This is a genomic window from Paenibacillus sp. MDMC362 (assembly GCF_003269305.1).
Classification (GTDB): domain Bacteria; phylum Bacillota; class Bacilli; order Paenibacillales; family Paenibacillaceae; genus Paenibacillus_AQ.
The window spans coordinates 115343-230685 of sequence record NZ_QLYT01000038.1 but is presented as its reverse complement, the minus strand read 5'-3'; the positions used below and the strand labels follow the sequence as shown (position 1 = coordinate 230685).

General features: G+C 48.0%; 99 protein-coding genes and 3 pseudogenes (1 of these 102 cut by a window edge). 17 read left to right on the top strand and 85 right to left on the bottom strand.

Annotated features, from left to right (window positions below):
* From DP091_RS20070 to DP091_RS20030, 9 genes are all read right to left on the bottom strand, one after another.
* On the bottom strand, positions 1–1110 hold the 5' portion of the coding sequence (locus tag DP091_RS20070; RefSeq protein ID WP_113059948.1) for a CehA/McbA family metallohydrolase domain-containing protein. The gene continues 492 nt to the left of window position 1, outside the view; the window shows 1110 of its 1602 coding nt (coding positions 1–1110); the start codon lies at positions 1108–1110; the stop codon falls past the left edge of the window.
* 263 nt (positions 1111–1373) lie between these two features.
* Complete coding sequence (locus DP091_RS20065; RefSeq protein WP_373456936.1) at positions 1374–4589, bottom strand: glycosyl hydrolase; 3216 nt, start codon at positions 4587–4589, stop codon at positions 1374–1376.
* A gap of 27 nt (positions 4590–4616) precedes the next feature.
* Positions 4617–6620: a glutaminase family protein gene (locus tag DP091_RS20060; RefSeq protein WP_113059946.1), complete on the bottom strand. Its 2004-nt coding sequence runs from the start codon at positions 6618–6620 to the stop codon at positions 4617–4619.
* Positions 6621–6784: 164 nt separating this feature from the next.
* Positions 6785–8443 carry an extracellular solute-binding protein gene (locus tag DP091_RS20055; protein ID WP_113059945.1) on the bottom strand — a complete coding sequence of 553 codons (1659 nt, stop codon included), beginning with the start codon at positions 8441–8443 and terminating at the stop codon, positions 6785–6787.
* Between the two features lie 72 nt (positions 8444–8515).
* The gene (locus DP091_RS20050; RefSeq protein WP_071220677.1) at positions 8516–9412 is read right to left on the bottom strand and encodes a carbohydrate ABC transporter permease; all 897 of its coding nucleotides are present in this window, start codon (positions 9410–9412) and stop codon (positions 8516–8518) included.
* Positions 9413–9424: 12 nt separating this feature from the next.
* Positions 9425–10351, bottom strand: coding sequence for an ABC transporter permease (locus DP091_RS20045; RefSeq protein WP_113059944.1), 927 nt, complete (start codon positions 10349–10351; stop codon positions 9425–9427).
* Between the two features lie 43 nt (positions 10352–10394).
* On the bottom strand, positions 10395–13472 hold the full coding sequence (locus DP091_RS20040; RefSeq protein ID WP_113059943.1) for an alpha-mannosidase: 3078 nt from the start codon (positions 13470–13472) through the stop codon (positions 10395–10397).
* A gap of 24 nt (positions 13473–13496) precedes the next feature.
* On the bottom strand, positions 13497–15737 hold the full coding sequence (locus DP091_RS20035) for a hypothetical protein (protein WP_113059942.1): 2241 nt from the start codon (positions 15735–15737) through the stop codon (positions 13497–13499).
* 165 nt (positions 15738–15902) lie between these two features.
* Entirely contained in the window at positions 15903–17051 is a 1149-nt protein-coding gene (locus DP091_RS20030) for a GntR family transcriptional regulator (RefSeq protein WP_113059941.1), read from the bottom strand.
* Between the two features lie 318 nt (positions 17052–17369).
* Here DP091_RS20030 and DP091_RS20025 point away from each other — a divergent pair, with 318 nt between their 5' ends.
* From DP091_RS20025 to DP091_RS20010, 4 genes are all read left to right on the top strand, one after another.
* Entirely contained in the window at positions 17370–19424 is a 2055-nt protein-coding gene (locus tag DP091_RS20025; protein ID WP_113059940.1) for a GxGYxYP domain-containing protein, read from the top strand.
* Between the two features lie 526 nt (positions 19425–19950).
* Complete coding sequence (locus tag DP091_RS20020) at positions 19951–21039, top strand: GerAB/ArcD/ProY family transporter (RefSeq protein WP_113059939.1); 1089 nt, start codon at positions 19951–19953, stop codon at positions 21037–21039.
* A gap of 3 nt (positions 21040–21042) precedes the next feature.
* Positions 21043–22575 (top strand): spore germination protein, encoded by a 1533-nt coding sequence (locus DP091_RS20015; protein WP_113059938.1) that lies wholly within the window; start codon positions 21043–21045, stop codon positions 22573–22575.
* Positions 22544–23776: a Ger(x)C family spore germination protein gene (locus DP091_RS20010; protein WP_113059937.1), complete on the top strand. Its 1233-nt coding sequence runs from the start codon at positions 22544–22546 to the stop codon at positions 23774–23776. Before DP091_RS20015 ends, DP091_RS20010 begins: the two co-directional genes overlap by 32 nt.
* A gap of 133 nt (positions 23777–23909) precedes the next feature.
* On the opposite strand, the gene DP091_RS31425 is transcribed toward DP091_RS20010, so the two are convergent.
* The 11 genes from DP091_RS31425 to DP091_RS19960 form a co-directional block, all read right to left on the bottom strand.
* Complete coding sequence (locus tag DP091_RS31425) at positions 23910–24080, bottom strand: hypothetical protein (RefSeq protein WP_181469879.1); 171 nt, start codon at positions 24078–24080, stop codon at positions 23910–23912.
* Between the two features lie 101 nt (positions 24081–24181).
* Positions 24182–24811 (bottom strand): epoxide hydrolase N-terminal domain-containing protein, encoded by a 630-nt coding sequence (locus DP091_RS20005; protein WP_113059936.1) that lies wholly within the window; start codon positions 24809–24811, stop codon positions 24182–24184.
* 179 nt (positions 24812–24990) lie between these two features.
* Positions 24991–25842, bottom strand: a complete 852-nt coding sequence (locus DP091_RS20000) for a protein phosphatase 2C domain-containing protein (protein WP_113059935.1) — start codon at positions 25840–25842, stop codon at positions 24991–24993.
* A gap of 41 nt (positions 25843–25883) precedes the next feature.
* Positions 25884–26621: a DUF4184 family protein gene (locus DP091_RS19995; protein ID WP_113059934.1), complete on the bottom strand. Its 738-nt coding sequence runs from the start codon at positions 26619–26621 to the stop codon at positions 25884–25886.
* Positions 26622–26759: 138 nt separating this feature from the next.
* A complete protein-coding gene (locus DP091_RS19990) occupies positions 26760–27752 on the bottom strand; it encodes an LLM class flavin-dependent oxidoreductase (protein WP_113059933.1) in 993 nt (330 codons plus the stop codon).
* A 21-nt stretch (positions 27753–27773) separates the two neighbouring features.
* On the bottom strand, positions 27774–28256 hold the full coding sequence (locus DP091_RS19985; RefSeq protein WP_113059932.1) for an RrF2 family transcriptional regulator: 483 nt from the start codon (positions 28254–28256) through the stop codon (positions 27774–27776).
* 323 nt (positions 28257–28579) lie between these two features.
* Complete coding sequence (locus DP091_RS19980) at positions 28580–29452, bottom strand: sugar phosphate isomerase/epimerase family protein (RefSeq protein ID WP_113059931.1); 873 nt, start codon at positions 29450–29452, stop codon at positions 28580–28582.
* Positions 29453–29467: 15 nt separating this feature from the next.
* Complete coding sequence (locus tag DP091_RS19975; RefSeq protein ID WP_113059930.1) at positions 29468–31138, bottom strand: ABC transporter substrate-binding protein; 1671 nt, start codon at positions 31136–31138, stop codon at positions 29468–29470.
* A 31-nt stretch (positions 31139–31169) separates the two neighbouring features.
* Positions 31170–32066: a carbohydrate ABC transporter permease gene (locus tag DP091_RS19970; protein WP_113059929.1), complete on the bottom strand. Its 897-nt coding sequence runs from the start codon at positions 32064–32066 to the stop codon at positions 31170–31172.
* Positions 32067–32082: 16 nt separating this feature from the next.
* Positions 32083–32955 carry an ABC transporter permease gene (locus tag DP091_RS19965; protein WP_113059928.1) on the bottom strand — a complete coding sequence of 291 codons (873 nt, stop codon included), beginning with the start codon at positions 32953–32955 and terminating at the stop codon, positions 32083–32085.
* 197 nt (positions 32956–33152) lie between these two features.
* Positions 33153–35462 carry a helix-turn-helix domain-containing protein gene (locus DP091_RS19960; RefSeq protein ID WP_113059927.1) on the bottom strand — a complete coding sequence of 770 codons (2310 nt, stop codon included), beginning with the start codon at positions 35460–35462 and terminating at the stop codon, positions 33153–33155.
* Positions 35463–35844: 382 nt separating this feature from the next.
* Here DP091_RS19960 and DP091_RS19955 point away from each other — a divergent pair, with 382 nt between their 5' ends.
* On the top strand, positions 35845–36333 hold the full coding sequence (locus tag DP091_RS19955; RefSeq protein ID WP_113059926.1) for a DUF2243 domain-containing protein: 489 nt from the start codon (positions 35845–35847) through the stop codon (positions 36331–36333).
* Positions 36334–36340: 7 nt separating this feature from the next.
* Entirely contained in the window at positions 36341–37165 is an 825-nt protein-coding gene (locus DP091_RS19950; RefSeq protein WP_113059971.1) for a cytochrome c oxidase assembly protein, read from the top strand.
* Here DP091_RS19950 and DP091_RS19945 read toward each other — a convergent pair.
* The 4 genes from DP091_RS19945 to DP091_RS19930 form a co-directional block, all read right to left on the bottom strand.
* A complete protein-coding gene (locus DP091_RS19945) occupies positions 37162–38094 on the bottom strand; it encodes a VanW family protein (RefSeq protein WP_113059925.1) in 933 nt (310 codons plus the stop codon). The genes DP091_RS19950 and DP091_RS19945 overlap by 4 nt on opposite strands.
* A gap of 176 nt (positions 38095–38270) precedes the next feature.
* The gene (locus DP091_RS19940; RefSeq protein ID WP_113059924.1) at positions 38271–39521 is read right to left on the bottom strand and encodes a multidrug effflux MFS transporter; all 1251 of its coding nucleotides are present in this window, start codon (positions 39519–39521) and stop codon (positions 38271–38273) included.
* Positions 39522–39648: 127 nt separating this feature from the next.
* Positions 39649–41211, bottom strand: a complete 1563-nt coding sequence (locus DP091_RS19935) for an ATP-binding protein (RefSeq protein ID WP_113059923.1) — start codon at positions 41209–41211, stop codon at positions 39649–39651.
* 183 nt (positions 41212–41394) lie between these two features.
* Positions 41395–42177 (bottom strand): YqzG/YhdC family protein, encoded by a 783-nt coding sequence (locus tag DP091_RS19930; RefSeq protein ID WP_113059922.1) that lies wholly within the window; start codon positions 42175–42177, stop codon positions 41395–41397.
* 166 nt (positions 42178–42343) lie between these two features.
* Between DP091_RS19930 and DP091_RS19925 the strand changes: the two genes are divergently transcribed.
* From DP091_RS19925 to DP091_RS19915, 3 genes are read left to right on the top strand one after another with little or no spacing between them, the layout of a single operon-like run.
* Positions 42344–43849 (top strand): spore germination protein, encoded by a 1506-nt coding sequence (locus DP091_RS19925; protein WP_113059921.1) that lies wholly within the window; start codon positions 42344–42346, stop codon positions 43847–43849.
* 6 nt (positions 43850–43855) lie between these two features.
* Positions 43856–44932 carry a GerAB/ArcD/ProY family transporter gene (locus DP091_RS19920; RefSeq protein ID WP_113059920.1) on the top strand — a complete coding sequence of 359 codons (1077 nt, stop codon included), beginning with the start codon at positions 43856–43858 and terminating at the stop codon, positions 44930–44932.
* Positions 44932–46044 carry a Ger(x)C family spore germination protein gene (locus DP091_RS19915; protein ID WP_258394629.1) on the top strand — a complete coding sequence of 371 codons (1113 nt, stop codon included), beginning with the start codon at positions 44932–44934 and terminating at the stop codon, positions 46042–46044. Before DP091_RS19920 ends, DP091_RS19915 begins: the two co-directional genes overlap by 1 nt.
* Before the next feature lie 62 nt (positions 46045–46106).
* Here DP091_RS19915 and DP091_RS19910 read toward each other — a convergent pair whose 3' ends face one another.
* Together DP091_RS19910 and DP091_RS19905 are read right to left on the bottom strand one after the other, a co-directional pair.
* Positions 46107–47180 carry an acyl-CoA dehydrogenase family protein gene (locus DP091_RS19910; protein WP_258394628.1) on the bottom strand — a complete coding sequence of 358 codons (1074 nt, stop codon included), beginning with the start codon at positions 47178–47180 and terminating at the stop codon, positions 46107–46109.
* 101 nt (positions 47181–47281) lie between these two features.
* Entirely contained in the window at positions 47282–49066 is a 1785-nt protein-coding gene (locus tag DP091_RS19905; RefSeq protein WP_113059918.1) for a DUF3658 domain-containing protein, read from the bottom strand.
* Between the two features lie 200 nt (positions 49067–49266).
* Here DP091_RS19905 and DP091_RS19900 point away from each other — a divergent pair, with 200 nt between their 5' ends.
* Complete coding sequence (locus tag DP091_RS19900; protein ID WP_113059917.1) at positions 49267–50625, top strand: glycosyltransferase family 2 protein; 1359 nt, start codon at positions 49267–49269, stop codon at positions 50623–50625.
* A gap of 202 nt (positions 50626–50827) precedes the next feature.
* Here the strand turns inward: DP091_RS19900 and DP091_RS19890 are convergent, their stop codons facing one another.
* Positions 50828–51148, bottom strand: coding sequence for a DUF2642 domain-containing protein (locus DP091_RS19890; RefSeq protein ID WP_258394627.1), 321 nt, complete (start codon positions 51146–51148; stop codon positions 50828–50830).
* 387 nt (positions 51149–51535) lie between these two features.
* On the opposite strand from DP091_RS19890, the gene DP091_RS19885 reads away from it, so the two are divergent.
* Positions 51536–54151 (top strand): glycosyltransferase, encoded by a 2616-nt coding sequence (locus DP091_RS19885; RefSeq protein WP_258394626.1) that lies wholly within the window; start codon positions 51536–51538, stop codon positions 54149–54151.
* Positions 54152–54221: 70 nt separating this feature from the next.
* On the opposite strand, the gene DP091_RS19880 is transcribed toward DP091_RS19885, so the two are convergent.
* The 13 genes and pseudogenes from DP091_RS19880 to DP091_RS19820 all read right to left on the bottom strand — a co-directional run bounded on the left by DP091_RS19880 (position 54222) and on the right by DP091_RS19820 (position 65632).
* The gene (locus DP091_RS19880; protein WP_113059914.1) at positions 54222–54980 is read right to left on the bottom strand and encodes a glycosyltransferase; all 759 of its coding nucleotides are present in this window, start codon (positions 54978–54980) and stop codon (positions 54222–54224) included.
* 17 nt (positions 54981–54997) lie between these two features.
* Positions 54998–55696, bottom strand: coding sequence for a galactosyltransferase-related protein (locus DP091_RS19875; RefSeq protein WP_113059913.1), 699 nt, complete (start codon positions 55694–55696; stop codon positions 54998–55000).
* A gap of 13 nt (positions 55697–55709) precedes the next feature.
* Positions 55710–56669 carry a glycosyltransferase family 4 protein gene (locus tag DP091_RS19870; RefSeq protein ID WP_113059912.1) on the bottom strand — a complete coding sequence of 320 codons (960 nt, stop codon included), beginning with the start codon at positions 56667–56669 and terminating at the stop codon, positions 55710–55712.
* Positions 56670–56949: 280 nt separating this feature from the next.
* Positions 56950–57390 carry an NUDIX hydrolase gene (locus DP091_RS19865; protein ID WP_258394625.1) on the bottom strand — a complete coding sequence of 147 codons (441 nt, stop codon included), beginning with the start codon at positions 57388–57390 and terminating at the stop codon, positions 56950–56952.
* 32 nt (positions 57391–57422) lie between these two features.
* Positions 57423–57950, bottom strand: a complete 528-nt coding sequence (locus tag DP091_RS19860) for a GNAT family N-acetyltransferase (protein ID WP_113059911.1) — start codon at positions 57948–57950, stop codon at positions 57423–57425.
* A gap of 132 nt (positions 57951–58082) precedes the next feature.
* Positions 58083–58985 carry a metal ABC transporter permease gene (locus tag DP091_RS19855; RefSeq protein WP_113059910.1) on the bottom strand — a complete coding sequence of 301 codons (903 nt, stop codon included), beginning with the start codon at positions 58983–58985 and terminating at the stop codon, positions 58083–58085.
* The gene (locus tag DP091_RS19850; RefSeq protein ID WP_113059909.1) at positions 58982–59920 is read right to left on the bottom strand and encodes a metal ABC transporter permease; all 939 of its coding nucleotides are present in this window, start codon (positions 59918–59920) and stop codon (positions 58982–58984) included. The genes DP091_RS19855 and DP091_RS19850 overlap by 4 nt, the downstream gene beginning before the upstream one ends.
* A 3-nt stretch (positions 59921–59923) precedes the next feature.
* Entirely contained in the window at positions 59924–60652 is a 729-nt protein-coding gene (locus tag DP091_RS19845) for a metal ABC transporter ATP-binding protein (RefSeq protein WP_113059908.1), read from the bottom strand.
* A gap of 1 nt (position 60653) precedes the next feature.
* Entirely contained in the window at positions 60654–61625 is a 972-nt protein-coding gene (locus DP091_RS19840) for a metal ABC transporter solute-binding protein, Zn/Mn family (protein ID WP_113059907.1), read from the bottom strand.
* Positions 61626–62066: 441 nt separating this feature from the next.
* Positions 62067–62662: pseudogene (locus DP091_RS19835) on the bottom strand (AAA family ATPase).
* Positions 62663–62681: 19 nt separating this feature from the next.
* Positions 62682–63110 carry a GNAT family N-acetyltransferase gene (locus DP091_RS19830; protein ID WP_113059906.1) on the bottom strand — a complete coding sequence of 143 codons (429 nt, stop codon included), beginning with the start codon at positions 63108–63110 and terminating at the stop codon, positions 62682–62684.
* Positions 63111–63119: 9 nt separating this feature from the next.
* The gene (locus tag DP091_RS19825) at positions 63120–63512 is read right to left on the bottom strand and encodes a VOC family protein (protein WP_113059905.1); all 393 of its coding nucleotides are present in this window, start codon (positions 63510–63512) and stop codon (positions 63120–63122) included.
* 83 nt (positions 63513–63595) lie between these two features.
* A complete protein-coding gene (locus DP091_RS19820; protein WP_113059904.1) occupies positions 63596–65632 on the bottom strand; it encodes a penicillin-binding transpeptidase domain-containing protein in 2037 nt (678 codons plus the stop codon).
* Between the two features lie 513 nt (positions 65633–66145).
* Between DP091_RS19820 and DP091_RS19810 the strand changes: the two genes are divergently transcribed.
* Together DP091_RS19810 and DP091_RS31975 are read left to right on the top strand one after the other, a co-directional pair.
* Positions 66146–67204: an aminotransferase-like domain-containing protein gene (locus tag DP091_RS19810; RefSeq protein ID WP_258394624.1), complete on the top strand. Its 1059-nt coding sequence runs from the start codon at positions 66146–66148 to the stop codon at positions 67202–67204.
* Entirely contained in the window at positions 67201–67509 is a 309-nt protein-coding gene (locus tag DP091_RS31975; protein WP_258394623.1) for a hypothetical protein, read from the top strand. Before DP091_RS19810 ends, DP091_RS31975 begins: the two co-directional genes overlap by 4 nt.
* A gap of 43 nt (positions 67510–67552) precedes the next feature.
* On the opposite strand, the gene csaA is transcribed toward DP091_RS31975, so the two are convergent.
* From csaA to pdxR, 3 genes are all read right to left on the bottom strand, one after another.
* The gene (gene csaA / locus DP091_RS19805) at positions 67553–67882 is read right to left on the bottom strand and encodes a chaperone CsaA (RefSeq protein WP_071220630.1); all 330 of its coding nucleotides are present in this window, start codon (positions 67880–67882) and stop codon (positions 67553–67555) included.
* 183 nt (positions 67883–68065) lie between these two features.
* Positions 68066–68941, bottom strand: a complete 876-nt coding sequence (locus DP091_RS19800) for an arylamine N-acetyltransferase family protein (protein ID WP_113059902.1) — start codon at positions 68939–68941, stop codon at positions 68066–68068.
* Positions 68942–69044: 103 nt separating this feature from the next.
* Entirely contained in the window at positions 69045–70466 is a 1422-nt protein-coding gene (gene pdxR / locus DP091_RS19795) for a MocR-like pyridoxine biosynthesis transcription factor PdxR (protein WP_113059901.1), read from the bottom strand.
* Positions 70467–70709: 243 nt separating this feature from the next.
* Here pdxR and DP091_RS19790 point away from each other — a divergent pair, with 243 nt between their 5' ends.
* Positions 70710–71522: an L-lactate dehydrogenase gene (locus DP091_RS19790; RefSeq protein ID WP_113059900.1), complete on the top strand. Its 813-nt coding sequence runs from the start codon at positions 70710–70712 to the stop codon at positions 71520–71522.
* Between the two features lie 86 nt (positions 71523–71608).
* On the opposite strand, the gene DP091_RS19785 is transcribed toward DP091_RS19790, so the two are convergent.
* A complete protein-coding gene (locus DP091_RS19785; RefSeq protein ID WP_113059899.1) occupies positions 71609–72196 on the bottom strand; it encodes a LysE family transporter in 588 nt (195 codons plus the stop codon).
* 117 nt (positions 72197–72313) lie between these two features.
* Between DP091_RS19785 and DP091_RS19780 the strand changes: the two genes are divergently transcribed.
* Entirely contained in the window at positions 72314–72868 is a 555-nt protein-coding gene (locus DP091_RS19780) for a helix-turn-helix domain-containing protein (RefSeq protein WP_181469882.1), read from the top strand.
* 56 nt (positions 72869–72924) lie between these two features.
* Here DP091_RS19780 and DP091_RS19775 read toward each other — a convergent pair whose 3' ends face one another.
* From DP091_RS19775 to DP091_RS19750, 6 genes are all read right to left on the bottom strand, one after another.
* A complete protein-coding gene (locus DP091_RS19775) occupies positions 72925–73701 on the bottom strand; it encodes an ABC transporter permease (RefSeq protein ID WP_113059897.1) in 777 nt (258 codons plus the stop codon).
* Between the two features lie 15 nt (positions 73702–73716).
* On the bottom strand, positions 73717–74496 hold the full coding sequence (locus tag DP091_RS19770) for an ABC transporter ATP-binding protein (protein ID WP_113059896.1): 780 nt from the start codon (positions 74494–74496) through the stop codon (positions 73717–73719).
* Between the two features lie 13 nt (positions 74497–74509).
* Positions 74510–75484: an ABC transporter substrate-binding protein gene (locus tag DP091_RS19765; RefSeq protein ID WP_373456937.1), complete on the bottom strand. Its 975-nt coding sequence runs from the start codon at positions 75482–75484 to the stop codon at positions 74510–74512.
* A 31-nt stretch (positions 75485–75515) separates the two neighbouring features.
* Positions 75516–76970 carry an aryl-sulfate sulfotransferase gene (locus tag DP091_RS19760; protein WP_113059894.1) on the bottom strand — a complete coding sequence of 485 codons (1455 nt, stop codon included), beginning with the start codon at positions 76968–76970 and terminating at the stop codon, positions 75516–75518.
* 29 nt (positions 76971–76999) lie between these two features.
* Entirely contained in the window at positions 77000–77542 is a 543-nt protein-coding gene (locus tag DP091_RS19755) for a MarR family winged helix-turn-helix transcriptional regulator (RefSeq protein ID WP_113059968.1), read from the bottom strand.
* Positions 77543–77830: 288 nt separating this feature from the next.
* Positions 77831–79204 (bottom strand): PD40 domain-containing protein, encoded by a 1374-nt coding sequence (locus DP091_RS19750; RefSeq protein WP_113059967.1) that lies wholly within the window; start codon positions 79202–79204, stop codon positions 77831–77833.
* Positions 79205–79665: 461 nt separating this feature from the next.
* On the opposite strand from DP091_RS19750, the gene DP091_RS19745 reads away from it, so the two are divergent.
* Positions 79666–80787 carry a DUF4261 domain-containing protein gene (locus DP091_RS19745; RefSeq protein ID WP_113059893.1) on the top strand — a complete coding sequence of 374 codons (1122 nt, stop codon included), beginning with the start codon at positions 79666–79668 and terminating at the stop codon, positions 80785–80787.
* Positions 80788–80898: 111 nt separating this feature from the next.
* On the opposite strand, the gene DP091_RS19740 is transcribed toward DP091_RS19745, so the two are convergent.
* From DP091_RS19740 to DP091_RS19585, 33 genes and pseudogenes are all read right to left on the bottom strand, one after another.
* A complete protein-coding gene (locus DP091_RS19740) occupies positions 80899–81531 on the bottom strand; it encodes a class I SAM-dependent methyltransferase (protein ID WP_258394622.1) in 633 nt (210 codons plus the stop codon).
* The gene (locus DP091_RS31970; RefSeq protein WP_258394634.1) at positions 81429–81746 is read right to left on the bottom strand and encodes a hypothetical protein; all 318 of its coding nucleotides are present in this window, start codon (positions 81744–81746) and stop codon (positions 81429–81431) included. Before DP091_RS31970 ends, DP091_RS19740 begins: the two co-directional genes overlap by 103 nt.
* A gap of 39 nt (positions 81747–81785) precedes the next feature.
* The gene (locus tag DP091_RS19735; protein ID WP_181469876.1) at positions 81786–82124 is read right to left on the bottom strand and encodes an ABC transporter ATP-binding protein; all 339 of its coding nucleotides are present in this window, start codon (positions 82122–82124) and stop codon (positions 81786–81788) included.
* 197 nt (positions 82125–82321) lie between these two features.
* Complete coding sequence (locus DP091_RS19730) at positions 82322–83128, bottom strand: class I SAM-dependent methyltransferase (protein WP_113059892.1); 807 nt, start codon at positions 83126–83128, stop codon at positions 82322–82324.
* A gap of 300 nt (positions 83129–83428) precedes the next feature.
* Entirely contained in the window at positions 83429–87166 is a 3738-nt protein-coding gene (locus DP091_RS19725) for a cobaltochelatase subunit CobN (protein ID WP_113059891.1), read from the bottom strand.
* A gap of 67 nt (positions 87167–87233) precedes the next feature.
* Entirely contained in the window at positions 87234–89180 is a 1947-nt protein-coding gene (locus DP091_RS19720) for a VWA domain-containing protein (RefSeq protein WP_258394621.1), read from the bottom strand.
* A 14-nt stretch (positions 89181–89194) separates the two neighbouring features.
* Positions 89195–90124 (bottom strand): magnesium chelatase ATPase subunit I, encoded by a 930-nt coding sequence (locus DP091_RS19715; protein WP_220091178.1) that lies wholly within the window; start codon positions 90122–90124, stop codon positions 89195–89197.
* An 82-nt stretch (positions 90125–90206) separates the two neighbouring features.
* Positions 90207–91196, bottom strand: a complete 990-nt coding sequence (locus DP091_RS19710; RefSeq protein WP_113059889.1) for a FecCD family ABC transporter permease — start codon at positions 91194–91196, stop codon at positions 90207–90209.
* The gene (locus DP091_RS19705; RefSeq protein WP_113059888.1) at positions 91186–92232 is read right to left on the bottom strand and encodes an ABC transporter substrate-binding protein; all 1047 of its coding nucleotides are present in this window, start codon (positions 92230–92232) and stop codon (positions 91186–91188) included. The genes DP091_RS19710 and DP091_RS19705 overlap by 11 nt, the downstream gene beginning before the upstream one ends.
* Positions 92233–92325: 93 nt before the next feature.
* Positions 92326–92811, bottom strand: a complete 486-nt coding sequence (locus tag DP091_RS19700) for a hypothetical protein (RefSeq protein ID WP_113059887.1) — start codon at positions 92809–92811, stop codon at positions 92326–92328.
* A gap of 32 nt (positions 92812–92843) precedes the next feature.
* A complete protein-coding gene (locus tag DP091_RS19695) occupies positions 92844–93296 on the bottom strand; it encodes a Fur family transcriptional regulator (protein WP_113059886.1) in 453 nt (150 codons plus the stop codon).
* Positions 93297–93397: 101 nt separating this feature from the next.
* Positions 93398–93667 (bottom strand): 30S ribosomal protein S14, encoded by a 270-nt coding sequence (gene rpsN / locus DP091_RS19690; protein ID WP_113059885.1) that lies wholly within the window; start codon positions 93665–93667, stop codon positions 93398–93400.
* 29 nt (positions 93668–93696) lie between these two features.
* The gene (locus DP091_RS19685; RefSeq protein ID WP_113059884.1) at positions 93697–94893 is read right to left on the bottom strand and encodes a metal ABC transporter substrate-binding protein; all 1197 of its coding nucleotides are present in this window, start codon (positions 94891–94893) and stop codon (positions 93697–93699) included.
* Complete coding sequence (locus tag DP091_RS19680; RefSeq protein ID WP_113059883.1) at positions 94886–95749, bottom strand: metal ABC transporter permease; 864 nt, start codon at positions 95747–95749, stop codon at positions 94886–94888. Before DP091_RS19680 ends, DP091_RS19685 begins: the two co-directional genes overlap by 8 nt.
* Positions 95695–96402 (bottom strand): metal ABC transporter ATP-binding protein, encoded by a 708-nt coding sequence (locus tag DP091_RS19675; RefSeq protein ID WP_113059882.1) that lies wholly within the window; start codon positions 96400–96402, stop codon positions 95695–95697. The genes DP091_RS19680 and DP091_RS19675 overlap by 55 nt, the downstream gene beginning before the upstream one ends.
* Positions 96403–96479: 77 nt before the next feature.
* On the bottom strand, positions 96480–96629 hold the full coding sequence (rpmG, locus tag DP091_RS19670) for a 50S ribosomal protein L33 (RefSeq protein WP_007127873.1): 150 nt from the start codon (positions 96627–96629) through the stop codon (positions 96480–96482).
* Positions 96630–96724: 95 nt separating this feature from the next.
* On the bottom strand, positions 96725–97540 hold the full coding sequence (locus tag DP091_RS19665; protein WP_113059881.1) for an AAA family ATPase: 816 nt from the start codon (positions 97538–97540) through the stop codon (positions 96725–96727).
* A gap of 48 nt (positions 97541–97588) precedes the next feature.
* Positions 97589–97921 (bottom strand): DUF3024 domain-containing protein, encoded by a 333-nt coding sequence (locus tag DP091_RS19660; protein WP_113059880.1) that lies wholly within the window; start codon positions 97919–97921, stop codon positions 97589–97591.
* Positions 97922–98000: 79 nt separating this feature from the next.
* Positions 98001–99188 carry a GTP-binding protein gene (locus tag DP091_RS19655; RefSeq protein WP_113059879.1) on the bottom strand — a complete coding sequence of 396 codons (1188 nt, stop codon included), beginning with the start codon at positions 99186–99188 and terminating at the stop codon, positions 98001–98003.
* Positions 99189–99437: 249 nt separating this feature from the next.
* Positions 99438–100253: an ABC transporter ATP-binding protein gene (locus tag DP091_RS19650; RefSeq protein ID WP_113059878.1), complete on the bottom strand. Its 816-nt coding sequence runs from the start codon at positions 100251–100253 to the stop codon at positions 99438–99440.
* Positions 100254–100285: 32 nt separating this feature from the next.
* Complete coding sequence (locus tag DP091_RS19645) at positions 100286–101338, bottom strand: FecCD family ABC transporter permease (protein ID WP_113059877.1); 1053 nt, start codon at positions 101336–101338, stop codon at positions 100286–100288.
* A complete protein-coding gene (locus DP091_RS19640) occupies positions 101335–102369 on the bottom strand; it encodes a FecCD family ABC transporter permease (protein WP_113059876.1) in 1035 nt (344 codons plus the stop codon). Before DP091_RS19640 ends, DP091_RS19645 begins: the two co-directional genes overlap by 4 nt.
* 55 nt (positions 102370–102424) lie before the next feature.
* Positions 102425–103399 (bottom strand): ABC transporter substrate-binding protein, encoded by a 975-nt coding sequence (locus DP091_RS19635; RefSeq protein WP_113059875.1) that lies wholly within the window; start codon positions 103397–103399, stop codon positions 102425–102427.
* Between the two features lie 53 nt (positions 103400–103452).
* The gene (gene cntE / locus DP091_RS19630) at positions 103453–104667 is read right to left on the bottom strand and encodes a staphylopine family metallophore export MFS transporter CntE (RefSeq protein ID WP_113059874.1); all 1215 of its coding nucleotides are present in this window, start codon (positions 104665–104667) and stop codon (positions 103453–103455) included.
* A gap of 26 nt (positions 104668–104693) precedes the next feature.
* The gene (locus DP091_RS19625) at positions 104694–105440 is read right to left on the bottom strand and encodes an ABC transporter ATP-binding protein (protein WP_113059873.1); all 747 of its coding nucleotides are present in this window, start codon (positions 105438–105440) and stop codon (positions 104694–104696) included.
* A gap of 3 nt (positions 105441–105443) precedes the next feature.
* Positions 105444–106250, bottom strand: a complete 807-nt coding sequence (gene cntD, locus DP091_RS19620; protein ID WP_113059872.1) for a staphylopine uptake ABC transporter ATP-binding protein CntD — start codon at positions 106248–106250, stop codon at positions 105444–105446.
* Positions 106237–107118, bottom strand: a complete 882-nt coding sequence (gene cntC, locus DP091_RS19615; RefSeq protein WP_113059871.1) for a staphylopine uptake ABC transporter permease subunit CntC — start codon at positions 107116–107118, stop codon at positions 106237–106239. Before cntC ends, cntD begins: the two co-directional genes overlap by 14 nt.
* A complete protein-coding gene (gene opp1B / locus DP091_RS19610; RefSeq protein ID WP_113059870.1) occupies positions 107118–108050 on the bottom strand; it encodes a nickel/cobalt ABC transporter permease in 933 nt (310 codons plus the stop codon). Before opp1B ends, cntC begins: the two co-directional genes overlap by 1 nt.
* A 30-nt stretch (positions 108051–108080) precedes the next feature.
* Complete coding sequence (cntA, locus tag DP091_RS19605) at positions 108081–109658, bottom strand: staphylopine-dependent metal ABC transporter substrate-binding lipoprotein (RefSeq protein WP_113059869.1); 1578 nt, start codon at positions 109656–109658, stop codon at positions 108081–108083.
* A gap of 756 nt (positions 109659–110414) precedes the next feature.
* Positions 110415–111332, bottom strand: a pseudogene (locus tag DP091_RS19600) (NAD(P)-dependent alcohol dehydrogenase).
* Between the two features lie 547 nt (positions 111333–111879).
* Positions 111880–112092 (bottom strand): hypothetical protein, encoded by a 213-nt coding sequence (locus DP091_RS19595; RefSeq protein WP_220091177.1) that lies wholly within the window; start codon positions 112090–112092, stop codon positions 111880–111882.
* Between the two features lie 259 nt (positions 112093–112351).
* The gene (locus DP091_RS19590; protein WP_181469874.1) at positions 112352–112711 is read right to left on the bottom strand and encodes a DUF3221 domain-containing protein; all 360 of its coding nucleotides are present in this window, start codon (positions 112709–112711) and stop codon (positions 112352–112354) included.
* A gap of 247 nt (positions 112712–112958) precedes the next feature.
* Positions 112959–113669: a copper amine oxidase N-terminal domain-containing protein gene (locus tag DP091_RS19585; protein ID WP_113059867.1), complete on the bottom strand. Its 711-nt coding sequence runs from the start codon at positions 113667–113669 to the stop codon at positions 112959–112961.
* 356 nt (positions 113670–114025) lie between these two features.
* Here DP091_RS19585 and DP091_RS31965 point away from each other — a divergent pair.
* Positions 114026–114136: pseudogene (locus DP091_RS31965) on the top strand (AraC family transcriptional regulator); the annotation flags it as partial.
* A 305-nt stretch (positions 114137–114441) separates the two neighbouring features.
* Here DP091_RS31965 and DP091_RS19575 read toward each other — a convergent pair.
* Both DP091_RS19575 and DP091_RS31960 read right to left on the bottom strand, forming a co-directional pair.
* Entirely contained in the window at positions 114442–114849 is a 408-nt protein-coding gene (locus tag DP091_RS19575; protein ID WP_113059866.1) for a GNAT family N-acetyltransferase, read from the bottom strand.
* A gap of 160 nt (positions 114850–115009) precedes the next feature.
* On the bottom strand, positions 115010–115276 hold the full coding sequence (locus tag DP091_RS31960) for a hypothetical protein (RefSeq protein ID WP_258394620.1): 267 nt from the start codon (positions 115274–115276) through the stop codon (positions 115010–115012).
* Positions 115277–115343: the final 67 nt, after the last annotated feature.

Here is a 115343-nt window from a genome sequence, read left to right as displayed (position 1 = left end):
GTTACTCCCCATCTCGGCCTGCTTATTCCCATGACGAACGCGATAATCCAGTGCGTTAATTAAATCGCCGTAGACGGAGAACGATTTACCCGAACGCATACCGTTAAGTACGCTTTGCATGTCGTTCCCATCTACCCAAGTGTAATTTTTAGCGTATTGCCCGGGCCAATATCCACTGGAGTACAAACGGTTTTCGCTGATCTCAAAATGAGAATCCGAGTTCGCAAAGTTCCAAAATTCGCGTCCTTCGCCAAGCAGTGCATCCCATACGCCGCCAACCTTGGCAATCATGTAATCAGCGCCGCCGTAGGTTCTGTTTTCCGGCGTGGTTAAGTTTAGTCCGCCGCGATCCGGTTCCATCTGATTCCCGGGCATGCCTTCCATTCCGAACACCACATTTGGCGCAATATTGTTGAAATCCCGGATATCCGCGATGGTGTACACGGTTTTTCTGGAAGGATGGTTGAGCAATGCATAACTGCTGTTTCCATAGTTTTTCTGAAGCCATGCCAGCGCTGCTCGGGCATCTTCGGGAGTCGTAAAGGCCCGGCTGTCTTGTTTATTCCAATCGGCGACGTCTTTGGCATTGAACATCGCTTCATCGCGATCAGTGAACAGATACTCGAACTGACGGGCTGCCTTGAGGCTTGATTCTGAACCGAATTTACCTGATATAATACCGATTCCCACGTGTTCATATGTAGGCATGTCCCACTCAAAGCCTGAGAAGATAATCTTGTTCTTGTATTTCCCTGTTTCCTGAAGCTGCTGAATCTTGGGAATCTGGTATTGAGCCATTCCCATGGAGAACGGAATAGATCCGCCGGCAAGGGGATTTCCCTCGTCGTCCCGTTTAGAAACTCGAAGATGGTCGGAGACCGCGAGCCAATCCAGGCCATACTTCTGGAATCCGTTGTCCAGCAATTCCTGCAGGGATTGACTGGCATCATCGGATTGATACGTATGCGCGTGATACTCCCCTGTCATCCATTTGCCGTTTCCTTCCGGCGTAATCCTAGCCCCATCTTCCTTTGCATGAACGATCATGCCTTGCGAAAAAATGGACAAGCTGAGCGCCAAAACCATGATGGTTTTCCTCTTTAGCTGCACTTCATGGCACCTCCAAATGATATCTTCGTCAAACTTCTTAAGTGTAAGCCTCCACGATGAAGAGAATGTTATCGTAAATCGTTGATTGTGTAAGAGTGAGTTCCTTATTTCTATAATTCCTATGAAAAGACACCACCCTTGAAACATGAAATACGCAAGTTCTGCACCTTATAGATTACATATTAAATATTATGTAAACCTTTTAAAAGAATGACTACAACCTAACCTCGGCTGCAGTCATTTTCAAAGCTATCCATTTAAGATTACAATCTATTAGACAAAGTTCGACGCACCAGCTTCACCCTTCCATTCATCCCAGAAGGCAATGCAGTCTTTCCATATAAGTTCTCCAGCGTATTGGCTGCCCGGATGGTAATCCAATTGCTCCCCTGTTCAACATATGGCGTGATGTTCCAGTGATAAGGAGGCCACAATCGAATTCCTGCCTCCATATCATTCACATATAAAGAAGCCGTCTCCCTAATATCTTCAACTTCGAGCCATAATTCCTCATCCGGAGCCAAGCTAACTTGGGTCAGATCCACTTCCTGTGAATATTCTCCCGCTCCCGCATAATAAGGATAGCCGGCAGAAGCCCAACAACCAAACATATGTTCTGGACTCGTGTTTAGCCTCCTCTCATCTTCTATAACAAAAGGTCCGATCAAAAATGCAGGGAATGAGATGACCGGCATCGGCTCCAGCAATGAAACCGTCAGAATCTCAAGTTCGTTCTCGCCTGCTAACAAATGCGGCGTGATATCCACGCTAGCATAGTGTTGATCCTGCCAAGTAGAGGGCTGCAGCGCATTCTGTCTTACGCCATTCACGAAGATTTCAAGGTTGCGCCTGCGCTGCAGGAAGCCGATATGGGAAGGGATTTTCTGCTCCACATCGTCCAGAATGAGCTCGATCTTCGGTGATGGGTTGTTATTGGATTGATCCGGAAGGCCGCCACCGCTCGGTGATTGCAATCGTTCGATCAATTCCTGCGTCATGGTAAACGATGTACGATACGTGTTCACTTGCCCAGGCATCGTAGCGTTCATCCTGGACTGTCGGTCATTCAGCGTGACCTGCCATTGGTCCAGTAATAAAACATTAGGTTCGAGTGTTTGGAATCTCCATAGATTATCAAGAAGGGTTACATCCTCGGCATCCCGCATCACATCGAACATTTGTTCTATTGAACCAATTGGGCTCTCCTCAGGTACAACCGAGAGCACTCGCAGCTCTCCAGGTGCATAGGTAAGAACGGAATCGTTGGCTAACCGGCGTATTTTTCCGCTATCCAAGCCCCATTCTTCGAATCGGTACTTCGCCTCCATTGCATCAAGCTTCATGGAAACGGGATTCTCCGACCAGTTCATTAGCCACACATATACCCGGTTACCGAACAAACGTTCTACACTAATCAAATCCTCATGTTGTCCTTCGATCATCTTCCATCGTAAAACAGGAGTTTTCCTTAATAACCCGCTTACACGTTCACACAACGAATCAATCGGATCAGGAAGTGGCAGGTTCTCCAGGGAATAAAACAGAGCATACCCCTTGCCGATGGATCGTAATTCGTTATGCTGCGGAGTCGAACCAAACAGCGCATGCATATGCTTCGCCAGTTCCGGATCATGATGCAAGCACTCGCTATGCCGCGGTATCGCTCCTACGGCAATGAGAGTACCGCCTTGCTTAACATACGAAACGAGGTCTGCGGCAATGTCCTTCGACATGACCTCAATCTCCGGCATAATCAATACCGAATATATGTTCCCACACCCGTTAAATCGCACCCCTTCTCCATCCATAAAGCTGGCTTCGCGAAGCTGAGATTCGTCTACATAGTCGTAATCAATGGATCTGCGAAGCATCCGATCCGACAGGAGCGAGAATAGAGCATCGGAAGCGGGATGCATATTTGATTCACCTGATGCGAACATAACTTCGTATACCGTATGAATAGGAGACAGCAGAAGAACCTCCGGTGTACGTTTACCGCTCGCGCCAAGCAGACTCAGTCGTCCGAGATAATCGGCAAAAGCGCGATAATGCGGCCAATGAGGCGCATGCTTGAATTCCGTCGGCGGGAAATCGGTTTTCCGATACCCGGCAAACGAATAATAGAACGCATGCGGGATGAAGAGGTTAACGCCCAGAAATGCCATGAAATTGGCATCCAGCCGCCGCTCTCGCATGGAATAGCCGTGACCGCTTGCGCCAAACGATTCGCAGATCACCCGTTCCTTGCTGTTCAGCTGAGCGACGGAAGCTGCCGTCTTCACCGACACGATCCGGTGCGGATTCTCCTTCGTCCCGATGCCGGGCGTTAAATAATCCACGCCAGCGTAGTGAAACTGCTGCAGCACCCGGGTCTGATTGCCTTGCGATCTAGCCTGTCCCCAGACCGGCTCTTCGAGCGTATGACCGATGTAGAGCAGTCCATGCCTCTCACACCATAAACGAATCGCATGATGATAACCCTCAACATACCAGCGTGTAATCGTATCATAATATTGCTGCTTTGTTGACCGGCTGCCATCAACCATGTTATATAACAAGGCGCCTAACCGCGGGATGAGATCATAGCCGTTCTCTTGCTGATATCGCTCCGCCATCCCTTTCGTCCAAGCGAAGACCATGCCCGGCAGAGTAGCGCCTACATCGTGAACTGCCGTCCGGATCGCTTCTACCCCAAAGAAACCATCGTGGATCATTAGCCCGGGTTCGTCGGTGAAAACGCCCTGAATCGTTGTGCCAAAGTATTCCTGCAAGGACTGAAACGGATCATAGGACATTCGGATGAAAGCCTGAACGGCTTCCGGATTCAACGTATCCAAGTAGTACCCATTGGTAAACGTGATCCCTTCCGCGATCTCGCAGGACCAGCAGGCCAGCACGATATAAGGATCCTCCGTAGTCGGCGTCCATTCCCTGCCCCATACATGCGTGAGATCCTCCGGTTCATCACAGAGCAGCCATTCCCCATCCTGCCAAGCAGCGCGATAAGCCAGGATGGCAATAAGCTCATTGTGATCATAGCGAGCAAAATCCAGCTTCAATCCTTGTTGTTGTCCATCAAACGTATATCTTTTCTCTTCAATCCTTAAGTAACGCATGCGATATTCCGGATGCTGACGCGTCAGTTTGCCGCCCAGCGTTCCGCTTGGCCAATTGTCCTCATCGTACAGCCAGACGACCATATTACGTTTCTTGCACTCCAGGGTGCAGAACTCCAATGCTTCCATAAATGCCGGCGACAGGTAAGTGGTTTGCATCCCATGACGCGCATGCAGAACTACACCGCCGACACCCGCTTCATACATCGATTGGATCTGGCTTTCCAGCTCCGGCTTCGCGAGCTCATGATTCAGGAACCAGAACGGCTGCGGGCGATACGTGGCATCCGGATTCTCGAATTGCTGCTTCAGTTGCATTAGATCCTTATGGGCTGTTTCTTCCTGAACGTTAACGTTATTCAACATGCATCACCTGTCTTATCACAGATTTCATTCAGACCGGGACATAAGCAACTGGATGAAAAAACCACCGACAACGGAACGATTCTGGAAATTCATCTGTTTGCCGCTAATCGTGTCATACCAATCGGTCACTGGAACGCGAGCGGAGGTTTCATTCATAAAATCCCATAAGGGCTCAATCATGGCTTCGAACTGGAATTGCTTGGCACTCATGGAGGCACACCATACCAGCCAATCCGCTTTTGTATACGTATCGCGGCTATCCAGCGGAAGGCCATAACGATTCTGTTTCAACTTATAATATTCCAGCTCTTGGGCAGCAACTTCTTTTGGAAACAGGTTTAATTCCAGCAGGCGATCCCATACCAGATTGTATTTCATGCTCCAGGTATCGTTTGCGCTGTCGAACGTAAGCTTATAATGATCACCCGCATCGGCCATGGATATCCACTCTTTCGCCATATTCCGAGCGGCTGCAAGATAAGAGGCCCCTTCCTGTGAGCCCAGCAGGTCGCACATATACGAATACGCGGCAATGCCCAAGATCGCTTTAATGGACAAATTCGCATTATGCGCCAAATGTCCGGCAAAATCATCCGTGCACAGCTGGTTATCCGGATCGAGTCCATGCTGCAGTAGATATCCCGCCCAAGCGGTAAGAGGTTCCCAGTGCTCCCGGGCGAAATCCGTATTCCCTTCATATTTGCATACCGCGGCAGCCATTAGGAGCATATTCCCGCATTCTTCGATCGGCATTTGGTATTCCAGCTTGTTCTCGCCATACACCTGCCCGTTGGCTTTGGGGTATGTTCCCACGTCATGAGGCGCAAAATCGAACGGCCAATCAGGGCTCATGGCATACTTATAAATCGGGCGCATCATCCCCTTGACCAGTTCAGGATTGTATCTCAGGAACAATGGAATCGACGGATAACTGACATCGACCGTAGCGATGCATCCGTTGCTGAAATTCTCCTTGGAAAAAAACAGCACATGCCCCGCTTCATCGGCAACCAATTTATGCGCGGCTACCGCCTGTCGATACGTCAAGGCCAAGATATCCCGGTATTTTTCACCGCCTGCGGCAAGGCTCTCCGCCATCAACTCGCGATTGAAGCGCTCGCATTGCTGCATGACGACTTCATATTGGGCGGCGGACTGCAGCAGCATGTCATGGAACGTCAATCCGTTTCGCTTCCAGTAAGCATCCAGCGGCTGGTTAAAATATTCGATGGCATGAATATCGTCATACGCAAGCATCAGATACTCAGATACCCATTCATCCCGTATTGGGCCCAGATCGATTTCGGCTGCCATAACGGGGATATGATTGGATACGGCCCGCGGCTTCTGCCGATCATCTTCCGGAGGTAATTGACCGGTTCGTACATATAACTCACGGCTTGATACAGAATGAATGACCGTCTGGATTCGTTCCGTACGGGGAACAGCCAGCACCATATACCCCCAATCGATTCGGGTATCATCTCCGGCAAGCTGCAGGATCGGCTGTTCGACAGTACCCATCGCCATCATATTCAATTGTCCATCGATAACGCGTTGCTCCCAGGTCACTTGCTGATCCGGGGTATGCACGCACCATTCGCCTGTGACATCGAAGTAGAGCTTTACATCATGCTCGCGCCCATCCATCGAACGAACCTGAACTGTCACATACGTTACGGGCCGGGATAACAGATCAAGATCATTCAGTAATAAAGGCGTGGTGAACTCAACTTGAAGCTCAATGCCTTCTCCTTGGAACCTATAACGGGTAGTTACCGGCTCAACCGTCAAATCGGTTTGCTGAAGAACTTCAAGCTCGGGACGCTCTGCTGAATCCGCTGTTGCTACCCTCCCCATAAATCGTCTGGGCAGGCCATCGATGATCGCAAGGCCGACCATGCCTTGGATCTTGTTCGTCCAATGCCGGGTATGATCATCGTAGAGATGATCCGCAGCGGACCATACGCTGAAGTAAGGATCTACCGTGACCAGCGGTACGGATGGAGGTCTGAATTTTGTTGTCATCTGACATCAACTCCTTCATGTCTTGTTTATTCTTGACGATGCCTTCTATATCCTTGTGATGGGGAAACAAAAACCAAGAAGAGCACCAAAAGGCTCCGCCCCCTTGATGGCCAAGGTGCTGCGAAGCCTTTCGTTTTACCGGGCTCCCTTGACGATGGAAGTCATCAGTTCGGCATCTGAACGGTTACCACGTCTTTCCCCTTCAGATTTTCGTTCGTGAACTGCATCGCTTTCTCATATCCTGTCTTGCGGAGCTGTTCCCGTAGTTCATTGATTATGCTCATTGCCGCTTCATCCGATTTGGCAAATACCGCTTCCTTCCACGCATCTCCCATTCGATCCATCGATGGCTTCAGCATTTCCCATTCCGGCGCCTTCGTGATAACATCACCCGGGTTATAAGCGGTAATTACGTGAATGCCGTTCGGACGGAGGATTTTGCGAGCGTTCTCCATCGCTTCAAGCCTTTCTTGTTCCGCCCAGATGTCTCCTCCCGCAGCGGAATTGATGCGGTCAAGCCCTGTCAGCGATTCCAGACCGATGCTGATGCCTTCGTTCTTCCGCAGCTTCATGTTGGTGTCCGTGCTGAATTTGTCAAACCATTCCTGATTAGCGACAGGCTTGCCGTCCTTCATGTCCCAATGAACGCCCTGCACCCCGTACCGGGCCAGCATAAAGCCTTCATCGGAAGCCATGAAATCCAGGAACTTCAATGCAGCGTCAACGCAAGCGCCTTTGCAGCTCTTCGTGATCGCCGTTACGTTATTTCCCTGAATCCCCAGATCGACAGGCCTGTCCGGCTCAACGTCAGCGCGCTCCAACGGGCCGAGAGGAATGTAGTCGCTGCCCGGATGCGAAGAGACATACTCCTTGGAAGCATCCAGGATGGCCGGATAGTGTGCGGCCAGGATGGCGATGCGGCCTTGATTGATTTTTTCCTTGGCAATCGGGTCTGTCTGGGTGAAGGCTTCAGGATCCATCAGCCCCTCTTCAACCAGCTTTCGATAAAACAGCGTGTATTCTTCGTAGCCCTTGGTGAAGAAGTTATGTTCAACCGTGCCGTCGCCTTTGTCGACGTAACTCGCTCCGGAATAAAACATGGTGTTGCCGATGCCAACGGCCCAGCCGTTACTGAAACCGCCCAGAGGAAAGACCGGCTGGCCGTTCTCCTGCAGATTGGCATCCTTGATTTTTTTGAGGAAGTTGTAGAAATCCTCCTTCGTCACAACGGATTGCGGATCGACGCCGACTTTCTCGGCGATGTCTTTGCGCACATAGAAACCATAAAGCCAATCCATGCCGTCTTCGTTCGTGGCCGGCTGATTTTGCAGCAGCAAATATTTTTTGCCGTCGTAGGCGTCTATCGCTTTCTCATATAATGCCGGCGGCACATTTTCTTCCGCAATCGATTTGGACAAGTTCGGATAATCCTTCAGCTTGTCCGATATATCCACCAATTGTCCCTCTTTGGCAGCCTTAATGATGCCATCCAATTCCCCGCCCCAGGCTGGCCCGGTATAAATGTCCGGCAAATCCTGCGTGGCGAAGATCTGGTTAACCTTCTCCGTCTCGCTGCCTTTGGTATATTCCCACTCGAGGGTAACACCGGTTTTCTCCTTAATGACTTCCTCCACGGGCGTTATGGCATCGGAACCGTTGGAGCCATTCCAATTGTGTAGTATTTTGAGTTTGTATGAGTTCTCTCCTTCTGCCCCTTCTCCGTTATCTCCGTTCCCTGATGAATTCGTGCAGCTGATCAGCAAACCTCCAACCATGATGGACACGAACAATGCGGATACGCCTTTCGACCAAATCCTCTTCAAACCAATCGCCTCCTGGAATATGGATATCAATGATCTTGGTAAAGCTTTGGACAAATTCCGGGTCAGGATGACCTAACCTTTAACTGAACCGATCATAACCCCCTTTACGAAATATCGCTGCAGGAACGGATAAATGCACAAGATCGGGAAGACCGTAATGACAAGCAAGGCCATCCGGAGCGATTCCGGCGTTGCGCCAGCACCGCTGGTTCCGCCAATCGTCTGCCCGCCCTGCTGCGCGGCTCGCTGCATCGAATTTGACAGCGCTTCAGCTTCCGTCAGCATTTCTTGCAAGAGGGTCTGCACCGGTATCAAATCTTTGTTGGATACATAGTAAGCACCCGAGAACCAATCATTCCAATGGGCCACGCCAATGAATAAGGAGATGGTGGCAAGCACCGGTCCCGATAGCGGCAGTATAATCCGCACGAAAATTTGAAAATCGCCGTACCCGTCAATGCGGGCAGACTCCTCCAACTCCTCGGGTATGCCTTGCAGGAAGGTTCGGATGATGACGATATGCATGAAATTGAACAGCATCGGCAGCACATACACCCAGAAGCTGTTGATCAGATGCAGCTTTTGCAGCGTGATGAAGAACGGGATGAACCCGGCACTGAAAATCGTCGGCAAAAAGATGTAAAAGGTGAAAAAAGAACGGCCCGGCAATGTCTTTTTGGAAAGCGCGTAGGCCATGAGCGTACACAGCACAACATGCAGGAATGTACCCAGCACGGTGCGCATGAGCGTAATTTGGTACGCCTTCCAGATGCGGGCGTTGTCGAATACCTGGGCGTAGTTCTCCAGCGTGAATTTACGGGGCAAAAAATAGATCGCCCCCATCATCGAATCCTTCCCGTCGTTAAGGGAATACGCCAAAATGTAAATAAACGGATAGATCATCGAAAATCCGATGATGGCGAGAACGGTGTAATTGAACATCGAGAAAAAAGACCATTTACGTTTCATTACGTCACCTCCTTAGAACAGGGATACATCACTGACTTTGCGGGCGATGCGATTGACGGTCAGAACCAGGATGAGCCCGATAATGCTTTGGAATAGCCCGACCGCAGCGGCGTAACTGAGACGCCCTTCCCGGATGCCGGAATTGATGGCGTGCACGTCCAGCACGCTGCCCATACTGGCAGTCGCAGGACCATTCAGAAGCAGGAGCTGTTCGTACCCGGCGCTCATCAGATTCCCCACGGCAAGAATAAATAAGATGATGGCCACGTTGCGGATACCCGGGAGTGTCACATGCCACATCTGCTTGAAACGTCCTGCGCCATCGATCTTGGCAGCCTCGTAGAGCTGCTGATCGATACCCGCAATGGCGGCCATGAAGATAATCGAATTCCAGCCGATGTTCTTCCAGATATCGGACCCGACAATCATCTGATAGAACCAGGTAGGATTGTTCAGGAACTGGATCGATTCGACCCCAAACGATCCCAGCAAGTCATTGACCGGACCGCCATATGGAGTCAGTAAACGCTGCATCAGCGTGACAACCACGATCCAGGATACGAAATAAGGCAAATAAGAAAGCGTTTGAATCGTCTTCTTGAATTTCATCTTCCGAACTTCATTTAATAGGAGCGCAAGAATGATCGGCATCGGAAATCCGATCAGCAGCTTCATGAGACTGATGATGACCGTGTTGCGAATGATGTCACCGGACTGATAGTAATTGAAGAATTGTTCAAAGTACTTGAATCCTGCCCAGGGACTCCCGGTGAAGCCGCCAACGAAGGTATAGTCTCGGAAAGCAACTTGTATTCCGTATAAGGGCACGTAAGAGAATAGAAAAAACCAGACGATGCCTGGCAGCATGAACAAGTAAAAGAGCTTGTGCTGCCAGATTCGTTTCATGAATCGGTTGTTGGTTAATCGTGACTTGCTCACATTCCCACCTCTCCTTTCAGTGGGGCGGACGGGCCGCCCCGGGTTATCCTAGCGGTAATCTCAAACGCAGCGTAATGATTTCAAATGGCGTAAAGGATAGCGCAATCTGGTTGGATGCTTCGCCAAGCGGCAGCGCTGCAAGGATGTTTTCCATCAGATCCGTAGTCCAGGCTTCGGCCGCTTCAAATCCACAATGAAGTGTTGTGCTGACATGTGTTCCCGATGTTTCATACAGACGAACCACGATGTCGTCGCCATCCTCGGCTTTCTTGACGGATTCCACCATAATGTTTGGATGATCCGGCCGAATAAATGCTTGGGATGACGGGAGTTTTCCTGTCGCTTGGTCAGGCACGGAAGGCAAGGAAATCGTCCGAAGCGGGATATTCAGCTCATTGCCTCGTCGATAAATTTCGGCTTGAACATGGTTCCCTTGATGCGGATACAACGAATATGTGAATCGGTGCTCCGCACGGTCTGCATCCGGATCCGGATAAGAGCTGCTGCGAAGCAAATGCAGATCCAGAACGTTATGGATCGCCCGATGGCCGTATTTGCAATCATTGAGCAGCGCGACCCCATAATCCGGCTCCGATAAATCAACCCATTGATGAGCACAAATCTCATCCTTCGCAAAATCCCACATCGTGTTGCGGTGGGTCGGCCTGCTCAAGCTGCCGAACTGGATCTCGCAATGAACCTGATCCGTACGTATATTGACCGGGAACGAGGTTCTTAGCATCTTGCCGTTCTCTCTCCAATCGACGGACGTCTCGAAATCGATACGCCGGCTGCCCTCCGTCAGCACAACGGTCTGCGTCAGCGCAGATTCGCCATAAGCGTACTCGAAGACCAGCCCGACTCGCGGCCCGTCCCGCAGCTTCTGTATCGCGAGGAGGTTTAACGGCTTGCCCGGGTTCGCCGAATAGTCATGACGGAAATCCCATGCATCCCCTTCGTCATGGTACACGCGAAGATCGTTACCCGAGTGGCCTTGCTGAATGACTTCGCGAGCTTCCGCCTTATCCAGGATCGATAGAATGCCCCCGTTTTGATCAAACTTCACGATCAGTTTGTCGTTCTCCAGGCTTCGCTCCGAAACTGTAACGTCTAATTCCGCTTCCGGTGTTTCCAAAAGCATTTCAATACCTGACGCTACTTCATCTTCAGCTCCGGCATCGGCGTCATTCGATATGACGGTGTAGCCCATCGATGGAACCAACACGTGATGCCATCTTCCATTCGCGCGCAGCCACTCCCGGCGTTCCCAAGGCAGCGAATTGAAAACGACCGTTTCGGGGGCCGGCTCTGCATCGCGTGATATGTGGTCGGCCAAAAAGCGATACGTCTCGGCAATCATAACTTCCGTATGTGATAGAAGCTCTTCATACCGCGCTAACGACTCGTCGTATACCCGCTTAATGGAAGATCCCGGAAGAATGTCGTGGAATTGATACAGCAGAACTTCTTTCCAGATCGTCTCCAGCGTCTCGGACGGGTATGTCCTGCCTAACCGGGCAGCCAGCACGGAAGCAAACTCCAGCTCGCGCAGCGCTTTCTCCATCTTCCGGTTATACCGTTTGCTTCGCGCCTGACTGGTCAGGGTGCCTTGATGTTTTTCCAGATAAAGCTCACCGCGCCACGTCTGGAATGAATCGCGTTCTTCGTTCAATCGCTCAAAGAACTTCCACGAGGGCTCCTGTATGACGGGGGATAGACCAAGCAGGTTCTTCTCGCGTGCAAGCCGCTCCAAATGCTCTTCACCAGGACCGCCGCCGCCGTCCCCAATGCCGAAGAGCATCAGGGCATGACTGGATACATTTTTATCTAAATATTCCCGCTCCGCTTTGGCAATGGAACGCGGGGCTGCCGGGCTGTTGTACGTATCTTCAGGCGGCATATGTGTTAAAACGGAGGAACCGTCAATCCCTTCCCATAGGAAGGAATGGTGAGGGTGCCGGTTGTATTCGCTCCAGGAGAGCTTCTGGGTCATCATGTAATCCACGCCCGACTTCTTAAGCAGCTGCGGAAGACTTGCGGAGTAACCAAATACATCCGGCATCCACAGCGATTTCATCTCCAAACCGAATTCCTGCTGAAAATACCGCTTGCCGTACAGGATCTGGCGCACCAGAGATTCGCCGCCCGGCACATTGGTATCCGACTCCACCCACATAGCCCCCTGCGGTTCCCATCTGCCTTCGCGTACCCGCTCCTTGATCTGTTCATATAACGTGGGATAATGCAGCTTCATCCAGTCATATAGCTGGGGCTGGCTGGCGCCGAATACATACTCCGGATAGCGTTCCATCATGCGAAGCGCAGTCGAGAACGTCCGGGCGCCTTTCCGGATCGTTTCACGGATGGGCCACAGCCAGGCCAGATCGATATGCGCATGACCCACCGCGCTGATCGTCAAGACCGGATCGCCTCCCTGCAAGCTTAATTGTTTATCCAATTGCTTCTTCGCTTGATTGACCTGCTCCAGCGAGAAATCCGTCAGCTTCAGGGATACGTCATATAGGGACTGATAGATTCTCTCTTTGCGCGCGGTTCCGGCAGGAAGCTGCTCGGCAGCTTCCAAGAGGACTTCGACATCGTAATAGAGAGCTCGAATGTCTTCCCGGCAGATTGCGAGGACAGCCTCTTTCACAGTGCCTCCCTGGTATTTGCCGAAGAGATCGTTATTGCCTGCATCTGCCCATACTTCAATGTCAGATCCGCTCATGTACATGTCATGAAGCCGGACAACACGCTTGCCGGGGAGTCCTAATGAAAAATCGAATTCCGAATTCACGGTAGTCAATCCCTGGACCGGCGATCCTTCCCGGTCCACCAGACACAGCTCGCCGTTAATGTCCAGTAAAAGGACATGGTCTTCCCTACGGCTATTTTTCGGAAGGCTGCCGGTAAATCGGAACCAGGCACATTCCCATAGGTTGCCCCATCTTTCTCCTTGGACAAGCGTCAGTGGCGTACCCGTCATTCGATCCATAAACGATACGGGTTCGGGCGTAACCCATGCCTCCACTTTCAACTCGGCAACCGGCTCATATATCGCTTCCCGAAGCTGGTTTAACATTTGTTTTAAGCGTTCCGGCCTTATCGGTTCGTATGGCATGATGATTTGCTCCTCTCTAGTGCGTCAATCGGCTGCAGATTCAGGTATGAACTTCGCTTTCCTTGCTGTCCAATCTACCTGGATCTCTGCATGGTTCACGCCGCCATGTTCATACTGCAGCAGCACGGTTAGCGACTGCGGATCCCATACCCATCCAGCAGGTACGGCTTGATCCTGAATAACGTACTGAACAGATATCGGCTCCATTGGGCAATACAATCTCGCGCTTGCCTGCAGATTGGACGGCCCTCTCGCAATGAATCGGAAGCCTGATTCCGTCTGGACAAGATCCTCGATGCGGGAGGAAGCGGCAATGACGGATACCTTGCCGTCCGAAGGACGCCCGGCCTCAACATCATAGAGCAGCGCTTGTTTCCCGGGGCTTAACGTAACCTGATCCAGAACGGATAGCTTCGAATCGAACAAGTCCACAATCGGGCCGGAGATATTCAACGGCTCAGCGGAGATCGATTCCTCCAGAACCGAAGCGATCAGATAAGGGCCTCGCTTGAGCTTGAAATAATGTTTGGAATTCCACGGTCGCTCTGCGCCGTGAAGTGCTTCCAGCGTGGCATGGACGGCGTGCCGCAGCCCGTCTGCCCCCGCTTTGGAAAGGGTGAGTTCAGCCGGATGTTGATCCAACCAGCACACGACGCCTTTTCCTGCCGGATGGACGCCTTCCGCTTTCCCCTTCAAGCCAAGCTGCTCAAACAGATGCTCCCGCGGCGAGTTATACTTCGAGCCAAACGGTTGATCCTTGCGATCATTGTTCCACCATGAACGAATGCCGTGATACGGGTCGCTGTCATCGCCAACATAGATCAACGCCCCGCCATCCTGCACCCACTGGGCAAGTGCATTATGAATGTCCGGATACTCCGGTTTGATGAACTCATAGCTCAGAACCAGTACGCGGTATGGAGCCAAATAACCCGGATACCGCCTTACATTATCCAGCTGAAGCGGACGAACCGGGATTCCATGTTTCAGCAGCGGCAGCGACAGACCGTAAAAAGGGGAAAAATCGAGAAGCTCCGTGTCCCCTTCCGCCTGAAATCCTTCAGGGTCCGTACCGTCGTATTTACCGGCATCGGGCGCTTCCGGATCCGGCTTCATCCGCTGAAACATCGCGGAGTCGGCAATAAGAACGCCAACCTGCAACTCATCCTCTGCCGATTCGATCACTTCCTGGTCCATATTGCCCAGCGTGTGCATGACCTGGAGCAGCGTCGTTGCATAGTCAGACGGGATGGATTCCTTACCCGATCCGTCTTCAGATGGATAAGTTCCCTTAAAGATTCTTCGCGGCCAGGGTGAAACTTCGTAATGGGCCACTCCGGGATGCAGCAGTGAGGCGACCACGGTCTTTAAGTAGTTCTGTTTGTAATCCGCCCAAGTGTGGTTCGGGTTATCCTCAATCGGATCATGCAAGAACCACATGCGCCTGTCGGTTCCGCGGACCAGCTCCTGCATCACGCCATATTCAAGGTAAGCGGTTTCAAAGGTCCGCTCCTTGCGCAGTCCTTCATACACATTCGGCGTTCGGGACGTCCCCGTCCAGATCTGTGCAATGTACCCGTCAATGGACGGAAGCTCTACGAGCCCGGATTGCGGGCTGACAATTCGCCACTGCGTGTAATTGATCAAGGAATGAGTCGGAACGTAAAAGCGAAGGACTCGGCCGTAACGATGCAGCGCGTAATCCTTCATCTCTGCACATAACCGGTCCAGCACGCGTGTGTATAAATACGCTTTCAATTTGGAAGCCCGGTATTGTGCGTCAGGTGAAGCGTGCGGCGGCATCCATGGCTCTTTGTAATACAGCAGCCATTCCCGCTTGAATGCTTCCGAATAACCGCCATTCACCCAGAATTCGGGCTCCTCCAGATGAATGGCCTCTACGCCCGCATCAACCGCGACGCGAATTCGATCCGCTAGAAAGCGTCCAAAGGAAATCGTTGGCACCATGTAAGGAATAACCGGTTGTTTGCCATGCAGGATCATCTCTCCGTGACGATCGGTCTGTGCTTCATCCCAATGTGGTAAGCCGTCAACCTCCCCGTCCAGGTAGTTGTTGTATGTCCCCCATGCGACTCCAGTCATCAGATGGACGATATATCCTTTGTCCTTCCAATTCTGAATGCGCTCCGGCATCGTTTCGTCAATTCCGTAGACCATTACAAAGTCAGTCTGAAGATCATAGTCGGGGTGATACGGAGCCGATTCCTGAAAACCGGTTCGTTCTTCTCTGCGATCTCTTGGCACGTTCTAAACCTCCCTGCTCAGGTTAGATGCACTCTTGCTTCTTGGTTATCCATCATTTTCTAGAATATAATATATAATATTAATATATTCAATATGTTTTTTGAAAAGGGATAAAAAAAGCCCTCTCCGTTAGTTGACGGAAAAGGCTTTTCCTAAGCGTAAGTATTAAGATTGTGGAACATGACCCGACGTTTGGCGAATGACCAGCTCCGGCTCAATCAGCAATTTGCTGTAGCTCTTCACTTCAACATGACCGCGCAATACATCGAGCAGTTTACCGGCAGCCTGGTGTCCCATATCCCATTCAAACTGTTTGACATGGGTAAATATGCTGAATTCCTCCACGATGGAAGTCGGATCGTCGAAGCTGACGATCGAAACGTCTTCCGGAACGCGAAGTCCCGCTTGCTTGGCCATCTGATAGATTTGGACGCCCAGTCTCCCGTTTAGCGAAATATAGGCGGTAACCATGCGATTTCGGATGTATCGGTACAATGGATGAGCTTCGGCATCCTTGAGCACACTCAGCGGTTTGAAATCCGTAATCATATGCGCGGGATTGATTAATGCGCCTTTGTCCTTTAATGCATCAATATAGCCTTCGATACGCTCCTGAACCGTGACGGTTTGAAGGGGAGAATCCGAGCATATGGCGATGTTCCGGTGTCCAAGCTCCCATAGATGTTCAACGGCGAGCCTCGTGCCGCGCCTTCCATCAGCGGCAATATAATGCGTCTCGACCCCTGGCAAATACCGGTCAATCAGCACAAAAGGAAAACCGGATAGCTTCATACCCAGTATTTCCTCGTTGTAGTTCTCCTCGTCGACCGGGAATATCAACAGGCCTTCGGCTCCGAGAGCCTTCAGCTCTTTGATGGCCTCCTTTTCTTTTTCCAGCTTGCCGTCGGTCAGCATGATCATGCTGCGATAGCCTTCGTCATTCAGCGCAGCTTGGATTCCCTCAATGAGTCTGATCGCGAAATAATCATGGATGGTGGGCATGATCACGCCAATGATGCCCGTGGCCAGCCTCCCCTCTCTTCCCTTAAGCTTCGCAGTTGATGACTGGCCCGCAGTTAAGAAATCGGCCTCCTCTGCTACAAAACTGCCTTTGCCCGGCACCCGGGCAATTAATTTCTCATTCGCTAATCCGGTTAGGGCATTGGCAACCGTTATTTTACTGACATGAAACTGATCCATCAGTTCCTTCTCCGTCGGAATGCGGTCACCTGGCTTCATATTTTCTGTTATTATGACGTGTCGGATATAGTCCTGGATTTGCTGATACAACGGAATTCGATCGTTTGCACTCATTCTAATCACATCACCAATTCATTCATGATATTTGAAATATATAATATATCCTTACACAGACAAGCGCAATAAACAAGCAGGAGTCGATCATCTGTTATAACGACAATCTCTTGATATACCTATGTTTAAATTGCCTGATTTTCAAGAATTATAGGAAGTTTTGTCGAACCACTTGTAAAACCATACTTGAATATATTAAATATGTGTTGATAAGCGGAGTGTTGACCGGCTATTGGGCCGAAAAAGGAGGATCGATGTTTGCGAATAAACACGCGCTTTCATTTCTGACCACAGATCATAACAAGGAGTGAATTCGCCATGGCTCGTAGATTCACGATTCTCTGTTTAGCTATCCTATGTGCTTTTTCATTAACGACCAGCGCAGCTTATGCTTCGGAAACGAATCCACAGTCAGCGCAAACTGACGGCTCCCATCATCGTGAACTGCCAAGTTTCAAGAAGCCTAAGCATCTGGACGTCGCAGATATTTATGATGCACCAGGTGACATCAAATTGTTGTTAGGAACCTTGCAGGGAATCGTAAACAGGGAACAGCCCCGAATCTATTTGATTGAATCGCAGGAAGAAGGGAAAATGACCTGGCTTAACGATATCAATGTGCCTTACACGCTTCATGAAGACTATTGGGACGTGTTCTCCGCATATCGCAGCGAGGCAAAAGGCATGATTGTATATGATCCGGAAGTTCCGGATACGATTAATGTCGCCACCACGCTCGCAGGTTTGAAGAATGCGGTGGTTGCCAGCCCTGAGCTGGCCGACAAACTGTCCAAAGCTCCACACGGCTTGAAGATCCTGGACGATCTTCGAGGCAAATTCGATAATCGGCTTGAAGCTTACACCTGGCAATATGAGCAGCTGTGGGAGAAGACAACGCATCAGATGCTGATCGGGCTGGATCCGGATACAGCGATTCGTATTCCTTCCGGACTGCCTGAATCGTTCGTGACGATTGCGGAAGAGAAGCAGCAGGTGCGGGATGCCAGCAATCGTGATACTTATAACCTCGACCTCTCCTCCCTCTTGGGGGAATCATCCGTTTATCTGCGCTTTGATGATGCTTTTACCCAGGATGGCTGGGGACCTGCGGTACATGAAGTTACGATCAAGGCTGACGGCAAAGAGATAGCGAACTTCATCGCAGGAACCCCCGAAGAAGAGTCTTATCTCTATGATCGGCAAAACTCCAAATTCGGTGAAGGCCAAGGCGGTCACCGCTTTGCCGATAACGGCAGTTATTTTGTATATGAATTCACTCCGCCTGCAGGAACCGAGAAATTGACCGCAGAAGTCGATATGTGGAACCAGTACAAGGTTTCGGCGGGGAATGTCCGCCCGCCTTCTGCAGAGCAGCAGGAGCCCTATGGCTATTTAAGAGATTATGCCGTTGCCAATAAAGCGATGGTATTCTGGCTCGATTCCAATGTACCTGAGCAAAAAGCTCTATTCGAGAAAATCATGTCCGATGTGGAGCCGGGCACCCCTTACCTCGGCTGGTTCAGCAATGACGTGGAAGGCGAGTTCAGCTCGGTCGAGATTGCCTCCCGTTACGGCGTCTACGTGCTGGCGGCCGATTGGTTCAGCAATCTGACCGTTTTCTCGGGAACCAAGCCGAAGTTCAAGCTGGCGAAAACACCTCCACAGCCGGCGCTTGAGAACAAGATTTATGTGACCTATACCTTTACGGAAGGCGACAACTTTCAATATAACCAGCATCGCATGCGCATCATGTGGGATGACCCGGCCAGAGGCAAGGTTCCGATAAACTGGACTTCAAGCCCATTGCTCTATGAAGGTGCACCTGCAATATTGAATTACTATCTGAACACGGCAAGTGAGAACGATTTGCTCATTGCCGGACCTTCCGGTGCCGGTTACTTCTATCCGAGTCCATGGCCCGACGCAAGCTTCCGTGAGTTTATGCAGCAAACCGAGAAGTATATGAAAAAGACAGGAATGACAATCCCTTATGTACTGAACCGAATCGATAGCGAAAATGTGCCGTTATCGCCGTTTAAAGCAAAAGCTTATGAGGAGGAATATAACGTACCCGGTTTATTTATTAGTTATGAAGACAAATACGGGGTTGAAATTATTGGCGACAGTCTGCCCGTGTCTACGATCCGGGGGATCAGCACCGTTCAAGACGGATTGCAGGTGCTCAATGAAGCCAAAGCGAATTGGGATGGTAAATCACCGTTGTTCGTCTCGCTCGGTATGCTCGCATGGAGCATGACCCCGTCCGATGCGCTGGCGCTGACCGAACAGCTCGGCGCAGATTATAAAGTCGTTCGCGCCGATCATTATTTCTCCTTGATCCGTGAAAGCTACAACTTGCCAATCAAGAAATGACGATATTCAGTTAAACAAGTGACAGACGTATAAGGGCATCGCAGGTCCGATTATCATGGATCTGCGATGTTTTTTATGATGGAATAGAGATTCTTTCCACACCATGGTTACGGGATATAGCGAGAATAATTAATGCCATTAAATATAATTAGTTAATGCCATTAACAATCACAAGTTCACGGTTCGCTGTATGTATTTAATGTAGTTAATTAAATCGATTAACGGCATGAACTAAATGTGATCAACTTCCTATTTCATGTAGCAATAGACACTCACGACACCAATGATCTCCATACATGCTCCCCAACCAGAGCATTATCCTCCCCTCCGCACAACTACCCACCCGAATTACGCTGTGTCGGTAGCTTGCATCCAGATGATTTCCCCTGATTATTTCTTGGGTAATCGCAAAAACCACATCCATTCGACAGGAGACCGAACGCTCCTCCTTATACATAAAATGCGGCAAATGGTGAATACTCACTATATCGATTAGCATGTATTCCCTCATATGGAGATTAGTATAATGCCCACTAGCAAAAAAATATCATTGATTGAAGTCTACTTTATCATGCTGTTGTCCTTGGGTATCACCAATCATGTTATCCTGATTCCGCTTATTCTGCAGTACGCGGGCCGTGACGCATGGATGGGCACCCTGCTGACCATGATCCTTCATATAGGCTGGGTCTATATTTTGTTTTTTATCATGAAACGAACACAGCAACAATCGATATTCGCCTGGTTCAAATTTGGTTTTGGTCCGATCCTTGGCTGGATATTCGTCTGCATCATTTCACTCTACTTTTTTTGGATGTCCATGGTCATATTAAGAGAAACGGTGACATGGATTCGGGTTACCTATCTGCCGCAAACGCCCAAAACGGTCGTCTCGCTGACCATTATTCTGCTATGCGTATATGTGGCCAATAACGGAATTCGCTCGATAGCGATCATATCCGGCATTTTGCTCCCCGTTGTGTGGGTATTGGGCCATTTTGTAGCTGTGTCGAATCTCCAATATAAGGACTACTCACTGTTAACTCCGCTATTCGTTGAAGGTTACATTCCTATGCTTAAGAGCATGGTCGTGGCCGGAGGCGGGTTCATGGAGATGATTGTGCTGATCTTTCTTCAGCATCACATGAAACGAAGGATGAATTACCTCTCGATTGTTATATTATCGGTTCTTCTCGGCGGGCTCACGCTGGGACCATTAATGGGAGCGATCGCTACATTCGGTCCTGTACCCGCGATGGAATCCCGCTACCCTGCCTACGAACAGTGGATGCTGGTCACCATTACGAAATATATAACCCATGTCGATTTTCTGGCACTATACCAATGGATATCAGGGACATTAATCCGCATCTCTCTTTTCCTGCTAATTATGGCCGATGGTATCTCATTTAAAAAATCCAGGCGACGCCTTTGGTATTTGTTAGGGGTGGGTATCGCACTGATTGTCTTTTCTTTAATACCGGCAATCGATCGGCAAATCGAGTTATTCGTTCTCGGCAAATACTCTGTTGCATTCCTTGGCTTCGTGTCTGGGCTAACGCTATTCATTGCGATCCTAGTTACATTTAAACCTAAAACCAAAGGGGGCGGGTAAACGATGACACATCACAGACCTCGAAATCGAATGTTCCGTCGACAATCGAAACAAGCTCAGTTTGCAGTTGACCGCCGCAAGCCTGCTTTCGATACATTGGATGAGAATACCCTGCGCTCCATGTTTGCCTCCTCCGCAGACGTTGTCATCCAATCCTTTCCGGCAAAGAAGGTTAGTGCGTTTCCTGCATTGCTCATCTACTGCGAAGGTATGGTTGATCCCGCACTGATGACCCAATATGTGCTGCCGGATCTGCAAGATAAGCTGGAGCACTTCAAAGAGTGGGGACCACTGGCCAGAGAATTGGATAAATCGATGGAATGGAGTGAAATTAACCAGCATGCCGACGTTGTAAAGCTTTTGTTCGAAGGGCACATGATCCTGTTTTTTTCAACAGAAAAATGCTGTTATTCCATCAATATCGCCGCTCGTCCGAATAGACAGCCTGAGGAATCCAATACCGAGGTGGCCATCAAAGGGGCGAGAGACGCTTTTACGGAGGATATCACCACGAATGTGGCACTCGTCCGAAAAAGGCTGCGCACGGCCACTCTCCATAATGAACAAATGATCATCGGAGATCGCAGCCAGACCCGGGTTTCACTTCTATATATTACCGATATCATACGCCCGGAAGTCGTCAACGAGGCTAAAGAGCGATTAAAAGGCATCCATGTCGATGCACTCATAACGAGCGGCCAACTGGAGGAGGCTCTTTCCGATTCCACGCTCTCCCTGTTTCCGCTGATGGATTATATCGGCAGGCCGGATTTTGTAGTGGAGTGTTTGCTTCGAGGACGTTTCGTTATTCTTGTGGATGGTTCGCCAATGGCGTTAATTGCACCATGCAATTTGATGGAATTATTAAAAACGCCCGAAGATTCCTACTTCCCCTACTACTTTGTAATCTTTGAACGGCTTCTCAGGCTGCTGGGTCTCTTTCTCGCCATTATGCTACCGGGGTTTTGGATTGCCCTGACAAGCTACAACATCGATCAGCTCCCTTTCCTACTTCTTGCGACGGTCACTGTCTCCAGATTCGGACTTCCGCTTTCCTCCCCCATGGAGATTTTATTGATGCTGGGCATGTTCGAGCTTTTCAGAGAGGCTGGCATCAGGCTCCCCAAAGCAGTCGGTCAAACCATCGCAGTCTTAGGCGGACTCATCATCGGTGATGCTGCCATCCGTGCAGGCCTCACATCACCAACCATGCTGGTTGTCTCAGCAACGACAGCAGTCGCGACTTTTACTTTAGTCAATCAGACGCTAAGCGGAACGGTCAGCATTATTCGACTCTATGTGCTCGTCTGGTCCTCCTTGCTGGGTATGCTCGGATTTTTCATTGGGATATTAACCCTTGTCGCATACCTGTCTGTTCTCGAATCCTTCGGACTTCCGTATTTAGCTCCCCTATCGCCCTTAACGGTCAACGATTTGATGAGTTCCCTCTTGAAAAAACCATGGGCTTTCAACAAAAAACGACCGCAAATGCTTCAAACGCTAGATGACACATCTGAAGAAAAGGAACCTGGATGAAATGACAACCTGCGTCAGAATCACAAAATTAATGTGGTTAATCGTATTACTCAATTTGATAACAGGCTGCTGGGACATTAAAGAAATTCAAGACATCAATTACATTACTGCCATCGGAATCGATCAAGAAGACGGGAATTTTGTTGTTTACACCCAGATGATGGATTTCACATCCGTGGCCAAGATTGATTCAGGAAAGGCTGAAAAGCCCTCCCAAATATGGACGTCCAAAACAAAAGGAAAAACCTTGGACTTGGCGATCAACAACATTTATGACTCTGCGCAGGAACGTACGATCTGGAGTCATATTTCCTGTATCATCATTAGTGATAACGTATTGAAATCGAACGTCCTAACCAAACTGGATACCATCGGACGCTACCAGGAGGTTCGCATGACGCCTTGGGTATTCGGCACAAAGGAATCGATCGAGCAATTGATGAATATCCCTGCGTTTTTCAACCTCTCCCCCTTAAATACATTAGCCCATGAACCTATTGACGAATATAAACAGAAGTCTTATATTAAACCGATCCGTTATTTCGATTTCATGGCCCTGATGACAGAGCCAGGCTGGACAGTTATGCTTCCAAATCTCACGATCGATACAAAGACATGGAGCCGTAACCAAAAAGAAGATCCGAAGTTAGAGATTAACGGAGTATTTGCTATATCCAAAGGGGTGTCGAAAGGCTTATTCACCAATGACAAGCTCACAGGTTTACGCTGGCTGGAAGCCGATACAGAGCGTTCACACATCCCGATTACCAATCAGAACGGTGAAATGGCAGGAGTCGCGGTATTATCCAGCCCTAAAATCAGCGTGAAACTAAACATTGTCAACGGCATGCCCAGATACCGCGTTAGCGTCAAGTTAACTGGAAACGTAGTGGAAGCACTCGATGATATGAACAAGACAGATATTGAAATACAGGCGGCTAAGGGGGTGCGCGAGGAAATTTTGACTACGTTTAAAAATGGGGCTGCTACAAAAACGGACCTCTTCAGCTTGGAGCACGTGTTGTTCAAGAGGGACACCCGACTTTGGAAAAAAATCAATCAGTCGTCTGCTCAAGCGATTGATACGAGCTCACTGGAGGCAGTTCACGTCGAAATCCATCTGGATCACGCCGGCATGAAGCTGCTCCCTCATCATAATGGTCCGATTACACCTACGACTAAAGACGAAGCTGACTCCTGACACTCCATAATAAAGAACACATAATAAAGGCAGCCTGTTCTTATAGTCAAGAACGACTGCCTTTGATTTGGAGAAAGCTCCAAATGGCATATATGATAAAGCGAATTTTTGATATTGGTATATAACATCTTGGTTAGATGATAACGTCCACATCGTCATCCTCAAACAAGTCATCATATGCGACGTAAAGGCCTATAGCTGAGGCAATCAATACTAAGATAGCGGCAATGAACGCCAATTGCTTAACCGTAGCTTTTTTCGAAGCTGCTTGTTGTCTGCGTTTTTTTTGCGTTCCTTGGCCCATACGACATACCTCCCACTTCCATGCCATTACCATAAAATATGAATTGGACATGAAAATGTTGTTAGGCAAAGTACGGTTATATCGTATTCGTGATTCTTGTCCTATCGGGTAAGCTTGCTAAAAAATGCCCTTATATCCTCAATAAGTGATTCCGGGTCTGCCATGGCAACCATATGACTGCCACATTCCCGATTCGACCAATGGATAATGTTGTTCTTGGCTTCTGCTATACGCCGGAATACAGAACCTCCCCCATGGGAAACCCCTAAGGCGAATCCGGGAAGTGAAGGTGCCACGATATGAAACGCGATGCTTGGACCTCCACCATAGGCTCGTGGATTGGTTAGTGGTCCAATGATATTCATGGATTCAACGATGGAATTCGGCCAACTATGGGTCATGATCAATGGTACGGCATTAGGCTCGGGGGATCGCACATGAAGAAAGTGAATCTGCTGACCCTCAATGTCCGTTATAAATTGCGGAAATGCATTAAGTTTTTGCTCATACTCACGCCAGTCATATTCATTCTGCCAGTACTCCACAAGCTCTTTAAGATACGAAACAGGAATTCCCCGACTCCAATCACCTCCAGGTAACTGGGAAGGCCACCGGGTATGAGCTAAACGTGCTCGCAGATCGTCAATGTCTTGTTGAGGAATGTCGATGTGAAAGGGGCGAATGGAGGTTTCAGAATCTTGGTACTTGGTATCTTGATGATTGTTAGACATCGGATTACCTCGCTCTCCATTTTTTCTTCATTATAAGAGCGAAACACTGACGACAATGTGTCAGTGTTTCGGAGGAAGATTTCTTATATCGTGAGGGTGCTTCATCATTCCGAATTAAAGAAAGAACCCGTGATATACACGGGTTCTGTTAGGTCATACATGCTTTATCGATTGACCATCTATGAGTTAATGTGGAGCACCATGCCTGTTTTATCATCGGATTGTTTGAATCTTGCATAAGTTAAGCACTCAGGGTCAGCCTCTTCGATCTCAAGTAATTCCTGCGCATACTGCCCAAGCCCCTTTTCGAGTATACAATGCGCGATATAACTCCAATAGGATCGATCACTCGGGACATCGCGTTCAGGCCAGAACAAACCATCCGTTAACAAGATCACGTGTTTTAAGCGTGACTTGTTGATCTTTCCGTATTCGAGAAAATGGGCAGCTTGGGCTTCTCCGTTCAATACGCCATAGCCTCCATTCGTATTACTCTGAAAGCGATTCGCCCGGATGATATCAATAACCGTTCCGTGTAGATCTTTTTGATTGGATAATCCCTTATTCACGCCCTCCTCCCATTTTGCAATGGCCGGAGATTCTAAATGAGCGACTTGCCTCCAGGTTAACGGGCGGACCTCCCCATCTTGGTATACGGCAAGAATCATGCAGTCGCCTGTCTGAATAAATTCCACACGGTCCTCTTGAATTCGAACAAGGGCAAGGGCAGTGCCCCAGAGGCCCTCTTTATTATTCATATTAATATTGGCTTGCAGCATAAGTTCTCTTAGCTTTTGGTTCGCTTCCGCAACATGATCCGTAAGCTGTACAACGCGGTCCAGTGATTCGAAGTACTTCTTCACGGTTTGGGCAGCGATGTAACCTCCGGTTTCCTTCTTGTCGCTGAGGTATGGGACGATGGATGAAACTCCATCTAACACACCGTACAATGAGGCTCGCTCGTTTATGACAAGTGCATCTTCGTTTAAGAAATGGATTCCCCTATGCGTAAATTGCTCAACGGTTACCATAAAGCTCCTCCTGTCGATTCCGATACTAGTTACAAAATTTGTTACTTGCTCCTTGCAGCCCGCCAGAAGACAAGACATGTTACAAGCAGGGCCAGCATGAAACTGCTGATGGCCGGAACGACAAGCTGTAATACAAACGTCATCCCCTCACCATCAACAACCGTCATCATGGCCATGAGCATAACCAAAATATAAATCACTCCAAATACGCACCAAAAAGGCAGAACCGAATATGAATGTTCTCTTTGCGCTGGTGCTACATACAAATGGCGATGAATCCACCATGCGATCAGGCTTAGCCCGATCAGACTGCTGCCGTGCTGACATAATTTATACACCGGAATTTGTACGGAATCGATATGTATCCAATGGGTAAGAAAAGGAATCTGGTTCACGATCCAGGCTCCTTTATGCGTAAACTGATCCCATAATAGATGTGTGCCAACGCCCACCAATCCCAAGATCATTACGACAAGCCAACCTTTAAAAGTGGCCGGCACCTTCCCTGTCCGATCCCATCGGTATGGAAACCATGAAGGCAAATATACGAATAGAACGGGTCGTACCACCGTCTCGAAAATAACGTACAGAAGCAAGATCATGGGAAGGTTGAACAGCAAGATGCCAGGACCCTCGTGGCTCCATAAGCCAGACGCCCGAAATCGGATGAAATATTCAAAATCCGGTGTCATGCAGCCGATAATGAGGGCTGATACCGGCAGCGATTTCTTCTTCCACCAAGGCATCGTGATGACAGGATGAGCGAACGTAAACGGCATAAGATCTCCTAACTGCTGCGAATGTTGATCATAGCTAATTTTGTACTATTCTAACAGATTCGTACTCGTAAGGGACAAAGAAATTTTACCTTCACAAAAAAAAGGACAGGCATCCGCCTATCCCTCAACTACTTTATATTACAGCAATTCGCGTGCGAGCAGGCGGTAAACCTCCAGCCTTTTTTCCTGCGAATGCGGAATGCTGCATATCATGGCTTCCTGGAATCCGTAGTGCGCTTGCTCTTCCTGTAAGCGTGCCGCGATATCCTTTACCGCTCCCACAAGATGGATCTTGCGGCCTTCCTGGATAGCCATCCGGTCGATTTCCGTTAAGGACACATTCTGAGCCTCCTCGGGCGTCAGCACCTGCGTAATCCGGCCCTTGCTCATCATCAACCGGAAAATATCCTGCGGCAGCGCTTCATACTCGGCTTCTTCCTTCGTTTCGGCCGTCGTTACCATATAGGATACATTAATCTCAGGCTTTTCCATGAATATGGACGGCTGGTAGTTATCGCGGTAATGATCCAGTATTTCGTTGCTCATCGCTCCGTTAAAGAATTGCGCGAAAGAGTAGCCGACTCCCATCTGAGCCGCTTTTAACGCGCTATTGCCGCTGGAGCCCAGCAGCCACACTTCGGGCAGAGCAACTCCGGTTGGAGCAGCGGCGTTCTTGGCGTAGAGTTCATCTTCCGGGATCTCGTCACGAAGGAGCTGCATGGTAACGGCCAGCTTATCATACATGTTATGAAGCATCAGCTGCCGCCCTTCTGACAAAGCGTACATGGCACTCGTATCGCCGCCTGGCGCTCGTCCTACACCGAAATCAATCCTTCCCGGGGTAAAAGCACTTAACGTCTTAAACACTTCCGCAAGTTTAAGGGGTGAATAATGCATCATCATGACACCGCCGGTGCCGATGCGAATCCGGTCGGTTTTGGCTGCAAGCCGGGCAGCCGTCACTTCGGGTGCGGAGCTGGCAAAGGTATTCCCGCCATGATGCTCGGCCATCCATATCCGGCTGTATCCCAATTCATCTGCCAAAACAGCCAGTTCTTCCGCTTTATTCAAGGCCCCTTCCGCTGTGTTGCCGCTTGTTACGGGTGCCTGATCTAATACGCTTAATCTCATGAAAGTTCATCCCTTCCTCGGTCAAATGACCATTTTGTTGTTGATCCATTCCTCTAAAGCCGCCACCTTGTCCTTAAAGCGCTCACCGCGCATCTCATCCGACAGCGAAGCGATGGTCTCTCGCTTTAATACGGCCTTCCAGGATGACTCTGCTTCTTCCATTAAATCGGATAACAGGCAGCAGCTTTCTTCCTTTTCCAAGTCCAGCATATCTACCAGTATTCCGTGGGATGAATAGAGGGACTGCTGCCCTTCCACCGCGAGGTATACGTCGTATACACGGATATCCTCGGGTTTCTTCTTTAATCTAAAACCACCCTTGATACCGGGAACAGACGTGATGATGTCTGCTGTTACCAGCTTCCTTAACAGTTTCTGAAAATAGGTTGCCGATGTCCCCAGCTGTTGACTGATCGCTTCGCCGGGCAGCACGGCCTTGTCTGGCAGCATATTCAGCAGAACCAGGGCGTACACCGACTGTTCCACGCCGGTTTTCATATGCATAAACAGCACCTCATTCAGGAAAATTATCTAAACTACATACTCATATAACCATTCATAATTAAACCGGATAAACAATATCCACGTTATATATTATATGAATTCGAACGGAAAGTAAAATGGGGCAAAGGCACGGGCTGACGCTTGTCCGAAATCGATTCGTCCTCTCTGCTATGTCGTGCAGATTGCTGCTTTTTTAGACGCAAAGAAACCGTTCTTTGGTAAAATGGCGGTGCTACCCAAACCATTTACGAAAGGAACAGTTTCTTTTGTGCATTCAATTTACTATGAATCAACTCGATCTCCAATGGATTTGGAGGAAGATTCTACGCTTCGTCCCATAACCGCTTCAGATTGTCCAGACCCAGCCGGGTTCCTTCCCGGCATTCTTCCATGCCTTCGAATTCCAGCGTGATGTCTCCGTCATAACCCGAAGCCTTAATAAGACGCAGAATCCGTCGAACATCGATATCACCCTGGCCGAAAATCGAGCCTCGAAGGTAATTGCCATGGGATGTTCTGAACCATTTCCCTCCACCCGGGTCCTGATCAAACGGACGATAATAGAAGTCTTTCACATGGATGAGCGAGGCCAGCGGCAAGTTGCGCTTCACGCCAACCAGCGGCTGCTCGTCAACGCATAGAAAGTTCCCGATATCCAGGGTTGTCTTGAAATTCGGACGGTCGACCGCCTGAAGCACACGCTGAACACGGTCGCTCGCCTGTACGCTCACGCCATGGTTTTCGATCGTGGTCGTAATACCGTACCCGGCTGCGTAATCTGCAATAAGACGGCAACCTTCCACAATCCTATCCAAATGGGTTTCCACATAATCAATGCCCATCTTCTCAGGCGGCAGCGTGAAAGCTGTCACGTCATGACGCATATGCTTCATTCCCAGCCGGTTGACCGTATCCACATGTCGCTTGATTCGTACCACCTCCGAATCAAAATCGTCCCGGCTCTCCTGGACGAAATTAGCGGGCATGGAATAATTGGACAATGCGATGCCGACTTCCGCCGCCCGTTCACGCACTGCGTCAGTAAGAGCGGGATTGTCCTCCAGCGTAAACCCATAGGGGACGATCTCCATGTGCTGTCCACCGTTCTCTGCGATCCATTCCACAACATCCAGCACCGTCATCTCGCCTGCACGAATAGCCGGCAGCAAGCTGTAGGTGCTCACACCAACCCTCATTCTGGGATCCCTCCTTTATTTGCTTCTTCCATCATACGCTTCCTGGTAGATGTCCAGATAGCGGGCTACATTCATGGCCTCCAGTTGCTGAACGTAGCCATCCCAGTCCTTATCCAGATCGGCATCGCCAATCACGAAGCGGGCCATCATTTCATCAACGTAATCATTGATCGTTTTCGACAAATCCGCTACCTCGGACGCCTGCTCGTTGGTTAGAAATAACGGCGGCACGGTACTGACATCGGTAGGTTTGTGAGGTTCGTATTTATTCTTTGTCTCGTTGTACAAAACGACTTCCAGATCGTCGTCCCCTTTGGCAACGGCGCTCAGACGGAAATCATTCGTCCGCAAGCTCGGGCCGGTTTGAATCCAGGCGATATTCTGCACCGTTCCGTAAGACTTTAGCTCAGACCAGACCGCAGGCTCCCCGTTGATTCCGACCTCTCCGTCCTTCGCTTCACGCCATTCCTGGTCCGGGCGGCCATACACGCTTCGCAGCGTATGCTCCCGCTCGTACAGGCCATCCGCCCACCGTAAGGCAAGCTCAGGATGCTTCGCCTTCTTCGTGATGACAAATGCACCCGGATTCATTCCGGTGGAATCCAGAGCAGCATAACGAACTCCATTAGGTCCCTTGAGCGGCGGCACGGTCTTATAATCCAACCATCTTCCGCTTTCGCCGAGGAGTTGGGTAAATATACCCTGATGGCCGCCTGTTGAAGCGCCAAGAAGCACGGTGTCGGGGTTCTCGCCGATCTGTATCAATTGATTGTCATCCTGCGTGAACGACTCCGGAGCGAGAAGCCCCTCAGCGTACAGCTTATTCATATACCTTAAGCCTTCCCTCCACTCCGGTTTGTTGAAGGCCACGTCAAGCTTGTCGTCTTTTATGAATATATGCTTATAACTCGAGCCGTAAACCGGATTATAGATGAATGAATTTAATAGGAACGCATCGATGGAGGAGCTCCAGGATTTCGGAGAAATCGACAAAGGAATTTCGTCCTGCATGCCATTTCCGTTCGGATCTTGCTCCTTGAAAGCTTTCAGCACCTCGTACAGCTCATCCGTGGTTTCCGGCATTTTCAGATTGAGTTTTTTCAGCCAAGGCTCATAAATCCACATTTTCTGGCTCATGGAACAATGATAACATTCATTCACTTCCGGCAGGGCATATATATTGCCGTCCAGCGCCGTGATCGCGGATTGGATCTCCGGATTGTCCTGGAACATGTTCTTCGTATTCGTCCCCTGCTTCTCAATCAAGTCATTCAACGGAAGAAAGGCACCCTGCGAGCCGTATATCATCTGCTGCGCCGGCGAAATATTTAAACCCATAATGACGTCGGGATAGTCCTCGCTGGCAAGAACGAGATTCAGCTTCTCCTGTATGCTCTGCTCCGGAACGACCTCCCATTCGATGTGCACATTCGTTTTTTCTTCGTACCACTTGGTGAAATCATTCGTTTCGAAATTCTCGACCAGCGGATTTCCGCGCACCATCACCTTTAAAGTGGTTTTCTCTTGAACCAGCGGATAGGTCCCCGGTTCGGACAAGGCGATTGGCTCGGTACCCGCATTCGGCGCTTCATCCGAGCCCTTCGGGCTCTGTGAACCCGTACAGCCTGCAAGAAGGATGCTGAATGCGGTGAAAGCGCCCATAATAGCCCGCGTTCTTTTTCTCATAACGTCCCGCCCTCCTGAAATAATGGATGGATTATCCTTTTAACGAACCGATCATGACACCTTTGACAAAAAACTTCTGCAAAAACGGATATACGATCAACAGCGGAACCGAGGTGACGACGATCAGCGAATATTTCAACAGCTCCCGCAGCCCTTGCCGGGCCGCAGCGGTTTTGGCGTCGCCCAGCATTTCGATATTCACCTCGTTCTGAACCAGAATATCGCGAAGTACAAGCTGGAGCGGGTACAAATCCGCGCTTTTTAAATAGATCATGGCGTTGAAATATTGATTCCAGTGTCCAACGGCATAGAACAAAGCAATAACGGCCAAGATGGGACCCGAAAGCGGCAGTACGATGCGCCACAGGAAGCGAAAATCGGTACAGCCGTCCAACTGTGAAGCCTCCAGCAGTTCCTGCGGGATGGTCGTCTGGAAATACGTGCGCATGATGATGACATTCCATACCGACAACGCCCCCGGAATCAGCATCGACCATATCGTGTCCATCATGCCGAGGTCCTTCACCAGCAGATAGGTTGGAATCAGCCCCCCATTAAACAGCATCGTGAACACGAACAGCAGCATGAACACGCTGCGGCCCCGAAAATCTTTGCGTGATAACGGGTACGCCGCCATGATGGACAGAATGAGATTGATCACAGTGCCTGCCAGCGTATAGAACAGTGTGTTCATGAAGCCTTTGGCAACCATCGTATTTTTGAATACCGCACGGTAGCCTTCAAGCGTCGGTTCGACGGGCCACAGCCATACCTTTCCTGACAAAACCGCGCTGCTGGAACTGAAGGAGGCGCTGACTACATAAATGAGCGGATATAACACAACGATTAGGAAAACGGATAACATCGCGTAGTTGACCACCGTAAAAACACGATCCGCGCCGGATTCCTTCATGGCAGGTGATTGCATACAAGTCCTCCCTTCCTTACCATAGACTCTCCTGCTTCAGCTTTTTGGCCGTTTGATTTACGATCAACAGCAGCACGAAACCGATGATCGCTTTAAACAATCCAATCGCCGTGGCATATGAGAAATTCATCGCTTGGGATACCAATCCCACCTTGTACACATACGTGTCAATGACTTCGGATGAACGCAAATTCAGTGCGTTCTGCATTAACAGAATTTTCTCGAAGCCGGTCTCCAGCATTTGCCCCGTATTCAGTATGAGCAAAATCATGGCGATGGGCATGATGCCCGGAAGGTCAATGTGGCGCATCCGCTGCATTTTCGTGGCCCCATCCATGACGGCTGCTTCATGAAGTGCCGGATCAACCCCTGAAAGCGTTGCCAAAAAAATGATGCAGGAAAACCCGACATTTTGCCAGATATGGGACCACACATAGATCGACTGAAACCAGGACGCCTCCGCCATGAAATGAAACGGACCGATGCCGATCCAGCCGAGCATTGTATTGATGAGTCCCGTTCTGGGATCCATAAACTGCAGCATCAAGCCCACCAGCACGACCAGAGAGATGAAATAAGGCGCGTATGTAACCATCTGGACAGTGTTCTTGAATCGCCGGTTCCTTACATAATTCAGTCCAAGCGCCAGCATAATGGGAAACGGAAAACTGGCGATCAGGGTGTACAAGCTGATGGAGAACGTATTCTTCAGCAATCGCCAGAATTCATGCGATTGAAAGAATCGTTCGAACTGGGCGAATCCTACCCATGGACTTCCGTTGATCCCCTTCGTGACGTTGAACTCTTTAAACGCAATCTGCGCGCCGTACATCGGCACATACTTGAAAATAATGATGTACAGCAGCGGGAGCAAAAAAAGCGCATACAACTGCCAGCTACGGATGAAACTTTTCCAGCCACTCAGCGGCTACCACTCCAATCTTCAATGGATTCGTCCCGGATACGGTCCGTGATTGGAGTATATCCAGCTGGGTGGATCCGCGTAAATCTTCATGTTTCCGGTCCATTATTCAGAATTTTAGAATGGCTGTTATTCATCAATCAGGCACTAAGCAATTCTTTAGATTAAGCATGCTCTCCTTCACGTTGAAGGCGTCTATACTCGGTAGCGCTAATGCCATTTACCCGTTTGAACGCACGGCTGAAGGTATTGAGTGAGAGATAGCCAACAGAAGCAGCAATGTCGCTTACCGGCCTTTCGCTCGCCGACAATTCCCGCTTCGCCTCATCCATTCGGAGCTGCTCCAGGTAATCCGAGAAATTCAAGCCTGTTTGCTCCTTAAAGAAGTAAGATACATAGGCTTCGGAGGTGCGCGTTTCCCGGGCAAGCGCGGTTAGACTTAGATCACTTTCCCAATAGTGCCCCTTGATATAGGCTAGCAGCCGGTTCGTTAAATGATCATTGTGGCTCTTCTTCCTCTCTTCGTTCTTCCGGCAGAGCCGAATGAAAGCGGTATGGAGAATATTCATGGCTTCTGCCGGGGACATCACCGGATTTAGAGCTCGGATGACGGCATCCATTTCCTCCGTTCTGCCGCTTCCATCATCCCCTGTCTGTTCGCAGCATTTCATCAGGGTACCGCTAAGCTCCTGAGCAAGCAGCTTCTCCACGGCCATTGGTAATTGCCGCTCCGCTCTGTTCTTCTCCTTGATCTGCAATAATAGCTGCTTGGTCTCATCCAGATTGCCTGCTTTCACAAGCTGAATCAATCTCATCTCTTCATCGGCCGGATAATAATAGGTGAAAGGCGGCATTTCCATTTCAGTATGAAATAAGATGGGCGTCTTCTCGCTCCATCCAGCGTGATGAAGCACAAACCTGGCTTCTCCGTAGGAACGGTATAACTCCGCAATGCTGGACTGGCATTCACCTACAGCCATATACAAACCCGTATCCGGGATTCCGCTCAAATGCTCGTATATTCCCTGTATATACGCTCGCATCCATGTCGTAAAATCCGCGTTGTCAGCCGCCGTTCCGGACAGGATCAGGACCAATTGGTTTTCCCCAAAATCATGCAGCAGCACATCCTCCCCGCATAACGCTTGAATCCGGTCGCGGATGTTGATTTTTACAATATCAAGTTCCATCAGCATCTCTTCCATAAACGGCTCCTGGTATCCCCGAATATGAAGAAGGGCAACCGCATGGTGAGATCCCCGAAGTTGGACTTGTGCATGTTCCATGGCGGCGTCTATCTCCTGCGTCGAAGTGAAACCTCCCTTCAGAAGCCTGTCAACCACGACATTTCGCAGCATTGGAATCTGATCTTCCAACCGCTCCTTCAGCGAATGATGGCTTTCGATCAGCTCGGACACGGAATGTCCGATATAATCGACGGCGTTACGTGCAATAGCATGCTTTACATCCCGGCGCGATGAGGGTAGCAGCTGGAGAATCTTCAGGAATGGCCTGCTGCTTCGATACGCGAGGTAGCCGGCTATGCCAAGCCCTAAGAGAAGAGCCGTGATAAAGATCCCCAATGTCAGCTGTTTGATATAATTCACCTTTTGCAGAACCACGGATTTCGGTTGCGCAGATACATAGCTCCAGCCATTGTATTGGGACGTGGATTGCGTCACCAGCATTTCTTGACCACCTAATCGAATATGGGAATAGCCTTCTTCCTTGGGAAGCGCTTTCAATACATCCGGTTCTTTCAAACCAATGGAGCTGATCAGGTTGCCGTTCTGATCCGCTATGTAGGCAAAACCTTCTTGTTCCGGATCGACTTTACGAAGCATGTCCTGGATCTGCATATTATTGATCAGTACAGTGACCACTCCGCTGCTCTTTTTATTCCCGAAGGATTGCATGTAGCTGACAACCGAGTAAGGTTGCCCTTCATATACAACCGAATGGCCCGGGGCATACGTTTTATAATGATACTGCCCAAACAGCGCTTGCTTCCACTTGCTTAATGGCTGGTCATCATAGTGCAGCTGCATTCGATAATACTGGTCCATCGTGTACACTTTACGAGGTGAAACGATCATGTTGCTGTTTCTGTAAGCGATGTAATAATCCACAATGAAGTGATTGAACAATTTGTAATTAAACAAGCTCTTTTCCAAATCCCATAGACGATAGGGACCCGTACCGGCAAACGGTTCTTTCTCAAATTGAAAAGAGAGCACCTTCGATTCGCTCGACATCTGCCGTGCAAGGTTCTCGATTTCGGCAAATCTCTGATCCAGCGCTTCCTGGATCTGCTGCAGAGCTGCGGAGGTGGTTCTCACCGTTTCGCTTTCGATAAGCTCTGCGGTTTTCCCATAAGCAAACCATCCAACCAATAGGGAGCCCACCAAAATGACAGCATACGGTATAAAAAATCGAACCAGCAGCGCTGCCTTCTCCCCGGAAACGGATTTCACCGCTTGATTCCCCCTTTCAACTTTTCAGATATGATCCAATATAACAAAGTAAACAACGGATCGTCAGTAGACCAAAAGGCACTCTTTAAGAGTCAATCAGGATTCCATTTTCTCGCAAGTTGGATCAAGCATATGGACCGGGAATGATTGTTCGCGATGTGTTGGAGATTCCGATTTTACATCCTGCCTGATGCTCAACAACAGGAAAGAGGCGAATCCTGTTAGTTAGGTTACATATTATATATTATGTAATCCTTAATAAGGAATCCCCATTCCAAGCACCAGGAGTTATTGAAATGGTAAAAATGGGTAACCTTAGATAGTAGAGCCCTTTTAAAACAATACACTTCGAATTTTTATGAAATGGAAGAGGATGAACTGAATGAAGTCAACAAAATCCAAAGAACACCAAATACAGCGGATACGATACTCCGCACGTAATTTATGGGCCGGAATCTTATTCGGATTAGGTCTAGTCGGTTTTATCGATGAGGCAGTGTTTCATCAATTGCTGCATTGGCATCATTTCTATGATAAATCAACAAGCGATATCGGCCTTGTCTCCGATGGACTGTTTCACGCATTCAGCTGGTTCGCCACCATCGGATCCTCGTTCATGCTTGCGGATCTTCACCGCCGAAATGCGTTCTGGCTGAAACGGTGGGTTGGAGGTATCCTGCTTGGAGGCGGCGCCTTCCAGCTGTATGATGGCATCATTCAGCATAAATGGATGCGCCTGCACCAGATTCGTTATAACGTCGATATCCGTCCCTACGATTGGGCCTGGAACCTGATTGCTGCGGGAATGATCATAGTGGGTGTGATTCTCATCGTGCGAACTCAAAACCGTGCTCTTTCCAGGGAGGCCTGATCTTATGGTGAGTAATCATTCGTTTGATCATGGGGCTGGAATGTCCGGAGACTCTGCTTCATGGACGTCCTGGGATTTGATCGTAGGTGGCATGATCTTCGCGCTGCTCACTCTTCTATATATGGTTGCTGCTGCGGTCTCCAATCGAAATTACCGAACTTGGCCGGTCTATCGTTATGTGTGCTGGATTGCGGGGATGGTTTGCGTTGAATTGCCGCTGATCGGTCCGCTAGCTCGGCTCGCCGCTGCGAACTTCACGATCCACATGCTCGGACACCTGCTGCTAGGTATGCTGGGGCCGCTGTTAATTGCATTCTCCGCTCCGATGACGCTGCTGCTCAGATCTATTCCATTACCACTCGCCAGACGGATCACTCGTTTGCTGAAGAGCAAGCCGGCTCGATTCGTTGCTCATCCGGCGGTAGCGGCCTTGCTGAATATCGGCGGACTATGGGTCCTCTACACATCCGGCCTATTCATGGACATGCATCATAGTCTTTTGCTGCATATCGTCGTTCATGTTCATGTTTTTGCAGCTGGGTATTTATTTACGGTTTCTATGATATACGTAGATTTGGCTCCTCACCGTCGCAGTTTCCAGGCTCGTGCGATTATCCTGATTATCGCCATTGCCGGACATGGAATACTTTCCAAATACATTTATGCCCATCCGCCAGACGGCGTCTCTTCGGACCAAGCCAAGCTAGGCGGAATGCTGATGTATTACGGCGGCGACGCGATTGATCTCATTTTAGTATTTTGGCTGTGTATGCAATGGTATAAGTCGGCGCGACCGCGACCTGCTGCATCCATCCTCCAAGCCTTGGATTAATTACCGTTTACCGGGTTGTGCTTGGTGTCACTCGTCTCCTCCGGCAGTATGTTTGATATGCTTGGTACATTGCGCGGCTTATATTCAATGAGTTCAGAAGAGTAGATGGCAACGGTCATTCTTCCCCCATTCCCGAATGCCCGGATGAGGATAGGCTGATTATAGGCATTCTCAAAAACAAAATCCGGACCTCCCCAGCTTACCGTCGCATCACGCCCCGGGAGCACATAAGGGACGTTCCGGCTGTGAGAGTAGCGCTTTACAATCCGCAAGCCTGCACGGTCGATGGCGTTATACAATGTCGAAGAAACCTGACAGATCCCTCCCCCTACTCCCTCTGATAACTCACCTCTGACGATAACCCCGGCACGTCTGTAACCTCTGTCCACTGTTCTCATGCCAACCACCTGATTAAACGAGAAGGTCTCTCCGGGAAACACGACTGCACTGTCAATCGCCTGGGCAGCTAATGCTATATTATGGGTTCGATTTTTGTTGTTGGAATTAAAATAGGTGACATAATAACCTATCGGTTTAACCCGAATGGAGGCAAGCAGCTCGGTATCTACCTTCGGATAAATCGGATACCTCGGAGCTTCGACGGTAGCGCCCCCGGTCCCGTACCAATACGAATAATATCGTTCCATCAGTTTGCGTCGATCCAGTCTATGACCATTCTGACCCGGGATGATTTGGCCGCTGCTGCCAATTCGGGCATTCCTTGCTTCGAGATAGGTTTTCCGATCAAGCGCATCCACCCATCGATTGTATTTATCCATATCCAGAAGCGGGAATACATCAAGTGCATGTTCGCTTCGGCTCACGCTCGCCATGACTTTGCCTTCTTGCGTTATCGTCAAATTGTTGTTTTCCGGTTCATCCCCTTGCATAAGCAGAAACAATAGACCGAGGACTGACATCCAATTCAAGCTGGTTCACCTGCTTTATCTTTGTGTTTTTCTCTACTTTCGGGTTACTTTTCTAAGTCCGGTTTCGTTTACTCTCTGGTATTATGATTACATTACAGGTAATTCATTCAGATTGTTTTATAAACCAAAGAAACCCGCACCATGATGTGCGGGTTCTTTATATGTTCTGACTAAATTTACAAAGAGACCGGCGTCTCTTTCCTATGGCTAAAGGGCATAACAAGGAACAGGAACGAGCTTACGGCCAGCAATTCTGCAATCCCGATGACTGTTCCCATAGGTGCAGCAGTCGTCCCGTCTCCCAGGCCCACGAGTGGACTTGCGGCTGCGCCTAATAACAAAGGCAGTAATCCAAGAAGCGCGGACGCACTGCCTGATGTATGAGCTGCTTGCTTCTGCATCGCCAGTGATGTTGTCGTTGCACTGACCATGCCGACGGCAGAAACAATCAGGAATAACATCGGGGCAATCAGCAGCAATCCCCCGCCGAGCCAGGTGATTGCGAACAGCGAAGTCCCGCCAAAGGCCGCAATGATGAGACCCGTTGTCAACAATTTGGTTTCCCCTGCGCGAGAGGCCAATCTACCCGTAATTTGAGAGAACAGCACAATGCCAACCCCATTAACGGCAAAGAACAGGCTGTACATTTGCGGCGATACGCCGAAGATATCCTGCAGTACGAACGGTGATCCTGAGATATACGCAAACATCGCGGCTGATACGAACGCTTGGGAGAGCGCATAGCCGACAAATACGCGGTCCCGAATCAGCGTACCGAAAGTACGGAAGGTTTGTTTGATCCCTCCATTGGCCCTTTTCTCTTGATTGAGCGTTTCCGGAAGACCAAACCATACCGCGAGCAGCATAAGCAGTCCAATCAGGAACAGGACAACAAAAACGCCGCGCCAAGAGACAAAATTCAGGATAAACGCACCGAATACTGGAGCGATAATGGGCGCTAATCCATTGATCAGCATCAGCAATGTAAAAAATTTGGTCAGCTCCGAACCGGTGTATAAATCCCGGACGACAGCCCTGGATATGACAATACCGGCTGCTCCGCTTGCTCCCTGTACAAATCGAAGTGCAACCAGAACCCATATACTTGGGGCAAACGCACAGAGTAAAGAGGTAACCGAATAAATAATCAAGGATATGATGAGTGGTGCTCTTCTTCCCCGAATATCGCTGAGTGGGCCTGCTACAAGCTGTCCTAGTGCAAGACCAAGCAAAAATGCCGTCAGGCTTAATTGGGCCAACGATGCTGGCGATCCCAAACTCTCGGAGAGTTTAGGAAGTGCAGGTAAATACATATCAACGGAAAGTGGCCCGAAAGCCGAAAGAGATCCGAGAATCAAGGCAAACTGAAGCCTCTTCCTGCGAGATAGAACCATGGTTGAACCGGCTTCTTTTGTGGATATTGACATACGATCTGTTACTTCCTTTCCTGCAACACATTGATGCATGAGTATGAACTTTGTGCAAAACCATGTTGGATTGTTAAACAACTATCCTATCATAGGATATATTTCGATTGATTGCCATCCAAATTTTCTAAGCCAGTGGTATCCGCAAGGTAAACGTCGTGCCGATCCCTAGCTCGCTGTGAACCGTTATTCTGCCACCATGGTCCTCTACAATTTTTTGACACAGGGACAGTCCTAAGCCGGTTCCTTCTTCTTTGGTTGTAAAGAACGGATCAAAAATCTTGATCAAATTTTCAGCTTCAATGCCTTTTCCGGTATCCTCAACTTCCACTACAGCCATTCTTTCTTCCGTCCTGAGCGAGAGTCGGACTGTGCCGGTGTGCTCCATCGCTTGAAAGGAATTGCGGATCAAGTTGATGAGCACCTGGATGATCTTATCACGATCCATGAGAATCTGAATCGGCTCATCGCTTAAGTCCAGTCTAAATAAATGACCGCGAGAAGCGGCTTCGGATTCACACAAGGAGTAGACCCGGGTCAAGCAATTCGTTAGTGATTCAACCCTCATATTGCTGGCATGCGGCTTGGAAAAGTGCAAAAATTCTGCAGTCAGCTCCCCTACCCGCGTGATTTCTCCCATAATGACCTCATACCAGGGCTGAATGTTATAACCTTGATTTTTGGAAAGTTGGATGAAGCCTTTAATGGACGTAAGCGGATTCCGAATTTCATGGGCCATTCCGGCAGCCAATTCCCCGACCATCTTCATCTTTTCCGTTCGGATCATTTCCTCCTGGCCTCTCATCCAGGAATTGCGCCGCATTTGAAATATCCGGTCTTCAGCCGTGCTGATCATCTCTTGATAAGTTAAGGCTTCGTGCGGGTAACAAGTGATGCTATAAGTCACCTGTACGCCGATACTCTCAAAATTGAACAAGCTGCTATCGATGTTGACATGCTCGGGGAGCAGAACAGCAAAGCGATCCCCTGCATACCGGGAGGCTGCCAGCATATCGCTCAGGAACAGCTTGCGCAGCGCACGTGAAAAGCTGATCAGAATCTCATTAGCTGTAGAGATGTCCTTCGCATTTAACGATTTGAAATTATTGATGTCCAGCAGCACCAACTGGAAGGGCTTGTTCAACTCAACGAGATGCTGGACTTTATGCAAATATCCATCATAATTCAGAAGTCCCGTCAAGGGATCGTGATATGTCAGATAATCGTTTTGCTTATATAACTTCTTCTTCTCCGATTCAAGAAAGTTAACAAAGTGAAAAGAAACCACGATGACAAAGGATGACAAACAATCAAATACAGCGACCAGTATGTTGTACTTTGTAATCGGCACATAAGTCAGACGAATGATGGAATATTGAAGGATCATAAGAAGGCACAGCGGCAACGATTCTATGAAACGCTCTTTTTTATGAATAAGGTTGATGATAAGTATGTAATACAACAAGATACACCAATTCAATTGGCTGGCAAAATGAAACGCCCCGAGAAAGAGAAACTGAATATTGCGAAGCCATTCGAATTTTCGATCAAAAAAAACGGATGCAAACAGTAACGATGCCGTGAGCAGCATCAAAGGGATTGACGTTTGATATCCAAGATAAACCGATGACACCATAATAAAAACCGATATCAATGGAACAAATAGGAGCTTAAGTACTATAAAAGACAAGCGAATCACTCCTAAACCACTATTACTGGCGCAAAATGTAGAAATCACGGAGGCAAGTTTCACCAAATATGGTACACCATATGTATGCGTCTGAACAGCAGGAAAACACGACTTCATAAAAAAGCAACCGTGAATCTCTTTCAGGAAATCGTGTTCATTCCTGCTAACAAGCTCGATTTCCGGCTAGATTTCCTTGTACCGAATCGATATGAACTGATGGGTTGTTGGATGAAACGCTACGGTCACATATACGCCGAATTCACGAGCCCCCTCCTTAAGCCAAAGTTTAAACTTTTCCTCCGCCAGTTCACTAGAGATCGTGGTTCTTCCCATATAGAGGTAGTCGACTACATCCATATTGTATTTACGCTTTGCTTCCGTGACGGCAAACGCTCCCCACTTGGCGTAAGCAGGGTCTTTGCTGTTCACCGCATAGGACAAGGACTCTGCAATTTCTGTCAATTCCTGCTTCCTGATTTCTGATGAAGCGCCATTTGCGGCAGTTAAAAGGTATTGCCAGTTCCCCTTTTCCACTACTAACAGTTGCAGCGTATTGATCGGCCCCTTGAAAAAATTTACGGTTGTATGATCTGTCAGCTCCGATTCCTGAAATGATAGATGTTTCAACCGCTGTTTATTCTCCAGCGGATATAATTCGATTTTGTAGTCATTATCAGGTTTATATCGGTTAAGATAATGAATCTCCAAATGCTCGTCCAATCCGCCCTCCATGTCATAACAGCGGCCATACTGATGCGTGAAAGCGACGGGCGGCAACTGCGGCGGTAAATAGACGGCTGTACCGAAACGTTTCTCGCATGCCCTCACAGCCTCCTCCACAAGCTCACCACCGGATTCAAAGATACCCTGCTGATCATAAGAATCCTGAGGGTTTTTAATCCCTTGATCATGACCAGAACTAATCCCAAGCGATAAAACACCGGCTATTAAGATACTGCCCAGCATAGTAAACCTCCTCTTTACACCTCTAGTTAAAGCTGGCTTCGTCTCTCAAGCCTAAGATTCCCGCTAACGGTCTTCCTAATTCGATTCGAGATGGGATTCGTTGGATAAATCCAGTGCAACGTACGCACACTATGACAGACTATGCAGGAATCCGAGGTGTAAAGACGTGGGAATGAAGCAGAAGTTAAAGTCCATCTTTCTAGTCAATCATGAGCATGCTGAAAAAGGTCCGGTTCAAGATAATCAACAGGACCCACATCCCCAGGAGGGAGCAACGCTGACACTGCAGCATATCATCGATCAATTTGATCATGCTGCCGATTTTGTCCATAAATCCTATCTTAATAAACGTCTGCATGTTCTGTATTTCAGTCATTTAATCAATGAGGACCGGCTGGAGCGTGATCTGCTTCCCCCTGTGTTGACCACTGAAGCGCCGCTTGCGTTGTTAACGGAACAATCCCAATTTAAACCGGTAACGGATACCAAACAATGCGTTGAAGGCATTCTTAGCGGCATGGCGGCTATCTTTTACGAGGAAAATGCATACATGATCGATGTCATATTCCCGGTGTCCCGTACGGTTGCAGAATCCGAAACGGAATCCATCATTATTGGGCCGCACGAGGCGTTTACCGAGCAGGCTTACACGAATCTGTCTTTAATTCGAAAGAGAGTTCAGAGTTCTCATCTCAAAGTCATTAAACTTTCCGTGGGAGAAGTCACAAAATCCGATGTCTATGTTCTGTACGTCAAGGACATCACGAATGAGAAATATGTTAATGAAGTGATAAAGCGAATAAAGGATATTGAAATCGATGCTATACATGATACAAACATGCTAATTCAGTGCATTGATGACGCTCCGTATTCGATCTTCGCACAATTTCTGACCACCGAGCGGCCGGATACGATTGCATCCAAGCTGGTTTCAGGTCGAGTCGTCGGGATGATGGACGGGAGTCCAACTGCCTTCAGCGCTCCGGTCAACTTTTTTGAGTTCTTCTCATCCTCCGATGATTATTACCAGAGGTGGAGCATTGGTACGGCGACCTTGTTCTTGAGGTTTGCAGCGCTCATCATCACGGTGACGTTGACGGCCCTTTACGTCTCGGTGACCTCCTTTCACTATGAGATGATTCCACAGAATCTGCTGCTGACATTAACCGAGTCCAGAAGCAGAGTGCCTTTCCCACCAATATTTGAAGCGCTTCTGATGGAGACAACCATTGAGCTTCTGAGGGAGGCCGGGGCCAGACTGCCCACCAAGATCGGTCAGACCATTGGTATCGTGGGCGGTATCGTCATAGGACAAGCTGCCGTGCAGGCAGGATTAACCAGTAACATTCTGATTATCGCCGTCGCATCCTCGGCTATTGCCTCCTTTGTTATTCCCAATTATGTCATGAGCGCTTCTTTTCGCCTGCTCCGATTCGGACTCATCATTATGGCAGGATTTTGGGGCAATTTGGGTCTGGCCTTTGGACTGGCGTATATCGTCATTCACCTTAGCGGTTTGACGAGTATTGGCAGCTCTTATTTATCGCCGATTGCTCCTTTTGAGCCCTATGATTGGAAAGACGTATTTATGAGACTGCCTTTTTCCGCCCTGGCCAAGCGGCCAACTCAAGTTAAAGCGAGAAACAAAGTGAAGTTAAAAATGAAGAGGTGAGGACAATTGAAAGAAAAACTATCCCAATTTCATACAGCCATCCTCATCTATATGATTCAAACGGGCGTCTACGTATTCAGCATCGCACAGATCGAAGCCCAGTATTTCGGGACAAATGGCTGGCTTATTGTGATCCCGGTATCCATTCTGATCTGTCTCAATATTTACCTAATATATTGGGTGTATCGGCTGGGCAAAGGGCAATCGATCTTTGAAATACTGGAGAAAAGCATCCCTAAGTTCATCCTGGTCCCCTTCTATCTGGCTTTTAGCATGGTATGGGCACTAATTGGCTGTCTTGTTGCCAAGGAATATGTACTGATTTTTCAGATGTTTGCCTTTCCGACAACCGACCCGATGGTATTCAAGATTGCGATCGATGTTCTAGCCTTTATGCTGCTGACCAAAGGACTCTATAACATTTCCAAGGCTTCGACCGTTTTCTTCTGGTGCACCATTTGGATGAGTTTGCTGCTTATTTACTATACAGGGGAATTCAGATTTGAGCGTTTAACGCCTTATATTTTTCAAGACAACAGCAACATGACCGAAGGATTCTTTCATATCTATTTGGCATATATGGGGTACGAGCTGTGTTTACTATTGTTTCCCTACACCGATAAGAAGACAAAATTGTTCAGGGCCGTTATTTACGGACATCTTATACGTACAGTATCCTATGTTCTCTTGGGTTTTGTCTCGTTCGGAGTCATTGGCAGCGATATGCTGAAGGTTATGTTGTTTCCATTACTCGACTTATTGGCATACATCAAGCTGCCGTTCATGGAACGAATTGAGAATCTCTTCTACGGCTTCTTCCTGTTCACCACCATCATCACCCTCGTCCTGTACTTCTGGGCAGCCGGTGAGAGCACCCAACGCGTTTTCCCGAAGATCAAAATCAATGTCCACTATTTCTTTATCATTCTTTTTGCCTTGGGCATTTCCTATATTCCAACCGTATTGAATACCATCCGGGAATGGATTTTGTATCTGGGTTATATCCAGATCGGATTCGCTTATGTCGTACCGGGTTTATTAATCATTCTGCTGCTATGGCAGCGTCGAAAAAAGGCAGCGTGATGGATATGCTAAAAAAATGTACATACTTGCTCCTCCTGCTGTGTATCATCCCTCTATCAGGTTGCGGAGATCAGCGGATTCTGGAAGATCTGGGTTTCATCCAGACCACCAGTTATGATTTGCTGCCGGATGGCAAGCTAGCCATTACGGTCTCGATTCCGCAAGCGGATCCGGAAACTAGCGCTAAACGGGAGGTACTGACGGCGAACGCCGAAAGCAGCAAAGAAGCGAAAATGATCATGTCCCGGAGAACGGGAATGCTGCTGGTAAGCGGACAAATCCGCAACGTCTTGTTCGGTCTTTCGATGGCGGAAAATGGACTGCACGGACATCTGGACACCTTGTTCAGAGATCCCTCCATTTCATCACAGGTCAAAGTGAGTGTGGTTGAAGGAAATGCAGGCGAGCTGTTGATCGACGATTACAAGCAGCATCCGCGTACAGGCCGATATATCGACATGCTGCTTGAAAAAGAAGCGCTGGGGCAGACGATTCCAAAGGTAACTTTATTCAACTTTGCCAGGGATTTTTTCGATCAGGGTGTAGACCCCGTTGCTCCGATTCTGAAGAAGCATGAGAATAACTACATTACGACGAATGGAATCGCATTATTTCGAGATGATCGTTACGTTACGAAGATCGAACCACAGGACGCCATGGTCTTTGCATTTCTAAAGGGTAAATTCAGAGATGGCCAAATTAATATTGAACTGTCGGAGCCTGGCGACACGAAGGAAATTGTCATGTTCAGTTCATTGATCAGCTCGCGTAAAATTAAAGTCATCCGTGGAGCTCAAGGCGTTGACAAAGTTACGTATCATATTAAAGTGACCGGCACTGTCCTGGAATACATTGGCGATGCCAGATTGAGCAAGGATCAGGAACGGCATGAGCTGGAGAAGCGGATCAGTAAGTATATTTCGAAAAAAGGCGATGCGATCATTACGCTCATGAAACAGCATCAGGTGGATAGCCTGGGAATAGGAACGGTTGTCCGCAACCGTATTGGCTATGAGCAGTGGAAAAAGATGAATTGGCGACAGGAGCTTCAGAAGATTCCGGTGGAATGTTCGGTTGAAGTGCATATTAAAGATTACGGCAAGTTCCGATAAAATGGGAAAGGCCCGAATAATGCATGAGTTGCTTGGTATGCAGCTCATGGTTTTTTTCTCCATCAGAAGTTTCTTAGCAGCGAATGCGAGCATGCCGTCTGAAGATCCCTCCAGCAGCGATTGATATCGGCGTCTTCCATCGCAGCGGATAAACCCAACAGCGGGAACATCTGCTGGCCGCAGGATAACGCGGTTTGGGCTGCCGCTATGCTGCGGGCGGTTACCTCTACTTCCGTTGCATTTGATATTTTACCATTACGCAGCAGCTCCTCCCATGAGCTTTCCACCGTTTTATAAAAATCCGAAACAGATAGCTCCAAAGCAGCCTTACGCTCCTCCAGCTTGCTGAACACATGAGAAGAGCTTCCTCGCTGTGTCGCAAGCGATTCCGCGGCCTCAAGGAAATGCTCGGCGATGCCTGCAGCGACGCAAGCAAAAGATACTTGGGCAAACGGCAGGAAGGGATATTGATAGATCGTTTCGTTCTCATATGCTTGGGTTTCCGTAAGGGAGAACGTCATCTCCACCGGCACGAACGCCTCCACGGCGGATATTGTATGACTCGCCGTTGCCCTTAGTCCGAAAGCATTCCAATCCTCCAGAATCTTGATTTGATCAGGATTCAGGATAAAGGATCGAATACGGGACTCGTCCTGGTCCGCAGTCGGCACATCAGCTGCATCCTGTACCGCGGAACCCGGTTCAATCACTGCATTGGCCGTAAAGGTCGTTGCATGGGTAGAACCGCTGCAATACTTCCAGCTGCCGTTCACAATATATCCGCCATCGACCTGTCTTGCCGTACCTGTTGGCATCCCGCTGCCCGCAATCACGGCTTCGCGGTGCGCGAATACGCGGCGGCTCACCTCCTGGCTCATCAGCGCCGCAAAGAAACCTCCACCTGCACCAATCGTAACCAGCCATCCCAGGTTGCCGTCGATCCTGGCACTCTCCTGAAAAATGCGCGCAGCCTCCGGCAGTGAGGTCATTCTTCCTTCAAGCTCATCGGGCACAAACAAGTGAAACAAACGATGATCGTATATTGCTGCCAACACTTCGGGGGTTACTTGTCGGCGCTTGTCCATTTCAAGCGCTTGTTCTCTTATGGTTTGAATCTGCTGTGCTGTAAATAACATAACTCCACCACTTTCCACTTTCATTTTTCGGTCTGAATGGATAACGATTGAAACCTTGTACGAATGTGCTTCCGCTATTCTTTCGGGGCCGTTTCATCGACCTAGGTTAACACCTTCTCCAGGGAACCCATCAAGGATATACGTTGTTCTTGATGATGTTGATACGAACTCATAAAGTCCTCGATTTGAGATTGTATGCTGGTCGTAACAGCTTCCTGGTTGGAGGAAACAGATGCTCCCAGACCCTCTGCATCCAATTGGCGTAGTTCTTCCATGAATCCACTCTCTGCAATGTTAATTTCCATCATCTCATGCAGCAGCGACTTCAGCTTCACGATCTTAGCCAAGCGTTGTTCATGGCTCCACTGTTCCTCGGAAGTCGATGCATCCACAAGTGATATGCTGTAATTTCGCATGGAATCCAGCTCGCCGGAGTAGGTTAATGCGCCTTCCTGAATCAGGTGACGAACCCGATATTCGATAAAAGAGTCGGAAACGGTTAATTCACCCATTCCGATCACCTCGCCAATAATGCGGGCTGATTTCTTGAAGAACCCATGTCTGGCCTCAAGACGATAAGCGGCTTGAAGTATATCTACATCATAGTAAGATTCAGGAACGGTGCACAGCCGCTCGCCTTGAAGGACGCGCAGGAACCCATCGTCGTTTACGAGACGCTGCCAATCCGCACGATAGCCAGCCTGATCCTGCGGCGATAATGGAACTTGCTCGGCTGTATCCAGCGCGATTTTAAGTTTATCTGAAGTCATCTCAAACGTTCCCCGATACCAACTGTTTGGATCCTGCTGACGATGAACGCTTGTCGCATTTACCAATATGACATCTGGATGATCTGGTATCAAAGACAACAACCTGCGTAAGCCTAGCTGTTCCGAAGCGGAATCGCCAGCCCATATCAAGCACGGCATCTCGGTCAGCTGCTGGGGCCAGGTCAGCCAATCGAAGGCGGCTTGCAGCATCGTTAATTTTCTGTCTTCCGCATGCGCAATGCTGTATCGTTCCTGAAACCACTTATTTCGGGTAGAGAACGAACGGGAGAAATCATGGTCTTGGGGAAGCGGCCCTACCATAAGGTTATCGCCCAATGTAACCACGATCTCTCCCGGTTTCGAGCGCAGCATCATCTTTAACGACCCTGCCGTTGAATCATCGAAGGCAATATGGACACGTGATACATTCCGGCGATGAATCGGGGATTCGTGCAGGTAGGCTTCATTCCCCAACGCCCACTCTTTATCGAATAACTGGAGAAAGAGCTCGAGACTTTGATGCTTGCCATCTGCCAGCAGCCTTGCCGATTCCGTATTCATTTTATCCTTCAGCTTCAGAAGCTTTTCATGGAAATGGTTAACGGCCGTGCTTTTGCCTTTTCGATATTCCTCTTGTGTCATATGCTCCCGAAGGGAAATGTATGGATCGTACATGCTCTGTCCCTTCCATCCGGAATAAGCGAAAGTACGGGCAATCCCGATTGCACCAATCGCATCCAGACGATCTGCATCCTGTACAATTCGCCCTTCCAATGTACGCATGGCGCTCCCCGTTCCGCCTGAGAACGACATCGTACTAATAATCTCCAACACGTTCTCCTGGTCAGATGCTTCAACACCGGCATGGTTCAACCATTGCTGAACCCGCTCGTAACCCGCTTCCTTCGATTCATTCAGCTTCTCATCAGCAACGTCATGCAGGTAGGCTGACAACTCACATATGTATGCATTCGCCCCTTCAAGATAAGCTAGGAGTCGGGCGATGCGGGTGACACGCTGAACATGCCACCAATCATGACCGCTGGAATCTTGTCCATGCACGGAACGTGCAAAATCTTGAGCTTGCTGAATGATATGACTATGAGTCGATTTCATCTGATTTATTTTCCCCCATCTAAAGGTTCCGGCTTTTGCCTCTAGGTTCTATTATTCCCGATTTACTAGAGCGTCGCAACTTAGAGAATGTTATAGGCTGTTGTATCCGCCTAGCGCTTGCGGGCATACGATAAACAGGATTGGGTTAACGAATAGGGGTTAACAACGGCCAAGATAAGATAGAAAGGAACTGAACGGTTATGCTGGTGTTTATTCTTCCAGGTTCATATCCCCATTTAAGCGAGAATACCGCTGCCTCGATAAAACGCGTTTTCTCCGATGCCTTTCCTGTGATAATTCCTAGCGAAGAAGTGACCGCATCGTTCCTGAATGAGACAATTGCCCGGGAGATTGGACCGTGGTTCATGACGCTCCATGCCGGAGATACCGTCCAGCCTCATGCCAAGGCAGAGATTGAACGGTGGCTGAGTTCCTGCAACGACTACTCTGCCGGCTATATCACGAATACCGCTTCGAATATAGATCAGTTGTCACCATCCAGGAACAGTTACGGTCCACTTTTACGGATTCCCCGTGGTCCGCTGTTATGGCGCACAGAAACTATCATGACAGGACAGACACCGGGTTTTAGAACTATTGAACAGCAGCCATTCCAGAAGTACGTATTGATCGATAAACAATTCGAGTTATCCACGCGGTATGAATGGACGGAAGTTGATTCCGATGGAATCTTATACCTTCAACGCAAGGCTCCCCCCTGGATGAAAGAAGCTGAGGAATGGCATGCCTTATTCCCTCTTCTCCAAGCCGGTGTCCAATGCCAATCACAGCCACCGGTTATTGACTGCCCTCCTCTAGTGACTATTGCTTTGTGCACCTATAATGATGGAGCGTATCTTCCTTGGGCTGTGCGGTCCGTATTAGCACAAACCTTCGGAGCATGGGAGCTTGTGATTCTCGATGATGGGTCAACCGATGCAGAGACCGCACATTATCTGATGAGACTGCCCCAGGATCCACGCATTAAGTTGATTCGGCAAGAAGAGAATATAGGCAAATCACGAGCTCTGAACAGAATATTGAATATAGCAACTGCCCCCTGGTTATTGGAGCTGGATGCCGACGACTGGCTTGCTCCTGATGCGCTGGACATCCTCCTGAGGGAAGCTCGCAGCCAACAGGATGCCGCCGTCGTGTATGCTAATCATACGGAATGGCTGGAACGCGCGAATAAACAACTCGTGTATCAAGGAGTTAAAGCAGCGCCTTCCTCCTTGTCTCCGAATATGTTGTTGCACGAGGCCCCAGCCGTAGCTCCGCGCATGTTTAATGTTCCTATACTTAAACAGGTCGATGGCTGGGATCCTCGCACTCTCTTTGAAGGGAGATTGTATGAGGATATCGGACAATTAATGAAGCTATCCGTTACACACAAGCTATGCCACGTGGCGGATGCGTTGTACCACCGAAGACTAAGAATGACCAGCTTGACGCATCGACACCCCCATCATTACTTGAAATGGAAGAATTCCATTATTGACAAGACCGAAACATGGAAACATGACAATCCTTCAGAGAGGCAGAATGCGCACGAATGAAATACTCTCATTAAGCACAGTGACTACTTGAGAGGTAGGGATATAGTTCGAGCTTACCACTTCCACTGTAATTAGTCCGTCTGCTGAGGATCGTAACTGACCTTGCAGAAATTGATTGACCTGAACAACCTCTACCCTTCTGCCCACGAAAGTAGCCAGAATTTCTGAAAAGTCCATACTATCTGCTTCCTCCTCTCTTTTATCAAGCGATAGACAAGATACTGCGAAGCGGGATTATGACAATGCTACCGTTCGGCTCTGCAATCTGAACATAATCTTCTCCAATCGCGATCAGTGTCCCGAATATGGTGCCTGCCGTTGTTTCCACTGTAATCCGGCTGTTCAGCCTGCCTCTTAAAAAAGCAATGACGCTGCTGCCTGGACCTGCACCTGGTCCTGCACCTGGTCCTGCACCTGGTCCTGCTCCTGGTCCTGGTCCTGCCCCTGGACTTGATCCACCTCGTAAACTGTTCACCTGCTCTTGAAGCGCATTTAGCCGTTCATTCAATCGAACAATCTGCAATCGGATTCCTGCAATACTGCGGATGAGCCTTCGACGCAGAGATATAAATTTACTCCATATCGAATGCGAGGTTTGTTTACGCTTTTTCTTTTTTCGGACTGTGATTCCTTTGCATCCCCCACCGAGATTCCTGTTCCAGTATCTCCTCACAAGTGTCCCCCCTTTTGTTTAGTCATTGGTACCTTATGTGAAAGCCGGGACAATGGTAACCTGGACGGTCAAAGATAAGGAAATTGCCTAATTCCTGGACACTGGAAGCCAACAATCAGCGGTGCGCTTTCCGATCATTTCCGGTTTTTCCCCTTCATCTGGTGTTCTACCCATACAGATACTTGGAATGATACATAGTTTGTTAAATAGACCCTTGCACCAGAGAGGAGGCTAACCTTGACTAAAATCAAGCCTTACCGCCGACGTAAATCTCCAACCCATCGCTCAGCCATGCGTCAATGGAAACAGCGCCAACTTGCCCTGAAAAATTTCCGGAGGAAGCGATCGGCTCCACCTACAACTCCCGCTTCCATATTACCAATGACATACGCGCGATCCATACAACTAATGGAACAGGTTCCTGTCCAGTCCGGGGACATAAACATGCCCGCTGGCGAGCAGCCTGAGCCCGGTACGATGCCGTTGTACGACATCATGCGGTTTCCCGTCATTGATTGGCAGTTCCGATGGCAGCGCCCCCAGCAGATGTCAGAGCAATTCGCTCAGAAGGGACATCGAGTGTTCTACGTAAATCCCGAGATTGTTGGGTTAGGAAAAGAAGACGCGTCAAGCGAAGAAGTCAGCCGTCAAGTTAAGGTTAAAAATATTGATCGAAATATATGGCTGGTCACCTTATGCGCCAATCAGCCTTTGAATTTGTACCGGGATCGAATGGAATATTGGGATATCCAATATTTGAAGTGGGCGGTAGAGCATGTAAGGGATAAATTTGGATTATCCCAACTGGTCTCCATCGTGGATCTTCCATTCTGGACTCCACTCGTTACCGCTATGGATCAGCATCATATCGTCTACGATTGCATGGATCATCATGCCGGTTTCTCAACGAACGACAAGACGATGCTCCTGCTGGAAGAACAGCTGCTTCGGGAAGCGGGGCTCGTGGTAACAAGCTCCCAGCATCTCTATGACCGGGCCTCCCAGTACAATCCTTCCGCTGTACTTATCCGCAATGCAGTGGATACTGCTCACTTCTCGAAGCCGCCTGATGAGGGGCTGCCAGAACTTGAGTCTATTCATCAGCCGATAATTGGTTACTACGGGGCGATATCCGACTGGTTTGACATTCAGCTGATGGAGTCACTCGCCAAAAGTCGGCCGGATTGGACGTTTGTCCTCATTGGAAATACTTTCGGCTGTGACACCTCGGGGATCAAGGAGCTGAGTAACGTATTATTGCTGGGTGAGAAGCCGTATCATGAACTCCCTGCTTATCTGCATCGCTTCCAGGTCGCTTTAATTCCGTTCAAGAAGAACGAGCTGACGCAAGCTACCAATCCCGTTAAGCTGTATGAATATTTGGCAGCCGGCAAGCCGGTCATCTCTACGGAACTTCCTGAAGTGATAACCGTTGCAGATCACCTGGTCACGATTGCGGATACTCCCGCGCAATTCGAAGCGGCGATTGAAGCTGCCCTTCGACAGTCCGAGCATAGCGTCATTGAACAGCGCCAGCAATTTGCCGAACGCAACAACTGGGATCATCGATATGAAGTGCTCCATGGTAATATCATGCGGTACCTGTTCCCCAAAGTCAGTGTCATCCTGGTTGTTCATAATAACTGGTCTTATACACAGCAATGCCTTCATCGACTCCTTCAACCGGGTCATTATCCGAACCTGGAGATTATCATCGTTGATAATGCCTCAAATGATCAGACACCATCCTATCTTAGGAGTCAAAATCATCCGCTGATCAAAGTGATCACCTCGCCTACGAATCTCGGTTTTGCCGCTGGCAACACGCTGGGATGCACGCAATCAAGCGGAGAATTTATCATTCTGCTCAATAATGATACGGTGGTTCCGGATGGAAGCTGGATCTCGCGGCTGCTGAGACCTTTTCAGAAAGACGAAATGTTAGCTATGACAGGTCCAATGTCAAATCACGTGGGGAATGATCAAGCGTTGGATCATTTTATAGGGGATGCTGTCCAAGGCGCTCATCCCCGCTGGCTAAGCGAATTCTACGAGCGTTACCGGCGAAGATATCGTTATACCGATCTGCTTGGATTTTTCTGTGTAGCCATTAGGCGGAGTGTGTGGGAACGTGTGGGGGCACTGGATCCCGCTTATGGACTCGGGATGTTTGAAGACGATGATTATTGTGAACGTGTCCGGAATGCAGGGTACCGCCTGGCCATCGTGGAAGACGCCTTCGTTTATCATCACGGGAGCGTTACGATCAAGAAGCTTAAGAATCATGTCTATAACGAGTTATGGAATAAAAACAAAGCTTACTATGAACAAAAATGGAGCAAACCGTGGAGATCGCCAAAAGGACCGGATAGCCTTTTCCATATGGTAGAACGTCCGGATGAAATCGCGTCCAGAATCAATCAAGCTGGAACAAAAGTGGTGCTGGTGCTCGGTCTTACCGTTTGGGAGAACAATCCCAGACGCTGGCAGCAGATTGTGAAGGGTTTGAGCGAGGACGAACATCTGCTTGTGATTGTGTATACCCATGTATATCATGGACATCTCATCGTAGGGACCCGAAAAATAGGTCCGCGGCTGTATTTTACAAACCGGATTGATCTGTTCTCGGAGGTTCGATTTGATCAAGTCGTTTATTGCGGCTCTACCGATGTCCACTCAAAGGTCCACTCCGATCATTATTGGGTCGATTCCCTAAGCTATCATGAAGAGCAGCTCAATTCCTTGCTAACCCAAATATCCAATCTGCAGGTATTGGACCGGATCGGAGCGACTCAAGCAGTCAGCCACTTATGCTCGTCTGTCCATGCTGCAACAGAAATAACAACCAAATAATAAAAGCAACCCCTTCAAGATGACTGATTCTACAATCAGATCATGGAGGGGGTTTTTCTTGATTATTCGGTTAAGATCCCAAAGCATCCCGCCGATTTAGATAGTTCATGATAACCTCAGGATGCTCGCCCTCATAAGGCTTTGTGACGATATCATAGGCTTCAGGCTTGAATGTCCAATCGGGCTGTCCGAGATTCATTCCCACATTGACATCGGCTCGGCGATTATCATTGAACTTGATTTTGTTGCCAAGTGCATAGTGGTAGTGATACACGTTCACATCGCTTCGCCCACGGGGAATACTCCATATACTCCGGCCTTCGGCTGCTTCCAGCGTGCAGTGATGCTTCTCGTCACGGTAGCGTATTCCTTGTTTGGCCCGCCACATTCGGGTGATATCATTGGACCAGCGCTCATCGCCAGGGCTATTCATCCGAATCGTCCAAGGATCGCCCCAGAAATTAACGAAGGGAAACTGATAGATATCCACATCTTGTCGGTTCACGAGCTCCGGCAAAACATCAGCGAATCGATCATCCATCAGCTCGTCGATATCCAAATTCATGATCCAATCTCCTTGAGCCTGATCAATCAAAAAATTACGGACCACGGATTCGTTCCAATCCTCGGTGTATGGCATTCCGCTCTGCTGGACATGGAACAGTCGAATCGCATAGCGCTGCTGTAGGCGCTCGATCTCCTCGATGGTCCCGTCGGTACTTCCGCCGTCGGCAATAATAATCTCATCCGCGTAACGGATGGCACTTTCTACATACAATGGAACGAAAGTGATTTCATTTAATACCGGTACAATAACTGACAGCCTCATAAGCTTTTCGCTCCTCCTTATTGAGAAGATAGTTCCTGAATCAACAGCCGCATTTCTTTCGGATTGCCGCGCGCCTTTAGATAGCGCAGATACATCGCATAATTGGAATCGTAATTGGGATTCCCGTCAGGTCCTACGAATGGATGCCAAAAATGAACCATTTCCCCTTTCAAGCGGATATGGTGACCGACTAGGGTATCCAGCGCATAGGCGAAGGCCTCATCTTCCCCGCCCCAACCGACAAATCGTTCATCATATCCTCCTACCGTTTCAAAGGCTTCGCGGCCAAGTACATTAAATCCGCCAACAAATGCGGTCGCCTGCTCCGCGGCAGTTTCAGTTTTAACGGTCAATGGCCATATGTTTGCTTGCTGCTGCAGCAGATACGATGTTTCTTTGGATAAACGAAGGATCCGACTAAAGGGAATCAGCCACTGCCCGCTGTTCACGTAAGTAATGGATTCCCTCAACAAATTCGGGTCGTAGACGATATCGCTATCCGCAATCACGATAATGTCTTTGGTAGCCTGGTGATACGCACGATTGATCGCCCTGGATCTGCTGAAGAGCTGCCTTGCGTCCGTTGTTTCGCCTACACATACCTCGACTTCCGGCATCATCCGTGCATAGAAGCCCAATACCCACTCAAACGCTGAATCTCTAGGTCCATTTCCATCCGATTGATACGGAATCAGCACGGATACTCGATCTAACACAGGCTCCCCTCCTTCACGGCTGCCTCTCCCATTGGAATAACACCCTTAACCAGCGTTCTATCACTTGTTCTATCGTCCAATATGACTCCATGTAGCGTCTGCACTGCTGTCCGATGTCTGCCAGCTTACGCTGCTGTCCCATCCATTGATAGATTATGTTGATGAAATCCTCCGGATTGTCACTGTCCAAGATCAAGCCGTGGGCATCCGGATGAGCCGCAGCCTTGATATTCCCCACATTTGTTCCTAACACGGGCACCCCGCAAGCGTAGGCCTCCAGTGCAGGAGCTGCGCTGCCCTCATTTGCCGAAGTGATGAGCAGCAGGTCCAGCTGATGATAAAATTTAGGCATCTCTTCATAGGAGTATGCCCCGGCCGTTTCAACAAATCGAATCCGTTCATCATGGAGGAAGTGGTCACGGATATGCTTATATAATGTAGCGTAATTTTTGGATCGTTTCGCAGGATCTCCAGCCCAGCCTATGACAAACGGAGCAATGCCCCTGCTCAATATCATGGATGGTTGGAATAACCGATGGTCGACAAAATGCCCGATATATTCCACGTTAGCCTCCGGAGCCACCTGTCTAAGCGTTCGAGTCAGCTTTTGGTTCATCGCACCCATTACGCCGATTCGGGGAATGACCAGCTTGAGAAACTCCGGGTCGGGGATCAGTTCATCATCGATCCATTCGCGAAAGGTTTCGTAATTCTGACTGAAATAATAATAAGAGACCGCTGCCGAGGCATCGATACGAATATGCTTGAAAATACAATAGGCTGCAATTCCTAAGCACATTGCTCCAATCCGGTCATAGGCCTGATTAATATCCTCACTGCTGTGCCCTTCCAAATACCGATCCAATTCCTCGATGGACATCAGATCAAGGGAAGGGAGAAACTGTTGAACGACCTTTGCATGCTTACCTAAAATCCACCACTCCACATCATAGATCAGCAGATGCCTTCCCATGGGACGAACACTCCTTTATGCTCATAGTGAATTATATTCGTTCCGAGGCCGCCAAGTTTGTCGCTGCGGCATAAATGATGAATTTGTCCATATTTCACGATACAAAAGAGCCGCCCCATACAGATAAGTTCTGTATCGGCACGGCTCTTCCTACGGAGTGCAGTTCATGGTGGATCGAGATCGATTTATACTCTTTTATCCACGATATGCTCATTTATACTGAATGAATCCTTGGAGCAAAGCTTGCATCATTGCAAAGACCAGCTCGGAGTCCTGAAGCTCATTCTCCTCGAATCCGGTGCAGGCATTCCTTTACGCTCATTCTTACTACGTCGATGTCCTCGTACCCCTCGAGCTGCTGATCCGCTTGACTGATTACCTCTTCCGTATAATAAACATGGGCAATCTCATTGCATCTCCAGGACGCCGGATACAGCTTGCCCAGATAATGAAGCTTGCCGCAGGTGCAGCCCGTTTCCTCCAGCATCTCACGGCGTGCTGCCGATTCCAAGTCCTCCTCCGCGCTTACGCCACCACCGGGTAACTGAATGACGTAGTCATCCACGGCGGCGCGATATTGACGGATCAGCAGCAGTTGATCGCCATGTTTAGCCAGAACAACAACGGACACATGATTCTCTTTCGTATAATACACTTTACCTGACGCTTCCTCGTAAATCGCAATTCCGTTATGACGGATCAACAATTGGGTATTATCCATGCAGGCAGAAGCTCCTTAACAATATAATAGATTCAGACCTCGAATTCATCTTTGAGGATGGAGAATAAATAGGAATCATGGTAAGCCCCTTTAAACCATAGGTGCTGACGAAGATGCCCTTCCTGCTTCATTCCGATATGGCACATAACCGCAGCTGACCCGATGTTTCCCGGCCTGCAGGTGGCGTAAATCCGATGAACTCCCAGCTCCTTAAAACCAAAACGACACATGAGGCTAGCCGCTTCCGTAGCATAACCCTGGCGCCAATAGGCGGAATTCAAGCAGTACCCAAGCTCTGCGTTTGTCTTGGATCGATGAAGACCTACACCGCCAATTAAATGGCCGCTTTCTTTCAGCACGATCGCCAGTTCATAGCTGTCACGGGGGCTCTGCTCTTTCATTTGGTGGATTTCCCTTAAATATTCTAGAGTTTCCTCTTCCGTATTCGGTCCCCACATCGTATACTCGGTCACTAATGGGTCAGAGGCGTAGGCATGAATACTGGCAAAGTCCGCCTCTTCAAAATCCCGGATCACCAGTCTTGTTGACTCCATCTGCATATGTACTCACTCCTTGAAATAGCCTTCATCACAACACGGCATTTTTTTCCTGATTATACCACATTCTAGATTATGGAAGACAAAAAGAAGCCTGGGCATCTCATCGCCCAAGCTTCATGCAGCATCCTTATTTCAGGATACGCCGTCCAGTTTCTCTTCGCTGCCGTGCGTATTAAACTTATGAAGATAACGGGAGAGCACGCCATGTCTCGGAGAGAACAGGAAGCTGAGAATAAATACAATTCCGGTGGCAAATGCCATAGAGCCTGAGATGGAGGTGTCCAGCCATAACGCGACATAATAACCCATGAATGCAGAAATCACGCCGAATGCTCCGCTTAATACCAGCATGATGGAGAGTTTATCCGTCCATAGATAGGCTGCTGCGGCAGGTGTTATAAGCATAGCTACCACCATGATCGCTCCCACGGCATCAAACGATGCAACCGTCGTGATGGAGACCAGCGACATAAATACATAGTGCATGAGCACGACAGGAATACCGATACTGGCCGCCAAAGCCGGATCAAAGGACGTAATCTTCCATTCCTTATAGAACGCCAGGATGACGATCAGCACGACGAGGAGCACGGCTGCCAGCATGAAGGTAGCTTTGGGCACCTCCCCTAATAGAGGAACGTGCATCACATCCCAAGGTACAAACGTAATCTCACCCATGAGGGCATGCTTGGTATCCAGATGGGCATTGCCAACCTGGGTTGCAATCAGGATGACGCCAATCGCAAACAAGGTTGTAAATACAACACCGATCGAAGCATCCTGCTGAACGCCCCGGGAATGAAACCATTGAACGAGGACTGCTGTCAGCAATCCGGCAATAATCGCACCGATCAGCATATGAGGTCCGCTTAATTCTCTTGTGACGATAAAAGCCGTAACGATCCCAAGCAGCACAGTATGACTGATAGCATCGGCCATCATCGCCATTCTGCGCAGTATCAGGAACACGCCAACGATACCGCAAGACAATCCGACGAGAGAAGCCGTTAGCAATATCCATCCTGTATAGGTCATTGATTGCTCCCCCTTTCGGACAACCGGGGACTTAGAACCGATGGGTTATTGGAGTCCAGATGTTCTTTTTTCTGAGAGCGGAGCTGCAGCGCCTGGATCAGCAGCCCTTTCTCGGCACCGAAGACCAGAGAAACCGTGAACATTACGGAAGAGGCTACAACGATAAACGGTCCTGTAGGCCATCCTTTTCCAATCGTGCTGACCAAGGTGCCGACAAACCCGGAGCCGCCTCCAAATATGGCCGACAATATAACCATCATTCTAAAGGATTGGGTCCAATATCTTGCGCTTACGGCAGGTATGATCAGCATGGCCGCCATCAGAATGACGCCAACAGCCTGAATACCAATGACTATGACAAGAACAAGCACCCCCATATAGAGGGAATTCATCAGACGGCTATTCATCCCTAATCCCCGGGCAAAATCCGGATCAAACAGGAACAGCTTCCATTCCTTAAAGCCAATCGAGACAACCAGAATAACTAAAGCAGCCAGAATGAGCATCGTAAAAACATCCTTACGAACCATGGATGCAGCCTGACCGAAAATAAAGTTATCCAGTCCGCTCTGATTCCCGCCCGCTGTTCGGTTCACAATGGTAAGCAGCATGATGCCCAGCCCGAAAAACACGGATAGTATCATGCCCATGGCCGTATCTTCCTTAATGCGGCTGGAGGTACGGATCCACTGGATCATCCAGGCTCCGATTAAGGCGCTGACAGCAGCTCCGAGTATCATCACCAGCAGATTCTTGCTTCCGGTCAACGCAAACGCAACCACGACACCGGGAAGAGCCGCATGAGACAGCGCGTCACTCATCAAACTTTGCCGCTTCCAATAGGCGAGACAGCCGATCATACCGGCTGCCATGCCCAGAATTAATGTGCTCAATAGCACCCATTGCGTGTTCGGAGATAGTAATGAATGCAGCATGCCTCACGCCTCCTTCATCCAGCGAAGCGAACCGCCGTAGGCGCGGTATACATGTTCCTTCGTGAATACGTCTTCCGTTTTCCCATGCGCAATGACTGTCCGGTTCAGGAGCAGCACATGGTCGAAATAATCCTCAACCGTCTGCAGATCATGATGAACCACCATTACGGTTTTACCGGCCATTTTCAGATCCTTCAGCGTGGTCATAATCGCCCGCTCGGTTGCCGCATCAACTCCGGCTAACGGCTCATCCATGAAATAGAGGTCAGCATCCTGGACAAGCGCCCTAGCGAGGAATACGCGCTGCTGCTGTCCACCGGAGAGCTGGCTGATCTGTCGATTGGCAAAGTCCGCCATGCCCATTTGATCCAGCGATGCCATCGCTTTTTCCTTATGGCTCTTGTTCGGTCGTTTCAGCCAGCCCACCCGGCCGTATAAACCCATCATGACAACGTCCAGTGCATCGGTAGGAAAATCCCAGTCCACGGATCCGCGCTGCGGCACATAGCCGACACGGGTCTTGGTTTTGCTTAAGCTTGATCCAAAGAATGACACATTCCCGGACAGCTTGGGGTGAAGCTCCAGCATGACCTTTAACAGCGTTGATTTACCGGCGCCGTTCGGCCCGACAATGCTGGTTAAAGAGCCTTGCCCCACTTCAAAGGAGACATGATGGAGCACTTTATTTTTACGATAGGATGCATTGAGGTCTTGAACTTGAAGTACAGACATTTTATTCACCACTTCCTGTTAATGCATGATAGATGGTTTCGACATTATGTCGATACATTCCGATATAAGTTCCTTCCGTTGTTCCCGCTTCGCCCATGGCATCGGAGAAAAGCTCTCCTCCAAGCTTTATATCCAGCCCATTCTTGGCGGCACCTTCAATAACGGCATTAATCGAAGCTGGATTGACGCTGCTCTCAACGAATACGGCAGGCACCTTGTGCTGCAGCAGGATATCGATCGTTCCGTTAATGTCCGAGAGGCCGATTTCATCCTCCGTACTCAATCCTTGCAGTCCAACGACCTCCAGACCATGCAAGCGGCCAAAATACCCAAAGGCATCATGAGCGGTAACCATGACCCGCTGTTCTTCCGGAATTTGACTCAACTTATCCTTGGCCTCGGCTTTCAATTCATCTAACTGGGCAAAATACTTCTGCTTGTTCTCCTCAAAATAGTCGGCGTCATCCGGAGAAAGGGACTTCAGCTTCTCGACAGCCAAATCCAAAGACGCTTTCCACAAATCGATGTCAAACCACACATGGGGATCGATGGCCTGCGTATCATCCTGCAGCAATTGATCCTTCGGGATGGCATCCGCAATCGCCAGCACAGGTTTGTTCTTACCGATCTGTTCGAATATTTCCGTCATATTGCCTTCGAGATGAAGCCCGCTATAGAAAATAACATCGCCGCTATCCAGTTTCTTGATATCGCCTTGGGTTGCATTATATAAATGCGGATCGACGCCGGGCCCCATCAAGCTCAGTACCTCGACCCGATCTCCCCCGATAACGGAGAGGGGTTCCGCAATCTGTCCAATGGTTGTAACCACTCGAATTTTCTTATCGCCTTGTTCACCCGCTGTCCCTTCCTGCTTCACTTCTCCCGAAGCGCACGCGGTTAACACCAGCAGCAAACTCAGAATGGCGGCTGCCCCTAAAAATATCCTGTTTCTATAAGTCCTCTTCTTCATCTTCTTCTCCTCCACTCCACATCAATAATGAGTTCGCTCAATCCTTAGATGATCCCGGACATTCTCAAACCTCGTCCTGCCACGGTACAATTATTTTGCTTCAATGCAACTTTAATTCCTATGTACAAAAAATAATCCATCTTCAGTATTTTGTCAATGAAATTTTAAAATTTCGCGGATCTCATTCGAATGGGTTTCTTCATTTGTTCTTGATTTCATTGAGGATTTGTGTACATATAGAGCTCGTTTTTCATTGAGGAAAAATATTTAGCTACATATAAAATATTTTTTTTAAATTGATTTCCCGCTACCTTACAGACACAAAAAGACGATTTCCCAATAAGAGAAATCGTCTTTTCTTTAGTTATATTCCCGCTATCGCTAAAACTCTACCATGAGCTTTCCAAATATACCTTCAAAATGTGATAATCCATCCACTTTTTATCCAAAAAATCGGATGTGCGCGAACTTGGTTTGATTCGATCGAGTTTCTTCTTGGCTGAGCTGCGATGATCAGGCAACAGCTTCACATTTGCCAAAGCACCGATCGTTTCTACCACATCATCGATCGATAGGTGATCCGTGTCGATATGATGCTGGAACACTTCATTCGAGAATCCGCTGATACACCGGTCAATTTGTTGCGCAGCCCATGAATTTGAACCTTCCCCTCTGCTCCGCAGCCGTTTAAGGAGTACGTCCTTGGAAGCGCACAACGTAAAATGCTGTACCTCCACGCCATCACGTCTCAAATTACCAACGATGTCATCGAAATATTTCGCGTTAGTAATGGTCATCGGAGCAATGATCAATTGATCCGATCCCTGCTCCATATACTTAAACATGGAGTAATTAAACTCCCTCCACATCGGATAATGCTGAAAGTCATCACGTTTGGCATCCCTTGGCACATTATCGCGAATGAAGTAACCTGCATTCTCCGGATCGTACACGTGCGAGTTCGGGATTCTTCGCTGAAGCTCATGCGCAGCCTGAGTCTTACCCGAACCGAATGCCCCGTTAACCCATATAATCATAGAGGAATCCCCCTTCTAACTAATCCTTCCTAAGAAAATCCGGCATACGAGTCAATGTTTTTCCATGATCGCGGACAAAACCGTATTGCTCATACAGACCGTGGGCATCCCGCGTAGCCAATATACCGAATACATTTCGGTAATCCCCGTGGGTCGTAATCGTTTCGATTAATTTCTTCCCCACGCCAATTCCACGATATGCCTCATCCACAAATACATCACACAGCCAATAGACGGTTGCGCCATCACTTACCACGCGAGCAAAGCCGATCTGTCGGTTGGCGTAATATGCCCCGAAGCACGTAGAACCTTCTAACGATGTTTTGATTTTTTGGTCAGAACGCTCGTTAGCCCAGTAGCTTTGCCGCAAAAAATGGACGATGGCATCCAAATCCAGCAGCGAAGGGTCGCTGCTGATAAGAACCTGCTTCACATCAATGTCCGACATCGCACCCACCTAGTCCTTTATCCCGGAACCAAATGCAATCACGTAGCCGTCTGGATCTTGAATCGCAAAATCCTTCCACACGCCCCAGTCCGCTTCCATGAATACAGGTTCCTGTGCCACTTCGACCCCCCTGGAGGTCAGTTCTTCATACAACGCATCCAAATCATGATGTGTACCCACGTAAGCGTATGTATCCCAGCGCGTCGCATGGTCCTTTCCTGCTGGATTAGGTGTGACATCTGCACGGGATTCCGCCTGAATCAGCTTGAATCCGAGCGCAAAATCATCCCTGACCGCCCATACGTCATTCACTTCACAACCCAGCACTTCTTCATAGAACTGTTTGGAACGGGTAAGATCGGATACCAATCGAACTTGGACTGAGAATTGAATCTTACTCATAAGATCATCTCCGACTAGTTTTATTCCATATTACAACCGTCCAATTCGCTTAACAAGAGCTTTTCGTCAGCTTATTTTCAAGGCTATTTTATTTCGTAATATTTTTGCAAGATCGGCGCGACTTTGTTCACCACATACCCGCTGCCTCCCCGATCTTCAACATGCTCTATCATCATCGCAAGGAGGAGCTTGGACTCCCTCGTGTCAAACGCAACGAACCATCCGTTCTCCTGTCCTTTTTCGCCTTTGCTGATTTTCAGTTCGGCGGTTCCCGTCTTCCCTGCAAGCTCAATGCCCGAAAGATCAGCGCCGTGCCCGCTGCCTTTTGGATCCCGAACCACATCGACGAGCATACGCTTGATGATTCCGGCAGTGTGCTCATCCAACACCTCTCTAGTCTTCAGAGGCTTGTTCTCATGCTCTGATAAATCCAGTACAGGCTGAATCAGCTTCCCGTCATTCATGAAGGGAGTATAGGCCAATGCCAAGTGTAAAGGACTCATGAGCACTTCCCCTTGACCATATCCGGAGTCCGCGAGTTGAATTTCACTTTTTATTCCTTCATTAGCCAAGCTTGCTTTCGGGAAAGGGAATGAAAGCGGCAATTCCTCTTCGAACCCGAATTTTACTGCTTCCTTCAGAAAAGGATCCGCACCAATCTCCAATGCTTCCTGCGCCAGATAGATGTTATCAGAATACACAAGAGCATCTCTCAGATTCAGGACGGGTACCTCCTTCACGCGTGTCACGTAATAATTTCCCCAGCTCGGGTCTTTGGACCAACGCAAGCCGTGAATCTCCCTGACCTTTCCAGGGGTAGTGACCCCTAGCTTGAGACCAACCGCAGCCGTGATCGGTTTAAATACCGAGCCCGGAGCGTACAGCTTCGTAAATCGATTCAATAGCGGTTTATCCGGATTGTGGTTCCACTCATCCCACTGCTCTGTCGATAATCCAACAATGAAAGCATTGGGATCATAGGACGGGCTGTTAACCAATGCCAAGATTTCTCCGGTCTTGGGGTTGATGGCTGCTGCGGTTCCTGCATCCTCACGAAATGAAGCAAATATGGATTTCTGAAGTTCAGCATCAATGGTTAGACGAATATCTTGACCATCTACCGCTTCCTTCTCGGCTACGATTTCTTTGACTTTACCCGAGGAATCCACGATCGATATCCGCTTACCGTCCCGGCCACGCAGCACTTCATTATATACTTGCTCGGCTCCTGATTTACCGATAAGTTCAGTCGGTCCATACTGTGCCTCGGGCGCTTTGGCCAAATCCTCCTCTGTCACTTGTCGGATGTAGCCGGTTAGATGTGCTGCCGCCGCGCCGTAAGGATAGACTCGGGCGCGTTCATTCTTCTTTACAACGCCTGGCAGATCACTGTAATCCATTCTGCCCTGCCGGGCATTCAGGTTCAAAATGGGTACGAATAGATCGTCTTTCACCCACGGCGCATCAAGCTTACGCTTCATAATCCCGGTCGAAATTCCCAGCCGTTCCGCTAATTCAACCAAGGTCTGTTCTCCATCGTCACCAAGCTTTCCGGGAACGATACCAATGACCTCTATCGTGCCATTAATGGCCAGCCCCTGACCGTTACGATCCAAAATCTCGCCCCTGCTGGATGGTACCGTCTGCACGTTCACCTTATCCCCGAAATCCATAGCCGGCAATATCAAGGAAGGTTGCCATACCATTCGCCAAGACAGATTCTTAGCCTCGGTCGGATCGGCCTCTTTTAATAGCTCAAACGAAGCTTCTGCCTGCACCCGCCCTGCCGTTGTTTCCAATTGGATTTGGTAGGGATAGAACACTCGCTCATCCCTTGTTTCGCTTGCTTCCTTAGCCGTAAAGTCTGTCGTGATGGTTAGGTCTTGTGCTCCGATCCCCTCATAAATGTTCCGATATCGTGTTATAAAATCCTCTTTTGTCATCTTCTGTCTGGACTCCAATGACAACACATCATACATCAATTCGTAGCTGCCCTGCTCCCACCATTCCACATACTGTTTCGCAATCTCTCTCGGATCCGATTCCTTGAAGCGGTCACAGCCTGTAAGTATTACCATTAAAATCAGGCACAAGAAGAGCCATGTCCATTTTAAATGCATAAATCCCACTCCTCAATCCCCGTAATTAATTGTCATTATATCGTTCTCCTCATGAAGAAAACGATCATGATCAGGACACAAACCATTCCAATCAACATGAACAACTTGGCATGTTGTTTCCGATGAATCAGAATCCCGGTTTCTATAAGTGCAACAGCAAGTAAGCTCCACAGAGAAACCTCCATAATTGGAATAAGGAGGATAACCCAGATGATTGCAGCGTTGCTCACCATCAATAATAAACATAGAATGATGGGAATCATTGGAGGGAGCAACTTCACCATGGTTGACTTCTTCGAGCGATATGCCCACATTTGAAACAATCCCATCCCTATAAGCGTCAATACATATTCATTGCGAAAAAAAGAGTCCACCGTAATCCCTGCCTTCTCAATAAAAACAATATCGAACCAAAGCATGCTGTATTGTAGAGTATACTTATAGCGTATGGTTGTGAGAATGCATGTTTTCCGGCTCTGTACCCGTACAGATCGAATGGAGGTATAACAAGATATGAAATACACCGACATTATTCAGTCAGTTGAACGCCAAATACTGGATGGTTTATTGAAACCCGGCAGCAAACTGCCATCCATCCGTGCTCTGACACAATCCTATTCATGCAGTAAAAATACAGCCATACGGGCCTATGCTGAATTGGAAAAGAGACATATTATCTATGCGGTTCCCAAGAGTGGTTACTATGTTGTGGAGGGCAGAGGAAACATAAAACTCTCGAACCCAGCGGACCAAGTGATCGATTTTCGATCTGCGGGACCTGACAAAACGGTCATGCCCTACCGAGACTTTCAGCACTGCATGAACCAAGCGATTGAAATATATAAAGAAGAGTTATTCACCTATTCCCAAATTCCGGGTTTGCAGTCACTTCGTGTTGAGTTAGCCCGGCATCTACTCGACTTGCAGGTCTTCACGGCTCCTGAGAGGATCTTTGTGGTGTCCGGTTCGCAGCAAGCGCTGCATCTGCTGGTCTCCCTTCCTTTTCCTAACGGAAAGAACAATATTTGCGTGGAGCAGCCCACGCACTTTAGCATGATGGACTCCCTCAAGATTCATCAAGCCGTGACATACGGGATTGAGGTTACGAAGAACGGCATCGACTTTGGGCGGCTCGAGGACATTTTTAAAACTCGGGATATCAAGTTTTTCTATACGGTCTCAAGGTTCCATAACCCTACAGGCTACAGTTATTCCAATGAGGAGAAGAAGAGGATTGTAGAGCTTGCGCAGAAGTATGATGTCTATATCATCGAGGATGACTATATGGGAGATTTGGATCCGGATTCGAAACATGATCCGATGTTTGCCTTCGATCCCTCTGGCAGGGTGATCTACACGAAGAGCTTTTCCAAAGTCATGCTTCCCGGACTACGGCTGGGCTTGGCTGTGATCCCCGAAGCGATGAGTGAAATATTCCAGCGGGCGAAGCACGCGGCGGACATACACAGTCCGGTGCTCATGCAAGGCGCCCTCGAAATTTATCTGAAGAACGGGATGTTCCGAGCACATATTCAGAGGATGAGGCAGACCTATAGTAAAAAGGGGCTTTGATCCAGCAGGCTTACCAATCTCACCTGCCGCCCTTCTTATCCTTTACGGGTTCGCCATCCGGATTTTATTCCACGATCCAGCTGCCGGAACCATTAAAAGCATATCAATTGGTTCACTATCTGGAGAATGAGAACGTATATGCTCAGGACGCCAGCAGCATGTTCTTGCCTGAGTTTAAGAACGAATCCATGATACGACTGAGCGTATCTCAGGTGAAGGAGGAGCTCATCGAAATCGGTGTTCAGAAAATTGCGGAGGGAGCCGCTGAATTGTTGAAGAGACGCAGCGAGGTGAGGTTCATCTAGTCGGTCCAAGCCGCAAGCGACCGGACCGACAGATGAAATTGGTTTAAGCGATGGGAGTGCCATTCGGCAGATCGACATCCGGCTTCAGTAGGACGACGTCTCCCTGCTCTGGTACCCCGCCGAGGACAAGCACTTCGGATTGATAGCCAGCTATGCGTCTAGGCGGAAAATTGACGATAGCGACAACTTGATTACCTATGATGGTGTCCGCATCATATCGATTCGTAATCTGCGCACTGGTGCGCTTGATCCCGAGCGGTCCGAAATCAATCTTCATTTTGATGGCAGGAACGCGCGCTTCCGGGAATGGCTCTGCTTCCACGATCGTCCCGATCCGAATATCCAGCTTGGTAAAATCTTCGATGGTTGCCATGACTATAGATCTCCTTACAGCTAGGTTATGAAGCAATAAGACGATGCTTCACAACACGAAATTTATGTACCATCTTATCATCTGTTTTTCCGGGTATTCAAGTGACAGATTGGTTTAGCGTGTTCTATGCCGCTGAGGATCAACTGGAGATCTAAAATAAGGTGAATCATTCGGTGTTGGCTTCTATACTCGCTCATTCTCCATAAGCTTCTTCCAATTCTGATGCTGCCTGTTAACCTTATCCCATATCAGGTCCCGTTCGATCAAGAAATAGTTGACGAGCGGCTCATGAAATATGTCCGCCAGGATCTCGAACCATTCCGACTTCGATGAAATCTCCATCTTATCCAGGTTATTGCTGCTCCACTTTCTCCATATGCAGCCCTTGAGTTCGTTCATGCCCTGCTCGTGTCTCTGCCTGACAATGAACAGATCCATCCACGGGGATTCCGGTGATCGGCTATAAAATGCATGGTTTGATTTAAATAGTTCCAAACTGTTCACAACATCAGGGGCATAATCTACGCCTACATATGAATAACGGGGATCATGGATCAGCCTCCAGCCAACATCCGTTATGCGAGACGGCTCAAGCGCATATTGAAAAGGTCCCTGTATGTATCGTCCGAATTTCAATGGGATCGGTTCCCATGGCATATCGCCAAGACCGACATCCACGAGCCATCGCTCTTCTTCCCCAAGTTGTTCATTCCATAAACTTACCGTTATCCCGAGATGGAAGCCGTTAATCCGCGGTTCTTGCCCTAATGGCTGTACTCCTGCCCGATGCCAATATACCTTATAACCTAAGGCTCGAAGAAGCGCGGTAAAGGCTCCATTCAGATGAAAACAATAACCGCTTCGTTGATGGATCATAAGTTGTACCGATTCCTCGATATCGATGGATGTCGGTTTCCCAGCAAAAATATCCAAGGTCTGCCAAGGTATTCGTGCCACGTGGGCTTTATGCAGCTCGAACAAATATTCCTTCGTCGGTTCCTGAATATCCGAAATGCCTAAACGGTTTAAATATGCCCTTACCTCACTTTGGGTGATCATAGCATGCACTCCTACTTTTTTTGCTTATCATAAACAAGAAACTGACCCTTATGAAATGGTCAGTTTCAATATTCTATAAAAGACAGGTATAAACAAACCGTATTCAATCCATGTTCCAAGCCTTTTGCAGAAGCCGTATCCCCTGTTCCATATCAGCTGCGTTCAAGCTCGCAAATCCCATATATAACCTCGGGAACTGGTTTGCATCTTGCTGGTGGTTCATCCACATTTTTCGCAGGTCGTACACGATAACACCGACGTTCGCCGCCCTCTGAATCAATTCCTCCGAGGACACTTCTTTTTTGACGATCAGCTGAATGTGGAGGCCTGAATTTTGACCCGTAATTTCAACAAACCTGCCGAGATAAGCCTCAATCAACTCAATCAACTGATGATGTCTCTTCCTGTACAGATTACGCACTTTACGAATATGACGGTACCAATGCCCCTGTTCAAAAAACGCGGTCATTGCCCACTGTTCCACGCGGGAAGGGGCAAAGAATACTTCCTGACGTTTATGGGATATGTGATTCAGCAGCGCCGGTGGCAGAACGAGATAGTTCATACGCAGTGTCGGAGTCAACACTTTCGAGAACGTGCCGGCGTATATGACCCGCCCATTATGATCCAATCCTTGCATGGAAGGAATCGGTTTTCCCTGGTAACGAAACTCACCGTCATAATCGTCCTCGATAATGTATGCGTTTCTGGCATTGGCCCACTCCAGTAACCGTTCCCGCTCCGGATAAGGCATGATGCTTCCCGTCGGGAATTGGTGAGATGGTGTTACATATACGAGCTGTGCGTGGCTGCTCTCCAACTGGTCAAGCGAGATTCCCTTATCACTAAGCGTAATCGGAAGTACATCACAGCCATTCAAGTGAAATTGATCTCTCACCAAGCTGTAACCCGGCTCCTCAACCGCAATATGCTTAAGTCCTGGCAGAACTCTGGAAAGCATCCCCATGCTATAGGCCGTGCCGGCACCGATCACAATTTGATCAGGTGTTGAAATAACCCCTCTGGAATTTCGCAAGTATTCGGAAACCACGGTGCGAAGCCCGTATTCGCCCTGCGGATCCCCATACATTCCCATTTCACTCACATGCTGTTCCAGTGCTTCCTTCAGCATTTTATTCCAGGTTCGTACCGGAAAAGACGCTTGATCCAATCGAGTGGGATTAAAATCAATAACATCTTGATTCGAGTGCCCGTAGGAATGCATAACTGACATCGTTGTTATAGAGGGGGGCTGCTGTTGATGATGGTGAGATAGTTCCTTGTATGGATTTATGACATATAGCCCCGACCTCGGTTTGCTGACCAAATACCCTTCTGACGTTAACATTTGATAGGCCGTCTCGATCGGCGTTTTGCTTATATTGAGCTGAAGCTGGAGGGCACGAACGGAAGGCAATCGTTGTCCGTCGGGAATGGCCCCATTACGGATACCCTCACGAATTTGCAGATATAACTGCTGGTATAATGGGAACTCGCTTTGCTCGGGTAGAAGAATATCAAACAAGTGCTACCACCTCAGGCATTATATTAATTAAATTCACTGTCGTAATGATAGGTACGTTAAATGAATTATACATGAAATTCAGCCCATGTTTCGCATCCTAATTCACGAATCGCTTCATTCGGTAACACCACCTTCAGTACATCTGACTTTCATAAACAGATAAAAACTGACCATTTCTCTATGGTCAGTTTTGTCTTAAGCTAACGTTAATTTGAATGTATCTCAATATGAATCTATTACGTTATGAAAGGACGCATGATCCTATGTCTCATCCACTCCATCTTGAATCACGGCCTCCCCTTTGCCGGAGGAGTCAAGCTGTGGGCTGGAGATTACAGCGATTGCAAGGACGCAGACATCATTGTCATTGCCGCAGGCTCCAATCAAAGACCCGGCGAGACGCGAATTGATTTATTGAAACGAAATACGGCGATATTTGACGATATTATCCAAAACATCGTGAAATACAATGACCTCGGCATCATTCTTGTGGCTACGAATCCGGTTGATATTCTGTCTTACGTCACGTTGAAGAAGAGCGGCTTCCCGGTCAATCGCGTGATCGGTTCCGGTACCTTGCTGGATAGCGCCCGTTTCCGATATTTGATTGGTCAAAACAAAGGCATTAATCCGCGCAGCATTCATGCTCATATCGTAGGAGAACACGGCGATTCCGAACTGCCGCTCTGGAGCATTGCCAACATTGCGGGGATCGGGATCGATCTGACAGACAATGAAAAAGAAGATATTTTCGACCGCACCAAGAATGCGGCTTACGAAATCATTAACGCCAAAGGCTCCACTTCCTATGCAATCGCATTGGCGCTCGATCGGATCATCGTCTCCATCTTGCAAAACGAAGGTTCCGTTCTCAATGTATCCACGCTGCTCAAGGACTACCACGGTGTGTCTGATGTATACTTAGGCGTACCTTGTGTGGTTGATCGTACAGGCGTTCGGGAGATTTTGAATCTCGAGTTTAATGACGAGGAACTAACCCAATTCCATGCTTCCGCTAACAAACTGAAAGAGCAGATCTCCAACATTTTCGAATAAAACGAAGCAAGGCTTTCCGGATGGGCGATTCGGGAAGCCTTGCTCTTTTGGCTGAGGAGCGATGACATTAGGATGTAGCTGGCAAATCAGTTCGTGGCATAAATAGAAAATGCGCTGTAAAGCAGAAGCAATCCCATCGATATATTAAACGGGCGCTCATATCGGGATAACAGATGCTGGAACAGCGAACCGAATAACGCCCAGGTCATGTTGGCACAAATGCCGACGATCGTGAGCAAGAACGAGTAGGATATCAACTGCGCATGGGAAGTAGAGATCGGCATGACGAAGGTCGATACAGCTGTTATCCCGTATAAAATAACCTTCGGATTCATGAATTGGAAGATGAACCCGAAATAAAAGGTATTGAATCCACGTGCCTTATCGCCTGCATGAGAGGGCTTGCTCTGCATGATTTTAATGGCAAGATAGATCAGATACAAGCATCCGATGATATTCATAACAAACCTGATCTTCGGGATGAATGGATATAATACCAGATTGAAATAGCTGGACAACAGCATAATGACCAAGCATCCAGCTGCTACTCCTCCGATGAAGCGCATCGTTTTCTTAAATCCGTGGCTCCTTGCATTCGTCATCGAAATGATGTTGTTGGGTCCGGGCGTAAATGAAGCGACAATCGCATAGGTCAACAGCGAAACGATGAACACGCGCTCCCTCCTCTCGCGTATGTTATAGTAGTAATAGTTGTACGTTATAGCGTCTGTACGCTATGATTATACAATATGTATGTTATAACGCACAATATAAAAAGGCGGTGTTGGATGTTGAAGCCGATTCATTTAATATTGGCGAAAAATTTGAAGCTGCTAAGGGAGCAAAGGAAGCTAAGCCTGGATAAAGTCGCGGAGATGACTGGAATCAGCAAAACGATGCTCGGCCAGATCGAACGTGGAGAATCGAGTCCCTCTATCACAACCGTATGGAAAATCGCGAACGGGTTAAAGCTTTCTTTTACGTCTTTGATTCATGAGTCTCAATCCGAAACGGTCGTGGTATCCCAAGAAGAGGTGCATACGCTGGTGGAGGATCACGGAAAAGTTCGAATTTATCCTTTTTTCCCTTTTGAGGAAGGACGGCGCTTTGAAATGTATTCGTTAGAAATGGACTGTGGCGGTTATTTAAGCGCAGAGGCTCATATCGAAGGGACGGAGGAGTTTATAACCGTTTTCGAAGGGAAAATCACCATTCGTATTGATCATGAGGAATATACGGTAAATCAAGGGGACTCCATCCGGTTTAAGGCCGATAAACCGCATGTTTATCATAACTCCGGCTCCTCCATGAACCGGTTAAGTATGGTGATCCATTATTCCAAATGAAAAAAGCCGCAGCCTCTTCATAAGAGGGGCTGCGGCTTCGTATGATAGCACTACGTTCATCTACGGAGTGAGTTCGTACTGACTACCCCGTAACGGGACAATAACTTGCGCCCGAGCAGACCTACGGCACGATCCGTTATGAACCCCATCAATCCCAGACAAATCAATCCGACAAAAATCCAATCCGTTCGGAAGAACAAACGTGAATTCCAGATCAGATACCCCACGCCTTCATTAGAAGCGATCATCTCTGCCCCGATAATCGCCATGAACGAGGTTCCCATGGCAAGCCGGATACCGGTGAACATAAAAGGGACCGTCGCAGGAATGATGACATGTTGCACAATCTGCCACTCGGATGCCCCCATGCTGCGGGCGGAGCGAATTTTATCCTCCTCTACGGATAACACACCCGTCAACGTGTTTAATACCACAATGAAGAAGGTTGCATACAGAATAAGCATAACTTTCGATGTTTCCCCGATGCCGAACCAGACCAGAAACAAGGTGATGAAGGCAATCGGCGGGATAAACCGGATGAAATTGAGGAAAGGTTCGGCGAAAGCGCGGACCGGCCCCACCTTCCCGATGATAAGTCCGGCCGGAATTGCAATCAGGCTGCCGAGGGTCCAGCCGAGCAGTACCCGGTACGAACTGATCCCGATATACTGAATCAGAGTGCCATCCATCAACAATTCATATCCGCCCCTGGCGGTATAGATTGGACCCGGCAGAATTTCGGGACCATACGCAAGGGAAAGCAAATGCCAGACGCCAAGACCAGCAATCCACACCAGGATATAAAGCGACCATTTCTTCATTTTCTTGCTCATGGGTTCTCTTCCTCTCTACTCGTCAAAATGCGATTGGATTTGGTTATACAGCGCATGGAAAGCCGGATCGGATATGTCTCTCGGATAGGCGAGAGGCACCTCGTAGATATCCGTTATTCTTGACGACGGACCCGCTGACATGATGCCGATACGCCCTCCAAGCAGAAGGGCTTCCTGTATATCGTGCGTCACGAAGATGACGGTTTTATCCGTGTCCTGCCATATGCGTACCAACTCTCTTTGCATCGTCCGCCTCGTCATCGCATCCAATGCGCCGAACGGTTCATCCATGAGCAAAATCGCGGGATCATTGGATAATACCCTTGCCAGCTGTACCCGTTGTTTCATACCGCCTGACAGTTCGCGTGGATATTTGCTCTCATGCCCTGCAAGACCCACCAGCGAAATAAACTCGCTGGATATGTCCTTTCGCTTCGCGGGAGGTATTCGCTTCATCCGAAGTCCAAATTCCACATTTTCTCTGACGGTCAGCCATGGGAACAAGGAGGAGTCGGCTTGCTGAAATACGACGGCGCGATCCTGGCCCGGACGGTCCACCTCCTTCTCGCCTACCCTCACCTGACCCGAAGTCTTGGATACAAAGCCGGCGATCAGACTAAGCAGCGTCGACTTACCGCACCCGCTTGGACCCAGCAGAACAAAGAACTCGCCGCCCTTTACCGCCAGATTGACGTCTTGGATAATATAGTGCAAGTCACCTGCCGAGGTTTGCTGTGCGTAACTTTTATTCAACTGTTCAATGTGGATTTCATTCTGCCTTGACGCTGCTCTCATCGTCTTCATCTCCTCACTTCAGTTCAATGACTCGATCCGGGAAAGCTTCCCTTACCAATTCCAGATTCAATTTTTCGTTCAGCTCGAAGTCCTTTTCGATGATGCCGTTATCCACCATGTATTCCTTTTGTCCCTGTAATCCTTCGTAAGCTTTTGCCGTAAAACCAAGATTCCATGGATTCATCGGCAGATCCTTTAGCGTCGCTTCTCTCGGCTGCTTGACTTCTTCGTACATCAGGTCTGCCGTTTCCTCCGGATGCGCCTGGGCATAAGCTGACGCATCATCCAGTGCTTTCAGCAGCGCTACGAAACCATTCTTGTTGCTGTTGAGCAATTCATTCGAAGCGATCAATCCGGTACCAAGCCTTACGGGTGTCTTGGACATATCCGACATTTTTTTTGCTTCGGTAAGCGCACCAAACTTCTCGTTCAGCACTGCTCCATATACCCAAGCGGCGTCAATGTCGCCTTTTTTGAGAGCCACATACGCCTCGTCGAAACCTCCCTGTCCGATCAGTTCCACATCCGAGAGCGCAACTCCGTTTTCGGCCAAATACACATCCCATAAATAGGGGATGAAAGTGCCTCTTGAGAAACTTAACCTTTTCCCCTTGAGATCCGCGGCGCTTCCAATCTCTTTACGAACGAACAGCTTCCATTCGCTCGCACTTAAATCCGTTGCCGTTCCGGATGAAGCAAAGATGGAGTAATCGCCTTTGCTGACAGCGTTCAGGAGCGGGAAGTCCGCTCCGAACGCAACGTCTACCTGTTTAATGAATAAGGAGTTCACGCCTTCAGCCGGCGTAGCGAAGTTTACCAATTCGGCATCAATTCCGTGTTTGTCGAAGAAACCCTTGCTTTTCGCCACACGAAACACGGTATTGGTGGAAATATCCGCAATTTTCAGTTTGAGCCGATTCCCCTGCTGCTTACCCGAAGCATTGCCGCACCCGCTCAGCATACTCATGATAAGAATCACCGACAACATCCGAATACTCCATTGCTTCAAAGATTGGTTTCTACTCATCCCGATCCCTCTCTTTTTGCACGACTTCATCCGTTCTGGCCACGCAAAGCGCGCCCTCACCGTATGAGATTGTACCTTCGACTTCCACGCTTGTAACGGCACCTCTCGGCGCGGCCCCCGGCAGTCGGTAATCGGCAACATCCAGCGGGGCAATCTCCGTCTCAACGGGCAATTCAAGCTGAGGTACCCATTCATATGGAACCCGGTATGCGCGATAGACCATGTTGGAGTTGCGGCTGTTTTTATAAGGCGAAATATATTCCCACACCAGCTCGAATTCTCGGGTCACTTCGAATATTCGCCCGTCAGCCCCTTCGGTAATCAGGGTGTTGCCATTGGGAAGGCGCTGTGCCGAGCTGATATACGGGCTGTAAAAGCGGTAAGAGTCCAGCGGAGCCTGGAATCCGGCTTCCGTCGGCGTATATTGCCATTCAATCTCTAAAGTAACGGGGTTGATTTCCAGGATGCGCGAATGGTCGCGCCGAGCGATTTTCAAACCATCCCCCGCTTCCGGATTCGGCTTTCCGTAACCGCCCCAGCCCCCATTGTCAAAGATCAAAATGTTACCCTCGCCCGGAAGGCCCTGCGGTATGAGATGGGCATGATGCTGGCCGATAATCCAGCCGATATGCTTCGTTTCCTCCGTGGAATAATCGGGGCCAAGCTTCCAGACGATGTCCCCGGTTCTTTTATCAATGATGGCAATAATATTCGTTTCCCTGGCATCCCAGATTATATTATCGGGATGAAAGCGTTCGTCTCCCGCATCATAAAATCGGTTAGGCCCGAGCACCGAAGCCGAATTGATGTGCATCCAATCGCCCGCATGAGCTCCAAAGCCGCGGGTGTTTGGATCGCGGGATAATGCGAGCTTTGCATCCTCATCAAATCCCAGTTCATCAAAGTGATCGCTAACGGCCCATTCCCACACCACATTTCCTTCCCAATCCACTTCGATGATGGTATCATCCAGCAGCTCGATGTCGGATATCTCGGGACGCTTCACATTCTTGTGGGCCAGAATGATTGTATTGCCCGAATCCACCTTCGGATCTTGCCCTGGAACATAATAACCGACGGGATTGCCCTCGCGTTGATAATCGTGATGCTGGCGTGCCATCCACTGCGGCGGATGCCCCGGATCCTCTATGTATTCATAACGGTCAAATTTCCAGACGATATTGCCGTCCCAGTCGACCTGGACCAAATTGGTTTCATCCTGAAACCCGTATTTCGGGTCGCGCTCTGAGGTGCTTCCCAGCACGTACCCCCCCGGAAACAGCTTGTTGGGAAATCCTCGAAGTCCTTTCCACAGATGAACCTCTCTCCCATTCATGTCAATGAGAAGAGCTCCTGTATCCGCTGCTTGATATATCGTGTAACCGCTCCAAGTCTTCTCGGGATTATAAACCGTTGTACCTGTTGGATAAATCGTCGGATGTCCCATCGTCACAACTTCCTTTCAAATTTTGATTTTTAGTAAGAAATAAAGGTATTTGAACGTTTCACGGAGCCGCAGTTGACTTGAACATTCCTTTCTTTTGGCTGGGTACATATTGCACACTGTTGAAGCACGGAATCGGAGAAACCTTCAAGATGTTCATTGAGCTGTTTAAAATAATCAACGAGTTCCCTGAGCTCCTCGTGCGAGAATGCGCCGAAGATGAGGTCAATCATATACCCGCCAACATGTTCATTACGCTGCAGCATCTCTCTTCCTGCTTCTGTAATATCTAAGGCAATCGCTCTCCGGTCCGTCTTGCTACGCCTTCTGACCGCGAACCCGGAAGTCTCCAGCTTGTCGCATATCGCCGTTACAGCTCCGGATGTGAAGTCGAGCTGTTCCGCCAGCTCGCCAAGCCTCTGCTCGCCATTCCGGAATATCGTGTTGAGAATCAACAAGCCTGGCAAGGATATGCCTTCTACCGAAATCTTGTCACGTTCTTTGACAAACCTGCGTACCACTTTGCGAAAATGCCAATCGGCCTCCTCCAATAAGTCCCAATTCTTATCTTCCATGTCGCTCCTTTCTCGGGTCATGAACCTCCGTTTGCCGGTCATTATCCCCCATCGCTAACTCTTGAAAATACAGAAAGACCCCCATCTACCCCTTTCGTCGTACTAACGACAAAGGAGTAAACAGGAGCCTTTGGTGGACCAATCGGCTGACATTATCCTTCACTGCTAAGATAATGAATGATCATTTAATGATGACTGAAGGATGATTCCTGTGGCTAGATTAAACCAATTAATTCAACCTGTCAAGTAGGAATTAAATAAAATTCATCCAGGGAGCAATGATTAGCATTATAAAAACGACAACCTCGCACCCATTTGACGGATATGGTTGACGTCAGCAAACAAGATAAAATAATTGTAGATCGTTTCCCCGATTTGGACAGGGCGGGGGTATCTTACGATCAGGGCGGACTGCTTATTCATCTCTGCTGGCTGGTCGGCTGACGGGAAGATGAAACACGCCTCTTGATGTTGCACCTTCACATGGATGATAGTTGGTGATGAGCCGTAAGGCATTAATGGATGAAAAGCTTCGGCATGGCATACTTCGGTAATAGGGTCACTTGAGGAAATCGCGGATACCTGAAAAAAACCGTCGGCCCCTTCGTATCTTTCTTCACTTACCTGACGCCAGTTTGCAGGATATGGAAAGGATACCCGGTAAACGAAGCTGGTGAAAATGTTTTCCGGAAGCCTTCTCACGCGAGGGGACCACTCCACGGCGGTAATACGCCCGCCGCTGACGACGTTCACCGGTATCTGATCCCTGATATCCACGATCCAGAGCTGACTAGCGCCCTCAACACCTGCGCATCCCGACAAATACGCGATTTTCGCACCGTCCGGCGACCACCCGACCGGGGTGGCAAAACAGTCGGAAACCGCAATCGTCCTTTGATTCTGTCCGGTGCGGCTGCCAATCTGTATAAAAGAATAATAATATGGCTCTTCATAAGCGGTCGCGCTGTAGGCGATGTTCTGGGAATCCGGTGACCATGACGGAAAATAGTTTTTGGCGAGCGGTCCGCCTTCCAGCGTGTAGACGGTTCCGGTTGTCAAATCGACGGTTGATATTAAGGAGATGCTTGCACCAGGGAATGTATAGAGTGCGAAGGCACCGTCTGGGGATATCCGAACGTTATGGAGCGGTCCATTCGTATTCCGTGTGATTTGTCTCCGATTACTGCCATCGCTTTGCATGCGGAAGAGCTGCGTAATGCCACTGGCATCCGGAGCCGCAAATAGAAGTTCTGTACCCGAAGGGAACCATTGGACATCGCTAGCTCCAGGCTCTGAGATGGTATAGCTCCGATGTGTGAACGTATCATAAACGACGATTCGGCCATTTTTAACATAGACCAAAGACCGGTTGTCAGGAGACCAGTCCAACAGCGTGTATGGTTCGATTTGGTCGATCCTGGCTACGGTATGCGTGGAGGTATCCAGCAAATGGACCACATTTCCAATTCCGATAAATGCAATCCTCCTGCTGTCCGGCGACCAATAGGGAACAGAGAATTCCGCGCCAAGTCCCCGGGTAAGTTGAACATGAATTCTATCCTGCCGTCGGTACAGCCAAATGTCGAACGATCCGGCACGATTCGATGTGTAGGCGATCCGCCCTTGATCTAGATCATGAGAAACAGCTTGCAAGGCCAACATCCTCTCTTGAATCATCTGTTACTTCAGATATATTCAGTGGAGGACGGTTAGGCGACCGTCCCGAATCGGATATATAAAGAGCTTCTTCATTTTTATTTGATTGGCTCATCATGCGTATGCGTCGTATTTTCGAACGAGCTGTTATTTCGAAGGTTCCCCATCCGGTGATATTCAAGATATTCTATCATAAAGATTATAGAGTTCCATGAGGTTACGTAATACCGTTTTCTGTTCATATAAAACCTTTAAAAGTTCCACCTGTCAACCTCCTTGAGCTCTGTATGGATGTAAAAATATATTCAACACGGTGTGATTGGATCCTGCCCTTATTTGAGAATACCGCAGTCGAGGATCATTCTCTCATTGGTCATTAGTTGCCTTTTTCAAATATTGCTCAGCTCCGTGATGATTGGTAGAATATAACAGTTATATTATCGTACATCTATAAGGAGAGGAACACAATGACACTTCAACAACAAGCAGCAATGGATTCCATGATCGAATGGCTGGAAAATGAACGAGAGCTCGGTCATAAACCCAGCAAAATCGAATTAGCGGGGGAATTTGATCTTCACGACATGCATTATTATATTTTCAAATATAAGAAGACCCTGTTTGGCAAATGGCTGGTCGGTATCTGTGGCGGTTATGAAAATCCGTCAGACATCGAGCATTGCGGACATGTATTCAGTGAGATGCGGCCCTATCATTCTGCTACGGCGGAACAGGAAGCCGTATCCATGGTTAACATGATTCGTGAGTATTGGATGAAGCAGGCGGCACTCTATGAGGCAGGGGAAGCTCCAGAGGATACCCCGATGGACTCCAAAGAATCATCCGGAATATTTAACGGCTTCGTTCTGTTGAATTCATCGGAATGCGACCTGGAGCAGATCAAAGCAAATCTTCAGCACGATTGGAATATTTCCTCTTCCCCGGAGAATGGCAGCTCCGGAGAGGAAAAGGAAGGTATTCTGGTCTTTGAGGCTGACGGCTGCATGGTCGCGGTCAGCTTCGTTGATGCACCGGTACCGGATGGCGAGGCTGAGCATTACGCGCAAGGAAACTACCTGTGGCCAGAGGCTGTAGAGGTAACCAAAACCCATGTCAGTCAGCTTATTCTGGCTGTGTTTTCCCGTGCTGCCTCCCCGCTTGAAAGCGGCAGGATGTATACCAAGCTGGCGGCGAGCTGTTTAAAACTGCCTAATGCCGTCGGCCTCTATTCATCCAGCACGGTATTTCAGCCCGAGCTTTTTGTCGAAATGGCTGAAACCATGGAATCCGACGATCTGTTTCCGCTGTTAAACCTGGTGTACTTCGGGCTCGTCCGTACGGAATCCAGAGTCAATGGATATACCTATGGACTCAGAGCCTTTGGTAAAGACGAGATCGAAGTGCTGGACAGCCAGGTAACTCCTGCCGAGCTTCGTGAATTCCTGATGGATATATCTTTATATATCGTTGAACAGAACGTCACGCTTAGGGACGGGGAAACCATCGGCTTTTCGGCGGAACAGAAGCTGCCGATAATGCGGTCCGAAGGGGTTTATCTTGATGGTGACACACTTAAAATCAAGTTCTGATTCAACGTAATCTTCCAGCCCGTAATAGTGATATTCCCTTGCGCCGATCTTTTCGGCAGCTTCTTGGAGCTGCCGAAGAAGGGAGTTATAACCAAGCCACATGCGTTAATTTTAAAGAATAATCAACTCTTCCGGCTTCCAATAGAGCAGCGCTGCCTTAAAACAATGTTTGTACAACAAAATGCCGTTCTCTTCCGTAACAAACTGTCTGAGGATTTTTTCCGCTGCTTTTCGGTCATAGTTTGTGTCCAATATGGCACCTAAATTATCCTTTAGGAGCTGTTTTTCATTCTCATAGCGATAGGTTCTTTCCAAGTTTAAAATTTTGCAATTTACGTCGATACCAAGTTCATACAGAAGATTTGTTAAATAGATATAATTCCGTCGCTGGAATTTGACTTTGTAACCAAGCTCTTGATGGATCTCCCACAGATGTGGTTTTTCAGGCCCGGTTGTCAGCCCGATAATCGCCCACCGTTTAGAAGAGTTATTCATATTTAGAAGCGCCCGATCGATCTCCTGCATCCGATAATAACAATTGATCCCAAAAACAACATCAAACTGTTTTTTTGGTACAGAGTCTTCCCATTTAGAATGAATGAACCGTATATTTTGATGACCTTGCCGCTTGGTTTCCACCTTTAAATGATTGAGCATACTACGTGAACTGTCCACGCAAACAAGCGAGGATGCTTGATCAGCAGCAGCAAAGGTATAGTTCCCCCATCCCGGTCCAATCTCCAAGACGTTATCGGTTGGCTCAATAAACGAAGAAGCTCTCTCCGAATATCAGTTGCATAGTCATCCAATGCATCTGTTTTTTTAGTGACAAATCCTTCCCAGAAGGCTTCCTCCTTGAGATCGTCGCTCATTCGCTCAGGCAGATTTCCGTTCCAATCCTTCATTCCCTCAAGCCATAGCTCTTTAAAATTCATATCGAAGCGGACGCCGTGATACATATTTACTTCCCCCTCTTTCCTACAATTAAAATCCATTGGTTAAGTTTCGACTGGCCCGATAGCAGTCATTTTCAACCCGTGTGTTTCGCTCACAATTTCCATCTTCACCCCGTATACCCTCTCCATATTTGTGCAGGTAAACACCTCTTCAGGTCGGCCTGAAGTAAATACTTGTCCGTCTTTGAGCATGTATATCCGATCTGAATAGCGTGCAGCCAGTTCTAAGTCGTGTAAAATCAGGATAACCAGAATATCGGAATGTTTCGCAAGCTTGCGTACAAGCTCTAACACTTCGAGTTGATGACGAATATCGAGTGCAGAAGTCGGCTCATCCAATAGAAGCAGATCCGGCTGTTGTGCCAGCGCCCGTGCAATCAAAACTTAAATTCGGCTCTTGACCTTGTTGATTTGTTACAACTTGCTTCACCATTGTTGGTTGTCGAACACCCCGCTAGAAGCAAAGTTAGAATCATTGCAAATGCGAGTCTAATGATAACGTTCGATAAGATTTTTTTTGAATAAACAAAGTGTGTATCCTCCGGGATTTAAATGTAATTATTACGATTAATAAGCATCTAGCATGAAAAATAAATACTCTTAAGCGTTCCTTTAAACCACGCTTTCCTTTCCTTTCGATGACCAACCATAATCATTCGCGGCGAATGTCTCTTATCATAATGTTGTCCATCATAATTTCCGTAAATTATATCTAATGTCAGACCGACTGTTTTCAGCATATCTTCCAATTTCTCAGGACCATATAGCTTGACGCGTTCCGAATATCGACGAGTAAGATGGTTAGTTCCTTGAACTACAATTTCCTTCATAACGAAACCGCTTAAAATGCGGCGGGTTTCGGAGATGAGGTTTCCCTCTTCTACCCGCTCCGAAAAAGGAACCAGGCGATCTGTTGTGTATTCTGCGTTCATATAATCGATAATGAACCGCCCTCCCGGTTTCAATGCCTTATGGATTTGCCGTAACACCGTTAACTGCTCGCTGTCCTCTTCAAAATAACCAAATGAGGTAAATAAATTGACAACGGCATCAAATCGTTCCTTAAACATCTTACCTTCTGGTAAAGCACGCATATCGCATTCAACCCAATTTACTAATTCATTAGGGTCGGAGGCCCTAGCTTCCTGAAGCAGCTCCGAGGAAAGATCCACACCTGTTACGCGATAGCCTGCATGTGCAAGTGACATTGCATGTCTCCCCATACCACAACATAGGTCGAGGATTTTGCCTTGAGTTGGAAGCTTCAGCCACTCCATCATTTTAAATACTTCCTTCTCAGCCTGGCGTCTATCCCTATGACGGTAAATTAGCAAATAATCCTTGCCGAAGCTCTCCTCGTACCATTTATGTAACGTCTTTTCCATTTATTCACTCTCCCTTGAGGTATCAAAGTCGCTTGTCATCCATACAAGAGGCCCCTTTATTCAGAATAAACAAGACATCAATCTCTATAATTGTAATTATTACGATTAAAGTTCAAAAAAAAGAACCAAGCCCACCTCAGTTAATCGTAATATTTATAATTAAAGTCTACTTGCAATTTTATAATATGTCAACACTTCCCCCTCATGAACACGTAGGTATTAAAAAAGCCTCCAAGCAGACATTCACATTGTCTGCCCGGAGGCGTTAATATACATACAGTTAGCTATAAGTCATTCTTCTTAATCATGAGGGCCCTCAAGTTCTCCTTCAAGCTCCAAAAAACGATCCCGTAACATGTTCAATTCTTCCTCTGTCGCCTTCCAATAGTTCCGTTGATGACTTTCAAGCAGCGTTTCCAACATACCAGAGTAGGCCCAGCTGTTATTTTCAGACATTTGCTTGCTGCGTTGTTCGTTGGCCACATATTCATGATGAACCGCTGAGAAAATCCAGGAGTCTACTTGGTTGGTCGTCGCTGCAAGCCCCAACAAGTTTTCTACTCGGTCTGCTGCTTTCTGGGCTCCATGATAATCATGCTTTAGCAAACCGTCTATCCATTTGGGATTGAGCAGACGGGTTCGTACTCCACGAAGGACAGAGTTTCTTACTTCTTCGGTTAAGATTTGCTCCCGCGTGGTATCGCTAATATATATTTCCGCCTTGCCGCCTTTGGTAATTTCTACCGATTTCGCCAAACCTCCAAAAAACTCATAATAATGATCCAGATCGGTAATCTCATGTTCATGGTTGCTCCGAATCTGTGAAACAATATCAACGGCAGCCAAGTTCGCCGCATACAAATCATACATATCCTTGCCCCTGTAATCGGAGCTGTACACATACTTCAGGCTGTTCATGAAAGCTGCGCCCAATTGGTCTTCTTCTTCCCACTGCTTGGTCTCGATCAGCTTTGTTACCGAGGTTCCATATTCTCCTGCGGCAGGCCCGTATATGCGGGCACATGCCAAGTCCCAAGCCTCGTCATGCTCTGCCCCGGCGCTGCGTAACTGCTGATACAACCTCTTCGAATGCTTTTTGAACCGGTTTTGATACACCGGCTCCTCCAGCTCAGAAATTTCTTTAAAGAGGCGGTGAAGCATTGATAGCTGCTCCGGAAACATGTCGCGGAAAAATCCACAGATATGGACCAGGACATTCAGTCGCGGCCTTCTCAGTTCAGAGAGCGGAATAATTTCATATTCTACTTGTTTATGGTGATCCTGGTCCTTAGCTCTAACGCCTAGATAAGCCAGAATCTGCCCCAGCGTTTCCCCTTGTGTCCGGGACGTTTCCAATCCCCACATAACCAGCGCGGTTGTTTCCGGGTATGAGTTATGCGCTGCATCATACAAATTCAAGGTGTTCTCCGCAATCCTCCAACCACTCGCAACGGCTGCACGGCTTGGTATGGACCTAGGGTCAAACTGTACCAGATTGTTTCCGGACGGCAGAACCTCCGGATTCCGAATGCAGTCGCCTGCAAGACTAACCGGCATATATTTACCGTCCATGGCCCTAAGAAGATTCGTAAGCTCCAGATCTGCCTTCGTAGATTGATAAGCCTTTAAGCCGAGCTCCCAAATGTCCTGCCACTGTGATTGTTGATCGGCTGATCCTTGCGGAGGGTCAGGAACTTTCCGGGTTTGAACAAAGGTTAACACAGCTTTCTCCACATACTCATCCAGCGTTTGCAGCCTGCGGATATCCTGGGCTTCCAGCAGCTCATCATAATCCCAGCCCATCGAACGTGCATATAATCTCTGCAGCGATCCGTAGGTTCCCCGTTCATGGCCAAGAACCATGCTCATATGCTGCGCTGCCTGCTCATGCGTATACCCCTCTCCCAAGATATGCAGGCCATCAGGAATCATGGATCTTCGGATTCGGTACAGCTCGGATTCCAGCGATTCCAGGCTAGAGGCTTCAAGAAAAAGCGCAGCTGCCTGATCCTGCAACATTTTCCATAGATCCGGAAGTCGCGAAGGATGCAGCTGTTCCGCTTCCCGATACTGATGCAGCAGTGCTTCCAGGCTGGCGTATTCTCCGTATAACCCGGCTACCGTGAATGGAGGGGATTGGTATCCTATCAAGGTAGCATGGGATCTTCGCTTCGCAATCATGGCTTCGGATGGGTTGCCGACATAATACGCGTAAAAATGCGGAATATCCTGAATCAATGCATCAGGTAAACAATCCCCCGACATGCCGCTTTCTTTGCCTTCCAAAAATTCAAGCGTACCATGGGTTCCCACATGCAAGATCGCATCAGCCTTAAACTCGTCTCGAAGGTATTGGTAAAAAGCCAAATACTGATGGTGCGGAAGGAGACTTTTATCATGGTAAGCAGCCACGGGATGCTCATGTACGCCCCTGCTAGGCTGAATACCGATGAACAAGTTGCCGATCCGGAGGCCTGGAATTTTGAAATCGCCCTTTACGGTCGTCATGATGTCGCCTGGCGCTTCGCCCCATTGCTGAACAAGCTCCTTCTTCCGCTTGTTGAAGACCTGATTGCTCTGCTCATACGATGTATTTTTATAAGTCGGAAGATGATCGGGCCAATGGTCATTAGACCAAACTGCGGAATTTATGACTCCCCCCTGTGTGAAACGCTCTTTCAATTCGAAGCCAGAGTACGTCTCGGTGTCATAACCATGCGCCTTCATCGCCGTGAGGATACGGGACATCGATTCGAAGGTATCCAGAAAGGAGGCCTGGAACAGTTGTCCTTCCCCTGGAGGGTAGTTATATCCGATAATGGCGATTCGCTTCTCGGATTGCTTCTTGGATCGAAGGTTCAGGTACCGCTTTACCCGGCCGACCACCCGCTGCGCTCGATCTTCTATCATACGGAGCTCTTTGGCATCAAGCCGCATGTCCTCGTCATATCCAAGGCTGGATAACGCGGCAACCGGGTGCATCTCAATGCTCCCGTCAAGCTCAGGCAGCATCATTTGAACCAGAAATTCGGAAGACGTCAAGCCCTGTCTGGAGCTTTCCCACTCCTGCCGTTCCCGGCGCGTCAGGAAAAACGGATGGAACATCGGAGCGTCCACTTCATTTAGTAACGCCAGGATTTCATCGCTATTTCCCCCCGTAGGTCCGGCACCCAGGCGGAACGGAACAAAGTTTACGATCAAGTCTACCCTGCCTCCATGAACGCCCCCATGCATCAGCAAGGTTCGCAGCCGATTCGGTTCAACATCCGACAAGGAAGCGAATACGACAGGAAGAACATTGGCAAACTCTCGAATCCTCTGCATCATGCTGCTGACGATATCTCCAGTGTGGAGAGGGTAGCTGTGACCCATAAAAAGTATGGCAACTGTTGGATAATCCTCACGGGCCGGCATGGACGCCCAATAGGCCTCCACGGATTCAAATGAATGCGAGTCGGAGGGATCATAGATGCTCAGCGACTTCAGGGCAAAGGGCGGCTCGACCGGCGGCCAATCCGTTTCCTTTCCGAAGCAGGTGGCAATGTAGCTAAGCATGTGGTGTAAATTGAGAATCCCTGCATTTCTCCAATAGGCGACCAAGGTCCGGTGATGCTTAAGATTATCTTGCTGTTCGGTTGATATTGAGGATGCGGACGAATGTCCGCTTGAGGTTGCGGACGGATGACCACGATGGCCGGCGCCGGCAAGATCGTGATAGCGCAATGAACCCAGCCTATATAAATCTTTGAGCCGCTCCCCTTCCCCTCCTACAATCACTTGCTCTGCTGCAAGACCGATACAAAGGTCATGAATACGGGAAACGGTCCGGGCAGGGCTGCCGTGCGGATCGTGGATGATAAAATCCGCTTGATTTACGGCTGTCTCGAGCCAGCTCCACTGTGCCTCCGACAAGGTTCCTTCTATATTAAATACAGATAATGAAAGGCGACTGCGCAAAGATGCATCCCACTTCTTCTTATATATGAACGATAAATCCTTCATGGCCGCATGGGATGTCGTTAAGACCGTGATCTTCATTCTGTGCTCCTCCTATCCAAGGACGATAGATCATGCTTAATTAAGAATCATGCTTAATTAGGGTTATCTAACCCAATATGGTTCGAACCGTGCCAGTAAATCCATCTTCGTTCAAGTGTTCGAGTACTCGATACTCAGCACCCAATGCTTCAGCCAATTCTTTAGAGCGTCCCAATTTAACGAAGCCTTGCTCCGTATCAATGACAAGACAAGAGATCCCGGCAAGCCGGATCCAGCTTGCGGCCTCCAGGCATTCATTCCAAATGTCCGAATAAACCGACAATCCTGAAGGACTTTGGTTCGCTCGGCCATCCGTAACGAATATCAACGTCGGTATCGTATCATGATTTCTTCGTTTCTCCGCTTGAAGCACCTTATAGGCCAGGATAAGCCCGGCTGCCAGAGGCGTCCTTCCTCCAGTCGGAATATCGCGGAGATGCTTGGACGCTGTATCGATGCTGCGTGTAACCGGAAGCACAAGCTCAGCCCCGTCCCTTCTGAAAGCGATCATGCCAATTCGGTCCCGCTTCACATAAGAATCCCGGAGTAGATGAAGGATGCCTCCTTTGACCGCTGTCATGCGCTTTCGGGCCAGCATCGAACCGCTGGCATCAACCACAAACAATAACGTAGACCCAACGCGATTCTCTCTTTTCTTGAGACGCAAATCATCGAGTTCAATGGCAAACGCGACGCCGTCCTTTTTGGTACGGATCAACTGATAGGGAGCCGCTGCGCGGATCGTAGCATCAAACGCTACATCGGTTCGCTGCTTCCTGTTCCGGTATACAGCTCCTACCGATCTGCCTTTCTTCTGGAGCGTACGCGACTCATGCCGTTTTCCCGAGCCCTCATATTCTAGCTTTCGCTTCATGTTCAACTTCAAGGGCTCGATTGGATACGCCTCGTCAGGAAACAGCACCTGATCATCCATTCGATCATTGGATACATTCTGAGGGTCATTAGGATCCTCCACAACCGGCATTTCAGTTCTGCTTTGTTTGAAGGCGTCTTTCGCTTCATTCGTATGGGTCCTTCCATCCCCGTGATCGCGATGCTGTGCAGGGGAGTGGGAAGAATTCGTTTGATCGGGTGATGGATTCGTCTGATCGCCTGCATCCGGTTCAAGTGGATGACTCCCAGGGGCGTGGGGGTTCTCGAATGCAATTCGGATTCGATGAGGAAGAACATACTCGGCGATCTCTCGGATATCCTCCATGGTTACTTTGGTGCGCCCATCCCAGGCGGCTGCCGCTTTAGCCCCTTCAACAAGAGAGAGCTCGGCACGGGCGCTTGCAATCCCCGCTTCATATGCAATTGAGGAGGCTAGCTGAATCATTTCAGCGCTTACCTCCATGTGAGGAATCAATTGTCCGGCCGCTTGGATTTGCAACCGGAGTGCATCTTCCTGACGCTGATATCGGCTACGGAAGGTATAGGGTTCCTGCTCGAATTGTAATCTTCGGCGTATGACCTCGGCTCGATCCTTGTGATCTATCAACTCGGCCAACGTTACACAGAATCCAAAGTGATCCAGCAGTGAAGGCGAAAGAACGCCGTCTCCCAAATCCATTGCCGCAAGCAGCATAAATCGGCTTTCTCGAATTTCTGATATCCCTTCTCGCTGCAGATATATCCAGCCGCTCGAGCGTGTATTGACAATCTCTCTGATGAGCACTTCGGGCACTAGATTCATATGATCGGCCAGCAGCAGTTGACCATCGGCAATTTCTAACAAACCCGGGGAACGTACGAGCCTGCCGCGGTCGATGGCGGCCGTCATATCGAATGAGCCGAGAAGCCGATCCGCTGTGATGTTGACAGGTACGGATATTTTCAGACGGTCAGGGATCATCGAAGATGCTGCATGCAGCAAATGACTTTTACCTGATCCTCTAGAACCACTAATAAGAACACCGCCAATCGCAGGATTCACACCATATAGCAGAAGCGCCCGCTTCGCTCTCTCTTGTCCAACGATTCCGCTGAATGGATATTCTGAAAGCTGCTCCATTTCCCCCACCTTCATCATGCCTGTACCATTGCTGTTGAACGCAGTAACGCATGTAATCGCTGTTCGATACCGCCGGACTCTTCAAACGGCTGCCGTCTCATCCGATGAGGTAAGACCAGGTATGCGGCTTCCTGCATATGTTCATGGCTAATTGAATCTTGGCCCCGCCATGCTGCCAGGGTGAGCGCTGTTTTGATCAGGGTAATGTCGGATCGATGCCCCTCAACTTCCAGCGCAATTCCGATTATTGCTGCCAGCTCCAGCATGTCGTCTGTAACGTCAATCTGATCCAATCGCTCCCTTGCCTGAAGGATCTGATGCAGAACGCGCTCCTGTTCGGCCTCATAATGCGCTGAAAATGTTGCAGGGTCACGCTCAAAATCCATACGTCTGCGGATGACAAGGGCGCGCTCGCGAACATCCTTCTCTCCGCCGATGTCGACCGACAGAGCGAAACGGTCCAGTAGCTGCGGCCGCAGGTCACCTTCTTCCGGGTTCATCGTTCCCACCAACAGAAATCGCGACGAATGAGAATAGGAAATCCCTTCTCGCTCTACCGTGTTGATCCCCATTGCAGCCGCATCCAGCAATACATCGACAATATGATCGTCCAACAGATTGATCTCATCGATATATAAAATATGACCATGTGCCGCAGCCAGCAGACCCGGTTCGAATTTCTTCTCTCCTGTCTTGATTGCGTGCTCAATATCGAGAGCACCAACGACGCGGTCTTCCGTTGCACTTACAGGCAAGTTAATGACTTTTAGATCAGGCATGAGCCCAGCCAATGCCCGTACAGCTGTAGATTTTGCCGTTCCTTTCTCACCTCGGATCAAAACACCCCCAAGCTTGGGATTTACGACGTTCAAAATGAGCGCCAGTTTCATTCTCGATTGACCTACAATGGCTGTAAATGGATATTGCAGCTTTACGTCTTTCAAACATCACAACTCCTTATGGCTTCATTAATCCCGTTACTCGGGTCGTGACACGACAGCGAAAGGTCCTGTGTCTCAATCCGATTCATGCCTTTTTCCTCCTTAACAGATACAGGAAAAAGGGCGCCCCCAGCACACCCATGATGATTCCGACCGGTAGCTCCATCGGGGAGAACATAATTCTTGCCAGCGTGTCGCACATCGTCAGAACGGCAGCGCCCAACAGCGCTGTGGAAGGAATCAGAAACCGGTAATCCCCTCCGACAAGCAGCCGGGCGACGTGCGGTATGATCAGCCCGACGAATCCCAGAAGGCCTGCAATGCTGACCGCACTGGCTGCAAGCAGCGTTGCGACCGCAGTTATCCATAGTCGGGAAAGTTCCACCCGTATCCCTAAGCTCCGGGCCGTAGCATCTCCAAGCAACATAATGTTCATTTGCTTGGAGAAGAGCATCGAAAGAGCTAGACCGATCAAAGAGTAAGGGAGGATGGTTGATAGGTCAGGCCAGCTTTTAGCTGCAAGCCCGCCTACCATGAAGAGCAAAGCCCCTTGCACCCTGTCGCTGTAAAAGGTGAGCATTGCAGATATCCCAGATCCCAAAAAGGCGGAGACTGCTACACCTGCAAGGACAATTCTGAGCGGATTTACTCCGTCTTTCCATGACAACAGATAAATGATGAATGCGGCAAGCGTCGCTCCGATGAATGCGGCAGGCGTTAACAGATAATCATACTGCGGCATAACGACAAGCAGGAAAATCCCGAACAGCCCGGCCCCGCTAGAGACCCCAATTATATGGGGATCTGCCAGCGGATTTCGCATAATTCCTTGCAGCAAAGCTCCTGAAACGGCAAGGTTCGCTCCAACAAGCATTGCAACAAGCGTTCGTGGCAGTCGGATATTCCAGATAATCTCCCGGTTCACTCCGGGCAGATCATGTTGCAATACGGCCGCAGCAATATCTCGAAGCGGAACCATAACGGCGCCGGTGGCTATGCTAAAAAGGGAAGCTGCTATCGCTAAAACCATGAATATGATGATCACGGACACAGAGCGAATGGATTTATTCGGCATCACCGAAGATCTCCGGATACACCAGCTTGGCTAAATACTTCAGCGATTCATCATAGTGAAGGCCTGGATTCGTGAGGAATAAATCGGATGGTACGACAATCACTCGCTGTTCTTTGACAGCTCCTATAGAAGCCCATGCAGGATTGCTCTCGAGTTCCTCCTTAATTTTCTTATCCCCCACTGCCTTTTGTCCGTGGATGATCATAAAGATATAATCCGGATTCTGCTTCGCAAGCGTCTCCATGCTGTAAGGGGACGTGGTTGGGCTGTCAGGCGATGTTGCTAGGGTCTCTGCCACGTTGCTCAGGCCAAGCATTTTGGCTATCTCCAGTCCTGTTGTTCCGTCCTTCTGGATGGAAATTCCACCGGGGGTGACGTTTAGATTGATAAAGGTACGATGATCTCCCGGCAATTGCTGCAGAACTTCATTCACCCGGTCATCTAATGTCTTCAGCTTTTCCTGCAGCTGTTCTTCCGTCCCGGCAATCTTCGTCATCCATTCCGCCTTTGACTTCATATCCTCGTAGCTGGACATGCTCATTAGCGCCACGTCAATGCCACTGCTCTCCAGCGACTTTACAAGCTCCTTATGAAAACGTGCTTGCCCGATGACCAGATCCGGTTTTAAAGCCACCACCTGCTCCAAGCTAATCTGACTTACGGTCCCGACAGACGCTACCGCTTCCGCCTCTTCAGGGATCGAAACGCCCAGGGCTTCCATCCGCCCTACCGCTTGTCCTCCCACAGCATACAGCAGCTCAAGGAATTCGGGTGACAGCACGACGATTCGTTCCGGACGCTGTTCGAGCGTAATCGTACGATTCGTCGCATCTTGGAAAGTGATATTAGCTTCGTTGACTGCTGGGGGCTCGGTTTCTGTTTCCGATGACTTCAGTTCTTTTTGGTCATGAGCTTCTGTCTCCTGGCTGCCTGAAGTTTCGGTTCCACTGCACGCTGACGCAACAAGTGCGAATACGACGATAATACAGATCGTCAAGATGTAATGTGTTTTTTTCTTGTTTAATTGCAAAGACATGGACTCGTTCTCCCCTTATGACTAAATCCTTTGATTTAGCAGCTAGTAACGACATTCTATGTAGAATGTAATTTTTACGATTATAGAAGATGCTTATTTGCTTACCGCAATGATGCAGCAGAATTCTTTGGCATAATGATTCATTAAAGTACAGAATCTCCGATTGTGCCGAATAAAAAAGGAGGACAGATCATAGCGGTTCCTGGATGGCTCGTAAGTAACGAGCAAACGGTGTTTCATTCGCTCCATCGCGAACTCGATGAATGACTTTGCCTGCACCGAGGAAATGAAGGTGACATACGCATAGAGCGAGTGGTCTTCCGGCTCATCCAAGAGGCTGACTCCTGCGCAGGAATACTCTGTCTGTATCCCTGCTCGTTTGAAATACATACATGCAGGAAGAAGTTCTGCGTCAAGTTCTGTGTTGCCTAACCAGACTGTCTGCTTTTCCCGCCTTCGCTGCTTGGACAGCTTCGCCCATTTCCCCAATTCCATCTCTCGGCGGTTCCACTGATTTCCGCTATGCGTACTTATCACTCGTTCTACTTCTTGATCGATGATCCTAACCCTTTCCGCCATCTCTGACCTCCCTGTCGGCAATGATGCCTGCTTCAGTCCTTCCATTCTGGTCTAGCAGTAGCATGTGTTTCTAATGAACTTTCACAATCCGTGCAGTAACCGAAAATATCGATTTTGTATTTCAGTGATCGAAACTGCTGGGGCTTGGGTAACTCCATCTCCTCTGGATCAAAGCTCATCGGAATGGTTTGTTTACAATCCATGCATATAAAATAAAGCAGCGGCTGAACATGGTCGATTATGCGATACCGCAATTCATTATCCAACACGAAAATCTCAACGATTCGCAATTGCCTAAAAAGCTCAAGATTCCGATATACTGTACCGTAACTCAATCCATGAAAGGTTTTCTCCATGGCTTGGTATATCTCTATGGCTGAGAATGGACGGTTTAATCCTAAAATCAGATCAACAAGGAATCTTCGCTGCGTTGTAATTCGCACGCCATGCTCAACCAGGTAGTCAATCAATTTATCGAGCTGCATGTCAGGATTCAACCTGATCACCTGCCTGCTACTATCATGATATGATTTATGTTAGACAATTTTAGTACGCTAGCCCGCGATCTTATACCCAATGTGGCGTCTTACCAACTGGACTTTTTCACGCCTGGAATTTGTCCTTTGTGGGCCAGCTCGCGAAACACGATCCGTGACACGCCAAACTTGCTAATATAGCCTCTTGGTCTGCCGCTAACCGCGCAGCGATTGTGAAGTCGTGTCGGGGAGGAGTCACGAGGAAGCTTCTGCAGTCCCTCATAGTCCCCTTTTTCTTTTAGCTCCCTGCGTTTTTCAGCATATTTGGCCACGACTTGCTGTCTTTTTCGTTCTTTAATGACCTTGGACTTTTTTGCCATCTAAAACAATCCTCCTCTATTCTTAAGATTTATTCATTTAAAGCAGCTTGCAGGGCTTGGAGATTTTGTTGCATGATTGTAATATAATCAAGTTCTTTTGCGATATCTTCTTCCGTCAAGCCTTCAATCGGATTCAGTACGGCTGTGGATGCTCCGATTTCAGTTGCAATCGTTTCTGCGACGTTTGAGGCGACGAGCGTTTCAAAAAAAATAGTGTTTACATTGTTCTCCTTGGCAAATTCAATGATCTTCGCCATTTGCGAAGCCGATGGCTCTTGATCAGGGGACAATCCAGCGATCGGTATCTGGGTTAAACCATATTCATGGGCCAAATACCCGAATGCAGCATGCTGGGTGATGAAGTCTTTTCTCTTGGAATCCTTCAATCCTTCTTTAAACTCCTGATTCAACGCCTCCAGCTTGCTTACGTAGGCATCAGCATTCGCTTTGTAGGCATCCTTATGCTCAGGATCTGCTTCAGCCAAGCCTTGTTCAATATTACGGACTTGCTGAATAGCAAGAGCAGGCGAAAGCCACACATGGGGATCAAGACCGCCGTGATCATGATGATGCCCGCCTTCTTCGCCATGGTCATGCGCATGTTCATCCTCGTGGCTATGTTCGCCCTCTGTGCCATGGTCATGAGCATGTTCTTCTTCGTGGCTGTGTTCGCCCTTTGTGCCGTGGTCATGAGCATGTTCTTCTTCGTGGCTGTGTTCGCCCTCTGTGCCGTGGTCATGGGCATGCTCCTCTTCATGGCTGTGTTCGCCTTCTGCGCCATGGTCGTGGGCATGGGAATGCCCTTCGCCTTCCATGATCTCTATTCCTTGACTAGCCTCAATTACCTTTAGATCACGATCTTTGACGCTTTCCAGTACCTGATCAATCCAACTCTCCATACCTGCACCGTTATACACAATCACGTCAGCATCAGCAATGCCTGCCATATCCTGCGGCGTAGGTTCCCAGTCATGCGGTTCAACCCCTGCCGGTACCAAATTCTCAACATCCGCTAAATCGCCAGCCACTTGGCGCGTAAATTCATACATCGGATAGAAGCTTGTTTTAATCTTTAATTTTGTTGCTGTTGATGTGTCTGTTACTTGGCTATCCGTTGTATTCATGCTTCCATTGGATTCACTTGGCTTGGCAGAGCCGCAGCCCGCGACAGCCAATGCTGCGGATAATGAAAAAGCGGCAAAGATTCGTTTATAACTCTTAATCATGATTAATAACTCCTCTTACTTTCGGTTTGTTTATTTGTACGGCTCTTCGATTTCGCAATTGCAGCAGCTTCTGAACGAATACAGCTATGAGCAAGAACCCTAACAAAATGAGAGCAATCGTGCCACCGGGCGGCGAATTCAAATAGTAGGAGGCGGTTAACCCCGAGAAAACGCCAACCCATCCTGTAAGGACGGCTACTCCCATGGCAGCTAAAAATCCGGGAGCAATCCGGAGCGCTATCGAAGCTGGAAGTACAATAAGTGCCGATACTAGCAATACGCCAACGATTGGCATGGAAGCAGCGACCGTCATGCCTGTAAACACGGCGAATGAAAACGAAAGAAGCGAAACCCGAGTTCCTGAAATTGCAGCAGTCTCCTCATCAAAGGCGAAGTTATACAGGGGCCGGCGAAAGGCAACAAAAAACACCAGCCCTAATGCGGCTACGATGGCAATCAGTGCTAGTTGTGTATCACTGACCGCAACGATGGATCCAAAAAGGTAGGAACTGAAGCTTTTGTTCAAATGCGGATTCAAACTCATCAGGACGACGGCCACTGCCAGTCCGGAGGTCATGATAATGGCTACCGGCACCTCGGTGTAGGTGCGGTATACCCTTCGAAGCTGTTCAATGACAAGAGCTCCGAGAATGGCGATGACAAATCCGCTTATCGTCGGATTGAGATGCAAGAACGATCCTAGTGCCACCCCTGCCAGCGATACATGGGAGAGGGTGTCAGCCATAAGCACCTGCCGACGAAGCATTAAATATACGCCGAGGATCGGAGCGATTACACCGATCAGGCCTCCTGCCCAAAACGCACGCTGCATGAATTCGTAACCAAGCATCGCCATCCCGTATCCTCCTTTCGTTCCAGATGGACGACCCGGTCCAGGTATGGATCGATTTCCTCCAATGAATGGGTGACCATGATCACCGTTTTGCCTCTATGTTTCACATAGTGATCCAGCAGCTCGTATAACTCTTTACGGCTCGCTTCATCCATCCCGGTTGTTGGTTCATCAAGGATCAATGCCTCCGGCTCCTGAGCCAATGCTCTGGCAATACAAACCCGTTGCTTCTGACCCCCTGACAATTCGCCAATCTTATGGTTGCGATATTCCCACATCCCCACCTCAATCAGGCTTTGCTTGACGGCCTCATGATCGCTGGCTGCAAACCGTTTGAACAACCCGAGACGATGATAACGGCCTGAACGAACGAGTTCGATGACTTTACTGGGGAAACCGGCGTTAAACGAAGCCACAAGCTGAGGAACATAACCAACCGTTATTGGTGATCCGTCCTCCGATACACGATTCATTTCAATCGTTCCGCTCCAAGGCTTGATCAAACCCAGCATCAATTTAAGCAAGGTCGATTTCGCTGCACCATTGGGGCCTGAAATAACGATAAATTGCCCGGTATGGATATCCAGTGACAGGTTCTCGATGACGGTTCGATCTCCGTATCCAAACACGACGTCGCGCATGGAGGACATAATCATTTCTATCTCTTCCTTCCTCATGACAGAACATTCAACACTGTCTTGCGTAATAATTACGATTAATGTCGATACTTATATTATCGTGTCTCGCGATGTAACGTATATCTTTTCAATCTAGGGCAATACTTGCGCATTTCCAAACGCTCCGGATGATTTTTCTTATTTTTGGTTGTCGTGTAATTGCGATCTCCCGTTTCAGTGCATGCCAATGTAACGATGACTCTCATATTTTGCATCCTCCTTATTTGTAATGTTTACGATTAGTAATACTACCCTCTATGTGTATCTTTTGTCAACCCATCTATCGGATTTATGACATCTATTAATGAGCAGCGACGGTTATTGGATTATACTCTTCAATAGCGTTCTGCATATGCTTCATCTGAAGAGGCATTCGCTCAATAATCGCTTTTCGTTTTGCTTTTAGTACAATTTGTTCAATATCAGCAAAGCTGCACCTTGCAAGCTGCTGGCAAGTTTCAGTGAGAATTGACGGATCATATTCAAATTCGCCAATGAGAATTTCAATGTATAACTTCCTTTGCTCCAGCTCAGGCACGGTATAGATTAACTTCGTATCGAATCGGCGCCATATAGCCTGATCCAGATCCTTTTCCAAATTGGTGGCCGCCATTATAATGCTCCGGTCTCCAAAATCATCCAAGCATTGGAGCAACGTATTTACAGCACGCGCCATCTCCTTGACTTCATCGTTGTTATCTCGAGTCCGGGCAATGGCATCAAATTCGTCCAGGAACAGAACACACGAAAATGTGCTGGCATAATCGAATATTTTACGGATATTGCTTCCGGTTTCCCCTAAATGACTGTGGATGATTGCGTCCAAGCGTACCAAGACAAGTGGAAGTTCAAGGACCTTAGCCATGTAAAAAGCCGTTAAGGTCTTTCCTGTTCCTGGAGGGCCGTACATGACAATCTTGTTTGGAACCGGCACGCCATGCTGTTCAAACTCCTCCCTCATCCCTAAAATTTCAACAAATTCTTTTGCAATTCTTTGATTGATTTCTGACAAAATGAGATGCTTTGCCTTTTTGGCACAGTCTTTGGGAGAATATAGGCTTGCCATGTCAATTCCCTTCGCACGGGGAAGACGCTGACTCGTATTACTTTTGCTCATCGATAGTTGTTGCTCCTTCGGTGTGTATATAGATGGATGTAACCCGGTTTAAGTAACCCATATAACCTCTTGGGCATCAATTTCTACCTGCTCCAGCACCTCTTCAAAATCATTGCTGGGAGAAATAGACGAAACTGGGATCCATTCACTGCCGTTCGGCTTGGCATAGACTCTCCATGTACCATTGTGGAAATGGAATTGCACTAGCTCGGTAGACATCCACTCCCGTCGATCCCAATCGGGTCTTTCTTCCGAAAGAATGACGGTATCTTTAGAAGTCCGATACGTTAGCCGAACAGACGCTCTAAGATCCGCAGGTACTTTCACGGCAATGTAACCCTCGAGAATTGAACAGATCCTTTTGTACGTAAATAGGTCCACGCTAAAATACCTCCTATCCCTCGGTTTATTCTTCTAGCGCGCTGTTCACATGATTTTGAATCAATAGCCGCTTCATCAGCTATGCAATCCAAGGTAATGGATTCTCAAAGCGCGCCCAATTCAAGCTCATTTCCTCATCGGTAAGCAGACACAGATCCAACGCATCCTCAACATTCTCTCGATCCATGTCGATCCCGATCATCACCAACTCGGTTTGCCGGTCTCCCCAATCGGTGTCCCATTTCGCCTGTACATCCTCCTCGGTTCGTAAAATCTCCTCTCTTTCCGCTGCAGGAAGCGCGGCAACCCAATATCCGGCGGGTCCAAACTGAATCGAAGGTCCGGCTTGGCTTAAGCTTGCCGCAACATCTCCATCTGCAGCCAACCACACCAGTCCTTTCGCTCGAACAACCTGTTCAGGCCATTCCCCCATGAATTCAGCCAACCGGGAGGGATGAAAGGGTCTTCTGCGGCGATACACGAAGGAGCTGATACCATACTCTTCGGTCTCCGGGACATGCGTTTCTTTTTGCAATTCATGGATCCATCCTGCTGACATGCTTACCCGTTCAAAATCAAACAATCCCGTATTCAAGATCTCAGACGGATCGACTTGCCCATTCCGGGTACGAATGATCTTGGCGCGCGGCTGCAGCTTCCGAAGGACAGCTTCAAGCTGGTTCAATTCCGCGTCATCCACGAGATCACATTTATTTAGCAGCAGTACATCGCAGGTTTCGATCTGATCGATAAGCAAATCCACGACATCACGATCATCTTCGCTTCCCGCGCCCTGATTGCGGTCCAGAAGGCTCTGACCGGATGCGAAATCCTGCCAGAATCGATTGGCGTCCACGACGGTGACCAAACAATCGAGCTTGGCCAGATTCGTTAAATCAATCCCTGTCTCTTCGTCGGCATATGTAAATGTCTGAGCGACCGGGATCGGTTCGCTGATGCCTGTGGATTCAATCAGAATGTAATCAAACCGTTGCTCAATGGCGAGTTTTTCGATTTCCTTCATTAAATCATCTCGCAGCGTGCAGCATATGCATCCGTTGGACATCTCGACCAGCTTCTCTTCCGTGCGGGATAAGGACGCCTCTCCCTTAACCAGCGCTGCATCAATGTTAATCTCGCTCATGTCATTTACAATGACAGCGACCTTCAGGCCTTGCCGGTTATTCAGTACGTGATTTAATACCGTCGTTTTTCCCGAGCCTAGATACCCGCTGAGTACCGTTACGGGGATTTGTTGTTGTGTCATTGCATTCTTCTCCTTGTGACTTGATATTGGACTTAAAATAGATTAACCCATATTATTCGTAATGATTACGATTTATAACAACCCTAATATAATTCCTTTTATTCAAAATGTCAAACGTCTATATTTCGATACATCACGTCCTTAGAATCACAAATTATCTTGGCTCCAAAAAAAACACAGCGAATAGACCAAAGATGATATGGATCCCTGGTCTACCAGCCCTTGATTTTGCAAGCGTTGAGCAATACCTTATCCTTCGCGATGAACGATGGAATGGGGCAGGAAGATAGGCATTCCCGCCACAGGATCCTTTAACACCGTAGCGTGTATTCCGAACACTTCCTGCAGCATAGCTTCAGTCAGCACTCGATCCGGCGTACCATCCCGTACAACCCGCCCATCCTTTAGAACAACCATTCGATCTGCGTATCTCGCCGCCTGATTCAAATCATGAAGCACAACAATAATCGTAGTCCCTCTCTCTTGATTCAGCCTTCTAACGAGCTCCAATATTTCCAACTGATGTCGAACATCCAGGAATGTCGTGGGCTCATCCAGCATTAACACGGGAGTCGACTGAGCGATCGCCATGGCAATCCACGCTCGCTGCCTTTCTCCCCCCGAAAGGGAATCCAGCGGCCGCTGCTCGAAAGCTTGCATGCCGGTAACCTCAAGCGCTTCTTCGATCGCAGCATGATCCTGCTTTTTCAACATCCGCAGCGGACCTACGTGAGGATACCGTCCCTGCTCTACCAGCTCTCTGACCGTTATGGCCATCGGAACCTCCGGTGACTGAGGGAGTATCGCCATTTTCCTTGCCAAGGCCCTCGGAGATTCTTTTGCAATGGCATGCCCATCCAAATATACACACCCTTTCTGCGGCATAAGCAGCCGTGCCATGGTTTTAAGCAGCGTGGATTTGCCGGATCCGTTGGTGCCCAAGAGCGCGGTCACACCACCTGATAGGATATCCATAGACAGCTCTTTGAGGATGGGTTTGTCGTTATATCGCAGCTCTATTTTCTGAGCTTCCAGCAAGGGTTTTTGGGATTGATCTTCTTTCATCTTCGTCTCTGTCTCCTTGTTCGTTGAAACATTTAATGTGATTTTCTTTTTTGCTTAATGAGATACAGAAAAAAAGGAGCCCCCATAAAGGCGGTAACTGCCCCTACCGGAAGGGAAACTTGCGAGCTTAAACCGAATACATGCAGCTCGAACGATACGGCCTGGGCAATGACATCGGCGCCAAGCAGCAGCACGCCTGTGACGACCGTACTGAAAGGGAATAATCTTCTTGCATCTTGGCCTACCAGTCTCCTTGCAATATGAGGACCGATAAGACCAATAAATCCGATCGCGCCAACAGCTGCAACCGCACCGGCGGTCAGCATTGCCGCCAGGATGAGCATCATCCATCGCATTCGGCGAACAGGCACGCCCAGACTAGCCGCCGTAGACTGCCCCAATTGCAACGCATTCGCAGCTCCAGCGCTAAGAAGACCAAGAGGGATGATGGCTAATGCCCAAGGCCAAAGCATATCCCAATGCACCCATACCCGGCCATTAAGGGAGCCGATCATCCATAACAGGATGCTGCCGACCGCTTCCGTATGCCGGAGCAGGATTAACGACGTGCAGGATTGCAATACACTGCCCGTCAGTATTCCGACTAATGCAAGCCTGGTGATATCCATTCCCTTACCAAGACTTAATGCGTTAACAAAAAGGACGGTGCCGATGCCGCCGGTCCATGCAACCAAAGGAAGATACCTCGTCGCATCCCCTAAACCGTCAGCAAATGTGATCCAAATGACGATCATCAACACCGAGCCTGCCGATACGCCGAGTAATCCCGGCTCTGCCAACGGGTTGCGGGTTATGGACTGAAGAATCGCTCCTGCCAGGCCCAGCATGGCGCCCGCTACAAGCGCAATCAAAGTCCTTGGGAGTCGAAGCTGCCATATGATTTGTCGATGATGTGCCTCTTCATGTACGTTCGCCAATACACGCAGAATATGCTGCGGTGAAATCACCACTTTGCCAAATGCGATATGCATGACACACAGAATCAGGACAAGCAGCAAAGCTGCCATCAGTCCGATCTTATATGTCATCTCATAGGGATTGCGATTACGGATCAGCTTGTTCATTCTGAAGACCGCCCCCCAAGCTTACGCAAAAACAATGCGATAATAACAGGTCCGCCGATTAGAGTCGTCCAAAGCCCGACAGGCACTTCCCTGGGCATAAACACGGTTCGTGCCAGAATATCGGCCGTTGTTAACAGGACGGCTCCGAGCATTGCCGAGAATGGAAGAACGAACTTTGCGTCATATTGCTGTGATAAGCTCCGTATCAGGTGAGGAGCGATTAAGGCAATATAGCCAATAGGTCCGCACTGGGATACAACCGCTGCCGTCATCGCGCAGCAAACGATGAGCAGATAAATACGCATCTGCATGACATGAAGTCCCAGTCCTTCGGCCGTCTCGCTCCCCAAGCGCAGTACGTTCAAAGATCTGGCGAAGCTTAGGGAAAGGGGAATCGTAACGAGCGCCCAGGGCAACAGATAACCGACATGAGTCCAATTGCGGTTCGCCAAATTCCCCATCAGGAACGTAAACAAGAGGCTCGCACTATTGGATGACCCCATCGTAATCACCCATACCACCAATCCGTTCATGATCGCAGTGACAGCAGCGCCGATAAGGATAATATGTATGCCTCCATTTCTTCCCCCGGCTGCCAAGATAACCACAGCCCCGCCTATAAGTCCTCCAAGAAGGGCAAACCATGGCTGCATGCCATAGGAGACGGGAACATGTAAAACCGTAACGAGAGCCATCATAAACGAAGCTCCCGAAGAAACACCTAACAACTCCGGACCTGCTAATGAATTTCGAAGTCCATCCTGCAGAAGAACGCCGCATAACCCCAGCATTGCTCCGGCCATGCATCCTAGTACGATTCGGGGAAGCCTGATCTCCAGAACAGACACCCTCTCGAGTTCGGTCCCCCCGTTAAAGAACAGCAGCTGCTGCAAGCTTGACCAGGATATTTCCGGGTAGCCGTGCTTCATGCCTATTGATATCACAGCAGCCAGCATGACAAACAATGCAAAAAAAAGGGGCGCCCCCCCTATTTTTGCTCTCTTGATTACGGTGGGATCGATACGCTGCAAAGCTATTCCACCGCTTTCTTATAAAGCTCGGGATACATGTTGCTCATCGCTTCGTCTAATATGATGCCGAGCGACCGCGTTCCTCTGCCGCTGGCCCATACGGTGTACGCATCTCATGAACCTGTCCATTCTTCACCGCGCGGAGTCTGGACCACAGCGGGTTCGTCTTGAATTGCTCGGATAATGGCTGTGCATCTGGGCTGAACGTGAAGGTCTCGACAAAAATATAATCCGGATCGTTCTCAAGCACCTTTTCCAACGAATAAGCCATCCCCCCTGCTTGATGGCCGCCATCTGCCTCGGGTGCGGGCCATGGGTATTGCGTGACTTCCGCCAGCATCGAGCCCACAAGTGACCCGGCCGTATCGATCCCGAAATTCACATCGGAACCGTACATTACCAACGCGGTTTTATCCTTCGGACTATGTTCCTTGTAGAAGTTGAATTTATCCAGCAAGCGCTTCTCGGCCGCTTCGGCTTCCGCTATTCTCCCGGTCAGCTGGCCCATATGCTGCAGAAACTCGATCGATTCTTGCATACTCCTAGGCTGGACGATGTATAGCGGAGCAATGCCGGCTAAGCCTTCCCGCAACCCTTCATGGGTTCCTTCCAATCCGATGACAAGATCCGGTCCCGCCAACGAAATATCCTCCAAATTGGGTTCAAAGAAGCTTCCTCCGATTTGTCCGAGGCTTGCTGCTTCCTCACCATAAAACTCCGGTTCTGGCGCAAGTCCACCTGCAGTTACCGCAGCGGGTTTCAATCCCAGCTCAACCAGGGCATCTACGCAGATCTCTGTTAAACACGCGACCTTCTCCACCGGCAAGTCAACGGATATCTCCGTTCCGGTTACATCCTTGAATGTCGCTTCGGCGCTTTTTCCTTCAGCATTTGACGCTGCCTCTTCAACATCCGTTCTGTCCGTTGCAGTTTCAGTCCCCGTTTCTTGAGGCTGATCTTGTGGAGCACTGCTGCAGCCAGAAATAAGTGCTGCAATTATCAAACATACAATACCTAGTCGTTTGCGCATGGGTTACATCCCCTTTTGATTCAGTGTAATTATTACGATTAATACGGACGAAGCTATGTCCTTTGTACATTTTCTTCTTCACTGGCCCGGCTTCTCGAAGCCTTCCTATCTCTGCGCCCATATGCAAAGACAATCATAATCAGCCCCAAGGCAGCACAGATCAAGTACATGGAGGAGTAAGATAGAACATCGGCGATCGGTCCCATAACGACACCGCCCAAAGATACACCGAGATCGGCCATTGCGATAAACAAGCCTATCAATACATTGCGGCTTTGTTGAGGCAATACAAAAGATAAATAGGTTGTTAGTGTCGGATACAGAAGCGCCTGCGCAATGCCCATAACAATGGCCCCTGCGTACAGAAATAGAGAACCCCATAGTTGAGAAATACTGATGCATAGGGAAGCGAGGGAAATGAGAAACATGATTCCCATGACAAACCACGAATGCCATCTACCATCGGAAGGGATTCTTTTTCTTAGCATGAAACGAGCAGCGACCACAACAGCGGCTTGAAGCATCAAATAGATGCCGGCATGGCCGCTCTCCAGCTGAGAGCCGTACAGCGGCATAAACGTGGTTACCGCTCCAAACACGATTGAAGACGAGAGCATCAGTACACTGCATTTGAACATGAGTGGATTTTTTATGATCTGTCCAAAGGACTGAAATACCCCTGAATTCGTGGTGGGCGTATCGGAAGATCCCGTTGCCGGGTCCATTTTGACTGCGTAACCGAATAGACCGGTACTGATAGCAATCAGGATTAAGATGATCGATATGGAGTCCATCCCGTTCGTTTGCCAGAAACCTATAGCAAAAACAGGACCGATAATGCCCGGAATATATGAAAATAAAGAGTAAAAAGAGATGCCTTGAGAACGATCTTTCTCTGGCAAAGCGTCAATAATGCCAATCTGTAGCGCCATCGAAAAAAATGCTGTTGAAACACCCTGCAGTATTCGTGCAACCAAATACCCGCCTAACCCGGTGAATGAATACAGTATTAAAGCAGCAGCATTGACTAAGAGAATAATGCGAAGCACTCTGATTGGCCCGTACTTTTGGATCCATTGGCCGGCCCACGGCCGAAAAAACATGGTTGTAAACATGTAGGCGCCCATAATAATGCCGATTGTTGTACCGCTTGCTCCCCATGCAGCTCCCTGGAGCGGTATGATGACGTTCAGAATGGCATTTGCGCTGAAATATAGCAGTGTAAGCAAATATAAACGCAGAAATGGCCAAGACATCGCTCCACTCATCATTCAATCCTCCTGCGTTGAAAATGTCAAAATGTAATCAAGTGATCGATCAGTCGCTTGGCATAGTCCGATTGGACCTGTTTTAATTGCCCGACGTGAACGGTCTCCTCAACCTGACCACTTTTAAAAATAAGGATCCGGTCGCAAAGGTAAGCTGCTGCTTGTATGTCATGGGTAATAAAGACATAACTCATCTGATAAATTTCTTTTAGTTCCTTTAATAATCGTAGAACTTGAATCTGAACAGATACATCCAAGGAACTCACGGCTTCATCGAGTACAATGCACTTTGGCTCCGTTGAAACGGCTCTTGCGATGCAAACCCTTTGCACTTCCCCCCCGGACAACTCATGAGGATATTTTTTTTTGTACGAGGAATCCAACCCGACTCGACTCAACAGAACGTCGATTTTGCCTCGAAGATCGTTTCCGGGTCCCCTCAGAGCTCTCAATGGTTCCATGATGGCTTCTTCTACCGTAAAGTATGGGTTAATGGAAGATGTATAATCTTGAAATACTGCACTGATATTGCCCAATCTGGTTTGTCGGTGCGTCACGTTGTTCCCTTCGAAAACGATCCTTCCACTATCTGGCTTCTCGATGCCCAAGATGAGACGTCCAAGCGTTGATTTTCCGCTGCCGCTTTCTCCAATAACACCAAGACACTCGCCTTTCCCGCATTCAAAGCTTACGTTCCTGAGAATGTTTTGACGTTTACCCGTCATCCATCCGCCAATGCGGTAGGATTTATCGACGCCTTCGACTTTCAGCACGGATTACTCCCCCTTCATGATGGAATTGAAATGGTTGCTCAGCTCGAGGCGAGTAGAAACCAAGTATTGGGTGTATGCGTGGTTCGCTGATGTAAATACCGTTTCGGTTGCGCCCCTTTCAACAATCTCCCCGTTTCTCATCACAATCACTTCGTCCGCAATCTTCCTCACAACCCCCAGATCGTGGGAGACAAATATCATAGAACTGCCCGTGCGTTCGCGAAGCTGAATTAATTGCTCGAGCACTTCATATTGAGAAATCGTATCCAGTGCCGTTGTCGGTTCGTCCGCGATGATAACGTCGGGTTCAAGGACCAATGCCAATGCAATCATTAATCGCTGCAGCATCCCGCCCGACAATTGGTAAGGGTATTTATTCATGATCTCCTGTGGATCATGAAGCATGACACTCTTCATGGCACTTATCATGATGGATTCCGCCTCGCTTTTACCCCAGCCGAAATGCTGCTTTAGCGTTTCCTTGAAATGCACACCGACTACGCATGATGGATCGAATGCGCTCATTCCATTCTGCATGATCATGCAAATATATTTGCCGCGTCTTTTTCTCATTTCCTTCTCCGGGAGTAGGGTTAAATCATCCCCTTTAAACAAAATATTCCCGGATTGACGAATACCTGGCTTGTGTAATCGGATAATCGACCTGCATGTCATGGATTTACCGCTTCCGCTTTCTCCTACGATGGCCAGACAGGTGCCTGACTTGAGTTGAAACGAGCTGTTATGGATGATCTCTTTACCATCTTTCGCGTTCCAAACCCTCAGTTGATTTACCTCAAGCATATTCATAGGCTGGTTTCTCCACCTCTGCATTTCTTTGCATTCTTCCTGAGTTCATTCGTTTCGGATCCAGCGCATCCCGAAGTCCATCCGCCAAAAAATTAAACGCTAAGACGGCAATTACAATGGCCAGCCCAGGAGCAAGCATGAGTTCCGGACGCGAGAACATTACCTCTCTCGCCTCATTCAGCATCATTCCCCATTCGGCGTTCGGGGCCTTTATTCCCAATCCAAGAAACGATAATCCTGAAATTTGCAGGATCATCGAACACATCGAACCGCTTGCGGTAACTGCAATATCGGAAAATGTCACAGGGACAATATGTTGAAGGATAATCTTGCGATTGTTGATGCCCGCAGCTTTTGAAAACTTGACATAATCCATCTCGGAATACTGCATGACCGATGTCCTGATGACGCGGGCAAACCACGCCCATTTCATAGCAACGAATGCAATCAATATGTTCCCGAGACCCGCCCCCAGAATGCCCACGACCGCTAAGGTCATGACATACCCCGGAAAGGATAGCATAATATCGCATAGTCTCATGAATACCTTATCTGTTTTCCCGCGAAAGTAACCTGAGATAAAGCCTATAATCGCCCCCACGCCTACGGATGCCAAGAGTGCAACTAAAACCCAAAGAATACTGGGGCGAATGCCGTATATCAGCCGGGATAGAATATCTCTCCCTAAATGATCGTTACCAAGCCAATGAGGCCAGGAGATTCCCCCATATCGAAGATTCATATTTACTTCGTTAGGATCATGTGGAGCGAACACGGGGGCTGCGACGCCTACGATTATGATTGCTGCAATTACAATCAGAGACATGCTGGCTAGCTTGTCATTGCTTAAATTTTTTAGGACTCTCATTAGATTTCCTTCCTTAGCTTCGGATTCAATGCCGCATTAATCAGATCAGCCAGGGTGTTAAACAATACAAAAGCTACAGCCATAATAAGGACATAAGCCTGTATGACTGGGAAGTCTCTGCTCAGAATCGACTTTATGCTTAGCCGACCGAGTCCCGGCCATGCAAATACATTTTCGATAACGACCGTACTTCCCAATATAATCGGAATGGCCATGCAAAATATGGATACAGCAACCTGCAAGGAATTTCGTAAAATATGAACGGTGATCTTCCTCTCAGGCAAACCACAAGCTCTCCCATAGACAACATAATCTTCGTGTAATTGAAAGAGCATGGAGCTTCTTACGTTTCTGAAGTAAATGCCTACATAAGCCACTGATATGACCGTCACCGGTAGAATGTAGCTTTGATAAGAATCCATCCCACTTGTCGGTAACAGGTCCAAATGGACGGAAAAATACCAGATCATAAGCGAGGCCAGCCAATAGGAAGGCATCGCGGTCAGAATGAAGGACCACCCTCTGATTGACCGATCCAATAACTTACCTTCATTGAGTGCACAAACAACCCCCAAGATGATGGAGAGCAAGATAATGAAGGCCGATGAAATTAAAGTAAGTTTTAACGTATTGAGAAACGCCGGGCTTATCAAAGACCAAACCGATTGCCCCGTTACATAGGACTCTCCAAAATCCAGTTGAAGACAGGCTAATACCCAGTCTGCGTACTGTTTAAGGAATGGCTGATTCATTCCCAGCTCCTCCCTCGTTTTGATAATCAGCTCGTCTGTGATTTCAGGGACCTCTTGGGCGCGAAGCACTACTTCCACAGGGTCCATCGGAGACAGATTAATCAATAGGAAAGTCAAAAACGATATGACCACCAGAATTGGAACGGACAATAATAGACGTTTAATAATATAACTTCCCATACATGTCTCCTTATCGAATGATGATCTGTCCTATTCAAAATACATGCGTTCAAATGGGAGCTCGAATTGCGTTTGTTTGAAACCAATCCCTTTTAATGCCTTAGGTGCGAGCACCGTAACACTGCCATTCGAAATCGGGATAAATACGGCCTCATCATGCACGATCCGCATGATCTCCGCGTACAAATTTGTCCGATTATCTTCATCGGTAGAAACCATTACCTTCTGAATAAGGTTGTAGAGGTCATCTGCTTCCTCAATTCCCTTGGTAGTGTGGAGATAAGAAGCTTCCGAGGTGAAGGCCGAGATGGTGCTTTGAGGATCATACGCCAAACCCCAAGTTTGATTGAACAATAATTCATAATCCCCTGTAGATCGGCGATTCGCAATGGATGTGGATTCTTCGCCGATAATATCCAGTTGTAATCCTATCGACTTTAAAGTATTTTGAATAAATTCAGCCTGTGTTTTTTGTGAGGAGGAGTTGCTGTCGTAATATAATTTCATAGCCAGCCTTTGACCCGACTTACTTCTGACGTCATCGCCCCCGGCTAATTTCCATCCGGCTTGGTCCAGTAAAAGCTCGGACGCTTCTACATCATAACCCCGCTCCTTTAATTGAACGTCTGCATAATTGACGTTGGATGAGAACAATCGATCCGCTTTTGCTTCTGTGCCTTCAAATATGTCCTTGCTGATGGTTTCCCGATCTATTGCATACCAGATAGCTTCCCGGACGGCGGTTTCGCTTATCGGGCTTTCCGATTGGCTGCTGTTGGCAACGATCATTTTTGTATTCATGGCGTCACTTCGGACGATTTGGTAATTCCCCGTATCGACCAAGCGGTTCATCGCTTGTACATCGAGGCTGTCCGCGCCTCGGTCATCAGTGAATACGAAATTCACTTCTCCTTTTTGCAAAGCGAGGAACGTAGTTTCACCGGCCGGAAGTACTTTTGCAGTAATTTTCTTGATTTTTGGCATCCCACTCCAATATTCCTCATTGGCGGTGAAGGATGCATACTGGTCGATCTTATGTTCCTTGAATATGTATGGACCTGTGCCGTTGGAACCACTCACGCCATTCTTTGTCTCACCTTGAATGAAGTCTTTGGGGGAAATAAATACATAGGGTCGCGTCATGGACAGTTCGACCAGTGCAGGATAATATGATTCGCTCAAATTGATTTGGACGGTGTAATCATCCAGAACGGTTACACTGTCTATTTTGGAGGATAGTTTTATCCAAGCGTGCTTGTCGGCATTACGCTGGACGGCATCGATATTTTGCTTGACCGCTTCGGCATTAAACGGCTCTCCGTCATGAAACTTCACATTTTTTCTTAAATGAAAGGTATACACTTTTCCATCTTCCGAAACGTCCCATTTTTCAGCTAACAATGGTTTTATGCCCTCTTCTGTGTTCTCTACCAAAGACTCGTACACCATCCCCTGAGCTGGCATGGAACCCGTGTACAAATGAGGATTCATGTCATGAATATCTTTCGCAGTTGCATAAATAATCTCATCTTGGATTGCCGCCTCACCATTCTTACCCTGAGTTGCTTCACCACACCCTGCTATTAGTGCAACCGTGATAATGTACATACAAACCTTAAGAATTCTGTTCACCCTATCCCTCCTAAAAATAATTAATGTACTGTTAATGAATTTCTTTCCCAGACCCCTCATTGATCCCCCTATCTCTTCCCATTTTTACTCAGTGCAACTTAATTGTAATCATTACTATTTAATTCGAAAAAAATATAGCATGTCATCATAAAATAGTCAACAAATTCTTCCAAGGAATTTTCTATATATAAATTAGAGGACAGCGCCAGTTGACATCGTAGCTTTAAAAATTTTCGTAAGAAAGAGAGCGTATGGCATGGTAGCCTTTACGCTCTCTTGTTTTTACAACTTGTTTTTACAACGTAGATAGTAACTGCCTTAGGAATGCAACCTTTAAACCTAGCCCGATATACCGGACTCATGCTTATTATTTGAATGACGAGGTGGAACCGTAGTTGTAGCACAAATTTGATGATAATCAAATGGCCATTTTTTAGACGCGTGATCTGAGTGGATATGCTTTTTGTACTATACTTACCCCATATTTTAGCTGGAATTAGAACCACCAATGAACAAACAATGTACAAATAGTCAACATTATTCTTGCTCTACTGCGCTTTAGTTGAGGTAAAATACAGCGGCTTTTTGGTGAGTTACCTTCTTTTAGCGATCGTTTCCCCTTAGTGCAATTACCTAGTTGATCATTTTTATCAATTACGATTAACCATTTCTCGTTGTGAAAAAGCGCTTTAATTGGATCTTTTGAACTCGTTTTTCGGAGGACCCTGAATATTATGTCTCGCCTACTGTAATGACCGCTATTCCCTTTTTGCGTCCTGTTTCTGCGTATCTGTGAGCCTCGGGGATCTGATCCAACGGGTAACACCTGTCGATAACCGATTTCAATTTCCCCTTTTCCATAAGCTCTTTGAGGAAGTGCAAATCCTTGGTGCTGACTTTCGCTATGCCCTGACCATCCACGGACACATAGGTTCCATTAGGAGCTAAGGCTTTGGAGGATATCGCTTTTGAAATTTTCCCAACGGCATCAAAGATAACATCGTATCGCTCATTTCTGTTCACAAAATTTTCTGTGGTGTAATCAACGACCAGATCAGCTCCCAACGACTTCACCAAGTCTATATTTGCAGTGCTAGTAACACCAGTAACCTTTGTACCAAAGTACTTAGCGAGTTGAACAGCTGATGAGCCCACTGCACCAGAAGCTCCATAGATAAGAACCTTTTGTCCACTCTGAATGTTCGACTTTTTTAAGAAATATAGGGCCGAAAGTCCTCCGAAGGCAAAGGCCGCTGCTTCTTCATAAGTTGAATTTATGGGTTTCATGACTACCATTCCGTCTTCATGGAGACACGTATACTCGGCGTAAGTACCGAAGTTCATTCCTTGATACGCGATAATCTCATCGCCCTTTTTGAATCGTTTAACGTCTTTACCTACATCTTCGATGATTCCAGATAACTACTATCCCTAAATGGGGTTTTTGGGCTTTCTGAACCCAAGCACGTATCGCATTGGAATCCACAACATTAGAGGAAAGTCAGAGCTGCGAATTCGAACATCCATTGACGCTACGGAGGTTGCACGAATTCTCACCAGTACTTCGTTTGCCTTCGGAACTGGCTTGTTAACCTCTGTTAGTTGTAAAACGTCTGGTGATCCGTATTTAGTGCAGATCATCACTTTCAAATGGGTTACCTCCTTGGCCACAACTTAAGCCTAGTATATTGATCTCACCACTGTTCGGGATAGATACTAAAGTATTGTATTTAGTGGAGAGTTAACAACAGATCGAGTTTACGAGCACGTGCTACAGCCTCGGTCCTCCGCCGGATCTCATTATTAATTGGAAATGTATCAAAGCGGTAATATCGATACAAGCTTCTGTTCTCGGTTCGGGACAAGAGCTTGTACCGATAAAACAAAAATCCGTTAAATTAACGACTTTCAATGGGACCATGATCTTGTCCCCTGACAATTGTCTATTGACAAGAACTTGATAGCATAAATATAAAAAAGCCGCTTCATCAGCGGCATCTAATGTTATCGTGTTTTTGTCACCCGACATCTACTGACATAACCATGAAATTCTGGGGTATTTGGAAATAACGCGTTGCAGCACTGTTAATCGGGAAGATTCCTTTTTTTCAGCATATACCAGTAAATCTTTTGTCGATCAGTCAATTATAACCTCTCCTATCACAATAACATAAAAGGGGTCCATTTAGATCTTGTTTTAACCTCTTAAAAGAATGGTTGTTTTTTGAATATCCCCGCCATGATCAATATACGCAGACCATATTGGGAAAACCTCTTTGAAGAATACATTTCCTAAATCGGTTAAATCAGAGCTTCGCAGTTCCAAGTCATCCTTGAGCGAACCGTCCACATGGAAAGATTCTATAACAATTAACTTGTGCTCTCCTAAATTCATTAGCACCGTTGTCATTGCAGTAACTTGCTGACGATAAGACAAGATTTTTAACAAACAATTGTGGGATAACTGTATCTTAATATACTCATGCGTATCACCTCGCCACTGGCTGCATTTTCAGGTCCATTATTTTCTTATTATAACCTAATTGGATGTGAACGAATTGTGATGTGATCCCCAAAAAGCCGCTGAATCGCTGATAGCAGCTTTTCCATATGGTTAATCTTTAATTCTCCGTTAAAGTTTTAATATTGTTTAGTCGTGACAAGTAATCTCATCCATCTTTAAGTCTTTCTATCTGACCAGCTCTAATTTGCGGGGGATCGGATTTCATTACAACGTATTCACCTTTGTCATTCGTTTTGGGGGTTACATTAACTTTTTCGCCTATCCTTAGCTCATTATAGAGTTGGGAATCCTCAACAATGTAATTGATTATTTCGATGTTATTCTTTTTGAGGTCAGCAAAGGTCTTACTTTCAGAATCCTTCTTTGAAATATTCTTCGCTACTAAGATTCTTTGTTCTTCTTTCGAGATAATATAATCCCCCTTTTTGGCTTCGGGCGAAGCACTGCAACCACTAAACATACATAAGGCAAGTACTAAAGCTGCTCCTAAAGCTAACCTTCTCAAAATTATACCCCTCCTCGTATAATCCAACCTACTTCTTAGACGAAAACCGGAATAAATTTGTTGCGTTAAACTGCCCGTTAGCCGATAGTACCGACAGCCCATTGTGGTAATACGCGGTTCCTTTGCTATTGAATAATCCATTTTTGGTAAATTCCAAACCAACAACAGATTTAGCAAAGGAACAAGCGTGAATCATGAAATATACATATACATATCCACTGCCAGACTAAGGAACCTTTTTTACTTCTTAGCCTTCATCTTTGAATGTCAAACCAGGGAAAACCGTGTACGATGCAAGACTCTTTGCTGATCTAACAATTTTCTTAATTAGATATTCATCCACTTTCGAAGGTTTCGGGGTTACATCAATATCCCATGTGTTTTCAACAGGTGACGAGAGACCAACATAAGATACAAATTTAACTCGTACCTTATACTCGCCTCTACCGTCTACTGTGCCCGTCTTTTTCGCATCGATGATGTCATGATCCAATAATGAAGGATAATTTCCGCCTACAGGAACATAAACTTCTGGGGTAATGAATGTCTTATCGAAACCTTCAACAACAAGACTCTTAACTAACTCTTCATCCTGGCCATCGTACCCTAGAATAAACTGATCAATCACTCTCTTGACCCCAGCCCACTCCTCGCCATACATATCATTAAGGGACTGGTTCCAAACATTGTTTGTTACTGGAGCATTAGAAGTTCCTTGATTGATGGATACTGTCTGTGGCTTGGGATCCCATGAAACATTGGCCCCAAGTGCCTTAGAAATGGTACTGATTGGTACCATCACTCGGCCATTTACATTCTCAGGGGAAACATCAGTCACGATACTCTCCCCATTCACAACGATTTTAATTTTCCCAGACCCGAAAGCGTAAACTCCGCCCATTACCAACGAAATACTAAGGACTACAACTGGGACCGAGAATAACTTTTTTTGAATCACTACTAATACCTCCTCTAATGATTTGCATTAAGATATAAACGCAATCTATGTTCAATTAGTTTCCGAAAAATGTAAGAAACTATCTCTTATCATTAACCAGTTCACCTCATTCCTATGTTACGTCCATGTCCTACTGTGATTCTCATTTACATTTCTCCTGAAAATGATAATCCCCCTTCGAAAAAGGGGGATTCGACTTCATAACGAATATGATATATGACTTAACAATCGATTGAAATTCTTAGATTGGGGTGCAACCACCCTGCAGAAGTTGAACAAGATGTGTCGGATGTCTGCTAATAGTCCCTGCTATTCTATAGATCAACGGAGGTCGTTGGATGAATATGCTCTAAAACTTGAGTGGTGCATTAGACTACATCGAACAGAATCTTGAGGAAGAGATTGATGAACACGAGATAGCAAAACGTGCTTACTGTTCTATTTTTCATTTCAAAAGGATGTTTTCATTAGCAAGTTGAGGGTCCTATGATACAAGTAGGTCCTGAAATCGAAGTGGGCGTAGAAAAACAGGTCGGTACAAGTTCTTGTTTTTGACTCGGGAATCAGCGTGTTCTAATGTTACTATGTTTTTGTCACCCGACATCCGTATTCGTATTGACTATAGCGTAACAGCTTGCAGCCAAATCTAAAGTATTTCTGTTTTCCTTAGACCGTTAGTTGAACAAAGGCAGCCGATCTCGTTGATCGGCTGCTTCCTTTGTTTCATTGAGCTATCGTTTCCCGTTAGCGTAATCGATACCTACTAATGCCGTCATAGGCTCTTAGTAAGTAAGATTTCCAAAGGCTCATCTTCAAGTATTAAGCACCCTGAATCTCGATAACCTAATTTTCTATAAAGATGTTGAGCCCCTTCATTGGCTAATGTGGAGGTCATAACCAGATTAAAACCTTGCTTCTTCATTTCACCTTCCCAGAAAAGAACTGCTTTCTTACCTAATCCTTTATTTCGATATGTATCATCAATCCAAATCATATTCATAAAGGGAGTGTTGTCCCAGAAAAAGCTGTGCCGAATCCAGCCAATGATACTATGTTCTTCATTCTGTAGAATATAGATCTCATTCCCCCTAATCTTCGGTAAAATTAAGTTTTCTAAGATATGATGGTCATGTTCCTTAATATATTCATAGTGCGAATCAGTTGCAGCAATAATTCTCATTATAATTGCTCCTCTGCATTATTTAATTCGATTACTATACACCTGTTCACTTACCTAGATAAAGTGGAATTCATTAAACTAACCTGCCCATTCGTTTATTTCCATGTATTCCAAAAGCTATTCTATGTTCTGAGTTTCCAATGCAGATGAAAATACCTCCTCAATATAGTTTCTTGAGTATTGAATTAACACGCAGTCTCTCAACTTCTTTTGAAATTTCCATTTGCAATTTCGTAATTAACATCAGTTTTTTACTTTCTTGTGATTCAGGATTTTGCACAAGCTTTTTGAGCATTTTAGGCACTTCCCATACCGAACGCAAGGCAAATGCAGCTAGGAATCCGAAACGAGGCAGGTCTTCGTCTCCATCCCACCCAGTCTTTCTCATCCCTTTCAAATAAGAAGTAATAAATAATTCAAGGTACATCTTGAAATGTTCAATCGGTACCTGCCCCCGACTAACACTTAAACCTAAGAACCGACCTAAATCCTCA

Coding starts and splice junctions, on each gene's coding strand:
- DP091_RS20060 (WP_113059946.1), bottom strand. CDS start 6,620: ATGACAACAAAATTCAGACCTCCATCCGTACCGCTGGTCACGGTAGAT.
- DP091_RS20050 (WP_071220677.1), bottom strand. CDS start 9,412: ATGAAACGTAAATGGTCTTTTTTCTCGATGTTCAATTACACCGTTCTC.
- DP091_RS20040 (WP_113059943.1), bottom strand. CDS start 13,472: ATGCCATACGAACCGATAAGGCCGGAACGCTTAAAACAAATGTTAAAC.
- DP091_RS20030 (WP_113059941.1), bottom strand. CDS start 17,051: ATGAGTGCAAACGATCGAATTCCGTTGTATCAGCAAATCCAGGACTAT.
- DP091_RS20025 (WP_113059940.1), top strand. CDS start 17,370: ATGGCTCGTAGATTCACGATTCTCTGTTTAGCTATCCTATGTGCTTTT.
- DP091_RS20020 (WP_113059939.1), top strand. CDS start 19,951: ATGCCCACTAGCAAAAAAATATCATTGATTGAAGTCTACTTTATCATG.
- DP091_RS20015 (WP_113059938.1), top strand. CDS start 21,043: ATGACACATCACAGACCTCGAAATCGAATGTTCCGTCGACAATCGAAA.
- DP091_RS20010 (WP_113059937.1), top strand. CDS start 22,544: ATGACACATCTGAAGAAAAGGAACCTGGATGAAATGACAACCTGCGTC.
- DP091_RS31425 (WP_181469879.1), bottom strand. CDS start 24,080: ATGGGCCAAGGAACGCAAAAAAAACGCAGACAACAAGCAGCTTCGAAA.
- DP091_RS20005 (WP_113059936.1), bottom strand. CDS start 24,811: ATGTCTAACAATCATCAAGATACCAAGTACCAAGATTCTGAAACCTCC.
- DP091_RS20000 (WP_113059935.1), bottom strand. CDS start 25,842: ATGGTAACCGTTGAGCAATTTACGCATAGGGGAATCCATTTCTTAAAC.
- DP091_RS19995 (WP_113059934.1), bottom strand. CDS start 26,621: ATGCCGTTTACGTTCGCTCATCCTGTCATCACGATGCCTTGGTGGAAG.
- DP091_RS19990 (WP_113059933.1), bottom strand. CDS start 27,752: ATGAGATTAAGCGTATTAGATCAGGCACCCGTAACAAGCGGCAACACA.
- DP091_RS19985 (WP_113059932.1), bottom strand. CDS start 28,256: ATGCATATGAAAACCGGCGTGGAACAGTCGGTGTACGCCCTGGTTCTG.
- DP091_RS19980 (WP_113059931.1), bottom strand. CDS start 29,452: ATGAGGGTTGGTGTGAGCACCTACAGCTTGCTGCCGGCTATTCGTGCA.
- DP091_RS19975 (WP_113059930.1), bottom strand. CDS start 31,138: ATGAGAAAAAGAACGCGGGCTATTATGGGCGCTTTCACCGCATTCAGC.
- DP091_RS19970 (WP_113059929.1), bottom strand. CDS start 32,066: ATGCAATCACCTGCCATGAAGGAATCCGGCGCGGATCGTGTTTTTACG.
- DP091_RS19955 (WP_113059926.1), top strand. CDS start 35,845: ATGAAGTCAACAAAATCCAAAGAACACCAAATACAGCGGATACGATAC.
- DP091_RS19940 (WP_113059924.1), bottom strand. CDS start 39,521: ATGTCAATATCCACAAAAGAAGCCGGTTCAACCATGGTTCTATCTCGC.
- DP091_RS19930 (WP_113059922.1), bottom strand. CDS start 42,177: ATGCTGGGCAGTATCTTAATAGCCGGTGTTTTATCGCTTGGGATTAGT.
- DP091_RS19915 (WP_258394629.1), top strand. CDS start 44,932: ATGGATATGCTAAAAAAATGTACATACTTGCTCCTCCTGCTGTGTATC.
- DP091_RS19910 (WP_258394628.1), bottom strand. CDS start 47,180: ATGTTATTTACAGCACAGCAGATTCAAACCATAAGAGAACAAGCGCTT.
- DP091_RS19905 (WP_113059918.1), bottom strand. CDS start 49,066: ATGAAATCGACTCATAGTCATATCATTCAGCAAGCTCAAGATTTTGCA.
- DP091_RS19900 (WP_113059917.1), top strand. CDS start 49,267: ATGCTGGTGTTTATTCTTCCAGGTTCATATCCCCATTTAAGCGAGAAT.
- DP091_RS19880 (WP_113059914.1), bottom strand. CDS start 54,980: ATGAGGCTGTCAGTTATTGTACCGGTATTAAATGAAATCACTTTCGTT.
- DP091_RS19870 (WP_113059912.1), bottom strand. CDS start 56,669: ATGGGAAGGCATCTGCTGATCTATGATGTGGAGTGGTGGATTTTAGGT.
- DP091_RS19865 (WP_258394625.1), bottom strand. CDS start 57,390: ATGGATAATACCCAATTGTTGATCCGTCATAACGGAATTGCGATTTAC.
- DP091_RS19860 (WP_113059911.1), bottom strand. CDS start 57,950: ATGCAGATGGAGTCAACAAGACTGGTGATCCGGGATTTTGAAGAGGCG.
- DP091_RS19855 (WP_113059910.1), bottom strand. CDS start 58,985: ATGACCTATACAGGATGGATATTGCTAACGGCTTCTCTCGTCGGATTG.
- DP091_RS19850 (WP_113059909.1), bottom strand. CDS start 59,920: ATGCTGCATTCATTACTATCTCCGAACACGCAATGGGTGCTATTGAGC.
- DP091_RS19845 (WP_113059908.1), bottom strand. CDS start 60,652: ATGTCTGTACTTCAAGTTCAAGACCTCAATGCATCCTATCGTAAAAAT.
- DP091_RS19840 (WP_113059907.1), bottom strand. CDS start 61,625: ATGAAGAAGAGGACTTATAGAAACAGGATATTTTTAGGGGCAGCCGCC.
- DP091_RS19830 (WP_113059906.1), bottom strand. CDS start 63,110: ATGTCGGACATTGATGTGAAGCAGGTTCTTATCAGCAGCGACCCTTCG.
- DP091_RS19825 (WP_113059905.1), bottom strand. CDS start 63,512: ATGAGTAAGATTCAATTCTCAGTCCAAGTTCGATTGGTATCCGATCTT.
- DP091_RS19820 (WP_113059904.1), bottom strand. CDS start 65,632: ATGCATTTAAAATGGACATGGCTCTTCTTGTGCCTGATTTTAATGGTA.
- DP091_RS19810 (WP_258394624.1), top strand. CDS start 66,146: ATGAAATACACCGACATTATTCAGTCAGTTGAACGCCAAATACTGGAT.
- csaA (WP_071220630.1), bottom strand. CDS start 67,882: ATGGCAACCATCGAAGATTTTACCAAGCTGGATATTCGGATCGGGACG.
- DP091_RS19800 (WP_113059902.1), bottom strand. CDS start 68,941: ATGATCACCCAAAGTGAGGTAAGGGCATATTTAAACCGTTTAGGCATT.
- DP091_RS19790 (WP_113059900.1), top strand. CDS start 70,710: ATGAAAGGACGCATGATCCTATGTCTCATCCACTCCATCTTGAATCAC.
- DP091_RS19775 (WP_113059897.1), bottom strand. CDS start 73,701: ATGAGCAAGAAAATGAAGAAATGGTCGCTTTATATCCTGGTGTGGATT.
- DP091_RS19770 (WP_113059896.1), bottom strand. CDS start 74,496: ATGAGAGCAGCGTCAAGGCAGAATGAAATCCACATTGAACAGTTGAAT.
- DP091_RS19765 (WP_373456937.1), bottom strand. CDS start 75,484: ATGTTGTCGGTGATTCTTATCATGAGTATGCTGAGCGGGTGCGGCAAT.
- DP091_RS19760 (WP_113059894.1), bottom strand. CDS start 76,970: ATGGGACATCCGACGATTTATCCAACAGGTACAACGGTTTATAATCCC.
- DP091_RS19755 (WP_113059968.1), bottom strand. CDS start 77,542: ATGGAAGATAAGAATTGGGACTTATTGGAGGAGGCCGATTGGCATTTT.
- DP091_RS19750 (WP_113059967.1), bottom strand. CDS start 79,204: ATGTTGGCCTTGCAAGCTGTTTCTCATGATCTAGATCAAGGGCGGATC.
- DP091_RS19745 (WP_113059893.1), top strand. CDS start 79,666: ATGACACTTCAACAACAAGCAGCAATGGATTCCATGATCGAATGGCTG.
- DP091_RS31970 (WP_258394634.1), bottom strand. CDS start 81,746: ATGTATCACGGCGTCCGCTTCGATATGAATTTTAAAGAGCTATGGCTT.
- DP091_RS19730 (WP_113059892.1), bottom strand. CDS start 83,128: ATGGAAAAGACGTTACATAAATGGTACGAGGAGAGCTTCGGCAAGGAT.
- DP091_RS19725 (WP_113059891.1), bottom strand. CDS start 87,166: ATGAAGATCACGGTCTTAACGACATCCCATGCGGCCATGAAGGATTTA.
- DP091_RS19720 (WP_258394621.1), bottom strand. CDS start 89,180: ATGGAGCAGCTTTCAGAATATCCATTCAGCGGAATCGTTGGACAAGAG.
- DP091_RS19710 (WP_113059889.1), bottom strand. CDS start 91,196: ATGCCGAATAAATCCATTCGCTCTGTGTCCGTGATCATCATATTCATG.
- DP091_RS19705 (WP_113059888.1), bottom strand. CDS start 92,232: ATGTCTTTGCAATTAAACAAGAAAAAAACACATTACATCTTGACGATC.
- DP091_RS19700 (WP_113059887.1), bottom strand. CDS start 92,811: ATGGCGGAAAGGGTTAGGATCATCGATCAAGAAGTAGAACGAGTGATA.
- DP091_RS19695 (WP_113059886.1), bottom strand. CDS start 93,296: ATGCAGCTCGATAAATTGATTGACTACCTGGTTGAGCATGGCGTGCGA.
- rpsN (WP_113059885.1), bottom strand. CDS start 93,667: ATGGCAAAAAAGTCCAAGGTCATTAAAGAACGAAAAAGACAGCAAGTC.
- DP091_RS19685 (WP_113059884.1), bottom strand. CDS start 94,893: ATGATTAAGAGTTATAAACGAATCTTTGCCGCTTTTTCATTATCCGCA.
- DP091_RS19680 (WP_113059883.1), bottom strand. CDS start 95,749: ATGGCGATGCTTGGTTACGAATTCATGCAGCGTGCGTTTTGGGCAGGA.
- DP091_RS19675 (WP_113059882.1), bottom strand. CDS start 96,402: ATGATTATGTCCTCCATGCGCGACGTCGTGTTTGGATACGGAGATCGA.
- rpmG (WP_007127873.1), bottom strand. CDS start 96,629: ATGAGAGTCATCGTTACATTGGCATGCACTGAAACGGGAGATCGCAAT.
- DP091_RS19665 (WP_113059881.1), bottom strand. CDS start 97,540: ATGAGCAAAAGTAATACGAGTCAGCGTCTTCCCCGTGCGAAGGGAATT.
- DP091_RS19655 (WP_113059879.1), bottom strand. CDS start 99,188: ATGACACAACAACAAATCCCCGTAACGGTACTCAGCGGGTATCTAGGC.
- DP091_RS19650 (WP_113059878.1), bottom strand. CDS start 100,253: ATGAAAGAAGATCAATCCCAAAAACCCTTGCTGGAAGCTCAGAAAATA.
- DP091_RS19645 (WP_113059877.1), bottom strand. CDS start 101,338: ATGAACAAGCTGATCCGTAATCGCAATCCCTATGAGATGACATATAAG.
- DP091_RS19635 (WP_113059875.1), bottom strand. CDS start 103,399: ATGCGCAAACGACTAGGTATTGTATGTTTGATAATTGCAGCACTTATT.
- cntE (WP_113059874.1), bottom strand. CDS start 104,667: ATGAGTGGAGCGATGTCTTGGCCATTTCTGCGTTTATATTTGCTTACA.
- cntD (WP_113059872.1), bottom strand. CDS start 106,250: ATGAATATGCTTGAGGTAAATCAACTGAGGGTTTGGAACGCGAAAGAT.
- cntC (WP_113059871.1), bottom strand. CDS start 107,118: ATGAGAGTCCTAAAAAATTTAAGCAATGACAAGCTAGCCAGCATGTCT.
- opp1B (WP_113059870.1), bottom strand. CDS start 108,050: ATGGGAAGTTATATTATTAAACGTCTATTATTGTCCGTTCCAATTCTG.
- cntA (WP_113059869.1), bottom strand. CDS start 109,658: ATGTACATTATCACGGTTGCACTAATAGCAGGGTGTGGTGAAGCAACT.
- DP091_RS19595 (WP_220091177.1), bottom strand. CDS start 112,092: ATGACAACGGTGCTAATGAATTTAGGAGAGCACAAGTTAATTGTTATA.
- DP091_RS19575 (WP_113059866.1), bottom strand. CDS start 114,849: ATGAGAATTATTGCTGCAACTGATTCGCACTATGAATATATTAAGGAA.
- DP091_RS31960 (WP_258394620.1), bottom strand. CDS start 115,276: ATGTACCTTGAATTATTTATTACTTCTTATTTGAAAGGGATGAGAAAG.